Here is a 115343-nt window from a genome sequence, read left to right on the forward strand (position 1 = left end):
AAGACCTTCCGCGCGGCCAAGGGGATCGCCGACTTCGGCTACACCGCCTCGATGAGGGCGACGCCCGCCGCGAGCTGGAAGGCCGCGCCGTCGCTCGACCCGCTGGGCGTCGGCTTCCGCGAGTGCCGCGACTCGCCCGACCACGCCGACTCGACACCGATCGCGGTGCTGTTCGACGTGACCGGGTCGATGGGCGCGGTGCCGCGGATCATGCAGGGCAAGCTCGGCAAGCTGCACGGGTTGTTGCAGCGCAAGGGGTACCTGGCCGACCCGCAGCTGATGTTCGGCGGCATCGGTGACGCCGACAGCGACCGCGTGCCGCTGCAGGTCGGGCAGTTCGAGTCGGACAACCGCATGGACGAGCAGCTGCGGGACATCTTCCTCGAGGGCAACGGCGGCGGGCAGAAGAGCGAGTCGTACGAGCTGGCCGCGTACTTCATCGCGCGGCACGTCGTCACCGACGCCTGGCAGAAGCGCGGCCGCAAGGGCTACCTGTTCATCATCGGCGACGAGCTGAACAAACCGAGGCTGGAGGCCAGGCACATCCGCAGGGTCATCGGTGACGAGGTGAACCAGGACATCGACCCGGTGTCGGTGTACCGCGAGCTCGCCCGCAGGTGGCACGTCTACTTCATCCTGCCCAACCAGTCGTCGTACTTCCACGACGACAGCATCGGCGAGCACTGGCGGTCGATCCTCGGGCAGAACTTCCTCAAGCTCGACGACCCCGGCGCGGTGTGCGAGCTGATCGCCGCCACGATCGGCGTCGAGGAGAGCGTCGTGGACCTCGACCAGGCCCTGGCCGACCTCGCCGAGATCGGCTCGGCCGCCGAGAGCGAGGCCGTCGGCAAGGCGCTGGCCACGGTCGGCGCGCGCTCGCTCACCGCGTCGGCCACGCCGCTCGGCATCGACGGCCCCGACGACGTGAGGCTGAGCTGACGTGAGGCGCGACGAGCACGTCATCGTCGTCGGACTGGGGTTCGGCGACGAGGGCAAGGGAGCCGTGGTCGACGCGCTGTGCGCGGACGGGCCGGTGTCGGCGGTGGTGCGGTTCAACGGGGGAGCGCAGGCCGCGCACAACGTGGTGGCCGACGGCCGGCACCACACGTTCAGCCAGTTCGGGTCCGGCACGCTCGCGGGCGTGCCGACCTGGCTCTCGCGCCACGTGCTCGTCGAGCCGATCGCCCTCGCGACCGAGTCGCGCGAGCTGGAGGCGATCGGCGTCGCCGACCCGTTGTCACTGGTGTCGATCGACGCCGGCGCCCTGCTCACGACCCCGTTCCACGTGGCCGCGAACAGGGCGCGGGAGATCGCCAGGGGCGCCGACCGGCACGGGTCGTGCGGCAAGGGGATCGGGGAGACCGTCTGGTACGGGCTCCTCGGCGACCGGGGGGCGGTGCGGGGTGAGGTGGTCGAGGAGCAGCGGGTGCTCGGCGACCCCGGCCCCGCACCGAGGGCCGGCGACTGCCTGGACCCGAGGGCGCTGCGGCGCGAGCTCGACCAGCTCGCCCGGTTCTACGAGCCGCTGACCGGCGACGTCGGCCGCGTGGACGAGCTGGTCGAGCTCTACACCTCGTTCGCGGACGCCGTCCGGATCACGACGGGGGACGAGGCCGGGCGGCTCGCCGACGCCGGACGGCTCGTCTTCGAGGGAGCCCAGGGCGTCCTGCTCGACGAGACGTACGGCTTCCACCCGCACACGACGTGGTCCACGGTGACGCCCCGCAACGCGCGGGAGCTGCTCGACGGCCGTCCCGCCCGCGTGATCGGCGTGACCAGGACGTACCAGACGCGGCACGGCGCGGGCCCGCTGCCGACGGAGGACTCGGCCGTGCTCGAGCGGTTCCCGGAGGCGCACAACGGCACGGGGGAGTTCCAGGGCGTGTGGCGGGCGGGCCACCTGGACGCCGATCTGCTGCGCTACTCGGTGCGGTGCTGCGGCGGGATCGACGGCCTGGCCGTGACGCACCTGGACGCGCGCGGCCTGAAGGTCGCCTCCGGTCCGGTGCTGGAGGAGATGCCGGATCCGCTGGCGTACCTGCGAGAACTGCTCGGCGTCGAGGTGCTGGTGGCCGGAGCGGGCCCGTCCAGGGCGGACTACGCGGTGCGGGAGAATCCACGACATGATCGAGTCGACGTTGGTGTCGGTGGACGTGATCGTGCTCCGGTTTGACCCGGAGGCGCGCGCGGTGCTCGTGGGGGTGGCACCGCGCGCCCAGGAGCCGTTCGCCGGCGAGCTGGCTCTTCCGGGTGTCCTGCTGGGCAAGGGGGAGCGCCTGCGCGACGCGACCACCAGGGCGGTCACCGGCAAGCTCGGTCTCGCCGAGGAGTCCGTGACGGCGACCGGTCAGCTGGCCACGTTCGACGAGCCGTCACGCGACCCGCGCGGTCCGACGCTGTCGATCGCGCTGTGGGCCACGGTGACCCGCCCGAGCGGCGACGTGGCCGTCTGGAGCCGCCTGGGCGAGGTGCCGCCGCTGGCCTTCGACCACGACCGGATCGTCGCCGACTGCCGCCCGTTGCTCGCGGACAAGCTGTGGCGCGACGTGCCGTTCACCGCGGGCCTGCTCGGGCGGGAGTTCACGACGGCGCAGGCGCTCGACGTGACGGAGTCGCTGACCGGGGACAGGCCGTACCCGGCCAACCTGGGGCGCACGATGGACCGCGTGCCGGGCCTCGAACGCACCAGCGAGCACGCCGCCGCCCTGCCCAGGGGAGGCCGTCCGCCGCTGGTGTGGAAGTGGACGGCCTAGCGGGGCAGCTCGGTCTCGAACAGCCAGCGGGTCAGCAGGCCCCGGTGCCCGGCGAGGGCGAGGAAGTCCTCGGTCGTCACCACGCCGTGCCGGTTGCGCGCGCACCACTCCCGCAGCAGCGCGAAGAACGAGTCGTCGCCCATCTCGCGGCGCAACGCGTGCAACGTCAGCGCTCCGCGCTTGTAGACCCTGTCGTCGAACCACTCGGCCCGGCCGGGCCGTCCGATCACGATGTCCTGGGGCAGCCGCCGCAGGAGGTCCCGCGCCCCGGCCGCGCACGCGTCCGCGGACCGGCCGCCCGAAGCCTCGGACCACAGCCACTCCGAGTAGCTGGCGAAGCCCTCGTTGAGCCAGATGTGCTCCCACGCGGCGATGCCCACCGAGTTGCCGAACCACTGGTGCGCCAGCTCGTGCGCCACCAGCCGTTCCGAACCGCGGCGGCCGTCCACGTGGTTCGCGCCGAACGTCGACAACCCCTGCGCCTCGACGGGGACGTCCAGCGCGTCGTCCGTCACCACGACCGAGTACCGCGGGAACGGGTACGGCCCGAAGAGCGACGAGAACAGCTCGACCATCTGGTCCTGCCGGCCGAAGTCGTGCGCCACCAGCCGCTTCAGCCTCGACGGCGCCCAGACGCCGGGCAGCGCCTCGACATACTGTCCGATTTGGACGGTCGCGAGGTACGTCGCCATCGGTGAGGCCATCGAGTACGTCCACCGCGTCGTGCTGCCGGAGACCTTGCCGTCCACCAGGACCCCGTTGCACACCACGGTGTACGGCGAGGGCGCGGTGACCTCCAAGTGGTAGGAGGCCTTCGAGGAGGGCTCGTCCAGGCACGGGAACCACGACGGCGCCCCGATCGGCTGCGACGCCACGATCGAGCCGTCCGTCAGCTGGTCCCAGCCGAGGTCGCCCCACTCGGGCGTCGAGATCGGCACCGGCGTGCCCGAGTACCGGACCTCGACCGAGAACGACCCGCGCACGGCCGCGCGGACGTTCAGCACGCCGCCCGCGTGGGCGTACCGCGCCGGCCTGCCGTTCACGAGCACCTTCGAGACCCGCAACGGGCCGAAGGACAGCGAGAACGAGCTCAGCGACGTGCAGGAAGCCCGCAGCACCGCACGCCCGGACAGGCGTGCGGAGTGCGGCTTGTAGTCCAGCTCGAGTGCGTAGTGGTGTACGGAGAAGCTCATGTCCACGCGGAGATCGGGTTGCCCAGCCAACGGGTGCCCGACGGTACATCTTCTCCGCGCATGACGAGCGAGGCGGGTCCGATCGTGGTGTTCGCGCCGACCGACGCGCCGGGCAGCACGATGCCGTGCGGACCCAAAGTGGATCCCGCGCCCAGCTCCACGCGGTCCATGCGCAGGATGCGGTCGTGGAACAGGTGCGTCTGCACGACGCAGCCGCGGTTCACCGTCGCTCCCGCGCCCAGCCTGACCAGGTCCGCCTCGGGCAGCCAGTACGACTCGCACCACACGCCGCGGCCCACCGACGCGCCCAGCGAGCGCAGCCAGAGGTTCATGACCGGCGTGCCGCCGGAGAACCCGATCAGCCACGGCACCGCGAGCACCTCGACGAACGTGTCCGCCAGCTCGTTGCGCCACACGAACGCCGACCACAGCGGGTACTCGCGCGTCTTGAAGCGGCCCACGAGCACCCACTTGGCGGCCACGGCCACCAGGCACGCGGCCACGCCGGCGCCCAGCAGCACGACGCCGGACCACCAGACGCCGAACTCCTTCAGCGCGAACAGCACGAGCACGACCAGCGCGACGTTCAGCACCACGGGGACGAACCGGCACAGCTCGACCAGCGCCCGCGCCCACATCAGGTGCTTCGGCGGGTCGAACGTGCGCGACTGGTCCGACACCTCGGCCGCCCGCGGCAGCTTCATCGGCGGCATGCCCAGGTAGGACGACCCGGCCTTGGCCCGCTTCGGAGCCGCGGACAGCACACCGACGAGCCCGCCCTTGGGGACGTTCCGACCGGGCGCCGTCATACCCGAGTTGCCCAGGAACGCCCGCTTGCCCACGCGTGCGGTGGCGATGCGGAGCCAGCCGCCGCCGAGCTCGTAGGACGCGACCATCGTGTCGTCGGCCAGGAACGCGCCGTCGCCGACCCGGGTCATCTTCGGCAGCGCGACCACCGTCGACGCCTCGACGCGGCGGCCGACCTTCATGCCGAGCAGCCGCAGCCACACCGGCGTGAACAGCGACGCGTACAGCGGGAACAGGGCCGAGCGCGCGTTGTTCATCAACCGCTCGGTCGTCCACGCCGCCCACGCGACGCGGCTGTGCACGGGGTAGTGGCCCTCGCGCATGCCGATGCCGAGCAACCGCACCGCGACGAGCACCAGCAGCGCGTACGAGCCGAACCAGATGGCCGCGGCGGCCGGGACGTCCCACAGCGCCGACGTCAGCGTCACGGGCCGCCTCAGCACGTAGAGCAGGGCCGGAGCCGCCGCCAGCAGCGGCAGCGCGGCCAGCAGGCCGGACGAGACGCCGTACATGAAGCTCCACCAGCGCGACCGCTCCGGGCGGCGGGACGGGAACGACCGCGCCGCCTTGCCCTCGCGGATCGCCGGGACGCCCGCCCAGCGCTGCCCGGTCGGCACGGAGCCGACGACGCCCGAACCGGGCGCCACCTCGGCCCGCTTGCCGATCTTCGCGCCGGGGAACAGCGTGCTGCGCGCCCCCACGGTCGCGCCCGCGCCGATCCGGATGCGCCCGATGCGCAGCCGGTCGCCGTCGAGCCACCAGCCGGACAGGTCGACCTCGGGTTCGACGGCGGCACCGCGCCCGACCTTCAGCATGCCCGTGACCGGCGGCAACGAGTGCAGGTCGACGCCGGGAGCGATCTTGGCGCCCAGTGCCCGCGCGTAGTGCGTGACCCAGGAGCCGGAGAGGTCGGTGGCGCGCGACAGCTGCGCCAGCACCTCGGCGGTCCACAGCCGCAGGTGGACGGACCCGCCGCGCGGGTACTCGCCGGGCTTCACGCCGCGCAGCAGCAACCGCGCGCCGCCTGCGGAGATCGCGAGACGCCCGGCGGGGCTCAGGAAGACCGCGAACCCGGCGGCGATCCACCACCACGACACCGACGTCCAGCCCAGGACGTTCGACAACGCCGTCAGCGCCACGGCCCACCGCGCCCCGGCGACGGTCATCAGCGGGATCATCAGCAGCGTCTGGACGACACCGGTCCACCGCGGCGTCGGCGCGACCTCGTGCACCTCGGCCGCCTGGCCGTAGGACTCCAGGCGCTTCGCGAGCCCGTGCAGCGTCGTGTTCTGGTAGACGTCCGACACCGACGTGCTCGGGTAGCGCGTGCGGATCATCGAGACGAGCTGCGCCGCGGACAGCGAGCTGCCGCCGGACGCGAAGAAGTCCGCGTCCTCGGAGGCCGGGCCGGAGCCCAGCACGGCCGCCCACTGCTCGGCCAGCCAGCCCTCGAGACCCGAGAACACCGCGCCGGCGGCGTCGAACGACTCGAGCGGCCACGGCAGCGCGGCGCGGTCGACCTTGCCGGACGTGCGCGTCGGCAGCGTCTCGACCACGGCGATCAGCGGGACGAGCGCGGCGGGCAGCTCGGCCCGCAGCTGCTCGACGGCCGCGGCCTGGTCGAACTCGCCGTCGACCACCACGTAGCCGACGAGGATCTGGTTGCCGCCCCGCGTCGTGCGCACGGCGGCGGCGGCACCGGCCACGCCGTCGAGCGCGAGCAGGGCCGCGTCGACCTCGCCCAGCTCGATGCGGCGGCCACCGAGCTTGATCTGCTCGTCCGCGCGGCCGAGGAAGACGAGCCCCTCCGGTTCGGCGCGGACCACGTCACCGCTGCGGTACGCGCGGTCCCAGCCCATCGAGGGCAGCGGCGCGTACTTCTGGGCGTCCTTCTCGGCGTCGAGGTAGCGCGCCAGGCCGACGCCACCGATGACCAGTTCACCCGGCTCACCCATCGGGACGACCTCGCCGTGCGGGTCGACCACGACGAGGTCCCAGCCGTCCAGCGGCAGGCCGATGCGCACGGGACCCTCGCCGGTCATCCGCGCGGCGCAGGCGACGACCGTCGCCTCCGTCGGCCCGTAGGTGTTCCAGACCTCGCGGCCGGGCACGGCCAGGCGTTCGGCCAGCTCGGGCGGGCAGGCCTCGCCGCCGAAGATCAGCAGCCGCACGTCGTCGAGCGCCTCGACCGGCCACAGCGCGGCCAGCGTCGGCACCGTCGACACGACGGTGATCTCCTGCTCGACCAGCCACGGACCCAGGTCCATGCCGGTGCGCACCAGCGAGCGCGGCGCGGGCACCAGGCAGGCGCCGTGGCGCCACGCGAGCCACATCTCCTCGCAGGAGGCGTCGAACGCGACGGAGAGGCCGGCCAGCACCCGGTCCTCGGGCCCGATCGGCTCGTCCCGCAGGAACAGCCGCGCCTCGGCGTCCACGAACGCGGCCGCGCTGCGGTGCGTCACGGCGACGCCCTTGGGCTTGCCGGTGGAACCGGACGTGAAGATGATCCACGCGTCGTCGTCGGGACCCGGCTCGCCCGGCACGCCGAACGCGGTGCCGTGCAGCACGAGGGATCGGCCCTCGCCGAGCACGGCGCTCACCCCGGCCTCGCCGAAGACGAGCTCGGCGCGCTCGTCCGGGTCCTCGAAGTCGACGGGCACGTAGGCCGCGCCCGCCGCGAGGGTCGCGAGGATCGAGACGTAGAGGTCGGCGGTGCCGGACGGCACGCGGATGCCGACCCGGTCGCCGACCCCGACCCCCTCGGCGGCCAGCTTTTCCTTGAGCTGCAGTACTTCCGAGACCAGTGCGCGGTAACTCAGCGCGGTGGTGCCGTCGTCGACGGCCAGCGCGTCCGGGTGCTCCTCGGCACTCGCGCGCAGGATGTCCATCAGGGTGCGCGGTGTGGGCGCCTCTCCCGCGGTGAACATCGATCGAAGGACAACGGGTTCAGCCGCAATGGTCACTTGAGCGTCACTTCTCACCCTCTCGGCAAACTTGCAGAGCCGCTACTTTACCTGCGCTTAACGGATTAACGCTCTCCGGAGTAGGTGGACTCACAGGTGACCTCAGTCACCGCAACGCTTTCGAGTGATTTCGCAGCGGTGTACCGGGCGAGGTTGAACTCGCGCCAGTCCTGTTCGACGCCCCTGTTCTTCAACCACCGCAAGGCACACGACCTCTGCGGCTCGGGCAACCTCGTGAGCGCCGGCACCGCGTCCTCCGACAACCGCGACAGGTAAACCGTGTCGATCTTCCGCGTCGCCTCGAACCGCGTCACGTTGTAGTCGGCCACCACCCGCTCGGGGTTCAGCACCACCACGGCGAGGAAGAACGCCGTCCCGGTCGCGACGATCGCCTTCGGCAACCAGTTGGCGCGCAACGAGATCCCGCTCGCGATCACCATCAGGTACACGACGGCCAGCCACACCTCGCACGACGCGACGAGCAGCCGCAGCACCGTCCACCCGTACGCCTGCTGGTAGAACCACATGCGGCTCAAGGCACTCGCCACGATGACAAGTGTGAGAACAGCCAATGAACCCAGGAGAACCCGCAGCCACAACTGGTCCCGCGCCGTCTTCCTGACCGCGAACCGCGCCACTCCGGCGATGACGCCGAGCGTCAGGATCGTGACCCACAGCAGCTGCCAGAAACCGGACCGCGCGTACTCGGCGAACGTCACGCCCGCCGTCCGCATCACGTAGGCCTCGCCACCGAACAGAACCGCGAGCTGCGTCTCCACGAAACCGGTGAACAGCAACACGAGCACACCGACCGGCAACCCGTAGTCCTTGAGCCGCAACGACCCGGGCTTGGCCGCGGCGTCCTCGTCGATCTCCGGCGGCGCCGCCACGAGGTAGCACGCCCCGATCGCACCGGCGGCGGCCACGGCCCCGAAGAACACCATCCGCACGAAGCCGCCGACCTCCAGATCCGGCACCAGGCCCTCGAGGAAGTCGTTGAACCCCTTGTCCGCCCCGGCCAGCAACGACCCGAAGACCAGCAGCAGCACCACAGCCACACCGACGGACGCGAACGGCCTGATCCCGATCGGCCCCCGCTTGCTGATCCCCTTGGCCACCCACGGAATCGAGCGGAACGCCGCCAGCCCGACACCGAGCGCGCCGAAGACGAGCCCGCGCACCGTCCTGCCCCCGGCCATGGCGATGGAACCGCACAACATCGACGCCATCACGCACAACGGGAAGACCCACTCCGCGGCCCTCAGGAAGCCCATCGCGAGGAACGCCAACGCCCCCGCCAGCCACAGCGCGCGTTCAACGCTCGGCCTGCCCGCGTGGAACAGCACGGCGCCGACGCCGAACAGCCCGGCCAGGAACCAGCCGACGCCGTTGCCGGGCGGCGCGAGCAGCGCACCCGCGAGGCCGGCGACGAGGCCGACGACCATCACCTGGCCCGGCGCGCCCGTCGTGGGCGGCTTCCACCAGGGCATGAAGGGGACACCCGGTGCCGCGACCACCGACGGGGTGGCGAGGTGGCGGGGTTGGGCCTGCCAGGCGGAGGGCGGGGGCAGGGTCGCGGTGGCCACCTGGGCGGGTTGCGTGGGGGTGTTGGGGGCGGGCGCCGTGGGCTTGTGCTTGTCGGCGGACCCCGGCTCTTCGGCGGGGTCGGACACTGCGGCAGTTCCGAGCACCCCGGCTTCGCCGCTCGCGGCCTTCTCGCTCACAGCCTCGTCGCCCACGGCCTTCTCGCTCGCGGCGCGATCTTGTCGGACCTGGTGGGTAGGTTGGGTCGCAGGGGTTCCCGGTTCGGGGGTACCCCTGCGAGAGCCTGCCGCGGCGCCGTCGGCGGCCTTCGAAGCCGTGGCTTGGTCGCCAGTCGACGCCGCCTTCGCCTCGCCGTCAGCCGACGCCGCCTTCGCCTCGCCGTCAGCCGCCTCCGCGGCCACCGCCTCCGCAGCCTCGGCGTTGGCGTTGAGGTGGGCGGTGGGAGCGGCCTCCCCCTGCCCGGCCGCCCCCACCGCCTCCCCACCCCCCGCGGGGTCCGGCGAGCCCCCAGAACCCGCCGGCCCCCCACCCCTGGCAACGGGCCGGTACCCGACCCTGCGGAACTGCCGGTACCCGCGCAGCCTCACGGCCTTCTCCCGGGGGGACTCCGCGGAGTCCCCCGAACGCGTCGAGTCAGAGCCAGAGTCAGTCATGTCTCTCCATAAGCCCGGAAAAGGGCGTGCGTCACCGCCACACCAACCAGGCGGTGGCGATCGAAGTAGGTCGTCAGGTAGAGCTCAGCGGGGCAGGGTCACCCGGATGCACGACCCGGGGTCGACCACGGCGATCGTGCCGCCGTGCAGGTCCACCACCCACCGGGCGATGGCGAGACCGAGCCCGGTCCCGCCACCGCCCGCCCTCTCCCCGCGGGTGAACCGCTCGAAGATCCGCGAACGGTCGGCCAGGGCGATCCCCGGTCCCTCGTCGCGCACCTCCAGCACCACGGAACCCGCGCTCGCGTACCCGGACACGGACACCTTCCCCCCGGTGGGTCCGTGCCGGGCCGCGTTGTCCACGAGGTTCACCAGCACCTGGTGCAGGCGCTCCCCGTCGGCGAGCACGGTCAGGTCTCCCGCGACGTCGATCGAGAACGACGCCGCGGGTGCCGCCACGGCCGCCTCGGCCACCACGTCGGCGACCAGCGAGGACACCGACAGCTCCTCGCGGTTCAGCGAGAGGACGCCGGCGTCGATCTTCGACAGGTCGAGCAGTTCGGTGACCAGCCGTCCGAGCCGTTCGGTCTGCGCCAGGGCTGTCCTCATGGTCGCGGCGTCGGCGACCGCCACGCCGTCGACCACGTTCTCCAGCACGGCCTGCAGCGCCGAGATCGGCGTCCGCAGCTCGTGCGACACGTTCGCGATCAGCTCTCGTCGTTGCCGGTCGGCGGCGGCGAGGTCGGCGGCCATGACCGTGAACGCCTCCGCCAGCTGGCCCACCTCGTCCGACGACGTGGCGCGCACCGAGCGCGTGTAGTCGCCGGACGCCATCGAGCGGGCCGCCGACGTCATCTCCCGCAACGGCGACGTCATGCCGTGCGCGAGCAGTTGCGACGTCAGCAGGCCCAGCCCCAGCGCGATCAGGGTGGTCCGCGGCGGCAGCCACCCCGTCACGTAGCGGAAGTACGCGAACGACACGCACCCCGACACCACGATCACGATCCCGAGCTTGAGCTTGATCGACCGCACCGAGTCGAGCGGGCGCGGCAGCATGTCGAGCCAGCCCAGGACCGTCTTCACGGAGACACCTCCTGGCGGGGGACCTCCAGCGCGTACCCCACCCCGTGCACGGTCCTGATCAGGTCGGCGCCGAGCTTGCGCCGCAGCGCCTTCACGTGGCTGTCGACCGTCCGCGACGACGCCCCCTCGTGCCACCCGCACGCCTCCGCCAGCAGGCGTTCCCGCGCCTGCACGGCGGAGGGGCGTTCCGCGAGGAACACCAGCAGGTCGTACTCGGTGGGCGTCAGGTGCGCCTCGACGCCCGCGCGGCGCACCCGGCGGGCGGCGAGGTCGATCACCAGGTCCCCGAGCTCCAGCGACCGCGACGACACCGCCCGCGACACGCGCCGCAGCAGCACGTGCACGCGCGCCGCCAGCTCGCGCATCGAGAACGGCTTCGTCAGGTAGTCGTCGGCCCCCACGGCGAGCCCGACCAGCAGGTCGGTCTCGTCCCCCCGCGCGGTCAGCATCAGCACCGGCACCGACCGCGACGCCTGGATCCGCCGGCACACCTCGAGCCCGTCGAACCCCGGCAGCATCACGTCCAGAACCACCAGGTCGGGCAGGAACGACGCCGCCTGCGCGACCCCCGACGGCCCGTCGTGGGCCACCGACACCGCGAACCCCTCCGCCCGCAGCCGCGCGGCCACGGACTCGGCGATCGTGATGTCGTCCTCCACGACGAGCACCCGGCGCTGACCTGTCATGGCGGCGACTCTATGGGCATGTCGTGGAGGACACCGGGACGAGTTGTGAAGATCGTGTGCAGACCTGCGGGTAGGTTCGGGGCATGAACGTCCTCGAAGCGGTCCTGGAGAGGATCACCTACGCCAACGAGGACAACGGCTACACCGTCGCCAAGGTCGACACCGGCAGAGGTGACCTGGTCACGGTCGTCGGCGCGCTGCTCGGCGCCCAGCCCGGCGAGTCGATCCGCATGCGCGGCCACTGGGGTTCGCACCCGCAGTACGGCAAGCAGTTCCACGTCGACGACTACACGACCGTCCTGCCCGCGACGATCCAGGGCATCCGCCGCTACCTCGGCTCCGGCCTGATCAAGGGCATCGGCCCGGTGCTCGCGGACAGGATCGTCACGCACTTCGGCGTCGACGCCCTCGACGTCATCGAGCACACGCCCGAGCGGCTGGTCGAGGTCCCGAAGCTCGGCCCGAAGCGCACCAAGCTCATCGCGGACGCCTGGGAGGAGCAGAAGGCCATCAAGGAGGTCATGGTCTTCCTGCAGGGCGTCGGCGTCTCCACCAGCCTCGCCGTCCGCGTCTACAAGCAGTACGCGGACAAGGCCATCGAGGTGGTGAGGGAGGAGCCGTACCGGCTGGCGAGCGACGTCTGGGGCATCGGCTTCAAGACCGCCGACGTCATCGCGAAGGCCGTCGGCATCCCGCACGACAGCCCTCAGCGCGTGAAGGCCGGCCTGCAGTTCACGCTGTCCGAGGCCACCACCGACGGCAACTGCTACCTGCCGGAACAGGCGCTGATCGCCGAGGCGATCAAGATCCTCCAGGTCGACACGGGCCTCGTCATCGACTGCCTCGCGGAGCTCGTCGAGGAGGAGGGCGTCGTCCGCGAGGAGCTGCCGGACGACGAGATCGCGATCTACCTGGTCCCGTTCCACCGCGCCGAGATCTCGATGGCCGCGCAGCTCAAGCGCCTGCTGCACGCCGACACCGACCGCATGCCGAGCTTCGCCTCCGTCGACTGGGACAAGGCGTTCGCGTGGCTCGGCACCGAGCTCGAACAGCACCAGGCCGAGGCGGTCAAACTGGCCCTCACGCAGAAGGTCGCGGTGCTGACCGGCGGCCCCGGCTGCGGCAAGAGCTTCACCGTGCGCTCGATCGTCCGCCTCGCCCAGGCCAAGCGCGCCAAGATCGTCCTCGCCGCGCCGACCGGGCGTGCCGCGAAGCGCCTCACCGAGCTGACCGGCCACGAGGCGCGCACGGTCCACCGGTTGCTGGAGCTCAGGCCCGGCGGCGACGCGGCCTACGACCGCGACCACCCGCTCGACGCGGACCTCGTGGTCGTCGACGAGGCCTCGATGCTCGACCTGCTGCTGGCCAACAAGCTCGTGAAGGCCGTCCCGCCGGGTGCCCACCTGCTGCTCGTCGGCGACGTCGACCAGCTGCCGAGCGTCGGGGCGGGCGAGGTGCTCCGCGACGTGCTGGCGCAGGGCAGCCCGATCCCGAACGTCCGGCTCACGCACATCTTCCGGCAGGCCCAGGAGTCCGGCGTCGTCACGAACGCCCACCGCATCAACAGCGGCGACTACCCGATCGTGCAGGGGATGCCCGACTTCTTCCTCTTCAGCACCGACGAGGCCGAGGACGCGGCGGCGCTGACCGTGGACGTCGTCGCGAACCGCATCCCGCGCAAGTTCCGCCTGGATCCGCGCAAGGACATCCAGGTCCTCGCGCCGATGCACCGCGGCCCGGCCGGCGCCGGCGCGCTCAACACGGTGCTGCAGGAAGCCCTCACGCCGTCGCGCGACAACCTGCCCGAGAAGCGCTTCGGCGGCAGGGTGTTCAAGCTCGGCGACAAGGTCACCCAGATCCGCAACAACTACGACAAGGGCCGCAACGGCGTCTTCAACGGCACTCTCGGCGTCGTCATCGGCCTGGACACCGTCGAGCAGAAGCTGACCATCCGCACCGACGAGGACGAAGAGGTCGACTACGAGTTCTCCGAGCTCGACGAGCTCAGCCACGCCTACGCGATGACCATCCACCGCTCCCAGGGCAGCGAGTACCCGTGCGTGGTCATCCCGATCACGACCAGCGCGTGGATGATGCTGCAGCGCAACCTGCTCTACACCGCCGTCACGCGGGCGAAGAAGCTCGTCGTGCTCGTGGGCAGCAAGCGGGCCATCGGCCAGGCCGTGCGCACGGTGGGGGCGGGCCGCCGCCACACGGCGCTGGCCCACCGCCTGAGGACCGCGCAGGCGCTCTGAGTTTCGTCAGTCGACGCTGCGCACGATGGTCGGTTCCAGTCCCTCGTCGTCGTCGGTGAGAGAGCCGCGCCAGGGGAAGGAGATCTCGGCGACACCGTCGTCGTAGAGGTGGTCCATGGCATGCTCTCCCGCTTCTTCCCGAGACTGGTCGTGGGCGAACCTCGCTGTCCGTCGAGTCGGTTTCGGCTTCACTGCGCAATAACCGCTGCGGTGCTGAGCCTGATGTTATTGATTTTCGTCACATCGCGCCAAATGGCGCCTTTCGGCGTCCCAAGCACCGGACGGTAATCATCCGGTCGGTCGAACGGAGTGGCGGCGATCGGCCGAACGGCCCATGATCGTCGACCATGCGGACCGCCGTCGCCCTGATCGCCTGCCTGGCCCTCCTCCTGAGCCCCGCACCGGCTCCCGCGGACGGTCCACAAGCGACGTACGTGCTGCGTGTGCCCGCCCCGCTGGGGGACTCCGCGCAGCGCCTGCTGGGGCTCGGTTACGACGTGCTGGAGCAGCGCGACGGCGACGACCTGTTCGTCGCGGGCGACCGGAACACCGCGGACGAGCTCCGCGCGGACGGCTACCGGCCGGCTGTCGAGAGGGTCCTGCCCCCGTCCCGACGAGCGCCGCGCTCTGTCGGAGACGCGACCTATTACGGCGGCTATCGGACCATCACGGCACACCTGGCCCATCTCGACCAGGTCTCGGCCGCGCACCCCGAGCTCGCGACGGTCGTCGACTACGGCGATTCCTGGCGCAAGACGCAGGGAAGCGGTGGTCACGACCTGAAAGCCATCTGCATCACCAGGAAGAAGCCCGGCGACTGCGAGTTGACGCCGACCGCCCCCAAGCCGCGCCTGTTCGTGATGGGCCAGCTCCACGCCCGCGAGATCACCACCGGCGACATGGCGTGGCGGTTCATCGACGACCTGGTCGCATCGGCCGATCTCGCCGCGCTGCTCGACGAGCTGGAGGTCTGGGTCGTCCCGATCGCCAACCCGGACGGCGTCGACATCGTCGAGTCCGGCGGCGACACCCCGGTGCTGCAGCGCAAGAACGCCAACGGCACCTGCACCTCCGGCCCGCGCGGCGTCGACCTCAACCGCAACGCGGGCTCGCACTGGGGCGAGGCAGGCTCGTCCGCGAACCAGTGCAGCGAGGTCCACCGCGGCACGCGCGCCGACTCCGAGGTGGAGGTGCAGGCGCTGGAGTCGTTGTGGCGCAAGCTCTACCGCGACACGCGCGCACCCGGCGACACCGCGGCCGCCACGCAGGACACCACCGGTGCCGTGATCTCCATGCACAGCTACGGCGACTACGTGCTGTTCCCGTGGGGCTGGAGCACGCAGAAGACCGGCAACGACGCCGCGTTGCGCAAGATGGCGCAGGACATGGCCGCCGTGTCGGGTTTCCGCGCCGGCCAGCCGGGAGAACTCCTCTACAACGCCTCCGGCGCCACGGACGACTGGGTGTACGACGACCTGGGCGTGCCGAGCTTCGTGTGGGAGATCGGCGCGAGCTCCGGCCGGTGCGGGGGCTTCCTGCCGCCGTTCTCGTGCCAGCAGGACGTGCACTGGCCGAAAGTGCGTCCCATGCTCGTTTCGGCCATGAAGGCAGCAAAGCGCCCGTATTGAGGCGTTGGGGAGGCATGGGGACACGATCACTGGCCATCGCCACCGCCTGCACGCTGCTCTTCACCGGCACCGCCGCCGCCGACACCCCGAGGATCGACCGCGGGATCGTCCAGGAGGGGCTGGACGAGATCGTCCGCACCGCCGCGCAGGGCGTCCAGCTGCGCGTGACGGACGGCCGGACCCGCTTCACCGCGCGGTCCGGCACCGCGGGGCTCCGCGACCCGCGTCCGGTCCCGGCGAACGGGCGGTTCCGCGCGGGCAGCACCACCAAGTCGTTCACCTCCGCCGTCGTGCTCCAGCTCGCCGGGGAGGGCGAGGTCGACCTGGACGCGCCCGTCACCCGTCACCTGCCGGGCCTCGTCGACGACCGGATCACCGTGCGCCAGCTGCTGCAGCACACGAGCGGGCTGTTCAACTACACGGACGCCCTCGACTTCGACCCCCCGGGCTTCGAGCCGATCCGGTACCGGCACTGGGAGCCCGAGGAGCTCGTCGCGCTGGCCACGAGCCGTCCGCTGGAGTCCGAACCCGGCACGAGGTGGCGGTACAGCAACACCGGCTACGTCGTCCTCGGCCTGCTGATCGAGAAGATCACCGGTCAGGACTACGCGGAGGCCGTCTCGCAGCGCGTCCTGAGGCCGTTGCGCCTCGGCGACACGACGTTCCCCGGCGACAGCCCGGACATCCACGGCCCCCACGCCCGCTCGTACGGCCTGGTCGACGGACGGCCGGCCGACACGACCCGGTGGAACACCACGGTCTTCTGGGCCGCCGGTGACGTCGTCTCGACCACGAAGGACCTCGACACCTTCTACAACGCCCTGCTGGGCGGTGTCCTCCTCGAGCCCGAGCAGCAGCGCGAGCTGACGCGGACCACGGCCGTGAGCCCCGGCTACGGCCTCGGACTGTTCCTCGACAAGGCCTCGTGCGGCGCGACGATCATCGGCCACACCGGCAGCGTGCCGGGCTTCTCGAGCTACGCCTACTCGAGCCCGGACCGGAAGGTCCGCGCGGAGTTCTCCGGCACCACGGGCCTGGGCACCGGCGACCCGACCGAGGCCTACTTCCGCGTGCTCGACGAGATCTTCTGTTGATCAGGGCACCAGGGCAAACCCTGAGACGCCGCGCGACCTGAGGAGGATGCGGGGACCCGCCGTTCCCGGCAGGGTGGGGGCATGGGGATTCGACTGGTAGCAACGGTTACCGCAACGAGCCTGCTGGCCCTGACCACCGCGGGGGTCGCTTCGGCGGACACCACGGGCACCGACCGCGAGGTCGTCCAGCAGGCCCTGGACCAGATCGCCCAGGGCGGGGGAGCCCTCGGCGTGCAGGCGCGCGTGACGAACGGGCGGCAGCACTTCACCGCCCGTGCGGGCAAGGCCGAGCTCGGCAGCGACAAGCCGGTTCCGCTCGACGGCCGGTTCCGGGTCGGCAGCATCACCAAGACGTTCGTCTCGACCGTGCTGCTGCAGCTCGCGGGCGAGGGCAGGGTCGACCTGGACGCACCGGTCGTGCGCTACCTGCCGGGCCTGGTCGACGGGCGCATCACCGTCCGGCAGGTCCTGCAGCACACGAGCGGCCTCTACAACTACACGGAGGCGTTGCCGCTCAGCCCGGACGAGTTCGAGAAGATCCGCTACAAGCACTGGTCGCCGCAGGAGCTGCTCGCGATCGCCACGGCCAAGCCGCTCGACTTCGAGCCGGGCACGAAGTGGAACTACTCCAACACCAACTACGTCGTCGCGGGCCTGCTCGTCGAGGAGCTGACGGGCAAGCCTTACGAGAAGGCGGTCGAACAGCGGATCATCAAGCCGTTGCGCCTCGGCGACACCGAGGTCCCGGGCGACAGGCCGACCATCAAGGGCCCGCACGCGCACGGCTACTGGACGGCGAACGGCAAGCCGTCCGACATCACCCGCATCAACCCGTCCGTTGCGTGGGCGGCCGGTGAGATGATCTCGACGACCCGCGACCTGGACACGTTCATCGTCGCGCTGTCGAGCGGGAAGCTGCTCAAGCCGGCGCAGCAGCAGGAGATCGCCAAGACCACCGAGGTCAGCCCGAACTACGGTCTCGGCCTGGTCGTGCAGACCGCGCCGTGCGGCACGAAGGTCTGGGGCCACGGTGGCGGCATCCCCGGCTACTCGACGGAGCTGCTGTCGACGCCGGACACCAAGAAGCGCCTGGAGCTCTCGGCCACGAGCACGCCGACCCCGGGCGATCCCGGTGACGCGTTCGGCAAGATCCTGAACGAGGTGTTCTGCTGATTTCCGGGCGAACGAAAGGGGAGCTGGGCTGACCAGCTCCCCTCCCGGCGTTCATGAAGGACGACCCGGGTGGACTACCCGAGGGCGTTCTTCATCGCGGTGATCAACTCTCCGTTCGCGGTGTCACCCGTGAGCTCCCAGAAGAACGCGCCGCCGAGACCCTGGCTGCGTGCCCACTGGATCTTGCTGGTGATCGTCTGCGGGGTGTCGTAGCTCCACCACTGGCCGTTGCAGAACGCGTAGGCCGTGCCGGCGATGGTGCCGGTGGCGGGGCACTTCGTCTTCAGGACCTTGTAGTCCTCGATGCCCTGCTCGAACGTGCCGGGAGCGGGACCCGTCGCGGTACCGCCGGGGGCGGCCTGCGTGACGCCCGTCCAGCCGCGGCCGTAGAAGCCGATGCCGAGCAGGAGCTTGCTCGCCGGAACGCCCTTGCCGCGCAGCTTCGAGATCGCGGCCTCGGAGTTGAAGCCGGCGGTCGGGATGCCGGGGTACGACGTGAGCGGGGAGTGCGGAGCCGTCGGGCCCTGAGCCGCCCACGCACCGAAGTAGTCGTACGTCATGACGTTGTACCAGTCGAGGTACTGCGACGCGCCGCCGTAGTCGGCCGCGTCGATCTTGCCGCCGGCGGAGCCGTCAGCGGTGATCGCAGCGGTGACGAGGAAGTTCTGGCCGAACTTGGTGCGCAGCGCCTGCGCCATGTTCTTGAACGCCGCCGGGCCGCTCGTGTCGCACGACAGGCCACACGCGTTCGGGTACTCCCAGTCGATGTCGATGCCGTCGAACAGACCGGCCCACCGCGGGTCCTTGAGCAGGTTGTAGCAGGAGTCGACGAACGCGGGCAGGTTCCGCGACGCCTCTCCGAAGCCGCCGGACCAGGTCCAGCCACCGAACGAGTACAGCACCTTGATGTGCGGGTACTTCTTCTTCAGCTTGAGCAGCTGGTTGAAGTTGCCGCGCACCGGCGCGTCCCACGTGTCCGCGACGCCGTCGACGCTCTCCGCCGCGGTCATCGCCTTCTCGATCGCGGGGAAGGCCTCACCGATGGTGCACTTGCCGCCGGTCACGTTGCCGAACGAGTAGTTGATGTGCGTGAGCTTCGACGCCGAACCCGAGGTGTCGATGTTCTTCACCTGGTAGTTGCGCGCCGGGTACACACCCCACTCGGCGAAGTAGCCCAGGTTGATCTTCCCGGGAGGCGGCGGCGGACCGGTGGTGGTCGTCGTCGTGGTCGTCGTGGTGGTGGTGGTCGTCGACGTCGTGGTCGTGGTGGTCGGGTTGGTCCCGCCCGCCTCGCACGAGCCGCCGTTGAGCTTGCAGTTGGTCGGCGCACCGAACGTGCCGGTGTACGAGCCGTTGAAGCCGAAGCTCACCGACCCGCCGACACCGATGTTGCCGTTCCAGGTGTTCTTGACCGTGACGGTCTGACCGCTCGTCGTGTAGGAGCCGTCCCACAGCGAGGTGACGCGGTGGTTCGCCGGGAGCGTGAACTCGACGGTCCACGACGTCAGGGCCGCCGAGCTGTTGTTCGTGATCGTGTACTTGCCCTCGAAGCCCGTTCCCCAGTCCGAACCCTTGGAGAACGTGGCGGAAACGCCACCGGCGCCGCTAGCAGCGGGCACGACGACGATTCCGAGGACCATCGCGGCGACTGCCGCGAAGAGAGCAGCTAGATGCCATCGGAACTTGGACATCGGTCTCCTCAGTCGCAGGGGGTACCGGAACGATGTGGTTTAGACCACTCGAAGGTCAAGGTCTAGACCTCTTCCGTCACTCGAACGGAGCAGTCCGAAAACGGTTCCGAGGTGCTGGTTGACCGATTTCTGTCCGGTGGGCGAACGCGCGGTGGGCCCACGAGACGGAGCCCTCGATCTCGTTCAAGACCAAAGCTTTCCCACGGCCGAGTTCGCACCATCGGGTCAAACCCAGGCCGCTGCGCAGGCTGGGCTCGGCCCCGCGCAGTGCCTCGCGGTCGAGGACTCCGGCGCCTCCGCCGCCCTCGACGCGCTCGGGCCGGCCGCCTGCCAGGCCGCCGACCCGCGAGCCGCCGCCCATGCGATGTTCCGGCTGTGGGGCGACGTCTACGCGCTCAGCCGATAGCCCGTTCCGCGCCCCAGGCGGCGATGTCCTCCCGGCTGCGCAGGCCGAGCTTGTCCCGCAGGCGGTGCAGCCGCGACGCGACCGTCCGCAGCGACACGTTCAGCCGGTTCGCGATCTGCTGGTTCGTCAGCCCTGTCGCGAGCAGCGCGATCACGCGCCGTTCGTGGTCGTCCAGCGCGTCGAACGCCGCCTCCGTGCGGTCCAGCCACACCTCGTCGTGGATGAACGCCTCGGTTTCGGCAGCGGTCAACGGCGTGGCAGCGGCGTCTGCGCGCGCAACGGGCAGCATCAGCCGTGCGGTGCGCATCGCGCCGGCGACCTTCTCCCTCCAGAACGGGTTCGGCACCACGCCGACGGACCGGCGCATGGCCCGTCCGGTGGCTTCCAGCCGTAGCGCGCGCTCGGCCTGACCCCGCGTCACGGCGACCACGGCCAGGCCCTCCAGGGCGTCCGGTGCGGTCAGCGGGTTGAGGCCGTCCATCCGCAACGCCTCCTGGAACGCGTGCGTGGCCTCGTCGAGCTCGTCCTGCACCAACGCGACCGCGCCGCGTGTGTTCAGAGCGGAGGCGATGCGCGCGGGAACGCCCGACGTGCGCGAGATGGGCAACGCCTTCATGACGTTCTTCTCGGCTCGTTCGTGCTTGCCCAGCGACAACGCCGTGCGCGCGAGGTCGACCAAGCACGCCGCACGGGCGAGAGGCTCGCCCAGGAGCTCCGCGACACGCAGGCACTCGGTGCCGTTCTGGTCCGACGCCTCCCACTCGCCGGACGACTGCTGCACCGCCGCCAGCGTGCTGCGGCAGCTCATCACCAGCGCCGGCAGCCCGCTGGCCGCCGCCAGGCGCAGGGCCTCGCGGGACAGGCCGGCGGCCTCGTCGTGATCGCCCTGCTCGGCCGCGAACCGGGCCGCGTGGCTCAGAGCCACGCACCGGTAGTCGTCGCGGGGGGACGGTCGCCGCAACGCGTCGCGCAGCATCACCCGCGCCTGGCCGAGCCGTCCGCGCCGCGCCGCGCAGTCGGCCAGCGCGGAGGTGAGGAGCAGCAACCGTTCGTCGCCGCGGCCGGCCGCCCACTCGACCGTGCCGAGCAGGCTGTCGACGTGGTTGTCGAGCTTGTGCTGCACCTGCGCGGGCACCGACAGCGGCGAGGTGATCAGCACGTCCGAGAGGTCCGTGAACCACCGGGCGAGCGCCTCGTAGGCGATGTCGGCCTCGCCCGCGGCCAGCAGCTTCTCCCTGGCGTGCAGGCGGACGGTCTCCAGCTGCCGGAACCGGGTCGTGCCGGGGGTGGCCGCCAGCAACGACTTCGCCTGCAGCCGCGACAGCACGTCGAGCACCGGTTCCGCCGACCGTTCCGACGAGCACACCTCGGTGGCCGCCGCCAGGTCGAAGCCGCCGTCGAACACGCTCAGCCTGCGCAGCGCGAACTGCTCGTCCGGGCGCAGCAGCCGGTAGCTCCAGTCGATGGCCTCGCGCAGCGAGCTCTGGCGCGACGGCGACTTCCGGCAGCCGAGCGTCAGCAGTTCGAGCGGCTCGTCCATGCGGTCGCAGATGTCCGTGACCGGCAGCAGCTGCACCCACCGCGCCGCGAGCTCGATGGCGAGCGGCATGCCCTCCAGCCGTGCGCACAGCAACGCGACCGCGGCGGTGTTCCCGGCCGTCAGCCGGAAGTCGGGCTTGCGCTCGCGGGCCCTGTCCACGAACAGCTTCACCGCCTCCGACCGCGGCGCCGCCGTCGTGACCAGGTCCCGGTCCGTCGAGGGCACCGGCAGCCCCTCGACGTGGAAGCTGACCTCCCCGGTGATCCACAGCGCCTCGCGGGACGTCGCCAGCACCCGCACGCCGGGGCAGCGGCTCAGCAGCATGTCGGTGAGCTCGGCGCACGTGTCGAGGAGGTGCTCGCAGTTGTCGAGGACCACGACGGCCTTCATGTTCACGAGTGTCTCGACGACGGTGTCGCGCAACGGCTCGTCCGGCCGCTCGGCCACCTCCAGCGCCCTGGCGAGGGCGGGCAGGACGTCCGCCGGGGTGGTGACGGCGCCGAGCTCGACGAGCACGACCCTGTCGGTCCGGCCGCGCCGCAACCGGCCCGCGCTCTCCAGCGCGAGACGCGTCTTGCCCGCACCCGCACTGCCCACGAGCGTGACGAGACGATGCCGGCGCAACAGCTGGTCGAGCTTCGACAGCTCCTGCTGGCGGCCGACGAACGTGTCGCGCGCGGCGGGCAGGTTCGACAGCACGCGCAGGTTCTGCCTGGTCGCGGGCGCCGCCGCCGTCACGGTGACCCGGCGGCGGTACGCCCGTTGACGGCACGCGTTGGAGCAGTAGGACCTGCGTTGCTCGGAGGTGGCGGGAGGCAGCGCGCCGTCGCACGAAGCACAACGTCCGGTGCTGGTCATGAGTCCTTCTCCTCAAGCCGTAACGGCAGGCCGTCTCCGTCTCGTCCAAGCGTTCTCGCAGGTGGTGGGCGGTGGGCGTCGCCGTGCAACCCGTTACACCCGCGTGTGCGTGAGACGGTGCGCAACCTGGTCGTTATGCCTGCCTTCCCGTGGTGCTCGTTCGGGAACAAACTGGTGACTGGTCCGGTCTGACAGGGAGAGGTCATGGCGTTGACGACGAGCACCTCGTGGGCGAGCGGAGGTCTGCAGCTGGTGAACAAGCCGCGCACGATCACCGTCGGCATCGCCGACGACCAGGTCCTGGTCCGCACGGGAGTGCGCGGCGTGCTGGAGCGCTCCGGCGGCATCGTCGTCATCGGCGAGGCGGGCGACGGCTCCGGCGCCGTGGAGATGGTGCGCCGCCACCGCCCCCAGGTGCTGCTCATGGACGCCTCGATGCCCGGCATGGAAGGCCTCGCCGCCGTCCGCATGGTGCGCAGGAGCGTCCCCGGCACCCAGGTGGTCATGCTCTGCACGCCGCAGACCGAGGAGATGCTCTTCCCGGCCCTGCGCGCCGGCGCGGCGGGGTTCCTGTTCAAGAACGGCGAGGCCGACACCCTCGTGACCGCCGTGCGCGCCGTCGCCGCTGGCGAGGCGATCCTGTCGCCGTCCGCCACCCGAGCGCTGATCGACCACTTCACCGGCGCCGACTCGGAACGCCGCGACGCCGCGCGCAGCCGCATCAGCCTGCTCACACGACGCGAGCAGGAGGTGCTGGTGTACCTGGCGCAGGGCATGGCTAACGCGCGCATCGCAAGGCTCATGTACCTCTCGGAAGGGGCGATCAAGGCCCACGTCAGCCGACTGCTGACGAAACTCCGCTGCGACAACCGCGTCCAGGCCGCCCTCATCGCACGCGACGCCGCCCTTCCCTGCTGAAAACCGACGACAACTCCTGCAGCGGCGCACCAACCAGCCTAGCCACGGATTTTCCCGCCGCGAAGCGGGTCACCCGGTTGGCCCCGTCCGGAATGATGTCGCTTTCCCGCCAGCGTCTCGGTTGGAATGGCGTCATGCTTGGCGGTATGCGGTTGAACACGTTCTCGGAACGGTTGCATTTTCAATCACCTCTGTACCCCGACAACCTGTTCGGCCACCTCATCGCCACCGCCGTACCGGGAGTGGAGGAGTGGCGCGACGGCGTCTACCGCCGAACCCTGCGCCTTCCGCACGGATTCGGCATCGCGGCTTTGCGCCCGTTCCCGGACCACGTCGCCTGCACCCTGGAACTGTCCGACCCCCGCGATTCGAACACTGCTCTAGACCTTTGCCGCTTCCTTCTCGACCTCGACACCAATCCATTGACAGTGGATGCGGCTTTGTCCGAAGACCCCCTTTTGGCCCCGTTGGTTTCCGCCGCCCCTGGCCGCCGGGTCCCGCGCACGACCGACGGCGCCGAGTTCGCCATCCGGGCAGTCCTCGGCCAGCAGGTCTCGACGAAGGCGGCCCGAACCCACGCCGCCCGCCTGGTCGCCGCCCACGGCACCCCGGTGGGCGACCTGTACCTGTTCCCGCACTCCTTCGACCCGGCGACACTCGCCGTCCCGCAGTCGCGCCGCCGCACGATGGCGGCCCTGCTCGCCGCCCTCGACGAGGGCCTCGACCTGTCCGCTCACGCCGACCGCTCAGCAGCGCGTTCCTGGCTCTCGTCCCTGCCGGGGTTCGGTCCCTGGACGGTGGAGACGATCCTGATGCGCGCGCTGGGAGACCCGGACGCGTTCCTGCCGACGGATCTGGGGATCAGGGTGGCGGCGGAGGCTCTGGGACTGCCGACCACGCCCGCTGCTCTGGTGCGGCGGTCGGAGGTGTGGCGGCCTTGGCGGTCTTACGTCGTGCAGCACCTGTGGGCCACCGGGGACCACGAGGTGAACCGCATTCCGGCGTAGGTTGGTGGTTTGGTCGGCGGTGTGGTCGCGGCCGGCGTTGACAACTGTTGTGGCGCAACGGTTCGCTGATTGCTCGACGTTGATCGCTTTCGCAGCGCCCGCTTGTCGCAGCCGAACCTGATCGTGGCGTTCGGGCTGACTCCGGACCGCCTCCGCACACCGGTTGGCCGCGTCGCCGCCAAGTGGCGCTGCCTTCAGGCTGCGCTGCCGAGCCGCGCCGCCGCCTGGCTGCGTCACCACCAAGCGGCGCTGCCGCCAGATCGCGCTGCCGAGCCGTGCTGCCGAGCCGCGCCACCCGGCTGCGTCGCCCGTGCCCCATATGGCTGCCCTGCCCGGCGGCGTCGCCCGCGCCCCACCCGGCTGCCCCACCCGGCTGCGCCGCTCGGCCGCGTCGCCCGTGCCCCGCCAACGCCACCGACCGGCGCTCCCCCTCCGCCCCAACAGCCCTCCGGCACCGCGTCCCGCTACACCTCGCCGAACCGCCGCCCCCGCTGCACACTCGCGTACATCGCCACCGCCGACCCGTCCCCCACGAACCCGGGCAACGGCGGCGGATCCTGCGCAAACCCTTGCAGATCCTCGAAAACCTCGAGCGCCGTCGCCGGCCGGTCCCCGGGGTCCTTGGCCAGCAACCGTTGCAGCACCGGGTCGAGCGCACCCGCCACCCGCGGCGGCGCCTCCTTGACGTGCTTGTCGAACACCGCGTACGCCGTGGGGCCGGTGAAGAGCTGCTCGCCCGTCACCATCTCGTGCAGCACGCACCCCAAGGCGTACAGGTCGCTGCGCGGCTCGGCGACCCCGCGCTGGATCTGCTCCGGCGCCATGTACGACGGGGTGCCGAGGATCTGGCCGGCGCGGCTGAACGGTGCGACGTCGCTCTCGCGCAGCAGGGCGAGGCCGAAGTCGAGCACCTTCACGGCGCCGTCCGGGCACAGCATCAGGTTGGTGGGCTTGAGGTCGCGGTGGCAGATGCCGCGTTCGTGCGCGGCGGCGAGGACCGCGGCGGTCTGGGCGGCGATGTTCGCGGCCCACGCCTCGGGCAGCGGGCCGAACTCGCCGACGAGGTCGGCGACCGTCACGCCGTCGACGAACTGCATGACCTGGAACAGGCGCTGCTCGTACGTCCCGAAGTCGTGCAGGACCGGCACTCCGGGGTGCTCGAGCTTGGCGACGATCCTCGCTTCCCGCGCGAAGCGCTGGCGCACCTCGTCGTCGCTGCCCGGCAGCCGCAGCAGCTTGACCGCGACCCGCCGGTCCAGGCGCAGGTCCCGGCCCTTGTGGACGGAGCCCATGCCACCCCGCCCCAGCGGCAGGTCGTCGATCTCGTAGCGGTCGGCGATCAGCACGCCGGAAGCCTAACCGCCACGACCTGTTCGCTGGCCACGCGCGCTTCCTCGTACGCGAGACGACGGTAACAGCGTTTCAGGACATCTCGATCGGGTGATTCCGGCCTGCTCACGCCGGCCTGATCTGTCCGCTCAGCAGTCCATTGTAGCCCAAACGGACCAGGGTGGCGGCGTCTTCCACGCCGGCCTCCAGGGCCTTGAGCTGCGCGAACGCCTCGCCGTAGCGGCGTTGCTCCTCGAGCGGCAGCGACGGGACCTGTGTCCGGCGCACGTCGAGGCGGGTCGAGCCGGTGGGGGTGCGGGCGAACGCGGCGCGCAGGACGCCCTCCAGGAAGTCCGGGTCGACCTTGCGCGGGTTGATCTCGTACGTCGCGCCGGTCGGGGAGGTGACGACGTGCTCGCCGGGAGACGTGCGCACGAGTTCGCCGATCGTGGTCATGGGAACGGAGGCCGAGACGCGCAGCTCGGGAAGGGCGGGCAGTGCGAACGCCGGTTGCGCGGTGAGGTACGCGGACACGTCGGTGCCGCTGCGGCGCGACGGGCTCAGGTCGACGTCGTCGTCGAGCAGGTCGAGCACCCGCGTGTTCGGGTCGATCGGGCCGGGCGCTTCCAGCAGCGCGATGTGGTCGGGGGCGCGGCCCACCGGGTTGCGCAGCAGCCACAGGTCGCGGCCCGGCTGCACGGTCATCACGGCGCGCACGGCTCCGGCGCGCAGGAGGTTGCCGCGGATCCGCTTGCCCGGCCGGCGGGACGCCGCGGCCGAGGGCATCAGCACCGCGACGAGACCGCCGGGCTTGGCCAGCGACAGGCAGTGCTGCAACCACGCCAGCTCCGGCTCACCGCGCGGCGGCAGGCCGTACGTCCAGCGCGCGTCGCCCACCAGCTCCTCGTGGCCCCACGCCCGGTCGTGCCACGGCGGATCGCACACAACGGCATCGGCCTTCTCCCGGACCCCGTTGTGCCGCAACGAGTCCCCGGTGTGGATCTGCGCGGACGGCAGCCGGCGCCGCGCGATGACCGCCGACACGGGGTCGAGCTCCTGGCCGATCTTGGTCCGTGCCCCGGAGGCCTTCAGGAGACCCCCGGTGCCGCAGGCGGGGTCGATCACGGTGTCGCCGTCGGTCGTGGCGAGGACGACTTCGACGACCTCGGGTGGAGTCGGGTTCAGCAGCCGCGAGTGGGCCTCCAGGTAGCGCTCGTGCAGGAACTCGAAGGTCTCGTCGTCGCAGTCGACCGCCGCCAGTGCCTCGCCGAGCCGCAGGTCGTCAACGGTGCGCAGCTGCGTCCACAGGCGTTCGGCGGGGGAGACGCGGAACGGCTTGCCGTTGCGCCGCAGCCACGACTCCACGTCGCGCAGCAGGTACAACGGACTGGAGGCCGTCCCGCCCACCGGTGCCGGGAAGTCCTCGAACCGCCGCCGCCAGTTCGACACGGCCGCCCGCCCCACGTCGGCGAGGCGCGCTATGTCACCGGCGTTGACCGTCTCATCCATGTTCACAACCGTATTGCTTGTGAAGTCACTTCACAACTGATCTACTGGAGACATGACACACGAGCTGCGCATCGCCGTGGCGACCGATCCTGGGCTCGTTCGCGAGCACAACGAGGACTCGGTCTACGTCCGCCAGGACCTGCAGGCCGTGGCGGACGGCATGGGCGGCCACGAGCACGGCGAGGTGGCCAGCGCGCTCGCGGTGAACGTCCTCGCCGACTGGCAGGGTGACCTCGGCCCCGCGGTGGCGGAGATCGCGCGCAGGCTCGACGCCGAGACGCCCCAGGGCGCCGGCACCACGCTCACCGCGATGCGCTGGGAGGGCCTCGCCTTCCAGTTGGCGCACATCGGCGACTCCCGCGCGTACGTGCTCAGGGAAGGTGAACTGCGCCAGCTCTCCCACGACCACACGATGGTGCAGGCCCTGGTCGACGCCGGCCGCATGACGCCCGAGGAGGCGGCGAACCACCCGCGCCGCGCGTACGTCCTGAGAGCGCTGCAGTCCGGCAACTCCCACGAGCCGGACCTGTCGTGGCACCAGGCCAAGGTCGAGGACCGCTACCTGATCTGCAGCGACGGACTCACGGACTACGCGGACCTGGAGGAGGTCCACGACGTCCTGCTGTCCACTGAGGACGGAACGGAAGCCGCCTGGCGGCTGGTCGCGCTCGCCAACGGCAACGGCGGTCCGGACAACATCACCTGCGTGGTCGTCGACGTCGTCCGCAAGAAGTGGTGGCAGCGCTAGGAAGTGGAAGCGGTCCCCGGCACACCGTGCCGGGGACCGCAGCTTCGAGGGGTGTTACAGGTTGGCCGGCATGCCCGACTCGTCGGCCGCCGCCGTCGAGGAACCGCTCAGCAGGTCCTTGACGATCTTGTTGGCCTCCTTGACGGCCGGCGTGATCATCTTGATCTTCACCTTGCCGTTGGTGAGCTTGCCGCCGACGTCGAACGTCTTGTCCTCACCGGGAAGCGGGAGCGCCTGGCAGCCGGTGAACTGCTTGCGCGGGGTCGCACCGGTCTGGAAGTAGAAGACGATCGGGTCGTCGACGCAGTCCGTGTTGTACGGGAACAGGCCGTGCGTACCCTCGTTGTCGACGCTGATCAGCTTGGCGTTCGGCAGAGCCTTCGCCGTGGCCAGACCACCCTCGTACGCCGTGGCGGCGTCGAGCTCGGCCTGCGCCACGAGCAGACGCGGGAACGTCTTCTTGTCCGCCTTCGGCATCGAGTTCTTGGCCGGCCAGTAGGCGCACAGCGGCGTGGACATGAACGGCGCGATGAACGGCGCGTTCACGGTCAGGTCGGCCAGCCAGTAGTTCCAGTAGTGCAGGTTCTGGTTCCACTGACCGTCCTGGCAGCGGATCGCCTCGAACGTCGCGTCCCAGGTCTCGACCTCGGCGGCGGCGGTCGTGGACTTCACCGCGACGCGCTCCTTCTTGGCGATGGCGGCCAGCGCGTTGCCCTTGGCCTTGGCGATGAACGCCTTGTTCTCGTCGGTGAGGCCCGGCGTCGCGAGCATCTTCGAGACGATCTGCTCGACCTTCTCCGAGGCCGTGCCCTCGCTGCCGGCCGCGTCGATCACCGAGGCGACCGCGGACGCCGCCGCGTGGTACTGCGAGGTGTCGTACATCGCCGGGATCACGAACCACGCGACGAAGAGCTGCCCGACGAACTCGCGGGTGCCGCCGGCCTTCTCCCAGTTGCGGCGGATCTCCATCGGGTCGGTGCCCTGGCCGTACTTGGCGTCGTTGCGCGCCATGAACGGCAGCAGCGCCTCCTGGAACTGGCGGTCGCGGGTGCGCGGCTGCAGGTCCCAGGTGTTCTCGAGGGTCGACTGCGAGGCGTCGACGGCCGAGTCGAGCAGGAAGCGGTGCGCCTTGCTCGGGAACGTGGCGGCGTACCAGGTGCCGAGCCAGGTGCCGTAGGAGTAGCCGATGTAGCTCATCTTCTTCTCACCGAGCACGACGCGGATGAAGTCCATGTCGTAGGCGGTCTGCTCGGTGGTGATGAACTCGGTCAGCGGGTTCTCGAGGCAGCCGTCGACCTTCGCCTTGTTCAGCACGTTGACGTCGGTGCTGTTCGGCACGGTGTAGCTGCAGGTGAGCGGCGTGGACAGGCCGACACCGCGCGGGTCGAAGCCGATGAAGTCGTACTGGCCCGCGAGCACCGGGGTGCGCAGGGCCATGGCCGCGCCCCACGGCAGGCCGGAGCCGCCGGGACCGCCGGGGTTGACCAGCGCGATGCCCTGGCGGCTGGTGCCCTTGTGCGCGGTCTCGGTCTTGGAGACCCGGATGCCGATCGTGTTGCCGTCCGCCGGGTTGTGCCAGTCGCGCGGGACCTGGATGGTCGCGCAGGCGAGGCCCTTGACGGTCTTGAACTTCGCGACGGTCGCGGGGTCGACGCCGGGGAAGGTGCACTCCTCCCAGGTCACCTTCTGGGTGGCGAGCGCGCCCGCGAGCTTCTGCGTGTCCGGGTCCTGCTCGGCGGCGGCCGCGCCCGCGGCCGGCGTGAGCACGATGCTCGACGCGACCAGCGCCCCTGTGACCGCGGCGATGCCGCCTCTGACGAACTTCCTCACGGTGGATCCCTTCCTGCCCCCGCACGGCCGAGAGAGGCCGCGCTTGCAACAGAGGAGAAAGGGAAAAGCCGCCGTTTAACACTCCTGGGTGATGGCGGAAAGTCGCCATGTCCGAAAACTGTCACCGAAAGTGTTCGCAGAGTGATGAAGATCAGCGTCTCAATTGCTGAGGGTCACTAGAGCCAACCACGTCGTGACGCCTGCACCCCGAGCTGGAACCGGGTCTGGGCCCCCAGCAGCTGCTGCAGGCGGCTCACCCTGCGGTGCACCGTCCGGTCGCTCACGCCGAGCTCGCGCGCGATCGACTCGTCCGTCAGACCGGCGCTGAGCAGTGCCATCAACCGCCGGGTCGCGGTCGTCGGCTCCTGCTGGGTGTCCTCGCCGGTGCTCGGCGTGATCGACACGGCCATCCGCCAGAACGCCTCGAACAACTCGCTGAGCGCACTCAGTAGCACGGACGGGTGAATGAGCAGTGCCACGACGTTCCCGCCCTTGACCGTCGGCACCGCGATCAGCGCCCGGTCCGAGTCGGCGATGACGAGCTTGAGCGGCACCCCGGGGAACGTCCGCGCCTGCTCGCCCACGGCGATGCTCTCCTGCACCGACGCGAACCCCCGCTCGGTCTGCAGCAACGCCGACTCGTAGACGACCCGGTACGCGACGCCGCGGGCCAGCGCGGGCGGCTGCGCGGGACTCGCCTCGGGCTGCGGGCTGAGGTACGAGCCGGGGTCGAGCGCCCGGACCTCCGTCTTCGCCTGGCTCTGCATCTCCTCGAACGCGCTGATCACCTCGCCCGCGTCCTTGAGGACCTCGACGAAGTCGACCTCCTTCGCCCCGTGCTCGGCGTAGGCGGCGGCCAGGACCTCGGCGGTCTCCCGCGCCCTGGCGGCCGCGGCCTCGTGGCTCGACGCGATCGCGGCCAGCGCCGACCGCGGTGGGCGCACCTCGTTGTTCCTGACCAGACCGAGCCGTTCGAGCTCCGCGTGCGCGGCGCCGAGCCCCACGTCGGCTCCGCGCAACATCGCCAGGTACAACTGCTCGGCCTCCGGCGACAGCCCCTCGTGCACACGACTCCCCTCAGTGGTTCTGAACCGAAGGTACCTGGCCAGACAGGAGGAACAGGGGTTAGGCGAACCGGCGCATCGCCCCGAGGAACAGCGCGTCGAACGCCCGGTCGGACAGCACCCTGCGCGCGAACAGGACCGGCCGCGCCCCGAACCCCGCCGCGTACCGCGTCCGCGGCCTCCTCGCCTCGGCGGCCTTCACGATGACGTCCGCGATGACCTCGGGCTCACTGGCGCGCTCCATCTGCGAGAAGAACCCGGCCAACTGCTTGACCTGCCCCGCGTACGCGCCACCGCCGGACGTCTTCTCGAGGTTCTCGACGGCGATCCCGCCCCACTCGGTCTTGATGCCGCCGGGCTGGATCACCACGACGTCGACCCCGAACGGCTTCAGCTCGAGGCGCAGCGAGTCGCTCAACCCCTCGACCGCGAACTTCGTCGAGTGGTACCAGGCGCCGAGCGGCTCGTAGATCCGCCCGCCGATCGAGGAGACGTTGATGATCCGCCCGCGCCCTGCCTCCCGCATGTGCGGCGACACCAGCTGCACCAGCCTCGCGAGCCCGAACACGTTGACCTCGAACTGGTACCGCGCCTCGTCCAGCGGCACGTCCTCGACGGCGCCGTACGACCCGTAGCCCGCGTTGTTGACGAGCACATCGATCCGCCCGGTCTCGGCGATGATCTTCTTGACGCCCTCGGTCATCGACCCGTCGTCGGTGACGTCCATCTCGAGCACCCGGACGCCCTTCGTGGCGAGTCCCTCCATCCGCTGCACCCGGCGCGCCGCCGCGTAGACGGTGTAGCCGGCCTTCTGCAGCTCCTTCGCCGTCGCCTCTCCGATCCCCGACGAAGCACCCGTGACCAGTGCGACCTTCATGCCCACTCCTGACTGACCGGTCGGCCGGTCCGGCCAACTGTCCGGTTGAGCCAGCTGACCGTTCGGTTGGACTCACCAGCCAGTCGGTCGGACTAACTAACTGTTTGGTTGACATGTTCAGGCAACCACGTCCGCGTCGCCATGTCAACCAACTGGTTAGTTGCCTGTACCAACCGGTTGGTTAAGCTGGAGGGCGTGGTGAGGGACAAGGAAGCGACCAAGGCCAAGCTGCTGGAAGCGGCGCTCGACGAGTTCGCCGAGTACGGCATCGCCGGCGCGCGCGTCGACCGCATCGCGGCCAAGGCGGGCTGCAACAAGGCGATGATCTACGCCTACTTCGGCAGCAAGGAGGGTCTGTTCGACCAGCTGCTGACGATCCAGATCGACCACCTCGTCCAGTCCGTGCCGATCACGCCGGACGACCTGCCGGGCTACGCGGGCCGGTTGTTCGACGCCTACCAGGAGGAGCCGAGGCTGCTCCGGCTCGTGGCGTACCACCGCCTGGAGAACGGCTTCGACACGATCCCGGAGCCGGAGGCCCAGGCGCACCGGCACAAGGTCGAGGCCATCGCCCGGGCCCAGATGGAGGGCAAGATCACCGCGGCGTTCAACGCCACGGACCTGCTCGACCTGGTCGTGCACATGTCGATCCTCGCGTTCAGCACGCCGAACGCGTCGAGGGACCTCGTCGTCCGCTCCGTCGAGCGGCTGATCGCGGAGTAGCGGTCAGGGCCTGCGCAGCAGGTAGGTGTCCATGATCCAGCCCTTGCGCGCACGGGCCTCCTCGCGCACCGAACGGATCTCCGCCGCCACGTCCCCGACTCGCCCCGACACCAGGACCTCGTCGGGCATCCCGAGGTAGGCGCCCCAGTAGATCCACGTGTCGGGGTCCACGCCCTCGAACGAGTACGAGGCGTCCAGCATCACGGCCACGTCGTCCACGCCGGACGGCCAGCCCTCGGCGAGCCGGCGCCCGGTCGTGATCTGCACCGGCCTGCCGACCCGGTTCAGCGCCACCCGGTGCCCGGCCGTCAGCGCCGCGACCGACGTGACGCCCGGGATGACCTCCACCTCGAACGACTCGCCGCGGGTCAGCAGGTCGTCGAGGATCGCCAGCGTCGAGTCGTACAGGGACGGGTCGCCCCACACCAGGAACGCCCCGACCTCGTCCTCGCCCAGCTCGGACAGCAGCTCCAGGCACACGTCCGCGCGCGCCCGGCGCCACGCGTCGATGGTCGCGGTGTAGTCGGCGGGGGTGCGGTCGCGGTCCGGGTCGCGGCCCTCGACCCAGCGGTACGGCCGGGTCACGTGCGCCTTCAGGATCGACGCCCGCAGGTCGACGAGCTCCTGCTTCACGGAACCCTTGTCCAGCACGAAGTACACGTCGACCGTCTGCAACGCCTTGACGGCCTGCACCGTCAGGTGGTCGGGGTTGCCCGCGCCGATACCGATGACCAGGATCTTTCGCACGGCCACACACTAACCAGCGAGGACGTGCAGGATCCTCACCGGCTTCCTGGGGGCGCCGTCGAGCAGGCCGTCGGGCTGCGGCACGATCCCGGCCTTCACGATCCGGTCGAGCGTGTCCATGCCGTAGGTCACGTGGCCCATCACGGTGTAGACGGGCTTGATGTTGGCGAACGAGTGCACGATGAAGAACTCGCTGCCGTTCGTGCCGGGCCCCTGGTTGCCGTACGCGATGGTGCCGCGCGGGTAGGTCTCCCGCCCGGTCACCTCGTCCGCGAACCGGTAGCCCGGTCCGCCCTCCTCGGCGCGGTGGATGTCACCGCACTGCAGCACGCCCAGGCGCGCGGTGTCGGTCAGGCGCCAGCACTGCGTCATCGTGTAGAACCAGCTCCGCGCCAGGTGGGCGAAGTTCTCGACACCGCACGGCGCGTTGGCGCGGTCGAGGTCCGCGACGACCATGCCGTAGTTCGTCACGATGGTGACCTTCACGGTTCCCCGCGCGGGCACCACGGACCTCGGCGGCTGGACGGGGCGGGCGGCCGGGTTCTCCGGCGTCGGGATGAACTCGCACTTCACGGTCGGGGTGGCCGGCGCGGCGGACGCGACCGGGGCGAGGACGACCATCATCAGCACAGCGAGCAGCAGCCTCATGCGAACCGACCGTAGCCGCCGCGCAACTCCTTGTCAGCCCGCCGGATCACACGCCGACCACCTCCCGCTGCTCCACCACCGCGCGCCGCCGGGGCTTGCGCTCCAGCCACCACTGCGAGACCAGCAACGGCACGGTCCACCCCGCCCAGGTCGAGATCCCGCCGATGGTGACCGGCAGGTCCGCCTCCGGCACGCGGTCCGCGAACAGCAGGAACGCGACCACGCCCCAGATCCGGTTCGTGATGATCGAGACGGTCAGCACGAAGCTGCGGATCATCCACTTGCGGTGGTCGCGGAACTGCCGCTGCCGGGCCGCGCGCCACGCCAGCCACGTGAAGACCAGCCACAGCACCGCCAGCAGCACGTTGCTCACCTGGGCCACGGGGCCGAACGGGGTCATCCAGCCGATGACCAGACCGGAGACGCCACCGGGCAACACGCCGGCGAAGACGTAGACCCGGCCGATCCGGCGGTGCAACGCGGGGAAGCGACCGCGGAACCAGGGCCAGATCTGCACCACGCACGTGAGGATGGCGATGGAGGAGCAGACGACGTGCACCACGAGCAGGGGGTAGTGCGGCCCCCAGTCCGACTGCACGCGCGCCTGCAGGCGGTCGCCGGTCAGGTAGGGCGGCAGCGAGAACGCCACGAAAGCCAGCACCACGAACGCCAACGGGCCCACCCAGGGCTTGCGCAACCACGTCATGCGGCCACGATGGCGGGTGCCGCTGACCGATCGCGCACCGATCGCTGACGTCCACGACCTGTCCGCCGACCGGTCGTCAGTGCTCCGTCGACCTGCCCCGGAACGCACGGGTCGGTCCACATCGGACAGAAAGCGGGCAGTGCCGCTCAAGCCGCCCCGTCCGGCCGCCGGTGCCCAGCGCCTCCCTCAAGGGGCAGCAGCGCCGCGAACAGCGCTGGGCTGTGGTTCTGACACCTCGCTGACAGCTGACGGGGTGTAGCTGTCAGGTCGCTGTGAGCGCACATCGGCAGTGTCAGCGACATGGGGGAGCGCGGCTCGACCGGCTGCATCACCGTCCGGCCGTCTCAGGCCCACGCCGCAGAACCGTTTCGGATGACGAGGGGAAGACCATGAACGTCAAGAGGATGATCTCCGGGGCCGCCGGTCTCGCGATCGGTCTGGGGGTGCTGGTGCTCGGTGCTCCGCAGGCCGGCGCCGCCACCGACTTCGAGCTGCCCTTCCCGTGCGGGCAGACCTGGTCGGGCCAGACCCGCACCGGCCACAGCCCGCAGCTCGCGATCGACCTGAACCGCAGCGCGGACGAGGGCGACGCGGTCGTGGCGTCGGCGTCCGGCAAGGTCAGCAAGGTCCGCAACGAGGGCAGCACGAGCTACGGCCGCTGGGTCGAGATCGACCACGGCGGCGGCTGGACCACGCGCTACGCCCACCTGTCCGCGCAGAAGGTGTCGGTCGGCCAGAGCGTCTCGCAGGGCCAGACCATCGGCAACGTCGGCAACACCGGCGGCTCGACCGGCGCCCACCTGCACTTCGAGCAGTTGCTGAACGGGACGCCGCAGAAGATCAAGTTCTCGGGGACGACGGTCCTGTACTACGGCACCAAGAGCTACAAGTCGAACAACAAGTGCGGTGGCGGTGGCACCACCAACCCGTACACCCCCGAAGAGGCGTGCGGTGACGGCTACAAGGTGGTCGACGGCGCCAACGTCACCGGTGCCCGCATCTCGCTGCTCTACAACGCGTCCAACGGCTACAACTGCGTCGTCGCGATCAAGACCACCAAGATCGGCACCGCCTCGGACGTCGGTGCGTTCCTCGAGGTCCAGGGCGAGGCCCGCACGACCGACCGCGACGAGTACGGCTACTACGCCGGCCCCGTGAAGAAGAAGGCGCCCGGCAAGTGCGTCAAGTGGGGTGGCGTGGTCGGTTCCTCCAGCTACACCAGCGCTTTCGAGCACTGCGGCTGACCGAGGGCTGATCCAGCCGTCCACGGGGTCCACCGACCCTGCCCGCGCGGACCGGGTGTGCCGAGCAATCGGCACACCCGGTCCGCGTGCTTTCGCGCACCGGACGACGGAGCCGCACGGAAGCAACCGACTGACCGGGCAGTCGGGAATTGTCCGTCGCGGGAGGTGTGCGAATCCACCTTCCAACAGCGAAAAGTCGTGCCAAAATCGACCGGGGGACCAGAGCGGGTACCGATCGGCGACACGCGAGATCAACGTCGTCGCAGTGGTGAAAAGCAGAACCGGGATTTGCGGTAACGTCAGTAATCGTGAGTCACCTCATTGGAGTAACGCCAGTGCCGCGATCATCGCGAGTCGGGCATCATCACGTGGCTCGACCAAAGTCGTAGAACGAGGGGTCTCGTGTGACCGTCTTCCGTGCCGGCCGGACCGGAGCGTGGTGGATGTACCTGGTGGCAGGTCACCTGCTGCTGGGCCTCTACTACCTGATTCCGGTCAGCCCCGCGGGAACGACGGGGCAATCGGTGCGGGTGGCGCTCTACTGCACGATCAGCGCCTCTGCCGCGATCGCGACTTTCGCCGGTGTCAAGCGCAACCGCCCCCAATGGCGGCGGCCATGGGTGTTCCTCGCACTCAGCCAGGTCGTTTACGCGATCGCCGACCTGACGTTCTACGCGTCGCACTACATCTTCCGGTACACGGATTACCCGTCCTACGCGGACATCTTCTACCTGGGCCATTACCCGCTGATGGTCGCGGGCGTGATCCTGCTGATCCGCCGCCGCACGCCGGGCCTCGACCTGCCGAGCCTGCTCGACGCCGCCGTGCTCGCGGTCGTCGCCGGAATGGCGTCCTGGCTCTACGTCATCGGCCCGCAGGCGCGGACCACGTCGCCGGTGCTGGTGAAGATCGCGTCGCTGGGCTACCCGATGATGGACCTCGCGCTGTTCGTGGTGGCGCTGCGCCTGATCTTCGGCGCCGGCCCGCGGCCCCGCGCGTTCGTGCTGCTGACGTGCAACCTGCTGGGCATCCTCACCGCGGACACGATCTACGTCCTGCAGCGCCTCGACGGCAGCTACCAGGCGGGCAACTTCCTCGACGCCATCTGGCTGTCGGCGAACCTGTGCATCGGCGCGGCGGCGCTGCACCCCACGATGTCGCGGCTCGGCGACCGCGCGCACGTCAAGGACGTCGGCCTGAGCCGCGGCCGGATCGTCGCCCTGTCCTCGGCCGCCCTCGCCGCCCCGGTGCTGATGCTGGTCCACGACGTCGGCCAGTCGTCGCAGGACGTCCTGGTGATCGCCGCGGGCAGCGCCCAGCTGTCGCTGCTGATCATCGCCCGGCTCGCGGGTCTCGTGGCGGACCAGCGCAAGCTCGCGATCACCGACAGCCTCACCGGGTTGCACACCCGGAGGTTCTTCGAGGCGCAGCTGCCGCTGGAGATCTCGCGGGCGCGGCGCAACGACGGGTCCGTCGCGGTGTTCATCATCGACGTCGACCGCTTCAAGTCGATCAACGACAACTACGGCCACCCCGCGGGCGACGACGTGCTGATGGAGGTCGCGGCACGGTTGCGCGCCGCGTCGCGGTCCGGGGAGGTGCTCGCGCGCTACGGCGGCGAGGAGTTCGCGCTGCTCGTCCCGGACGCCGGTCCCGGCAGGCTGTCGGTGATCGCGAACCGGCTGCGCGAGCGCGTGGCGGAGAAGCCGATCCCGGTCAACGCGGGCAACGACGACATCCCGCTGTCCGTCACGGTGTCGGTCGGCTCGGCGAGCTTCCCGACGCACGGCGACGGCCCCGACGACATCGTGGTGATCGCGGACCGCGCCCTGTACGCGGCGAAGGCGGCGGGCCGCAACAGGATCGCGGTCGGGCCGGAGCCGCTGCCCGCGGTCGACCCGGACACCGACGGCGCGATGGCCGAGTTCCTCTGCCAGGTCGCGGACCGGGTGGACGGGTGGCTGCACCGCTACGACCACAGCCGGTCGGTGTCGCGCTGGGCCGGGGTGGCCGCGGGGGAGTTCGGGCTCGACGCGCCGACGATCAGGGTCGCGCAGCTCGCGGGCCGCCTCCACGACATCGGCAAGATCATCATTCCCGAGGTGGTGCTGACCAAGCCGGGCGCACTGTCCGAAGAGGAGTGGCGGCTGCTGCGCCAGCACCCCGACTTCGGCTACCGGCTGGCGCGGATGGTGCCGGGGTTCGCGGGCGTGGCCCACGTGATCAGGCAGCAGCACGAGCGCTACGACGGCACCGGGTACCCGGACGGCCTGCGCGGCGCCGACATCCGCGCCGAGGCGAGGATCCTGTCCGTCTGCGTGGCGTGGGCCGCGATGCGGTCGAACCGTCCACACCAGACAGCACTGGACGAGAACCGCGCCAGGCGCGAACTCTGGGCAGGCCGGGGCGAACAGTTCGATCCGGACGTCGTGGACATGTTCCTCGACCTGCACACCCGGGGCAGCATCGGAATGCTCCGCCCATCCGGGTTGTCCGTTCAGGAAGCGGGGTTCCCGGCCGAGTTCCGGCCCTGACCACGTCGTGGTGGCCTGCTCTGCGCCATGGGCACGGAGTACGCCATTCCCGCCGAGGTGCCGAGCCCACAGCGGCCGGCACCACCCGGTGGTCCACTCGGGAGGTGGCTGCTCGCGGACCGCGTGGCGCCCTCGGGCCCGGAGAGCCACGAGTCGCACGCGAAGCCGCACCCGTGGTGGAAGGTCATGACGCTCACCGGCGTCGACTACTTCTCCACGCCGTCGTACCTCCCGGCATCGCCGCGCCGGCCGTCGGCGCGCTGTCCCGCTGGCGACGTTGCTCATCGTGGCCTTGACGCTGCTCGGCATGCTGCCGATGTACCGGCGGGCGGCGCGCGAGAGCCCGAACAGCCAGGGCTCCGTCGCGATGCTCGAGGACCTGCTGCCGTTCTGGCGGGGCAAGGTCTTCGTGCTGGTGCTGGTGCTGCTGCTGATCCTCGGTCGAGGCGGTACCCCTCCGGTCGTACGCGAGATCATCCGCTCGGCTGAGGAGGATCCGACCCGACGCCCACGCGTGCACGTCGGATAGCTGGAACACTTCCCCTGCACGTCCTGCTACAGGGGGAAGGACGCTCCACATGTCGCGCAAGTTGTTGATGTTCCTCGTCGTTTTGACGACCGTCGCCGCGGGCATTTCTCCCGCCACGGCGAGCCCAGGACCTCGTCCGGTGCGATCGTGCGCGGACCTGGTGCGTTCGTTCGACGTGCCGGACGCCCGCACCCGGGTCACGTCGGCCGTTGTCGTGGCCGGTACGCCCGAGTTCTGCGACGTGCGCGGCACGATCGCGCCGGGCATCGGCTTCCAGCTGAAGCTGCCGACCCGCGGTTACCGGGGGCGTTACGTGCAGTACGGGTGTGGCGGTTTCTGCGGGATCATCGGTGATCCGGCCTTCCCGGCCGGGTGCGGACCGGCTTTCGGCGACGCGGCCGTCGCGGCGACCGACGACGGCCACCAGGTCTCGCCCGAGGACCCGTTCGACACCAGGTGGGCTGTCAACGACCGGAAAGCACGTGACGACTACTTCTTCCGCGCGCCGCACGCGTTGTCGAAGGTGTCCAAGCACATCATCTCGGTGTTCTACGGCAAGGCGCCGGCCCGTTCCTACTTCACCGGCTGCTCCAACGGCGGACGCGAGGGCCTGCTGCTCGCCCAGCGCTACCCGGACGACTTCGACGGCATCGTCGCGGCGGCGCCGGGGGCCTACTACACGGCGCTGATCGGCTACCAGGCGTGGATCGCGCGCAACACCATCCCGAACGACAAGATCTTCGTGCTGCACGACGCGGTGATGAAGGCCTGCGACGGCTCGGACGGCCTGGTGGACGGCCAGATCGACGACCCGCGCCTGTGCGGGTTCGACGTCGGCACGCTGGCCGGTCAGCTGACCGACGACGAGATCGCCCGCGTCCGCAACCTGTACGCGGGCCCGTCCGACGGTGGGGTGCGGCTCTACCCCGGCGGCCAGGCCTACGGCTCCGAGCGGTCGTGGACGTTCTGGCTCAACCCGACCCCGGGCCTCGGCAGGGGGATCGCGCCCGAACTGGCCGACAACGGGCTGAAGCACCTCGTCTACCCGATCGGCCGCCCGCACTCGTCGCTGGAGTCGTTCGAGTTCACGCTGCGCGAGTTCCGCCGCCTGGTCCCGGAAACCGTGAAGGCGAACTCGCTCTCGCTCGACCTGAGCCGGTTCCGGCGTTCCGGCGGCAAGCTGATCCTCTGGCACGGCGCGGGCGACCAGGGCATCCCGTTCGAGGGCACGCTCGACTACTGGCAGCGCCTGACCGGCGGCGGGAACCCCGACTGGGCAAGGCTTTTCGTCGTGCCGTCGATGTGGCACTGCGGCGGCGGCGACACCCTCACCGACTTCGACCCGTTCGCCGCCCTGGTGTCGTGGGTGGAGGGAGGCACCGCACCGTCCCGCATCCTCGCCGTCGGCCGTGACGACGCCGGCAACGTCGTCCGCACACGACCGGTGTTCCCGTACCCGTTGCGCGCCCGCTACGACGGTTCCGGTTCCGTGGACGACGCCTCGAACTTCGTGGCGGCACCCGGTTTCGGCTTCGCGGACCGCATCAGGTGGGCCGGTGAGGACCTCTACCACCGGCCCGGACCCGTTGCGCCCTAGCGGAACTTCTCGACGGCGGCGGTGATGGCCCGGTCCATGCTGTTGCCCTCCATGATGACGTGCCCGGCGTCGTTCAGGATCACCAGTTCGGCGTCGGGCCACCTCTTCGCGACCTCCCACGCCGTGTGCAGCGGCCCGCCGAAGTCGTTGCGGCCGTGGATGAGGATCCCTGGGATGCCTTCCAGCCGGTGGAGGTTGTCGAAGATGTGGTCGGGCTCGAGGAACGCCTCGTTGCCCCAGTAGTGGCTGACGGTCCGCGCGAGCTGGTAGCGCATCACCGGGTCCTCGTACCGCGTGCCGGTGAAGTCGTTGTCCCCGCCGGTGATCGTGGCCAGGTCCCACTTGCTCCAGTCCCACGCGGCCTTCTCGCGCACCTCCGCGTCCGGCGAGTTCAGCAGCCTGTTGTAGGCGAGCGCGAGGTTGCCGTCGCGGTCCTGTTCGGGAACGCCGTCGCGGAAGGCCTCGAAGTGGTCGGGGAAGAACATGCCGAGGCCGCGGGTGATCCACGCGTGCTCCTCGGGGCGGGAGGTGGTCACCGCCGGGATGATGATCTCGCTGACGCGCTCGGGGTGCTGGATGGCGTAGGCGAGGACGAGGGTGGAGCCCCAGGAGCCGCCGATCAGCAGCCACCTGTCGATGCCGAGGTGCTCCCGCAGCTTCTCGGCGTCGTCGACCAGGTGCTGGGTGGTGTTGTGCTCCATGCCGGTCCGCGGATCCGAGGCCGGTGGGGTGCTCCTGCCGCTGCCTCGCTGGTCCCAGAGGACGAGGTTCCAGTGGGACGGGTCGAAGTCCTCCCGCCAGCGGGGGTTCGAGCCGGAACCCGGGCCGCCGTGGAAGACGACCGCGGGTTTGCCGTTCGGGTTGCCGCTGGCTTCCCAGTGGACGTGCTGGCCGTCGCCTACGGGGAGGTGGCCTTGGGCGTAGGGCTCCACTCCGGGGTACATGCGGTGGAGGGTAGGGCTGGGCGGGATGAGGTGCCGCCTGGTTTTCCGGCCGGGCGGCTGGTCGCTGTTCCGACGGACGGTGCGGTGTCAGGACTTCTGCTTGGCGCTGATCTGCGCCAGGACCTCGGTCTGCGACACGATGATCTTGCCCGCCAGCGCCTTCGAGCCGATGTGCTCGCCCTTCGCCTGCGCGTCCTTCGCCATGTCGACGCCGCTGCGGAGGTGGCGGGAGAGGGTCGCGAGGAAGAGGTCGTCGTACTGCTTGCCGGTGGCCGCCTTGAGGGCCTCGACGTCCTTGGCGGTCATCATGCCCGCCATCTTGTGGGTGGCGCCGGCGTCGTCGCCGGGGACCTTGATGTTCCAGCTGCGCAGGTAGGTGGCCATCTGCTCGATCTCGCCCGCTTCGGCCCTGGCGATCTTGTCGGCCACGTCGACCACGAACGGGTCCTTGGACTTCTGCGTCGCGACCTCGGCGATCTCGATCGTCTGGCGGTGGTGGGGGATCATGCGCAACGAGAACGTCGCGTCCGCCTCGTTGGCCGCCGGTTCGCCGGTGCCGCTGCCGCCGGCCGGTGAACAGCCCGCCAGCGCCAGCAGCCCCAGCGCGATGATGAGCAGACGCGCTCGCATGAAGCCTCCCGTCTCGGTTCCCTGCCGAGGGATACGGGTGGCCGATCTGTCCGGTTCAGCGGAAGATCCGGAACCTGAGGGATTTTCGGTTCTCAGCGGATCAACGCAGGTCGTCCAGTGCTTTGAGGACGCCCGCCACCACGTCGGGGTGGCCCAGCGGGAGCGGGGCCTGCGTGTGGTCGTCGTCGTCGGTGCGGGCGATGACCCGCACGAACGGTTCGGTCGGGTCGACCTCCGGGTCGACCAGCAGGACCGAGCGCACGAGGTCTTCGTGCTGGTTCACGAGGTCGACCACGTCGGCCGCCAGCGGACCGCTCGACACCACGTCGAGCACGGTGCGGGAGTCGCGGTGCCTGCCCAGGACCGTGTCCACTGTGGACTTCCAGGTCGGGGCGGCGGGAACGCGCACCCACACCACGCGCAGGTCGCCGGTCAGGTCCCGCCAGGTCGCCGGGATCTCGTTGTGGGGAGCCTCTCCCGCTGGATCGATCACGAGGACCGTGGGCGCACCCGCGGGTCCGTCGGCTACCACGCCGGGGCCTGATGTCCTGCTGGGCTCGTCGAAATCGCGCATGGGCAGGGGATACCCACGTTCACGCGTTTCTACCGGTGGGCTGATCGGCTTGTCGCGGTAGACCGAATGGTGGAGGACAGGACCACTGGTGTGAGTGGACCTGTTGCCGCGGAACGGGTTCGAGGTCGCGGCCGTGATCGCTTGACCACTTTCCGAAAGCCGGTTTATGGTCTGGACCACTGACCGAAACTGGATCGGTGAGCGATCAGAAGCGCTCCCGGTTCCCGCCCCCTGCCTACGGGTCACCCCGTTTGGGAACGATCCAAGGAGTTCGGACGAATGAAAATCATGCGTAAAGCGGCGCTCGTCCTGGCCGCTGTCCCTGCCATCGTCTTCATCACGCCGGTCGGCACCGCCAGTGCGCACGGCTACGTGTCGTCACCGGCCAGCCGTGCGGCGCAGTGCGCCCAGGGCGCGCTCGGCAACTCCTGCGGCCAAGCCAGGTACGAGCCGCAGAGCGCCGAGGGCCCCAAGGGCCTCATGAACTGCAGCGGTGCCAACAGCGCGTTCCGCGAGCTCGACAACGACGGCCTGCCGTGGAAGGTCCACAACACCGGCAGCTCCCTGACGCTGACCTGGACCTTCACCGCCCGGCACGTCACGCGCGACTACGAGTACTTCATCAACGGCACGCGCGTCGGCTACGTGTCCGGCAACAACGCGCAGCCCAGCAACCCGACCACGCACACGATCAACCTCGGCGGGTTCTCCGGTCGCCAGAAGCTCTACGCGATCTGGAACATCGGCGACACGGTGAACGCGTTCTACTCGTGCATCGACCTCAACATCAACGGTGGTGGCGGCACGAACCCGCCGCCCACCACGACGACCACCCGCCCCACCACGACCACCACGCCGCCGACCTCCACGACGCAGCAGCCGCCCGCGGGCGGCACGTGGGCGGCGAACACCTCCTACGCGGCCGGCTCGACCGTCACCTACGGCGGCTCGGCCTACCGCTGCCGGCAGGCGCACACCTCGCTGACCGGCTGGGAGCCGCCGAACGCGGCGGCGCTCTGGGAGAAGATCTGACCCGATGAAGCGCCTGGTGATCGCGGTCGCGGTCCTGGCGCTGGCGGGGTGCGGCGGAGAGGCCGTCGTGCCGGAGGGCCAGCAGGCCCACGGGCACGGCGCGTCCTCCGCCGCACCACCCGTTCCGGGTGCCAGTGCGAGGTTCAACGACGCGGACGTGATGTTCGTGCAGATGATGGTGGACCACCTGCAGCTCGGCATCAGCCTGTCGCAGGTGGGGCTCGCGAAGGCGACCAGTCAGGAGGCGAAGGACCTCGCCGGCGCGATCGACGTGACCCAGCGCGAGGAGCTCACGATGCTCAAGTCGTGGCTGAAGCTCTGGGACAAGCCGGAGGGTGACGGCGCGAGCCTGCACGCCGCCCACGGGGGCCAGCCGCTGCTCGACGACAAGGTCATCAACGAGGCCAAGGAGAAGAGCGGCGCGGAGTTCGACATGAACTTCCTCAACCTGATGACCGGTCATCAGGGCGCCGGCGTGGAGATGGCGCTGGCCGAGAAGAAGGACGGCATGAACCCGGAGACGACGGCCTACGCCGACCGGGTGGTCACCACCCGGCAGGGCCAGATCTCGCAGATGCTCAAGATCATCAGCGGTTCGTAGGCGTTCGGTCAGCGGCCCGGCGTTGGCTCCCGGTCATGGACGTACTGATCTCGGGAGCGGGAGTCGCCGGGCCCGCGCTCGCACACTGGCTGGCGCGGCACGGTTTCTCCCCGACGGTGGTGGAACGCGCGCCGTCGCTGCGCAGCGGCGGGCAGGCCGTGGACTTCCGCGGCGAGGCGCACCTGTCCGTGCTGAGGAGGATGGGTGTTCTCGACGCGGTGATGGCCGCGCGGACGACGCCGCGCGACATGGTGTTCCGCGGCGTCGACGGACGTGAGCGCTCACGGCTGCCCGCGTCGTTCACCGCGGGGGACGTCGAGATCCTCCGCGGCGACCTCTCACGGCTGCTGTACGAGCTGAGCGCCCCGGACGCGGAGTACGTGTTCGGCGACTGGATCACGTCGCTGCACGACGACAGCGCCGGTGTGGACGTGGAGTTCGCGCACGGGCGCCCGCGGCGGTTCGACTTCGTGATCGGCGCCGACGGCATGCGGTCCGGCGTGCGGCGGCTCGTCTTCCCCTCGTACCGGCCTCAGTTCGGCGGCTACTACTTCGCGATCTGGGACGCCGAGGGCGACGACCGCGACCTGACCTGCTCGCCCGGAGTCCTCGCGGCGCCGGGGTGGCTCATGTACAGGTCGCCGGTGCCGCCGGAGATGATGCCGGAGTCGTTGATCGCGCCGGGCGTCTACTTCGACTCGATCAGCCGGATCCGCATGCCGGCGGTGAGCTCCGGCCGCGTCACGCTGATCGGCGACGCGGGCTACGGGTCCACCCTGGGCGGCATGGGAACCGGGCTCGCGGTCGTCTCCGCCTACGTGCTGGCCGGGGAGATGGCGGCGGGCGGCGACGCGTTCGCCCGGTACGAGGCCCTGGTCGGGCCGTACGCGCGGGGCTGCCAGGGCAACCCCGGGCCGTTCCTCGCGCCGGGCAGCAGGCTCGGGATGTGGGCGCGGGACCGGATGTTCCGCCTCCTGCCGAAGATCCCGCTGGTCGCGCGGACGGACCTGCGGGCAGCCACGGCGATCAAGCTCCCGGAGTACCTGCCAGTTCGCTGAACACCTCGTCCACCTGCTGCTTGGCGGCGGCGTGCATCCACCCGAACCCGAGCTCCCGCCGGGCCTCCCGCAGCAACGCCTCGGCCCGCGCCGGATCACCCCCGCGGTGGGCGATCCGCGCGAGGCCCGCGTGGGCGAGCGCACGCGTGGCGGACAGGCCCGCCTCCGCGGCGAGCTCCAGGGCCAGGAGGTAGTCGCGCTCCGCCTGGCCGGGGTCGAGGTCGAGCAACCGGTCCGCGCGCCGCCCGCGCAGCTCGGCGAGCTCCTCCTTGGCGCCGAGCTCGCCGACCACGCGCAGGGCCTCGTCGGTCAGGGCGAGCGCCTCCACCGGGTCCTCGGTGAGGGTCGCCAGCACGTCGAGGACCTGCGCCGATCCCCAGCGCTCGCCGATGTCCCGGAACCGGCGCAACGCCGCGCGCGACTCGCTGATCGCCCGCGCGCGGTCACCACTCGTCGCCCAGGCCAGGTAGGCGTTGCTGAAGCCGATGAGGCCCTGGATCCACGGGTCCTCGCTGCCCTCGACCTCGTCCTGCAACGCCGTGCGCGGGGCGGACGGGTCGGGCGGACCGGTGAGCATGGCCCACGCGACGAGCACGAACGGCTGCCGGATCGGGCCGCGCAGCTCGAGCAGCTTCGCCTGCACGCGTTCCGGGGCGGCGAGCGCCAGCAGGACCGCGTACTCCTCCGTGGACTGCTCCGGCACGCGGTCGAGAAGTGCCCGTGCCAGGCCCTGCACCTCCGTCCGGCTGCCTTTCACGTACCAGTACCAGGAGAGGTCGCTGACGAGGCGCAGCGCCCGTTCCGGCTCGTGCGCCGTGGTCCACTCGACGGCCTGGAGCAGGTTCGCGTGCTCGGCGCTCAGCCGCGCGAACCACCGGACCTGGTCCCGCCGGCGCAGCTCGGGATCGGCGCGGCGGGCGAGGTCGTGGAAGTGCGCGGCGTGCTCGGCGTCGACGCGCCTGTGCTCCGAGCAGAACTCCCGGATGGTCTCCAGCATCCGGTACCGGCCGTCGGCGGCCTCCACCAAGGACTTGTCCACCAACGCGTCCAGCACCTCGACGTCGTGCCGGCAGACCTCCTCGACGGCGTCGAGCGCGGCGCCGCCGCTGAACGTGGCGAGGCACGCGGCCAGGTCGCGCTCGTCCGGCGACAGCAGGTCCCAGCTCCACTCCACGACCGCGCGCAGCGTCCGGTGGCGGGGTGCGGCGGCGCGGTTTCCCTTGGTGAGCAACCGGAAGCGGTCGTTCAGCCGGTGGGAGATCTCCTCGGTGGTCAACGTGCGCGTGCGCGCCGCGGCCAGCTCGATCGCCAGCGGCAGGCCGTCGAGCGCGCGGCAGATGTCGGCGGTGTGCCGGTCCCGCACGAACGCCGGGTTGACCAGGCGGGCGCGGTCGGTGAACAGCGCCACGCTCTGCTCGGGGTCGAGCGGCGGCACGGGGCACAGCGTCTCACCGGTGATGCCGAGCGCCTCCCGGCTCGTGGCGAGGATGCGCAGGGACGGGCACGTGCCGAGCAGGTGTCCCGCCAGCCGGGCCGCCTGCACGACCAGGTGCTCGCAGTTGTCCAGCACCAGCAACGAGTCGCGGTCGCGCAGGGCCAGCGTCAGGCGGTCCTCCGGCTCCAGCGCGGTCTCCTTGAGCCCCAGCGCCTGCAGCGTCGCCGCCGCGACGTCCTTGGCGGGCGCCAGGTCCACGAAGATCGCGCCCGGACCGGCGGCCTGGAGCGCCAGCCTCGTCTTGCCCGCCCCGCCGGGCCCGGTGAGGGTGACCAGGCGCGAGGAGAGCGAGGCGATGCGGCGCAGCTCCTCCTCCCTGCCGATGAAACTGGTCAGCTGGGCCGGCGGCTCGCGGTGGGTCTGGCCGCGCAGCACCCGCAGGTGGACGGCGCGCAGCTCGGGCGACGGGTCGGCGCCGAGCTCGTCGGCCAGCAACGCCCGCGCGTCCTCGAACGCCTGCAGCGCCTCGGCCTGGCGGCCCTGCTGGTGCAGCACCTGCACCAGGTAGCCGCGCAGCCGTTCGTCCAACGGGTGCTGCGCCACCAGGTCCTGGACCTCCCGCACGCCGGCCTTCCCGAGCCGGACGCGCGCGGCGACCAGCGAGCTCGACGCCGCCGCGCGTTCCTGTTCCAGCCGGGTCGCGTGGTCCGGCAGGACGACGTCGGCGAGCGCGGGGCCGCGCCACAGCCGAAGTGCTTCGGACAGAAGGGATTCCGCTGCCTGCGCGTCACCCTGCTCCAGGGCCTGCCTGCCTTCCGCCGCGAGCGAGGCGAACCGGTGGGCGTCGACCCGCGAGGCCGGCAGCGCCAGCAGGTAGCCGGCGGGGTGGAACTCGACCAGCGAGGCGTCGCCCAGCGCCCTGCGCAGCCGGGAGACCTGGCCCTGCAGGGCGTTCGCGGCGTCGGACGGCGGCGCGGTGCCGTAGAGCTCGTCGGTCAGCCGGTCGAGCGGCACGATGTCGCCCGCCCGGATCGCCAGCGCGGCCAGCAGGGTGCGCGGACGGGGGCCACCCACCACGATCCTGCCGTCAGGGGAGTGCGCCTCAACGGGCCCGAGAATGCCGACGTGCACGGTGTCAGCGTACGAACCGGCCGGGACTCGTACCCAGGACACGGCGGAAGTGGCGCGTCAGGTGGGACTGGTCGTGGAACCCGGCCAGCACCGCCGCCTCCGCCGCGGACCGCCCCTCGACCAGGTACCCGCGCGCGAGGTCGACGCGGCGCCCGGTCAGGTAGCGGTGCGGCGGCAGGCCGAACCGGCGGCTGAACGCCCGCACCAGGTGCGTCGGGCTCGTCTGCAGCTCCCGGGCGGCGTCGTTCAGCGCCATCCCGCCGGGCAGCGAGGCGTCCAGGAGCTGCCGCAACCGGTCGGCCAGCGTCGGGTCGGCGTGGACCGCCGGGGTGGTGCCCGCGAAGTGGTGCGCCAGGCGTTCGGTGATCAGCGCGAGGCGGCTCGACGCCTCGAGCGGTTCGTCCAGCGCGAGGTGCAGCTGGTGCACGCGCTGCCGCAGCAGCGGATCGGCGAGCATCGGCCTGTCGACGGCCTTGCCGACCAGGCCGGCGGGCAGCACCGAGTCGTCCAGGTACAGCACGCGCTTGTGGAAGCCGGTCGGGAACGCGGAACGGCCGTCGTGCGGCACGTGCGGCGGCAACAGCGTGACGCCTTCGACGAGAGCGCCGTGCTCGTGACGGTCCAGTTCGTACCGCACGGCACCGGTGTCGAGCAGCATCAACGTCCAGGCGTCGTGCGTGTGCGCCGGGTAGACGTGCGTGGTGAACGACGCGTGGAAGACCTCCTTGATGCCTTCCACCGCGGGTTTCCACGCGGCCGTGCTCATGTCAAGAACGTACAAGACGCCGCACGGGCACGTCCGCGATCGTGGACGGCATGTTCGACACCAAGATCGCTGTGCTGCTGCGGGACGACCTGGCCGGCTGGCAGGCGCTGAACGTGACCGCCTTCCTCGTCAGCGGGTTGCCGGAGGTGCTGCGCGGAGAGCCGTACGTGGACGCCGACGACGTGGAGTACCTGCCCATGTTCGGCCAGCCCGTGGTGGTGCTGCAGGGCGACCGGGACCTCGTCAGGAAGGCCCACGAGCGCGCGCTCAACCGTGACCAGGTCATGTCGATCTTCACCGCGGACCTGTTCGCCACCGGCAACGACGCCGACAACCGCGCCGCCGTCCGCAAGGTGCACACGCAGGACCTCGACCTCGTCGGCATCGCGGTGCACGGCCGGAAGAACGCCGTCGACAAGATCTTCAAGGGCGCCCGGATGCACCCCTGACGGAACCGCAGCCCGTGGTCAAGCCGCTCCGGACGGCCGTGGAAACAAAATTGGCCCAGGGAAAGAGCACGGTCTTGTCCCAGGGTCAGGGCCAATCGCGGCCCTACGGTCTGATGCATGACCAGGCGACTCGCGTACGCGCAGCTGACGAGCTCGATCGGTGACGGCGGTTTCCTCGTCGTCTCGGCCCTCTACTTCACGCAGGTCGTGGGCCTCAGCGCGGCGCGGGTGGGCCTCGCGCTGACCCTCGCGTGGGGAGTGGGGGCCGTCGCCGGGGTCGCGCTGGGCCACGTCGCCGACCGGCTGGGCCCGCGCACCACCGCCGTCGTGCTCGCCGCCGCCACGGCCGCGAGCACCAGCGTCCTGCTCGTCACCAGGGACTTCACCGCGTTCGTGGTGGTCATGTGCCTGTACGCGAGCTTCCAGAGCGGGCTGCAGGCGTCCAGGCAGGCACTTCTCGCTGGCCTCACGACACCTCGGGAGCGGACGCGGGCCCGTGCGCGGATCCAGTCGACGGCCAACGCGGGCATCGCGGTCGGTGCCGCGGCCGGAGGGTTCGCGCTGCACCTCGGCACCGAGGCCGCCTACACCGCCGTGTTCGTGCTCGACGTGCTCTGCTTCCTGGTCGCCGCGGCGGTCGTGGCCACGTTGCCCGAGACGGTGATGAGCAGGGCCGAGGGCAGGTTCGACGTGCTCGGGGACCGCCCGTACGCGCTGATCACGCTCATCAACGCCGTGATGCTGCTCTACATGCCGTTGCTGAGCCTGATCATCCCGCTGTGGATCGTGCAGCGCACCGAGGCGCCGACGTGGCTCGCGGCCGCGCTGCTGGTGCTCAACACCGCGGCCGTCGTGCTGTTCCAGGTCCGGATCGCCCGCCGCGCCACCGGCCTGCGGCGGGCCTCGAAGCTGGTGGAGCACGCCGGACTGGTCCTGTTCGCGTCCTGCGCGGTCTTCGCCGTGACGGCGTTCAGCCTCGGCGCCTGGCCCGCGGCGGCGTTGCTGATCGCCGCCGCCGCGCTGCAGGTGCTCGGCGAGATGATGCTCGCCTCCGGGGCGTGGGAGATCAGCTTCTCCCTCGCGCCCGCCGATCGGCAGGGCCAGTACCAGGGCTTCTTCGCGACCGGAACGGCCGTCGCCCGCATGGTCGGCCCCGCCCTGCTCACCACCGTCGTGCTCGGCTGGGGAGCGCTCGGCTGGCTGCTGGTCGGAGGGCTGTTCGTCGTGGCCGGTTACGCGATGGGACCGGCGGTGCGCTGGGCCCGGGAGAAGAACTCCACGAGCTCCGGCGCCATGACCGACGACTTGTACAGGTGCGTCTGACCGGGCAGCGTCCTGTGCTCCGCTCCCAGCACCTCCGCGACGTTGCGCATGGCGTTGCGGAGGTACTCCGGCGACTTGCCGCCGTCCATCGCGAGCGTCGGCACCTCGACCTTCCAGCGGTGCGCCGGGAGCGGGGTGCCGCGGCCGTCGTCGCCGAGGATCGTCAGGTCCCACGGCAGGGTGTGCGCGACCGGCTTGAGCTTCTTCCACACCGGGGTCAGCTTCATGACCGCGAGGCCGATGCCGGGCACGCCGACCATCTTCATGAACGTCGAGAGCATGCGGGAACGGTCGCCGCGGGCGAGCATGTCGTTCATCCGCCGCACGATGTCCGCGGGGCGGGGCTCGTACGTGCCGTCCACGACGAACGGCGCCTCGTACAGCGCGAGCCGGGTGATGCCCGGCAGGCGTGACGCGGCCTCCATCGCGAGCACCGCGCCCGAGGACACGCCGAACACGAACGCGCTGCCGCCGGCCTCCCGGATGACCGCGTCGACGTCCTCGACCTCGCGCTCGAGCGACCACGGCGTCGCGCCGTCACCGGTCTCGCCGCGCCCGCGCCGGTCGTAGGTGTGGACGGTGAAGTCCTTGTCGAGCACCGAGGCCAGCTCGGTGGTGGGGCCGAAGCGGCGGTGGCACATCGCGCCGTCCACGAGGAGCAGCGCCGGGCCGGAGCCGGTGACCGAGTAGGCGATCTCCGTGCCGTCGGCGGAGGTCGTGAAGCGCGTCATCTCTGCTCTCCCAAGGTGGTGTCGAGGAAGTCCTGCCAGTCCTGTTCGGACTCGGCGCCCTCGAAGACGTGGTGTGCCGCGATCATCGGGCCCGCGAAGCCGCGCAGGAACCGGTACATGCCGCTGCCGGTGCGCAGGCCGAGCGTGTGCGCGTTGCGGTGGAACTCGACGGCGTCCGGGAGCTTCTCCGCCAGCGCCGCGCCGAGCCTCTTCCAGGCCTCGTCCCAGTCGGTGACGACGGGCCCGAAGACCGTGAGCGGGCGGGCCGTGCGGCCGGGGAAGTACGTCAGGTACTCCTGCAGCGTGCGCCGGAACAGCGCGCCGCCCAGCGTCATCGCCTCGAACTCGTCGGCCCAGTCGTCGCCGGGCAGGAAGCCGCTCGTGACCATCCGCAGCACCGTGCTCGCGTGCTCGCGGCCCTCGACGAGGAACTCGTAGGCGATGAACCGGCCGTCGGGCGCCTTGCCGCTGTCGTGGGCGAAGTGGTGCGGCGGGTCGGACGCGGTGACCTCGCTCGTCGGCCGGTAACCGCCGAAGGCCATCCTGACCTGGCCGTCCGCGACCTCGTTGCGGCCCATGAACCACGAGTCGATGCCGGGCCCGGTCGCGATCGCGGTCCAGACGTCCTCGACGGACGCCGGCACCTCGATCTCGTCGGTGCTTCTGAACTCGTGCCCCATCGGCTCTTCCCTCCAGGCTCGTGGATGGTCTCATCCTGCCGCCGACGATTCCCTTCGTCAAGACAGTGATAGTAGTCTTGACAAAAAAAGTTGTCGGTGATTCGGTTCTCCTCACACCGAACCGCTGGAGGAACCCATGTCCCGCATCGCCTGCGGAGTCGTCGCCGGACCGCTCTACCTCGTCGTCGGGTACGCCCAGGCGTTCACCCGGGAGGGCTTCGACCTCACCCGCCACCCGTTCAGCATGCTCAGCCTCGGCTCGCTCGGCTGGGTCCAGATCGTGAACTTCGTCGTCTGCGGGGCGCTGTTCGTCGTGGCGGCGACCGGCATGGCGCGGCACACGAGGTGGGGTGCGCGGCTGATCGGCCTGATGGGGGTGGGGATGGTCCTCGGCGGGGTGTTCGTGGCCGACCCGGCCCTGGGCTTCCCGGCGGGCGCTCCCGACGGCCCGCCCGCGTCGATGTCCTGGCACGGCGCGCTGCACGCGGTGGCGTTCGGCGTCGCGATGATCGGCTGGATCGGGGCGTGCTTCGTGTTCGCGCGTAGGCTCGGGGGGTGGCTGGCGGTGATGAGCGGCCTGACGGGCTTGCTGCTGATGGTGCCGATGGCGTTCCTGGGCGACCCCGGCGGCACGGTGCTGCTCTACGTGGTCGCGACGATCGGCTGGCTGTGGACGTCGGTGCTGTCCCTGAGGCTGAGCCGGCCTGCCTTCTCGAGCTGATCTGCCCGGATTGCGGGCGCGTCACCACCGACCGGCACGCGCCCGGCTGCGAGGCCTGTCAGACCAGCTGATGCGCGTGCATCTTGCTGATGTCGTAGGAGACACCGCAGAACGTGCACTGCAGCCCGTACCTGCTGCGGATGGTGAACAGCGGGATGAAGAAGATCGTGGGCTTCGTGTAGCGCCGGAAGAGGTTGTGCGCGGACTGGTGGTGGCAGTGCCCGCACACCAGCGTGAGCATGCGGATCTGCTGGATCGTCGTGCGCCAGCCGAAAATGACCATCTGCGCTCCCTCTTCGTCCCTTGTACGTCTGACGCGCGGGATGCCCCCTGAGTTGCGACCTGACGCCTGGATTCGGAAGGTGGACGGGTGAACAGCCTGCTGCGGCCCTGGACCCCCGACGACGCGCCGGTCGTGCTGGCCGCCGCCGGCGAACCGCTGATGGACCGCCAGTTCACCTTCCCGGTCGACTCCCTGCCCGCCGCCCGGGAGTGGGTCGCCCTGGCGCAGGCGCGCCGGAACGAGGACATGGCCTACTCGTTCGCCGTGCTGCACGAGGGCGTGCCCGTCGGCAACGTGGCCGTGTCGAGCGTCGAACGCCGGCACCTGACCGGGTGGGTCTCGTACTGGGTGCGGGAGGAAGCACGGGGCAAGGGCCTCGCCACCGCCGCCTGCCGCGCGCTCAGCGAGTTCGCCTTCACCGAGCTCGGCCTGTTCCGCCTGGAGCTCGCGCACCGCGTGGACAACCCCGCCTCCTGCCGCGTCGCGCTCGGGGCGGGTTTCCCCGTCGAAGGCGTCGAGCGGGCGCGGCTGCTGTACGACGGCGTCCGCTACGACACCGAAACGCACGCACGCCTCGCCGGTGACTGAGGTTGACGTCGCGATCAGCCGGGTAACCCGGAGCGCATGAGCGACGTGCAGGCCGAGTTGCTGATGACCTTGACCAAGGTTGCCAAGGTCTTACGTGGAGCGGAGATCCCGTTCGCGCTGACCGGTGGTTGCGCCGGTTACGCGCGAGGAGGGCCGGTGAGTGAGCACGACGTCGACCTCCTGGTGAGGGAGGAGGACGTCAACGAGGCCGTGCGGGTGCTCGTGGAGGCGGGACTGCGCGGCGCGGAGCCGCCGGAGGACTGGCTGCTGAAGGTCTACGACGGCGACTCGCTCGTGGACCTGCTCTTCCGCCCGAACGAACGCCCGGTGACCGACGAGATCCTCGCGATGGCCGAGGAGATGCCGGTCGGCTCGGTGATGCTGCCGGTCATGCCGGCGACGTTCGTGCTGAGCAGCAAGCTGCTCGTGCTGGACGGCCACCGCTGCGACTTCAGCGAGCTGCTGCCGTTCGCGCGGGCGCTGCGAGAACAGATCGACTGGGACCAGGTGCGCGAGGAGACCAAGCACTCCCCTTACGCCGAAGCGTTCCTGGTGCTCGTCGAACGCCTGGACATCATCGGGAGGGACCATGAGTTCCGAGCAGTACCTGGCGGCAAATCTGCGTAGGGCGGTGGCCGAGGACCCGCGGACGGCGGAGCTCGGCGTGCGCGTCACCGTGCGCGGCGACAACGTGATGCTCTCCGGGGACGTCGCCTGCGCGGACCGCCGCGCCGCGCTCGAGGAGGTCCTGCACGAGGCCGCCCCCGAGCTGAAGATCCTCAACGACGTGCGCGTGACACCTGCGGGCGAACCGGAGGGTGAGGAGGACCTGCGATGATCCGAGTCGCTGCGGTCGGGGACATCCACCTCGGCGAGGACATGCGCGGACACCTCCGCCCCGCCCTCGAGAAGGTCGGCGAGCACGCCGACGTCCTCCTGCTGGCGGGAGACCTCACCCGGCACGGCACGGTCGCCGAGGCCGAGGTCGTCGCGGACGAGTTCGCGGACCTCCCGGTGCCGGTCGTCGCCGTGCTGGGCAACCACGACCACCACGACGACAAGCCGCTCGAAGTCACCAAGACGCTGCAGGACAAGGGCATCCACGTGCTGGAGGGCACGACGTTCACCCACCGGGTGAACGGCTGCTCCATCGGCATCGCGGGGGTGAAGGGGTTCGGCGGCGGTTTCGCGGGCAAGTGCGGCAGCGCGTTCGGCGAGCGCGAGATGAAGGCGTTCGTCCAGCACACCTGCGACATCGCGAAGAACCTGGAGGGCGCGCTGTCCGAGCTGGACACCGACATCAAGGTCGCGCTGACGCACTACGCGCCCGTTCCGGACACCCTGCGCGGTGAGCCGCCGGAGATCTACCCGTTCCTCGGCTCGTACCTGCTCGGCGAGGCGATCGACGCCACCGGCACGCATCTGGCCGTGCACGGCCACGCGCACTTCGGCACCGAGCACGGCATGACGCCGGGTGGCGTGCGCGTCCGGAACGTCGCGCAGCCCATCATCCGCTCCGCCTACACGGTCTACGTGCTGGAGGGCGGCTCGTGACGACGACCGTCGGGGACTTCGTGGTGCAGCGCCTGCGCGACTGGGGAGTCGCGCAGGTGTTCGCCTACCCCGGCGACGGCATCAACGGGATCGTCGCGGCGTTCGGCAAGGCGGACAACGAGCCGAAGTTCGTCCAGACCCGGCACGAGGAGATGGCCGCGTTCGCGGCCGTCGGCTTCGCGAAGTTCAGCGACCGGGTCGGCGTCTGCCTGGCCACCTCCGGCCCCGGCGCGATCCACCTGCTCAACGGCCTCTACGACGCGAAGCTCGACCACGTGCCGGTCGTCGCGATCGTCGGCCAGACCGCCCGCACCGCGCAGGGAGGCAGCTTCCAGCAGGAGGTCGACCTGCACTCGCTGTTCCGCGACGTCGCCTCGTTCCTGGTCGACGTCACGGTGCCCGAGCAGCTGCCGAACGCGCTGGACCGGGCGATGCGCACCGCCCAGGCCGACCGCGCGCCGGCCGTGGTGATCATCCCGAACGACGTGCAGGAGCAGGAGTACGCCGCCCCGAAGCACGAGTTCAAGCACATCCCGTCGAGCCCGCCGTCCCGTCCGTCCTCGGTCGTCACTCCCGCGCACGACGAGATCGAGCGCGCGGCCGAGGTGCTGAACTCCGGCGAGAAGGTCGCGATCCTGATCGGCCAGGGCGCCCGCGGCGCCGCCGACGAGGTGCGCGCGACCGCCGACCTGCTCGGCGCCGGCATCGCGAAGGCGTTGCTGGGCAAGGACGTCCTGCCCGACGACCTGCCGTACGTGACGGGGTCGATCGGGTTGCTCGGCACGCGGCCCTCGTACGAGATGATGCGCGACTGCGACCGGCTGCTGATCATCGGTTCGAACTTCCCGTACTCGCAGTACCTGCCGAAGCCCGGTACCGCGCGAGGCGTGCAGATCGACCTCGACGGCCGTGCGATCGGCATGCGCTACCCGACGGAGGTCAACCTCGTCGGCGACGCGAAGGCGACGTTGCGCGCACTGATCCCGTTGTTGCGGCGCAAGGAAGACCGCTCGTGGCGGACGAAGGTCGAGGCCGACGTCGAGCGCTGGTGGGAGGTCGTGGAACGGCAGGCGCAGGTACCCGCCGACCCGGTCAACCCGATGAGGATCGTCTCCGAGCTGTCCCGGCGACTGCCGCACAACGCGATCGTCACCGCCGACTCGGGTTCCGCGACGAACTGGTACGCCCGGCTGCTGCGGGTGCGCGGCAACGTGCGGTCGTCGTTGTCCGGCACGCTCGCGACGATGGGCTGTGCCGTCCCGTACGCGCTGGGCGCCGCTTTCGCCCAGCCGAACAGGCCGTTGATCGCACTGGTCGGCGACGGCGCCATGCAGATGAACGGCATGGCGGAGTTGCTGACCCTGCGGCGCTACGGCATCCGGTGCGTCGTGTGCGTGTTCCACAACAACGACCTCAACCAGGTCACGTGGGAGCTGCGCGCGATGGGCGGTGCGCCGAAGTTCGAGGAGTCGCAGTCGCTCCCGGACGTCTCGTACGCCGCCTACGCGCGGTCGATCGGCCTGCAGGGCATCGAGGTCGACGACCCCGAGCAGCTCGGCGCCGCCTGGGAGACGGCGCTCGCGTTCGACGGCTCGACCGTCCTCGACGTGCGCTGCGATCCCGACGTGCCGCCGATCCCGCCGCACGCGACGTTCGACCAGATCAAGGACATGACCGAAGCGGTGCTGCGCGGCGACCCCGACGCGTGGGGCGTCCTGCGCCGCGGACTGCACACCAAGATCCAGGAGTTGCTGCCGTGAAACTGGGCTATTTCATTTCCTCGGAAGAGCACGGACCGCGCGAGCACGTCCGGCACGCGAAGATGGCGCAGGACCACGGGTTCGAGTCGTTGTGGATCTCCGACCACTACCACCCGTGGAACGACGAGCAGGGCGAGTCGCCGTTCGTCTGGGGCACCATCGGCGCTCTCTCGGAGGCCGTGACGCTGCCGATCACCACGGCCGTGACGTGCCCGACGATCCGCATCCACCCGGCCGTCATCGCGCAGGCGGCGGCGACCGCGGCCGTCCAGACCGAGGGCAGGTTCGTCCTCGGCGTCGGCAGCGGCGAGGCGCTGAACGAGCACGTGCTCGGCGACCGCTGGCCCTCGGCCGACGTGCGGCTGGAGATGCTGGAGGAGGCGATCGACGTCATCCGCGCGCTGCACCAGGGCGACGAGGTCACCCACCACGGCAAGCACTACACCGTCGAGAACGCCCGCATCTACACCCTTCCCGAACGCCCGGTGCCGATCTACGTCTCGGCGTTCGGCCCCAAGGCCGTCAAGCTCGCCGCCCGCACCGCCGACGGCTACATCAGCGTCGGCCCGAACGGTGAGCTCGTGGAGAAGTACCGCGCCGAGGGCGGCCGCGGACCGGCGCAGAGCGGCCTCAAGGTCTGCTACGCGAGGACCGAGGACGAGGCCGTCTCCACGGCGCACCGCCTGTGGCCCAACGACGGCCTGCCGGGCGAGCTGGCGCAGGTGCTGCCCTCGCCCAAGCACTTCGAGCAGGCCTCCCAGCTCGTGACGCCGGAGATGATCCGGTCGTCGATGCCGTGCGGCCCCGACCCCGAGCAGTACGCGGAGAAGATCAGGGAGTTCGCGGAGGCCGGCTTCGACGAGGTCTACGTGCAGCAGATCGGCAAGAACCAGCAGGAGTTCTTCGAGTTCTGGGCGAAGGAAGTCGTGCCGCTGCTCGACGTTTAAAAGTGCGCGCGCAGGGCAGCCGGTCCTATGAGGAGCTTCCTGCGCGAGCACAGCCTGACGCTCGTCTTCGCAGGTCTTTTCCTCGCGGCGCTGGTCGGCCAGTTCTTCGCCGGCCACGCCGACCACAACGAGCGTCAGGCCGCGTTGGGCCAGCCACTGCTGACCCCGGGGTCCTACCTGGTCTCCGCCGACTTCCTCGTCGACGTCGTGGAGAACTGGCAGTCCGAGTACCTGCAGTTCTTCCTGTACGTCACCGCGACCGTCTGGCTGATCCAGAAGGGCTCGACCGAGTCGAAGCCCGCGAAGAAGGCCGGTCGCGAGACCGACGAGGAGCAGCAGGTCGGCGCGTACGTCAAGGACGACTCGCCGAAGTGGGCGAAGGCCGGCGGCTGGCGCACCGCGGTGTTCTCGAAGTCGCTCGGACTCGCGATGCTGGTGCTGTTCCTGGTCTCCTGGGTCCTGCAGTGGGTCGCCGGCTGGTACGCCAACAACTCCGACCCGCTGGCCGAGCCGATGGGGCTCTTCCAGTACTTCCTGAGCGCCGACTTCTGGAACCGGTCGTTGCAGAACTGGCAGTCCGAGTTCCTGGCGATCGCCTCGATGGCGATCCTGAGCGTGTACCTGCGGCAGCGCGGGTCGCCCGAGTCGAAGCCGGTGGGCGCGCCGCACTCGGTGAGCGACAGGTCGGGCTGAGCGGCTCGACGTTCCCGGCACGCCGGTGCGCGTGCGGTCGGCAGACGCGAGAAAACGCGGCGGGACACCACATCCCGCCGCGCTCCCCAGGCAGCGCGACCACCTTCTCGGGTCGTCGCCACCGCCCTAGGCGAGGATTTCGCCGACCGTGCCCGCTCCCACGGTCCTGCCGCCCTCGCGGATCGCGAAGCCGAGCCCGGTGTCCATCGCCACCGCCTTGCCCAGCTCCACCGTGACCTCGACGGTGTCACCCGGCATGGCCGGCGTCCTGTCGAGCTCCACCACTCCGACGACGTCGCCGGTGCGGAAGTGGAACTGCGGGCGGTAGTTCGACGCGATGCCGGTGTGCCTGCCGCCCTCGGCGTGCGAGAGCAGGTACACCGTCGCGCGGAACCGGGTGTGCGGCGCGACGCTGCCCGGCAGGGCCAGCACCTGGCCGCGCCGGACCTCGCCGCGCTTCACGCCGCGCAGCAGGACCGCGGCGTTGTCCCCCGCCTGCGCCTGCCGCATCGGCTTGCCGAACGTCTCGATGCCGGTGGCGACCGACGTCACCGCCGCGCCGAGGCCGACCACCTCGACCGCGTCACCGATGCCGAGCACGCCGCGCTCCACCGCTCCGGTCACGACGGTGCCGCGACCGGTGATGGTCAGGACGTTCTCGACCGGCATCAGGAACGCGCCGCTCAGGTCGCGGACGGGCTCCGGCACGTGCGCGTCGACGGCGTCGAGCAGCTCGACCACCGACCGCACCCACACCGGGTCGCCCTGCAGCGCGCGCAGGCCGGACACCCGCACCACCGGCGTGGCGTCGCCGTCGAAGCCGTACCGGGAGAGCAGGTCGCGGACTTCCAGCTCCACCAGGTCGAGCAGCTCCGGGTCGCTCACCGCGTCGGCCTTGTTGAGCGCCACCACCACGTGCGGCACGCCGACGCGGCGCGCGAGCACGACGTGCTCCCGCGTCTGCGGCATCGTGCCGTCCTCCGCGGACACCACGAGGATCGCGCCGTCCAGCTGCGCCGCACCCGTGATCATGTTCTTCACGTAGTCGGCGTGGCCGGGCATGTCGACGTGCGCGTAGTGGCGCGTGGGCGTCTCGTACTCGACGTGCGCGATGTTGATCGTGATGCCGCGGGCCAGCTCCTCCGGCGCGCGGTCGATGCGGTCGAACGCCGTGAAGGTCGTGCCCGAAGGGTCCATTTCGGACAGAACTTTGGTGATGGCCGCGGTGAGCGTGGTCTTGCCGTGGTCGACGTGACCCATGGTGCCGATGTTGAGGTGCGGCTTGGCGCGCACGAACTCTTGCTTCATGTCCCTGTCCTCGGGGAAACAGCCGGGGTTCAGAACCGGAGACCGCCACAACCCTCCTCCAGTGGTCCTGAAGGAAGGACTGGAGGAGGGTCAGAGTCGGGCGCCGGCCAGCTGAGCCGGGGCGGCGGCGAGCGCGCACGCGGGAACACCCGCGTGCGTGTTGCGCTCAGCCGTCAGGAACATGAGGTGATGGTGACAGGGCGGTCAGCCGGCTGTCACCCGGTTTTCCGCGAGCCCGATCAACGCCCGCGCGGCCGGGCTGTGCGGACCCTCCGCACGCCAGGCGAACGCGAGCCTGCTGTGCGGCACGGGATCGGTGATCCGGACCGCGTGGAGGTCCCCGGCCATCGACGACGCCAGGACCGCGGGCCCGAGCCCGCGCCGCGCCAGCGTGATCACCATCGGCGGGGCGGACGCCTCGAACGCGATGCGCGGCCGCCGCGACCCGCACGCCTCGTCCAACGCCCCGCGCAGGCCGGTGCCCGGTGGCAGGCTGATCAGGCCGCGCTCCAACAGCTCGTCCACGGTGACGGACTCCTTGCCGCACCAGGGATCCGACTCGGCGACCGCGGCCACGAGCGGTTCGTCGGCGAGGACCCGCACCGACAACCCCTCCGGTGCCCGGCCGGCGTAACCGATCAGCGCGAAGTCGAGCTGTCCGTCCACCAGGGACGAGACGAGCGAATCGGAGTTGGCCTCCGCCAACGTGATCTCGACACCGGGAAATGAGCAGTGGAACGCGGACAGCAGCTCGGGGAGGTCCGGGATCCCGCAGGACACGACCATCCCGACGCGCACGGCACCGCGCACCAGCCCGGCCATCTCCTCGACGGTCCGCCGGGCCGACTCCACCGACCCCAGGGCCGCCCGTGCCCACGGCAGCACCGCCGCGCCGACGTCGGTCAGCGTCACCGCCCGTCCCGACCGGTCCAGCAGGTCGTGCCCGAGTTCGCGCTCCAGCCGCCGGACCTGCGCGCTGACACCGGGCTGCGCCACGTGCACGCGTTCCGCCGCGCGCGTGAACGACCCCTCCTCCGCGACTGCGACGAAGTACTCCAGCTGCCGAAGCTCCATAACGAACGATTATAGAGAGGAGCACGACCAGCTCTTGGACTTATAAGACCAGCTCGGCGAGGCTCGGATCATGCGCATCTTCCACCCCGGTGATCCCGGCTACGACGACGAACGCAGCGGCTTCCAGACGGGGCTCCGCCACGAGCCGCAGGTGGTCTTCGCGGTCGAGAACGCGCGGGACGTCGAAGAGGCCCTCCGGTACGCCGACGCCCACGGCCTGGAGCACGCGATCCAGGCCACCGGCCACGGCCTGACCACACCGACCACGGGCGTCCTCATCTCGACCAGGCGGATGAACGCCGTCGAGGTCGACCCGCAGAGCCGCACGGCGAGGGCCGAGGCGGGCGCGGTGTGGCAGCAGGTCGTCGAGCGGGCGGCGCCGCACGGACTGGCTCCGCTGAGCGGCGACGCGGGTGACGTCGGCGTCGTCGGCTACACCCTCGGTGGTGGGTTCAGCGTGCTGGCCAGGGAGTTCGGCTTCGCGAGCGAGCGCGTCCGCGCCGCGGAGGAGGTCGGGGACGTGGTCACCGCGCTGGAGTTCGAGCTCCTGCCGATCAGCGAGGTCCACGCCGGCGAGATGTTCTTCGCCGTGGAACACGCGGAGGCCGTCTTCGAGGCGTTCCACGCGTGGGACCTGCCGGACCACGTCACGCCCGCGCTCACCACCCTCGGTGACGTCGTCCGCGTGACGTTCGCGAGCACGCGCCCGTTCGACGTCGGCCACCTCCGGATCGCACCGCCGCTGAAGGAGGAGTTCGGCGTGAAACCGTTCGCCCGGGCCGCCGGCAGGCCGTTGCCGCCGCACACCTACCAGGGTGACAACGTCCTGCTCCGCGAGCTCCCGCTGGAGGCGCTGCAACGCCTGCGGGAAGCGGCCGCGAACTCCAGCGCCGAGATCTTCCTCGGCGTCCTGCCCCTCGGCGGTGCCCTGGGCGGCGGCGCGAGCCACCTGGTCAAGCTGGTCTCACCCCGGCTCGGCGTCGCGGAGCAGCACGAGGAGGTGTTCGACGTCGTGCGGCCGTTCGTGCTCGGCAGGTCGCGGAACTTCCGGTACGCCGTGGCCTGAAGGGTGCTCCGGGTGAGGAGCGCGACGGAGACCCCGCTGCTGCTCGCGGAGCGTGCACGCCCGGCCGCCGACCGGCGGCCGGGCGTGCAATATGTTGTGAAGGGGAAGCAACGGCCGTAACGTCGGAGATGTAGCCGGGTTCAGCAGGGTGCTCGGAGTCCGAGTCTCGTGCGCTTCGGCCACCGGGGAGTGCTGGTGAACGAAGATCAGTTCCAGGAAACACCGCTGCTCACCGTGCACGTCGGGGAGGTCGCCGGCGTGGCGGTCGTCGCGGTGGAGGGTGAGATCGACGTCGACACCGCGGACGACGTGCTCGACGCGCTGCGGCAGGGGTGCGAGTCGACCGGGCCGGCCGTGGTCGCCGACCTGACGCTGGTCAGCTTCTTCGGCTCGACCGGCATCTCCACGCTGATCTCGGCCCACGAGCTGGCCGACGAACACGGCAAGGACCTCCGGGTGGTCGCGCCGCAGCGAGCCGTCCGCAGGCCGTTGCAGGTCACGGGCGTGGCCGACGTCCTCGTGCTGCACGACTCGGTCGAGGAGGCGCTGGCAGCGCTGAAACCGGTGCCCAGCGAGTAGGCACCGGTCCGCACGTCCTCAGCCGGCGAGCTCCACGAGCTTCGGCACGACCTCGTCCGGGTGGGGCATGGCGGCGATCTCCGCGGCGACGCGCGCGGTCGCTGCCCGCACGCCGGTGTCGCCGAGCAGCCTGCCGGCGGTCTCCCGCACCGCGTCGGCGGTGAAGTCCTCGCCGACGAGCTGAGCGCCCAGGCCGGTGTTCGCGACGATCTCGGCGTTGCGGAACTGGTCCGCCCCCTGCGGCAGCACGAGCTGCGGCAGGCCGTTGGACATCGCGGCGACCGTGGTGCCGGCGCCGCCGTGGTGCGCGACGAGATCCGCGTGCGCGAGCAGATCCGCCTGGGGCACCCACGGCAGCACGTGCACGTTGCCGGGCACGCCGGTCAGCGCGGACGGGTCGACCTGCGGTCCCGTCGCGACGAGCACCTCGGCGTCCACCCCGGACAGCCCGGCGACGGCGGTCCCCAGCACCTCGGCGTTCGAGAACGCGGTGCCGAACGTCAGGTAGACCAGGGGCCTGCGGTGCTCGACCACCCAGTCAGGCAATTCGCCCGGTTCGGCGAACGGGACCGGACGCATCGGAATTCGATGCACGTCCGAAAGGAACTCCACGTCCTGCAAAGAGGGCGGGAAGACGTCCAGATAAGGTGATCCGAGACCGTAATGCTGCCCATTCGGAAGGGTGATGCCGAGTTCGGCGACGTACTCCAGGAAGAGGTCGCTCATCGCCTCGGGCACCAGCGACTCGTCCATCTTGCCGAATCCGTGGCACACCGCCGGAATGCCCGCGCGCATGGCGGCGAGCCCCGCGCCGGCGTTGATGATCTCGAAGACGACCAGGTCGGGCTTGTCCCGCTCGAGCACCGGTTCCAGATCGTTCACGAAGGCCCTGGGCAGCAAGGACCCGAACGCGTCGACCGCAGTCTGGCGCAGCATGTCCCGCCGGAACGCCGCCGTGCCGTGCAACTCGTTCGCCTGCCGGAACGCGTCCCAGATGCTGATGCCCGCGTCGACCACGGTGAACCCGAGCTTTTCCACGGTCGCGTGGAATCCCGAGTCGACGGCGAACAGGACGTCGTGACCCTGCTCGCGGGCGGCGACCGCGAGCGGGAGTATCGGATAAACGTGTCCGTGCGAGCCTAGGCTCGAGAAGAGAATTCGCACCCGGCCAGATTAGGTGCTCTCCTATTGCGGCGGGGTCGATTTTCGCGAGTCATTCATCCCGCACGAGACTTTCCCACCGCGCCGCCACGTCGGTGGGCGACGGCATCGCCGCCATCTCCGCCCGCACCTCACCGGCGGCGCGCTGCAGCTTCGAGTCCTCGATCAGCCGGGTGAGCAGCTCCGGCGTCACGTCCCGCGGCCCGGCCCTGAGCCCCGCCCCGCGCCGCGTGATCGCGTCGGCGTGCGTGGTCCGGTCACCGGGTCCGGGCTCCACGAGCTGCGGCACCCCGGCCGCGAGCGCGCCGAGCAACGTCCCCGCGCCCCCGTGGTGGACGATCCCGTCGCAGAACGGCAGCACCCGCGGGATCGGCACCCACCCGACCGCCCGGACGTTGTCCGGCAGCCCGTCGGTCCGTTCCGGACGCACGAGCACGAACTCGGCGTCCACCCGCCCGGCCGCCCTGACCACCGCCGCCGTCATCTTCCCCGCGCCGGGACCGGGCGCCGTGCTCCGGCTGAGAAGGATCCGCGGCCGCCCGGACGGCTCCGCGAGCCACCGCGGCACCTCACCGCCCCCGCTGTAGGCGACGAACCGCATCGCCTCCCCACCGGGGAACTCGCCGAGCGACGGCGGCGCGGTCCGCAGCACCGTGGCGGGAGAGCACACCTCGGCCTTCATCCGCGCCCCCACGGCCCTGGTGAGCTCCAGCCCGTCGAACAGCGACACGTCGTGCACGACCGACGGCACCCCGAGCACCGACCCGGCGGCCGCCAGCGGCTCGTGCACCACGACGTCCGGCTGCCACCTCGCCGCGAGCGCCCGCAACGGCTTCGTCATCGCGTCACCGACCGCGCCGAACATCCGCGACACGAAGTCGAGCCGCCCGCTGCCCTCCAGCTCCCTCTTGGCCACCACCGGGTGCGTGAGCACGATGCGCAGCGCGATCGGTCCGAAGCGGACGTTCCCCGGGACGACGTCCTCGACGTGCAGGCCGGAGTCGCGCACCCGCAGCGCCTCGCCCCCGGTGGCGACCACGACGTCGTGTCCGGCTTCGCGCAGGGCCAGGGCCAGGGGGACCAGGGGGAAGACGTGACCCAGGAGGGGTGCGGCGACGACGAGAACACGCATGCAGCCAGGTTAGCCACGGCGGAGGGGTGACCCGGGGCCGTCGGCGCGGGTCCGGGAGGCCTGGACGGCCGGCCTACGGCTCCACCAGCCGCCGAACCGCCTCCACCACCGTCCGCCGCCGTTCCACGTGATCGGTCCCGGCCGGAGCCGCGGACCACATCGACGCCACGGCCTGCACCATCAGCAGCACCTGCTCGGCGGAGAACCGCGACGACACCACCCCGGACTCCTGCGCCGCCCGGACCGCCTCCACGTCCCCCACCCGCCGCACCGGCCCGCGCCGCTCCAGCCGTTGCCAGGTCGCGAGCCGCGCGTACTCGGGGTGCCGGTGCTGCAGGTCGTACAGCCGGCCCGCGTAGCCCGGCAGGTCTCCCGCGTCGAACTCCACCGCCGCCGCGCCCACCACCTCCGACTGCACGGCGTCGAACAGCTCGTCCTTGCCGCCGTAGTAGGTGTAGGCGAGACCCGCGGAGCAGTGGGCGATGCGGGCGATGCGTTCCATCCGGGCGCCGGCGATCCCGTAGGCGGCGAACTCGACGAACGCGGCGTCCAGCAACCGGCGGCGGGTTCGTTCCCGATCGCGGAGGGCCATGCACCCAGGCTAGGGCGAAGGGCCGCACCCCTGAAGAGGTGCGGCCCTGCTCCGATCGGGCGATCACTTGGCCATGTCGAACCAGTTGAAGCCCTCGACCATCTGACGGGTCGTGTCGCTGACGTAGCGCGGGCCGGTGAGCTCCCAGCGCGTCACCGTGCGGTAGGTGCCCGGCTGCTGCGACTCGTCCTCACGGGTGTTCTCGTCGTCCTTGACCGGCACGTACTCGTTGAGCACCTTCTTGGTCAGCGTGACGTCGAGCGACTCGTAGCCGGACTGCGTGTAGAGGTAGTCGCCCTGGCCGCTGTCCGCCGCGCGGCCCGGGTCGGCCAGCTTCAGCGAGAGGGTGGTGCCGCCGAACGACCCGGTCGCGGACACCACGGTGACGATGTGGCCGCCGCTGCGCTGCAACGAGCCGGCCGTCGGGCCCGCCTTGTAGCGGCCGTAGACGAGCTGCAGCGGACCCTCGTTGAGCTTCTTCGCGAGCTCGCCCGCGAAGTCCGGGACGTTGTTGGTGCTGACCACACCCGTCGAGGTGGTCCAGCCGGCGTCACGGGCGGGCTTGGTGGCGGTGGTCCACGCGGCGCGCAGGTTGGTGAGGTTGGTGCCGCCGTCGTACTCGGCGTCGACGCCGATCCGCCCGATCGAGTTGGTGATGACGCCGTAGTCGGCGGGGTCCTTCGGGTCGAGGTTGCCGACCTTCGTGGTCAGCCAGCCGACCGGCGCGTCCTTCTGGTGGCCCCAGTAGTGCAGGACGTTGTAGAGCGAGGCGGGACCGCAATAGGCGCCGCCGTTCTTCTCCAGGCCCGCGCGGTGCTGGTCCACGTCGCTCACGCCGCACTTCTTGACGGTGAAGTCGGGGCCGACGAGGTCGGACGCTCCGACGCAGGGCAGCGGCGTGCCGATGACCGGGTCGGCCGCGGCGGTGGCGGGAGCGACGACGGCGGTGAGAGCGGCGGCGGCGACGAGAGCGTTGCGGATCATTTCGGTTTCCCCTCCGAGATCTTGTGTTTCCCTGCGGTGGCACAAGATTCGCCGAGGTGAACCCCCAAGGGCATGAGGGGACGACCCTCAACCCCTGAGCGGAAAGATGGGTGTATCAAGGACACCCCCACGTCGCTCTGTCTCAGGCGAGGACGCGTGCGAGGTCCCTGCGACCGGCGATGCCGAGCTTCGTGTAGATCCGGCCGAGGTGGTTCTCGACCGTCTTCGGCGTCACGAACAGCTCCTGCGCGATCTCCCTGTTCGCCCGGCCCGTCGCCGCGAGGTCGGCCACCCGCCGTTCGGACGCCGTGAGCGCCTCCGCCCCCACCACGACCTGCCGCCGCGGCCGGTCACCGAGCGCCTCCAGCGCCTCCACCGCACGTGTCCGCTGCACCGCCGAGCCGCAGGCGGCGGCCAGGTCGATCGCCCTGTGCAACGGCTCGCGCGCGTCCGACCTGCGACGCGCCACCCGCAGCGCCTCGCCGAGGTCGACCAGCGACCGGGCGAGCTCCAGCCGGGCGGGCGAGGTCTCCAGCACGGACGCGGACTCGGCCAGCAGCTCCAGCCGTGACCCGGGATCGGCGTGTGCGAGCAGCCGCAGCGCCGCCCCGACCTCGGTCGCCGCACCCCACCTGCGCGCGAGCTCCAGCTGTTCGGTGGCGAGCTCCAGGCCGAGCTCGTGCCGGCCGAGCAGCAACGCCGCCCGCGTCGCCGGAGCGCGCCACGGGATCGTCGGCGGGTCCACGTGGACCTGGTGCATCGCGTCGCGCTGGCGGTAGGCCTCGGACATCGCGCGCCGTGCGTCGCCTTCCGCCAGTGCGATCAACGCGCGCACCTCGTGCAGCCAGATCATCGGCATCGTCTGCCGTGCGCCGGCATGGGCGGAGTCGAACGCCGTGGCGAACGCGGACGCCGCCGCGACGTCACCCCGTTCGAGCGCCGCGTAGACCGCGAAGTGCGTCGACGTGGCCCGCAGGCTGACCACCTCGGACACCGGGTCCTCGTGCGCGACGGCGGCCAGTGCGCTCTCGGCCTCGGCCTCGACGGCCTGCATGTTGCCGCAGCGCCAGTTCAGGAACAGCGTCGCGTTCGTCACCATCGCGAACTCGATCGGCGACCCGTGTGCGCGCACCTTGAGCCGTGCCCGCTCGATCTCGTGCCGTGCGATGTCGACGCCGTCCGCGGCCATCAGCGCGAGCAACGCCACGAGCCACGCGACCATCGCGTCCGTGCTGCCCGTCGCGTCGTCGAGGTACGCACCGTTCGCGAGCGCGCGCGTCGCCGTCGCGGCCACCTCGTCGTGCGGCCACACCTCGTAGCGGCCCATCTGCGCGAGGAGACCGAGCAGCGTGCGTTCGTCGGGAGTGCTGCCGGCCAGACCGGCGTACGCGCTCAGGTGCGCCGACGCGGTCTGCCGCTGGTCGGGCAGGAACGAGCGGAACACCGCCAGCCGTGCCTCGAGGTGCAGCCGGGACTCACCGTCCGGACGGGCCGCGATGGCCTCCGTCAGTTCCGCGATCGCCGCCGCCGGGCCTTCCAGCGCCGCCGTCGCCGAGGCCGCCGCGGCCACCAGTTCCGCGTCCGGGAGTCCCTGTGCCGCGGCTTTCAGGTGCCGGTGCGCGTTCACCGCGTCGCCGGTCCGCAGCAACGCCCTGCCCAGCTCGGCGCGCAACCCCGCGTCGTCGGGCTTCTCGTCCACCGCCCGCGCGAGGTGCGCCGCCGCCGTGCGCGCGTCACCACCCGAGAGCAGCGTGGAAGCGGCCTTGCGCAACACTTCCGCGGCGTTGGGCAGCGTCCCTTTAGGAGCGTGCACCAGATGCGCGGCCACTCGATCGACCGTCGCGTGCGCCTCCGACAAGGCTTTCGCAGCGCGCGCGTGCAGCGAGGCGCGCGCGATCGGCCCCAGACCGGACAGAACCGCTTCCCGCACAACGGGATGCACGAACTCCAGGTGCTCGCCGGTGACCAGGACGTTCGCCGCGGTCAGGGCCTCGACGGCGGCGGGGAGGTCGTCGACCTCGGCGAGTTCCGCCGCCTGCCAGGGATCCGCGTGCGTGCCGAGCACCGCGACCGCTCCGGCGAGGGCCACGGCGTGCGCGGGCAGCCGGCCGAGCGTGGCGCGGAAGACCGTGCTCGGCCCGAGCGTGCCGACCTTCTCCGCGGTCGACGCCTCGTCCAGCGGCAGCCCGAGCGCCGCGAGCTCGTCGACGAGCACGCCGGACAGGAACGGGTTGCCGCCGGTGGCCGCGTGCAGGGCGTCGACGACCTCGGGATGCCCGCCCACCAGGGCGCCGAGCGCCTCCGCGGTGAGCGGGCGCGGCAGCAACCGGTCGGCGGACACGCTGAGCTGCGCGAGCGGCCCGGAGTTGTCCGCCGGCGGCCTGGTCGCGACGACCAGCGCGATCGGCAGGTCCGCGATCCGCCGGGACAGGTAGACGAGGAACTGCAGCGACGAGTGGTCCGCCCAGTGCGCGTCGTCCACGGTGATCAGCAGCGGGCGGGTGGACGAGAGGTCCACCGCGACCCACCACAGCGAGTGCAGCGTGCGGGCCAGCTCGGCCTCGCTCGGGTCGAGCGCCGCGCCGTCCAGGGCCTTCAGCGCGGCCCCGGACGGCCCGGCCAGGATCTTCTCGCGGATCTCGCCGGAGTACCGCGACACCGAGCGCTCGACCATCTGCCGGACGACGCCCCACGCCATGGCGCTCTCCAGGGCGTCGCCGACGGCCTGGAGCCGCCCGAACCCGCGTTCCTTGGCCAGCTCACGGCACTCGTGCACGAGCCTGGTCTTGCCGATGCCCGCACGGCCCTCGATGACGACGACGCGACCCTCACCACGGGTGGCTGCGTCCAGAGCTCCACGGATGTGCGCGATCTCGGAGTCCCGTTCCAGTGGTTCGCGCACAAATCGATCGTAGCGGCCGCCCGGCGGCCGACATGCTGGTCATCGACACCGCATCCGGGCGACTTGATGCTCCATTGGTGTGAACGTCACCGCACGCACCCGTCCTGCGGGGTCCCCTTGCCGCCGAACCAGTCCGCGACGAACTGCCGCGACGCTCCCGGGTCGGCCTGCAGCGCCTGTCCGGCGGGGCCGTCGACGGGGGCGCCGACCGGCAGCGTCCCGGTGACGATCTCGACGGGCCCCTGGAACCGCTGCGCGAACGCGAGCACGTCCCACCCCTCGTCGACGCGGACCGACCTGCCCACCTCGGCGGCGAGCGCCAGGGCGTTGTCCTTGTTGATCTTGGCCGCGAGCCCGGTCAGGAACGCCTGGTGCCGCTTCACGCGGTCGAGGTCCCCGTGCGGCAGGCCCATCCGCTGGCGCAGGAACGCGAGCGCCCGGTCGCCCTCGACCGTCTGCCGCCCGGCGGGGAAGGAGGCACCCGACCGCTCGTCCTCGGTCGGCGCGAGCAGGCACACCTCGACGCCCCCGACGACCTGCGCGATCCGGCCGAAGCCGCTCATGTCGACCGCCGCGTAGTGGTCGACCTCCACCCCGGTCAGCTGCTCGACCGCACCGGTCAGCTCCTCCGGGTCCTGCTCGTAGAGCCTGTTGATCTTCTTCTCGCCGACCTGGAGGTCCCGAGGCAGCGACACGGCGCTGACCGACCCGTCCGCCTCGAAGCGGGCGAGCACGAGCGCGTCGGTGAACTCCCTGTCGTCGGTGCCGATGAGCAGCACGTTCTGCGGGGTGACCGGCGGCGCGGCCGGCGACGCGTCCGTCTTCTTGATCGTCGTCGGGACGACCACCGCCGCGACGGCCGCGGCCGCGGTGAGCGTCGCGACGCCGACGATGAGCCCGAACGGCTTGCGCTTCTTGGCCTTGTGCAGGCCCGCCAGCACCGTCCGGGAGTCCACGCGCTCCTCGGCCTCGGCGGCGATCGCCTGGCGGATCAGGTCGTTCATGAGTGCACCCCCAGGGTGGCGGACCGGGCGAGTTCGTGGGCGCGCAACGTCTGCAACGCGCGAGAGAGTTGGCTGCGCACAGTGGATTCCGCGCAACCGAGCACCTGTGCGATCTCCGCGTCACTGCAGTCCTCGTAGAACCGCAGCACCAATGCGGCACGTTGCTTGCGCGGCAACACGGCGATGCGCGCACGCATCGCTTCGCGTTCGGCGTGCGCGTCAGCCGGATCGGCCATCGACGGCACGTGCCGCGCGAGCTCGGCGCGTTCCACGGCGATCTCACGCGCCGCCTTGCGGTGACGCCACGACAGGTAGTCGTTGGTCACCATGCGCTTCACGTAGAGGTAGGGCGCGTCCATCGCCCCGATGCGCTCCCACTTGCCCTGTGCGCGCATGAGCACGTTCTGCACGATGTCCTGCGCCAGGTGTTTGTCGCAGGTGATCGCGGTGGCGTACCCCAGCAGCCGGTCCAGCCGGTCAGCGACGAACTGGTCGAACCCCACGCCGCCCCCTCCGTGTCAGTGTCGTTTGCGGCATGGGAAACCCCGTCGCCACCTCCGTCCGCTGCATCCACTTGTGTGGTCCCACTCACAGCACGTCATCGGCCAGGCCGCCTGCTCAGCACGATCTCCTGCACGCGGGCGGCCGCGGCGGCAGCCGTCTCGTGCTCCCACACCCGCACCGCGAGCCAGCCGTCGTCGGCGAGCTTCCGGTCCGTGTCGAGGTCGCGGCGGCGGTTGGTCTCGATCTTCGTCCGCCAGAACTCGGCGTTGTTCTTCGGCCACGTCGCGTGCTCGGGGCAGCCGTGCCAGAAGCAGCCGTCGACGAAGACGGCGACCTTCGCCGAGGTGAAGACGATGTCGGCTTCGCGCCGGACGCCCTTCACGGGCCGCCGGTGCACCCGGTAGCGCAGACCCGCGGCGAACAGCGCCCTGCGCAGGTCGACCTCGATCTGCGTGTCCCGGGTCTTCTGCTTGCTCATCCGGGCACGAACGCCCGGCGCGGTCTCGAGGTGCTCCACGCCGGGCATTGTCCCGAACGGCCACCTAGACCTTGCGGCCGATTCCCACGTAGACGTCCTCCGGACCGCCCTCTCCGGCCGGCCCGAGTTCCGGGTGCCACCGCGGCGCCGGGACGACGCCCGGCTCGAGCAGTTCCATGCCGGCGAACATCGGCTCGAACCGCGCGAGCGAGCGGAAGTACATCGGGTCGCGGCTGTGCTTCATGGCGTCGACGACGGCGCCCATCTCCTCCGGCTTGAAGTCGGCCGTGAGGTGCGACAGCGCGATCAGGCTGCCGGGCGGCACGGCGTCGCGGTAGCGGGCCACGATCTCGGCCGGGCCCTTCTCGTCCGGGACGAAGTGCAGCACGGCGACCATGAGCAGGCCGACGGGCTTCGAGAAGTCGATCAGTTCCTTCACGACCGGGTCGGACAGCACGTCGTGCGGCTGGCACATGTCCGCCTGCACGACGCCCGCGTTGTCGTTGCCCTCCAGGATGAGCTGGCTGTGCGAGACCGCCACCTCGTCGTAGTCGACGTACACGACCCGTGCGTCCGGGTTCTCCCGCTGCACGATCTCGTGGACGTTGCCGACCGTCGGGATGCCGGAGCCCAGGTCGAGGAACTGGTCGATGCCGTGCTCCATCATCAGCAGGACGGCGCGGCGCATGAACGAGCGGTTCGAGGACGCGATGGCGCGGCCGTCTCGCAGGACGTGCAGCACCTTCTCGCCGACCGCGCGGTCCGACGCGAAGTTGTGGCCACCTCCCAGAAGGAAGTCGTAGACCCGTGCCCCGCTGGGCACGTCGGTGTCGATTCCGGTGGGCACCCAGGAGAAAGGCTCGGCCATGCGCAAGAACCTACTCGTGTGCACACACGCGTGTATCGGCGCGGATCGGGTGAATCCGTCAGTTACACCGTGCGGAACGGGCCGACATGTGCTCTGCCAGCACGGATGCGCCCGCGGCACGGGCTTCCTGGTCCAGCCACCGCAGGTGGTCGTCGGCACGTGCCGACCGCAGATCGCGCGCGGCCTCCACGGCTTTCACGGCGAACTCGGTGGCACCGGCCTCGTCACCCAGGGCGAGGTGGTTGCGCGCCAGCGCCGTCAGCGCGATGGCGCGGGCACGGGCGCGGTCGTCGCCATAGGTGTCGACCGTCGTGGCCAACGAGGTGATGGCCTGGGCGGGGTCGTCCAGCGCGCGGCGGTCGGCCCACGAGTTGTGCGCGGCCACGAGTCCGAGCTGGAACGCCTTCAACGCGTCCTCGGGTGCGTTGTGGTGCAGGAACATCCGGCCGGCGCGGGCCAGCACGGACGCGATCAGCGCCTCGTCCTCCGCCTGCCGCGCCAGCGTCAGGGCCCGCGCGAAGTGCGGCAGCGCGGCGCCGGGCATGCCGCTGTCGAACGCCGTCCAGCCCGCCAGTTCGTGCACCTCGGCGACGGCGGTCCAGGTGGCGGCGTCGCCCACGACGACCATGGGTTCGACGGTGGCCAGGTGCTCCAGAACCGAGGCGTGGCAGGCGATTCCGCCGTAACGGCGGTCCAGCGCGCGCAACGCCCGTGTGCGCGAAGCGATCACTGAGGGTGCGATCCGGTGCGCCGGCATCCCGGAAGGCAGCCAGTCGAACGTCGGCGCTCCCACCATGACCCGGGCGGCGTGCTCCAGGAAGCGTTGGCGCGCGGAGGAGTTCTCGAGCACCAGCTCGTCGGCCTCGGGGAACCCGTCCGCCACCGCGGCGCGGCACCACCGCCGTGCCTCGGCCTCCTCGCCGAGTGCGAACAGGACGCGCGCCAGCCGCACGGCCGCGTCACCGAGGCGCTGGTCGGCGGCGACGCGGAAGTGCACGGCCGCCTCGCGCAGCCGGCCCGCGCGTTCGGCTTCCTCGGCGAGCCGGTACAGGCGCTCGACGGCCTCGTCCAGCTCGAACCGCGCCAGCAGGTCACCCATCACTGCCTCCGAGGATCCGCCGCAGCTCGGCCCGGCCGCGGGTGAGGTGGGTCCGCACGGTCGACTCGCCCACCACCAGCACCGCGGCGATCTCGCTGACCGAGTAGCCGAGCAGGTGGTGCAACGCCACGGCCTCGCGGTGCCGGGGAGAGCTCGCGCAGGGCCGAGTGCAACGCCTCCACGTCGTGCACCTGCTGGACGACGTCCGGCACCTCGACCAGCGGCGTCTCCAGCTCGTGCCGCTGCTGCCACCGCCGCATCAGCCGGATCGCGACCTTGAGCACCCACGCCTCCGGCTTGTCGTAGGCGTGGACGTCGTGCCACCGGTGCTGCGCGATCACCAGCGCGTCCTGGGCGATGTCCTCGACCACGCGGGTGTCGCCGTTCAACGCCGTCAGCGTCCTGGTCACCACGGGCAGGCACCTGCGGAAGAACTCGGCGAAGCCCTGGTCCGGCTCCGGTGTGCTCAACGGTCTTCCCTTCAGCGTCCGCCGGTGTCGTTCACCGCCCTGGGGCGACCTTCACCGGGTACAGGCGCTGAAGCCGGGAAAAGCTGAGTCGATCGCGCGAGTTCACCCGTTCAGGGCAAGAGGTGGCGGAACGCGGCGACGAGCAGCATGCGCTGCCGGTCGACGTCGAGCCCCTCGTCGAGTTCCTGGTCCTCGCGGTACTCCCTGGTGCCGTGGGCGGCGCGCCCGCCGAACGACTCGACGCGGACGGCGATGTCCACCAGGTCGGACTTCAGCTCCACAGTGGACTGATCATCCGGGATCGGCTCGTTCTGCTGGTACAGCTCGTAGGAGAACCGCATCCCGACCGTGCCGTCGAACGCGACCTGCTCGGTCGGCAGCTGCATCGCGTCGAACACCGCCCGGTAGAGCGCCGCTCCGGTGAGGTGCAGCGGTGTCATGACGACGTGCGTCGTGCCGAGGTCGTGGCTGCGCACCGACACCGCGGCGGTCGGGCCGTCCGGCGTCGGCGGGACGGGCTGCGGGAACACCGGGAGCTCCGACTTGCGGTCCGCGCGCCAGGTCGCGACCAGGCGGTCGGCCGCGTCCGCGAAGTCGACGTGCTTGCGCGGCGCCAGGAACGGCGGCAGCGGTTCCTCGTCGAGCCGCACGAGGAACAGGAAGGCGCGGCGGCGGGTCATCTCCAGGGTGAACGCCGCCGTCCACCCCTCCGTGACCCACTCCCGCTGCCGGGTGTTCGCCGACCACAGCAGCACGTAGTAGTCGGAGGTCGCGAGGGCCTCGTCGATGGCGGAGACCACGTCGTCGCCCGGCGCGACCTCGTTCTCGTCGAGGTAGGCGTTGACGTTGCGCGCTTCGAGCTCGGCACGGAGCTGCTCCGCGTGCGCGCGGTCCTTGCCGGCGAACGACAGGAACACCTTGGGACGGGTTTCGAGCGGCACAGGCTCTCCGATCATCCTCAGTCTTCTCCGCAGCGGGCCCGCCGTGGTCTGAACGCCCGCGTCGCCGTGCAGGGACCAGCACGCCCAGTCGGCGGGGTGCCGGTCGGCGACCTCCCTCAACGCGTGTTGCAGTGCGCGGTCCCGGGGCAACCTCGCGAGGTGGCGGTCGAACGCGTCGAGCACTCCGCGCGCCACCGCGGCCTCGGTCCTCCAGTGCGCCGCGACGACCGCTGCCGCGCCGGCGGTGATGGCGGCGCGCACGAAACCGGGCCTGTCGTCCCGGCCGCGTTTCTGGGCCATCCCGGACTCGCAGGCGCCGAGCACGACCGTGCCGCACGCGCTGAAGTCCATGTTCTCCAACGCTTTCGCGGACACCCGTTCGTCACCGAACTGCAGCCACGACTGTTCGGGGTTCATCCGGTCGTGCGTGCCGTGGGCGTCGACGCGGATGCGGTGGAAGCGGCGCTCTTCGAGGACCTGCCGCAGTTGCGCGCCCCTGCTGACGACCGCCGTCCCGTCCCCCCGCTGGCCGCGGGCGCGGCGGCGCAGCACCGGCAGCGCGGACAGGCACGGCAGGCTGGACAGCGCGTGCGCCAGGCCGAGGTGCGTGCCGGCGACGGGCAGCCCGGCGAGCGGCACGTCCGAGAGGACGTCGCCCGCCACCACGGCGATCCGGGTGGTCCCGGGCGGCAGTGCCCCGACGACGTCGTCCAGCCCGATCAGGCCGGCCAGCTCGACGAGCAGCGCGCCGAGGACAGCCGGGTCGTACCGGGGCTTCCACGCCTTGAGCCGGCGGATGGTGTCGGTGAGGTCGGCGACGTGGACGCCGGTGGTGAGGTGGGTGATCCTGCGGCCGACGAGCAGGTGGTGCACTTGGTCCGGCGTCACGTGCACCATCCACACGACCTGGTCGCGCGGCAGGCGTCTCGTCGTCGCGCGGAGCCAGCGCCGTGCCGCGGGCAGGTCGCCGAACCCCGGCAGCTCGCGGGGCTCGGCGAGGACCGTCGCGCTCCTCGCCGCCTCGACGGCCACCACCAGCCCCGCCAGCGCCTTCGCGCCGTCGCGCCGGACGCGCCGGACGGCGGCGAGTACCCGGCCGTCGTGCTCGTCCGCGGGGGCGCGCAACATCCGCAGCTTGACGCTGGGGCTGTCCCGGTGGTCGGCGATGTCCTGCTCTATCCGGTGCGACGCCGTCCAGTACCGCGCGGCCCGGTCCTCGTCGCCCGCGTCGGCGAACGTGTCCCCGAGCTTGCGCAGCGCCAGCGCCTTCAGCTCGGGGTGGTCCGACCGGCTCGCGACCTCGAAGTGCCCGGCCGCCTGCTCCAGAAGGCCCCTGGCGTGGGCGAGCTCGGCCGCGGTCAGGTGCCACAGCGGCGAGTTCCCCTCGCCCAGCAGGCCTTCCGCCTTGACCAGTTCGCCCTCGGCGACCAGGCGGCGGACGTGGCTCAGCCTGCGCTCCGGGCTGAGCGCCCTGGTGGCGTCCGGCAGCCTCGCGAGCACCTCGGGCCCCGCGGCCGCGGCCAGCAGCGGGAAGAGCCGCCGCGCCGCACCCTCCTGCCGGGTCATCACCAGCAGCGCGGTCAGCTCGTGCAGGACGGCGAGCCGCAGCGCGGGCTCGACCTGGTAGCTGGTGGCGCACCGGGTCATCAACGCCAGCGCTTCCTCGTACCGGACCTCCCTGCGCAGCGCGGCGGCCCGCCGCAGGAGCTCGGCGGGGGAGCCGGGAGCGTCGTCGCCGCTCCTCGTGACGAGGCTGCTCCTGCGCACGTCGAGCAGGAGCCGGTCCCTGCCGACGTGCTCGAGGTGCTCGGGCCGTCCGGCGCGGCGGAAGTGGCGTTCGGCGGCGTCGAGCTCGCTCTCCGCGGTGGGGTAGTCGTAGCGGTCCGCGGCGGCCAGCGCGGCGACCCTGGCGAGCCGCGCCTGTTCCAGCTCGGTCAGCTTGAGCTTCCGCAACGCGCGCACGTCCCGCTCCGCCGCCGCGTGGTCCGTCGCGGTGCTGCGGATCTGCGCCCTGAGGATGCGCAGCGTCATGTCGTTGCCCCTGCGCAGGTACTCGTCGCAGCGCTGCGCGGCCTTGGCGACGGCGCCGAGCTCCAGCAGGGTCGCGCAGTGGTCGTGGGCGACGACCGGGCTGATCTTCGCGGCCTTCTCGTAGGCGAGGTCGACGCCGAGCACGTTGCCGCGCAGGGCGGCGGAGCGCGCGGCCCTGACCGCGTCCGCGAGGGGAGTGCCGGGTTCGAGGTGCATTCAGTCCCCGCAGCCCCGGACGAGGGCGTCAGGCTGAACGGAAAGCCTTCGTTGGCGCATGCACGATCCTCCGTGCGTCGCAGGGTAACGATCCAGACGGCCCACAGATCGTTTGTCCACTTTCTGTCAACGAACTGCTTGAAACGATCTTGTCGGTGCTCCTCGGCACACTGGATCCACCACCGATCCGAGGAGACCACGATGTGCTGGGACTGCGACCACCCCGCCGACCGCATGGAACAACACCTGGCCACGCTGCGCCGCTGCATCGACGCGCGGGGCTGGGCCGTCCAGGCGGTGGAACGAGACCGGGCGCACCCGCCCTGGGCCTACACCGTCGGCCTGACCCTGCGCGGCCTGCCGGAGCTCGTGGTGACGGGAATGCCCGTGCTGCAAGCAGGTCGCCTGCTCGACGACACCGCCGAACACCTGGAGCACAGCTGCCTGCCCGCTCCGGGCCGCCCGTTCAGCCTGCCCGGCGGGCCGGAGGTGGAGGTGGTGCGCGTCGCCCGGCCCTGGGCCCACCTGCTGGTGTCCGCCCGGCTGTTCGGGGAGGGCATCGAGGCCCTGCAGCTCGTGCACGCCGACGAGGAGGGGCGCTGGCCGTGGGACAGCTCGTACCAGGGGGTGCCGGGCGGTCAGCCGGTGCTGGGGGTGAGAGCGGGGCCGCCGGGCAGGTGAGCCGCGGTCGCCGCCATACCCTTCTGCGCCAACGATTCCGGCGATCCCGACGGACCGCGGTCTCCGGCCCGACGGCTGGGGTTCGACGGCCAGTGGCCCGATAACCGGTGGCCCGACGACCGGTGACCGACGACCTGGCCTGACCGCCGTCGGCTGCCCATCGCGCGTCGCTTGGTCGCCCGCTGCCGTTGCCAGCCACCCCCAGGCAGGTCGCCGACCGCCGTCCTCGCCTCACCGCCCTGTTGCCTCACCGCCCCGTGACCCGCGCCGCCGGTGACCCGACACCGCCCCCACCTTCGCCACCCCTCACCTTCCACCACCCGACACCGCCGGTCGCCGGACACCGCCCTCGCCTTCCACCACCCGACGCCGCCGGTGACCCCACACCGCCTGTCGCCCGAGACCGCCCCTCACCCGAGACCGCCCCTCACCTCCTCCCACCACCCCCTCATCCCACCGACCGCCGAATCCGTTCCCCCAACCCCCGCAGGTGCTCCACCAGCTCCACCGGCCCGTCCACCGTGAACTCACACCCCAGCGACGTGAGGCGGAACGCGAGGTACTCGACCGTGTCCTCGTGGCTGTGCCAGCCGCACGACCCGTCGCCGAGCGCGGTCAGCTCACCGGCGAAGTCCCCCAGCCGCGCCCGCGCGAGGTCCACCGGCAGTCGCAGGGTCGCGCGTGCCCGGTAGGTCGCCGCCGTGTCGTACATCCGCTGCGTCACGTACTCCGTCGCGTCCCCGCCGGGTACGGCGCGGGCTGCGAACCGGGCACCGGTCGCGAGCGCGGAGGAGACGCGGTCCAGCCGGAAGATCCGCCAGTCGTCCCGTTCCACGTCGAACGCGAGGAGGTACCAGCGCCGGTCCAGCGCTACCAACTGAACGGGCTCCACGTGCCGTTTGGAGACGACGTTCTCCTGCGCCACGTAGGTGAACCGCACGCGCTCGCGGGCGTTGACCGCGCCGGCGACCACGGAGAGCTGGGCCGGGTCGACCAGCGACGCGGACGAAGCCGCGCCGGCCGCAGTGGCGGACGTCAGCGACGCGACCCGGCGCGCCAGCCGCGGCGGCAACACCTGCTGCAGCTTCGCGAGGGCGCGCAGGGAAGCCTCGGCGATGCCCGCCACCGGTTGCCGCGACGCGGTGCGCAGACCGACCGCGATGGCGACGGCCTCCTCGTCGTCGAGCAGCAGCGGTGGCATCGCCGCGCCCGCGACGAGCCGGTACCCGCCGAGCACGCCCAGGGTGGCCTCGACGGGGTACCCGAGGTCGCGCAGCCGGTCGACGTCCCGCCGCACCGTTCGCGTCGTCACCTCCAGCCGCGCCGCCAGTTCGCTGCCCGGCCACTCGCGAGGCGTCTGCAGCAACGACAGCAGGCGCAACAACCGAGCCGCATCACCCATGCCACCAAGCTAGCCAGAACCAGGACCGAAACGGTCCTATATAGGTCATACGGTCGTTCCATCGAGACGAGGGAGAGACCGATGGACGTCGTGCCCAGCGGCTACCACACCGTGACGCCGTGGCTGATCACCCCTGGCCGGACGGCAGAGCTGATCGACTTCCTCGCGGAGGTGTTCGACGCGACCGAGCTCGGCCGCGTCGGCGAACCGCCGGAGATCGGCCACGCCGAGGTCCGCATCGGCGACTCGGTGGTGATGCTGTTCGACCGTCCGAACTGGCCGCCCACACCGGCGTTCCTGCGCCTCTACGTCGCCGACGACGCCACGACGCTGCGGCGAGCCGTGCGCCTCGGCAGCAGGATCGTCACCGAGCCCGCGGAACTGTTCTGGGGCGACAGGGTCAGCCGGTTCGCCGACCCGTTCGGCAACCTGTGGTGGCTGCACCAGCGCGTCGCGGAACCGACCGGGGAGGAGATGGCCGCGAGGATGCGGGACCCGGTGTTCACCGAAGCCATGGAGTACGTGCAGAGCGCGGACTTCGTCCCGCGGACGTGACCGGTGGCCTGAACGTCAGCCCGTCACCCGGTCCCGCTCGGCGGCGGTCAGCGTCGGCTCCGGGGACACCTCACCCCGGGGCCCGCGCATCGTCGCCCACACCACCTTCGGGCTCATCAGACCCGCCATCGGCGCGGACAGCGTGAAGGCGTCCAGGAAAGCCCGGGTCACCGGTGCCTCGGTGGTGGCGGTGCGCACCAGCCGATCGACGTAGCGCTGCAGGACCCGCCCGGCCAACGGCAACGGCTTGCCCACCGCACCGGGGTAGAGGATGTCCTGGTTGGTCGCCATCGCCCAAGCCCCGTCGACGACCTTGCCGATGCCGCGCTGGATCCGCTGCGCGGAGTCGCCCGCGCGCAACCCGGCGTCGAGCGCCTGCGCGCTCTGCGCCGCGATCGACATCCCGTGCCCGTAAACGGGGTTGTAGGTGGCGACGGAGTCGCCCAGTGCGACCAGCCCGGCGGGCCAGGACCTCAGGCGCTCGAAGTACATCCGGCGGTTCGCCGTGCTGTGCGACCCGTACACCGGCGACAACGGCTCGGCCGAGGCGATCAGCTCGCCCACGACCGGGTTGCGCACCGAGCGGGCGAAGTCGACGAACTCCGACTCGTCCGTCGAGGGCTCACCGCCGCGCGTCCCGGACAACGTGACGAGCCAGCGCCCGTCCTCGATCGGCAGCAGCGTGGCGGTGCAGCCCGGATGCGGATCGCGCGGGTTCGCCTGCACGTTGACGATCGGGAACCCGGACGCGGCCGGCGGGGGAGCGCGGAAGATCCTCGTGGCGTAAGCGAGGCCGGAGTCCACCGACTCGGACTCCACGGAGGGCAGCCCGAACTCGGCGAGCCAGGCCGGCAGGCGCGAGCCGCGTCCGGTCGCGTCGACGACCAGGTCCGCCTCCAGCGAGATCCGCTCGCGCGAGACGCGGTCCTCGACCAGCACCCCGGTCACGGCGCCCCGGTCGCCCAGCAACGACACCGGCTCGGTCCCCGTCAGCACCGAGATCTTGTCGTCCCGCAACGCCCTGCTGCGCACGACCCAGTCGAGCAACCCGCGGCTGCACGTCACGATGAACTGCATCTCGGGGAACCGCGGCACCCACCCCTGCGCGCTCAGCGACACCAGGTCGTTCGGCACGCCGATCCGGTGCGCGCCGGCGTCGAACAGCGCGTCCAGCGTGCCCGGCAGCAGCGCGTCGATCGCCCGCGCGCCACCGGACATCAGCAGGTGCGCGTGCCGGGCCTGGGGCACGCCCGACCGCGGCGACGGGCCGTCCGGCAGCTTGTCGCGCTCCACCACGGTGATCTCGTCGTAGTGCCGGACGAGGACGGACGCCGTGAGCATGCCCGCGAGTCCTCCACCGAGGACAACGGCGTGTGTCGTTGCCATCTAATCCATTCCCCCTGCTGCGTCCACGCGTGCCGCGCCGGCGACGGCGGCGTCGACTATCGGCGAGTGCTGGTAGGCCCGCGAGATCCGCACCCACCTGTCGTGCTCGGCCGCGAGGTCGGTGCCGTCGACGATCTCCGAGGCGGGGCGCCGTTCCGGTGCCCGCGCGCGTCCACCGGACGAGCCCGCGACCCGCAGCTGGGCCGCCTCCACCACGGCGGCCACCTCGTCCTTGGTGAGCGAGGCCTCGTGCGCGAGAGAGGCCGCGGCCTCACCGACGTTCAGGTCGAAGTACGGCGTGAGGGCCCAGCGCCAGTCGTTGAGCTCGATGATCTGCCGGCGCACGCGGTGGTGCGGGTTGAGGTACTTGCCGGGCGCCACGAGGACGATCGCGGGGTTCACGTGCACCAGCGCGCGGTGCAGGGGCCGCAGCGCGAAGTACGTGCGCCACCGCCGCACCCACAGCGAGGGCGACGGGCGGCGCGGCCCGAAGACCGGCAGCGCCATCGCGATCACCAGCGGGATCATCGACAGCGATGCCATCAGGGGCGCCGTCGTGCTCAGCACGTCGAAACCGCGCTGGCCCGCCCAGTCCATCAGCAGCACGAACAGCTTGATGACCGCGAACATCATCGGGAACAACGCCGCCGCGCAGTACCAGCGCAGCCCGAGGCGCAGCCACGGCCGGGCGGAGATCGCCTCGTCGCACGACCCCTGCCAGCAGTGGTAGGCCTGACCGCCGCAGCCGATCATCGTGGCCACGAGGTAGATGAACAGGAACACCGCGATCGTCGGCTGCGTCGCGTAGAACGTGTCGAAGTCGACCTGCCGCTCTTCCCCGACCTCGGACGCGGAGAACAGCACGATCATCGCGACGACGACCGAGGCGTAGCCGACGACGATCAGCCGAACCCGCCGCCACGCCTGGGCCGCCGGGTACCTCCAGTACAGCACCAGCACGAACGCCGACCCCGCGAAGCACACCACGAGGCTGTAGACGAGCAGGGCGGCGAAGTTCGGCACGCCGCTCGTGCGGTTGATCCAGCCGATGTTCGCGGGCGCCGCGCAGAGCAGGGCGAACGCCGAGAAGAACACGGTGGAGATCAGCGCGACGACGCGGGGGCTGCCCCAGCTCGACCGCAGCGAGCGGATCTTGTAAGCGAGGAGGAACAGCCCGACGACACCGCACGAGAGGTAGATCAGGTTAAAGATCGCCACGACGCACCCAGCGAGATCTTCCTTCGAGCGACTCGGCCACGCGCCGCACGTGCGCGGGTTCCTCGGTGGCCGCCGTGTCGGCCCAGACGCGGTGTTCGGTCAGCCGTTCCAGCAGGTGGTCGGCGAGGTTCTCGGCCTCGCGCTCCTCGTCCTCGGTCAGCGTCGTCCGGCCGGCGATGATCTTCGCCATCCGCGGCAGCAGGTGCGGGGCGAGCCTGCGCAGACCCTCGTCGCGGCTCAGCGCGACGGGCTGGTGCTCGAGCAGGACGTGCGCGAACTCGTGCAGCAGCACGTGCAGGCGGTGGTACCAGGACGGGGAGTCCGCGCAGATGACGAGGTACGTGCCGTTCTCCAGCAACGCCGTCGCGCCGCTCAGGCAGACCGCGTTCGTGATGGCGGCGAAGCGGACGTCGACCGGACGCCCGAGGCGTTCGCCCATCAGCTCGCAGACCCGGCGGCTCGCGTCCCGGTGCGTGGCGCCGGGCGGCAGGTCGAGGTCCCGGGCGACCTCGTCGACCAGTTTGCGCAGTTTCCTGCGGTTCACCCGTCGCCTCCTCTCGATGTCGTCTGCAGCGGTCCAGGCCGAGATCTTCACGCAGCGGGCGCCATCAAGTGTGGTCCGCCGACGTGCGACGGCTGTTCAGCGGGAACGACCAGCCTTCGCCGACCTCGAGAGCCTGTCTGAACCCTTCTACCGCAGCAGCCCTGGCTTGCGGGGACAGATCGCCGGTGCGTTCGGCCAGACGGGTGACGAACTCGACGACGCCGAGCTCGCGCAGCGCGAGGAAGTCCGTGAGCTCGGCGTCGACGCGCGCGGCCAGGTCGTCGTCGAAGAAGTACGCGGGATCGGCGCCGAAGTGGTCGGCCAGGCCGAGGATGTGCTTGAGCCGCGGGTTGCCGCTGGTGTTGCCGAGCAGTTCCCGGATGTAGCTCGCCGAGATGCTGCCGAACTGGCCGGACGCGCTGATCGCGGCGGCGACCTCCTCCGGCGACCACGGGCCGCGGTCCGGCGGGTGCACGGCTTCGAAGAGCGTGCTCAACGCCGATGCGCGCCAACCGGGTCGTTCCCCCGGGTGCAGCTCACGACGGCCGCCGAGGAACACCGCGGGGTGCACGCCGAGCGCGTCGGCGAGGTCGACGATCGCCTGGCAGGTCGGGTTGTCCTTCACGCCGAGCCGCAACTGCGAGATGTAGCCGTGCCCGATGTCGCCGCCCCGCGACTTCACCGCCGCGGCGAGCGCCACGTTGGTGACCTTGCCCCGGCCGTCGGGCGGGTTGGTGCACAGCTCGTTGAGGACCTCGGCGAACGGCCTCACGCCACACCTCCGGTGGAGCGACTGGGGGCCAGCGATCATTCCACTGGTGTGGAACCCCGAGAGCATATGGCATCACAAGGGTTGAATCCACCTGTCGGTAGCCCTATGATCACACTCCGCCGCTTGCACTGATGTGTCGCATTTGATCCGAACGACGTCACTTCAGTTGAAAGCGGCAGATCGGGCCGGTCGGAGCATCCGGGGGGACTCATGGCGACTGCGCGGATGGGGTTGCCGGTGGACCGCGGGTCTCTGCGCCTGCACGACGAGAGCGCGCCTTCGCGCTGTGTCTCGTGCGCGCAACCCGTTGGTGCGTGGGCGACAGACCGCCTGACGGGCCTTCTCGGCCGTTGGGGCTGGGACGACCAGGCTCCTGCCGCGTATCGCCGGGCTCAGCGCCGTTGGGAGCACGTGGCGCTGCTCATGGTCGACCTCGACCGCTTCAAGAAGATCAACGACGAGTACGGCCACCCCGCCGGCGACGTGGTGCTGACCGACGTCGCCACGGTGCTCGCAACCCACACGCGCCCGACAGATCTCGTGTGCCGCCACGGTGGCGATGAGTTCCTCGTGCTGCTGCCGCGCACCACGGGCCGAGAAGCGGCCCGCATCGCCGAATGCATCCTGCGCGACATCCGCGCGTTGCAGACCGAGATCACCACGAACGACGGCTACCACGTGACGCTGCACGGCCAGACGGCGTCCATCGGCGTCTCGTCCCACGTGCCCGGCAGCGAGGACACGCTGCTGGACCTGGTCCGCGAGACCGACGCGGCCCTGCAGCGGGCCAAGCGCACCGGCCGCGCCCGCGTCCAGGTGCACGACCCGAGCGCGTTCACCACCGAGCACAGCGTCGACTCGGCGGCCCTGCACCACCTGCTCGCGTTGCAGGACCTGATGAGCAGCGACCAGCTCCCGCAGGTGCTGGTGGCGCTGTCCGACGGCCCCAAGGCGGTGGAGGACCTCGTCCCCGCCCTCGGCCCGAGGGTGGTCATGACCCTGGAACGCCTGCAGGACAACGGCTTCGTACTCCGCCGCGCCGCGCGCTACGAACTCACCGCCGCCGCCCGCGAGTGGATCACCGACGTGCTGCCGGCCGTGGCCGCCTGGACGAACCGCCACCACGGCCCGGTCCGGTGAGCGCACACCTCAGGGCGTGAGCGCCGCGATCGCCTGCCGCGCCAGCCACTCCTCGGCGTCGTCCCACGACCAGCCGCACTCCTTGACGAGCGTCCGCCACGCCCCGAACCCGAAGCAGAACCACAGCACGTCGGTGGCCCGCTCGACGTCCACCGCGAGCAACCCCCTGCTCCGCAGGTGCTCCGCGACCTCCCGGAGCGCCCGCCGGTAGGCCCCGGTGCTGAGTTCCCAGAGCGCGGCACCGTCCTCGTGCGCCGGGATCGCCGCGAACAGCACCTCGACGACCTGCTGCTCGCCCTCGTTGCCCATCCGCGTGCCCCTGGCCAGCGCGGTGACGGCCTCGGCGAGGTCCTCGGTCCGCCGGATCGCCTCCGTGACCGAGGCGGCGTCGCTGCGCTCGATCGACTCGCTGACGACCTTGTGCAGGATCTCGGACTTGCTGCCCGCGCTCGTGTACACCGTCTGCGGCGCCACTCCGGCCCGCTTGGCGATCTCTGCCACCGTGACGCGCGCATAGCCGTTGACGGAGAACAACTCCACGGCCGCGCGCAGGATGTCGCGCCGGGTGTCGGCGGCGTCCTGCGCACGGCGCGGGGAGTGGTAGGGCCGTGTCATGGACCAGCTTCCAGTGTTGCGGCGACCTCCGGCGCGTCAGGCATCGCGGAGATCTCCTTGGCGACCGTGGTGACGTTCTCCCGAATGCTGCCATCGCCGAGCACCGTTCGCACCGCCGCCACCACCCCCTCCGGGGTCTGCGAGGCGGGATCGAGGGCAACGCCGACCCGGGCGGCGGCCACCCGCTCGGCCTGGAAGAACTGGTCGGCCCCCTGCGGCAACACCACCAGCGGCACCCCCTTCAGCAACGCCGCCGAAGTGGTGCCGGCACCGCCGTGCGTCACCACCACGTCCACGCCGTCGAGCAGGTCCTCCATCGGTGTGAACCCGACGAACGTGATCCGCTCGTGGTCGACGTCGAAGTCCTCGGGCTTCGCCGCCAACCCGAGCGTCACCACCACGTCGGCGTCCAGAGCGGACAAGGAACGCAGCAGCGGGCTGAGCTTCGCCGGTTCGCCGAACCAGGTCCCGAACGTCACCAACACCCGCGGCCTCCCGGACACCGGCGACGTCGCCGGCACCGCGCCGGGCTCCCGGAACGCCTCGGGTCGCAGCGCCAGCCACCCCTCGGGCTGCTGCCACCCGTCCGCGCGCATGGACGAGGGCCACGTGTCGAGCAGCCACTTCCGCGGCTCCCAAGGCAGCGCACGCGCCTCGTGCCACGTGCGCGCCATGGCCTCCATGGTGTCGGTGAACACGGGCGGCAACGGCGGCCCGAACGCGAGGGTCGCCACCGGCACCCCGGCAGCGGCCGCCACCAGCGGCCCCACGAAGTCGCACAGCTCGGCCACCACCAGGTCCGGCCCGAAGTCCTCCGCCGCGGCCAACGCCTCGTCCGCCGTGAGGTCGATCCGCGTGCCGGCGAAGAACTCCGCCACCGAGCCGGGCGTCGGCGCACCGGCCGGATCGGCGCCGGTCCGCCGCGCGACCTCGGCGAACAGCACGTCCGGCAGCGGTCCGGCCGGCAGGTGCCCGAGCCCTTGGGCCCCGATGACCGGCGCCATGCCCGCTGCTGTCAGCACGGCGACCTCGTGGCCGCGTTCCCGGACGCGCGGGCGAGGGGGAAGAGGGGCAGCAGGTGGCCGTGCTGGGGAACGCTGGAGAAGAGGATGCGCATATTGATAAGAGTGCTCATCTAATGAATTCGCTGAGAGTCGCCTGAATCACGTGCCACTTCCGGGGACATCCGTGCGACCCACCCGGCGAGCGGATGTTTTGGACGCGATCGAAGTCGTAGCGTGGTCGCCGGGGGTGGTGCCGGGTGGCCGGAGTCGAGAACACCGTGTCCGGGGTCTCGCACGGGAACGTGGTGCAGGCCGGGTCGATCGGAACGCTGCACGTGCATTCCGGATCACCTGGGAAGCCGGTGCCGCAGCAGCTCCCGCCCGCGCCGAGGCTGTTCGTGAGCCGCGCCGACGAGCTGACTGTCCTCGACCGGTGGCGCGAGCGCGAAGACCAGCAGTTGCTCGTCGTGGTCAGCGGTCCCGGCGGTATCGGCAAGACCTCGCTCGCGTTGCGGTGGCTGCACGACACGCGCGACCAGTTCCCCGACGGCCAGTTGTACGTGGATCTCGGTGCCCACGCGGAGATGGCGCAGCCGGACGAGGTGCTCGAGTGCTTCCTCGGGGCGCTCGGGGTCGAGGTGGTGCCGCCGGACCTGCCGCAGCGGCAAGCCCTGTTCCGCTCGCTGACCGCGGACAGGAGGCTCGCCCTGCTGCTCGACAACGCGGCCAGCGCGGCGCAGGTGCGGCCTCTGCTGCCGGCTTCGCCGAGTTGCGTCGTCGTGGTGACCAGCAGGTGGCGGCTCAGTCCGCTCGGCATGGACGGCGCTCGCTTCATCGAGGTCGACCCGATGAACTTGCGGGACTCGGTCGAACTGCTGGGTCGGGTCCTCGGCGAACCGAGGCTCGCGGAGGAGGCCGAAGCCGCCCGTGAGCTCGCGCGGTTGTGCGGTGGACTGCCGATCGCGCTCGGTGTGATCGGTGCGCGGTTGTCCCGGCGGCCGCGGCGCACCCTGGCCAAGGAGGTCGACGAGCTCAGTGCGGAGAACCGCAGGCTCGCCGGCCTCGCCCTGGGGGAGTCCGCGTCGGTGAGCGCCGTGCTCGACCTGTCCTACGTGGACCTCCCGTCGCGGCAGGCCCGGCTCTACCGGCTCAGTTCGTGGCACCCCGGCGACAGCTTCGGTGTCGAGGCGGTGGCGGCGATGCTCGCGGACGACATCGGTGAGGTCGAGGACGACCTCGACGACCTGGTGGAGAAGAACCTCCTCAACGAGGTCGGCGACGACCGGTTCCAGTTCCACGACCTGTTGCGCCTGCACGCGCGTGGACAAGACGACTCCGAACGCGACGATGCGATCCAACGGGTCGTGGAGTTCTATTTGGACAAAGCAGTGGTGGCGGACGCGGCCGCGATTCCGGGACGACCGCGCGTGGGCGTGCGGTTCAAGGACGCGGACCCCTCGGCGTTCGGTTCGCGAGCGGAGGCGCTCGACTGGCTCGACCACGAGCGCGACAACCTCGTCCAAGCCCTCAAAGCCGCGGACGACCACGGCTGGCCCTACCTCGTCTGGCAGCTCGCCGAGGCGATGTACGCGTTGTTCCAACGGCGTCACCACTACTCCGACTGGCTGCTCACCCACGAGCTCGGGGTCTCGGCCGCGCAGGCGTGCGGCGAGCGGACCGCGGAGGCGCGGCTCCGCAACCAGCTCGCCGTGGCGTTCCGCAACCTCGGTCGCCTCGACGACGCCGCCGAACAGGTCCGCGTCGTGCTCGACCTCGCGGGCGACCACGACCTGGGCAGCCGTGCGACCGCACTCGTGCTGCTCGGTCACGTCCACCGGCTGCGGGGCGAGTTCGACCTGGCACTGCGGTACTTCCGCGAGGGCGTCGACGTCGAGACCCGGCACGGGCGCCTGCGCGGCATCGGTCTCGCGCGCCGCCGGGTCGGGGAGGTGCTCGTCGACATGGGCCGTCTCGACGAGGCGATCACCGAACTCCAGGAGTCCGAAGAGCTGCTCGACAACGTCATCGACAAGGCACGCGCACGGATGTTCCTGGCGCGGGCCGTCCTGCACGCGGGACGACCCGACGAGGCGACGAGCCTCGCGGAAGGCGTGCTGGCCGATGTCCGCGACGCCGGGTCACCGCTGCACGTGGCCGACACCTTCGAGTTGCTGGGCGAGATCGCCGAAAGGCGAGGTGATCCCGTGCGGGCTCGAGACCACTACGGTTCCGCACTGGCCTGCTACGGCGAGTCCTTCGACCCCGGTGCCGACCGAGTCCGCCATCGGCTCGCGGCCCTCGATCGGCACGACGACGAGCGAACACCCGACGTGGTGCCGCAGCAACGCCCCCGCGACCGCGAGAGCGGCCTCTGCTGACCGCTCGGGCGCGGCGACCAGCACGTCCGCCAACGCCCACCACCGCGACGCCGCCCGGTCCCTCCGGACGAGCAGCACCCCGTCGCGCCTGACCACGCCCTCGTCAACGACCATGACGCACCGGCGAGATCGGCGCGGCGTGGGCGGGCTCCGGAAGGCCGAGCAGGCGGTACATGGCGGCCCGCAGGATCGCGCCCGACCGGTCGAGCCGTGAGCTGACCAGCTCCGCGAAGCCCGGGACGGTGACGGCGTCCGCGATGTCGCCGGTGTAGCGCGGCACCGCGTCGCCGAGCACGTGCGCGAGACTGCCGCTGCGGACGTCGGGACAGGTCGCGAGCAACATCCGCGCACCGATCGCCGCCGCGTACTGCGTGGTCGAGCCGTGATCGCCGATGACGACGTCGCTCGCGATCACCGCCGCGCGCCAGCCCTCCTCGGGTGGGATGACGATGACGTCGCAGCCGGCGAGCCACGACCGCACCTGCCAGGCCCCGTGCGCGGACCAGGTGTTCGGGTGCAGCACCGCGGCCACCCGCGTGCTCCGGGGCAGTTCCCGGTAGAGCTCAGGTCGTTGGCAGAACGTGGACTCCGGAGTCCACGTCGAGCTCACCGTCACGAGCACCTCGTCCGGCCGCACCCCGAGCGCGCGCCGGTAGTGCTCGCGGAACGGCAGGCTGGCCCGCATCCGGTCGAGGCAGATGTCGCCCGCGACGACAGCGGCGGGCAGCGCCTCCGGACACGACTCGGCGAGCGCGTCGAGCTCGTGGTCGTGGGAGAGCACGATCGTCGACACCGGAACCCTCCCGTCCCGCACGAGCAGCTGCCGGTCGAGCCCGTGCACGGGCTGCGCCGCTGGTCCCGCCGCCCGGACGCGCCGGCGGGACTTCAACGCACCCGCCCCGTGCGGCAGCACGAGCACGGGTCCGGGAGCGCGGTCGACGAACCGGTAGCTGGCCGCGAGCACGAGGTCGAACTCGTGCTGCGACGCCATCTCCCACGGGATCAGCAGCCCGCCCGCGTCGCTGACGAACCGCGCGGTGGCCACGTCCGGCTCGGGCAGGGTGAAATACGTCTGGACCCGGAAGTCGCTGTCCAGCAGAGGCAACAGGTCGAGCAGACGCGTGCCCGCCACCACGCTGGGCACGATCACGAGCACCTTGCGGCACCCCGGCACCGTCACCCGGTGCGCGCCTCCCAGGCCGAGCGGGGTCGTGAACCAGTTCATCCAGGCCTCCATCGGTTCCGAGTGATGAGGAGACCGTCCCGTCCCTGCTGTTCATCGAGCTGTCAAAATCACTCCACGCAGTTCGACGCGATTTCGATCAAGCCGCTGTCCTCTTCTGCCGGCAATTCACGTCCAAATGTCAATGGACTGTCACGGAACTGTCATCATCGGCCGAACGAGTGCATTGCATTGATGCTGAACTGCGAGGACACTCTTCGTCGGGGACGCGAGGGGTGGCGCTGGTGGATGCGCGATTCACGATTTTCGGGCAGACGGGGATGCGGGTCGGCGGCACGGTCGACACGCAGTGGGGCCCGCTCAAGCTCAGGGCCATGCTCGGTGCGCTGCTGGTGCACCCGCGGGTGCCTGTACCTGCGGCGGAGCTCGCCGACTGGGTGTGGGTGGACGAGAGCGACCTCCCGCAGAACCCGGCGCAAACCCTGTACTCGTATTCCTGGCGGATTCGCCGCGCGCTCGAATTGATGCAGGACCGAGTGGAATTGGTGGTCGCGAACGGAACTTACACCCTTCGTGTCGACCGCGAATCCGTGGACTACTTCCAGTTTCGTGGTCACGTCGACCGGGCGCGCGCCCTGGTGCGCCGCGGTGATCATCAACAGGCGCTCGACGTCATTCGTGGTGCGTTCTCCATCTGGGGGGATCAGCGCCCGCTCGACGACCTCGGATCCGGGCGTGCCGAGGCCTGGCGGCGGCGGGCCCGGCTGAACGTGCTGCTCCCCGCCTACAACCTGCTCTGCGGCGAGTACCTGGTCATGGGGGACTACCACGAGGTTCTCGAAGTGCTGGAAGACCTCGACCACAGGGAGTACCCGGCGTTGCTGAAGCGGCGCTTGGAGGCGCTGTACCGGCTCTCCCGCACCGAGGAGGCCACCGAGCTCTTCTTCAGCGCCTACAAGGGGTTCAAGGCCGACGTCAACGAAGCGGCTGCGGCTGACCTGCGCGAGTTCCACAACCGCCTGAAGGAGAACGGCGTCACCGGAAGCCGGCCGCGTGAGGGAACCGCGGGGGTGCTGGTGCCCCAGCAACTCCCTCTCGACGTCCCGGTGTTCGTCGGGCACGAGGAGAAGTTCGCCGAACTGGACGCCGCGGCCGCGCATCCCGGCGTCGTCGTCATCGACGGCGTCGGTGGCGTCGGCAAGACCGCGTTCACGGTCCACTGGTGCCACGCCCGCCGGCGGAGATTCCCCGACGGCGTGCTTTTCGTCGACCTCCAGGGCTTCTCGGACGGTGCGGTCGTGGACGCCTCCTTCGTGGTCGACCGCTTCCTGCAAGGGCTCGGTGTCCCACCTGACCGCATCACGAACCCGGACCACCGCGCGGCGAAGCTCCAATCCGTGCTCTCCGGCCGGAAGGTGCTGGTGGTGCTGGACAACGTCCGCAACACCGCTCAGATCCACCCGCTGCTACCGCTGTTCTCGTCGAGCGTCGTCATCGTGACGAGCCGCTCGCGCCTGTCCGGACTGTCTGCGCGGTTCGCGCCGCAACGGATCTCGATCGGACCTCTTGGCCAGGAGGACTCGGGTGCGCTTCTGGCCGACCGCATCGGCGAGCGCGCTCGAGGCCGTGCGGAACTCGTCGAGCTGACGAGAGCGTGCCAAGGACTGCCGATCGTCCTGAAGGTGCTCGCGAACCACATCGCCCAACGACCTGCCGTGCCGTTGGGGGAGTTCGTCAAGCACTTCCGCGAACGCGGCGTGCTCGACCTCGATGCCACGCACGGACCGCGTGCCGTGTTCATGCAGTCGTTGCGCGCCTTGGACCCTGAGGCGAGTGTTCTGTTCCGGATCATCGGTGTGCACCCCGGTCCGAGCATCACGGTAGACGTGGCCGCCGCGATGACGAAGCTGCCCCGGCTGAGGGTCCACGCGGCGCTGGACGCCCTGACCGAGGCCCACTTGCTCGAACAGGCTGGAGAACTCGACAGGTTCAAGTTGCACGATCTGCTGCGCGAGTTCTCCGCCGGCCTCCTGGACGACGCGCGGGAACGAGCCGCGATCGAACTCCGCCTGCTGGACCACTACCTGCGCACCGCGGACCACGCGGACCAGATGATGTTGCCGGCGATGGTCCGGGTTCCGATAGGGGACGCCGAGCAGGACGCGAACGGGATCGAATTCGAGAACGCGGCCGCCGCACGCCGGTGGTGCACGGCCGAAACCCAGAACCTCATCGCTCTGGTGCGCCTCGCCTTCCACGCGGGGCACTACGAGCACGCCGTCGCCATACCTCAGCTGGTCGGCGAGATCCTGCTGCGGCAGGGGAACACCGTGGAGGTGCTGACCCTCCTGCACGCCGGCCTCGCCGCGGCGAAGTTCCTGGGTGCGTCGGCCGAGGAGGAGACTTCCGCCCTGCTGCTGCAGATCGGTTTCACCTACCTCCTCCGCCAGGAATACGCGCGTGCGGAACATCATGTGCACCTCGCGCATCTGGGATTCGCTCGCGCGGAGGGTGATCAAAGGATTGCCATAGCCGCTTGCCTGCACACCGGTGCGCGCATTTTGGTCGCGACGGGCGGCGTGCTCATGGGAATAGATTCACATGAACGTGCTCTGCTCATGTTGCGTCAATCCGGGTCTCCTGCTCCGAGCATGGAGGTCCACTTCCTCTATCGCACGGGCGAGGCGTACAAGAACGCCTTCGAGTACGCTCGTGCGGCGTCCTATTACCACGAGGCCCTCGCGCTTTCCCGTGAAATCGGGGACGAAGCATCCGAAGCGACGGTCCTGCACCTGCTCGGTGCGTTGAGTTTCGCCCGCGAACACACGGCTGAGGCCTGTGAGTTCGCGGAGGCCTCGCTCCTGAAACACGCTCGCCTGCACGCTGTCGGCAACGCCGGTGAGGTCTGCGCCTTGCTCAGCGAGGTCCAGCTGGACGCCGGTCGGTTGTTCGAGGCCAAGCAGTACGCGCGTCAGGCGATCAGGCTCTGCGGCAGGGCGGGCGCGTCACTCCACGAGGCGCGAGCACTGCACGTCCTCAGCAAGACCCTCGTGCGGTTGGGCCGGTTCGACGGTGCGATCGAAGCTCTCGAGCGGGCGCAGGTCATCTTCTCCGACCTGGACCCGGAGCGCGCGGAACTCGTCGCCGAGGAACTGCGCGGAGTTCAGGCGGAGGTCGCGTTGCCCGCTGCTCGCACCGACTCGCCAGCGCTCGACCGCGATCGCTGAGCCGGCGCCATTTGTACTACTGGTTAGTAGTTTAGATTGTAGCTACCCCTTCGTGGTCGCCCATTTGCATGACCCACCCGGCTTCCTGTAGCTTCCCTGCGATTCCAGCAAAATTGGAATCCGTCCAAGGGTCCCCGAAGAAGCCAGGAGTACCACCCTTGAAGAAGGTCCTGCGTCGCCTGTCGTTCGTCGGCCTGTTCGCGTTCGTCGCGACTTTGGTCTACACCAGTTCGTCGACGACGACCGAGGCGAGCCGCTTTTGGACGAACACCACCGAACAGTCGGGTCCGTCGAACTGAGTCAGTTCGACACCGGGTGTTCCCCCGCCCCGGTAATCGAAAGAGTTTCAGGTTGAGTGCTTTCCCAGGTGGGCGCCCGCACGCCCCCTGGGCTCAACTGGCGAGCTTCTCCGTCTGGTGGCTCAGCCGGTACGCCGGCCCGAAACGGCGCAGACACCGCCGCGACTCGTCCTCGCTCAACGCGTGGGCTCGCAAGTCACGCCCTCGCAAGGACCGGGCAGGAATCGAGAAGCCCGAGCCGGGCGGCGCGCCTACCGTCCGAGTCATGTGCTTCATGTTCGGTGCCAGCAAGGAAGACGCGCGACGGATGCTCGAGGCCGAGAACGACCGAGGGGCCGGCCCCGAACCGGCAGAGGCCCGGACGTACCGGCAGGCGGTCTCGCCCTCACTGCCAGACGATCGAAGGGTGGCTGGCACGGGCAGGTCTGCACCACGGTGAGCAGATGGACCGCAGACACCGGCGCCCTGCCCTGCTGATCACCGCGTTCCTCTCGGTCGCGATGGTCACCGCCGGCAACTCCGCCGCAGCCCCGCCCGACCAGCCGCAGCACCACTGGCAGTACGACCACTGGCCGCAGCAGCAGCCGTGGCAGCAGTCGAGGGACTCCGCCCGCGTGCTCGCGCAGGCCGGTTTCCCCGGCCCGATCGACCCGCAGAACTGGGTCAACCCCGACCACATGACGTGGGAGCGGGACTACCGCGAGATCCCCGGCACCAACTGGGCCGACCCGTCGGTGCCGGGCTCGGTGCGCAACTTCAAGGGCGCGGTGGTCCTGCTGGACTACCCGAACCAGCCGTTCGTCGTCACGCAGCCCCGCAACTCCACGGTGTTCGGCAACCCGAGCGCCGAGGCGAGCAACGTCCCGCGCGCCGAGGTCGCGCAGTTCTACCAGGACTTCCTCAACAAGCCGAACACCCTCAACCGCGGCCACACCGTGCACGAGTACTGGATGGAGACCTCCGGCGGGCGCTACGGCGTCGAGCTCAAGGCGTTCGGCCCGTACACGATGCCGGGCAAGGACCACGAGTACGCCATGGAGTTCCAGGGCGGGACCGCCTGTCCCGCAGGCGACTCGTGCAACCGCAACATCCGCACCGACGGCCGTGCCGCGTGGGTGGCGGACGTCGGCGCCGAGGTGCCGGCGGGCTACGACTTCATCTACTACCTGTCGGCGGGCCAGGACGAGTCCGGCACGTGGCAGGAGTTCGGGATGATGAAGTTCCGGACGAAGGAGGACGTCACCGACGACTTCGGCCCGCCGGACCCCGCGCTGCCCAACTTCTCGCGCACCCGCTACGTCGACTGGACGTCGTGGGCGGCGGGCTCGTCGATGTGGCCCAACGCGAGCGGCGGCTCGTCCACCCAGGCGGAGAGCTCCGGCCAGGGCGTCTACGCGCACGAGCTGAGCCACATCCTCGGCATCGGCGACAACTACAACAACCCGTACGGCACCCCGCCGCGGCGCGACTACAGCGGCCCGTGGGACATGCTCTCGCGCGGCTCGTTCAACGGCCCCGGCGGCCCGCACTCGCGCTGGACCATCCCGGCCACGGGCGGCGGATCCCTCGGCGCGCAGCAGACGCTGCGCAACAAGATCAAGCTCGGCATCATCGACGAGCGCAACGTCCTGCGGCTCTCGCGGGAGGCGCTGGCCGGCTCCGGCACGGTCATCGCGAAGATCACCGCACGCGAGGTCGACCCCGGCACGACCGGCCTGACCGGCATCAACCTCGCACTCGGCACCGGTGACAAGACGCCTTCCTGCAACGTGAGCACCGACCCGTTCTGCGACGGCGGCGGCTACAACAACTACACGCTGGAAGTCGTCGACCGCATGGGCGCCGACTCGTTCACCCCGGACTCCGGCGTCCTGCTCGCCAAGACCAAGAACGTCGACGCCGCACCGTTCACGTGGGTGGTCGACGCCAACCCGCAGGACATCGGCATGACCGACTACGTCCTGCCCGACGGCACCAAGGTCCCGATCACGATCGGCGACTACCGGCAGCTGTCCGACGCCCTGTTCCACGCGGGCACGAACTCGGGCAGCGAGTACGAGTTCGTCGACACGGCGAACCGCCTGCACTTCTACATCTTGGACGTGCAGCGCGACTCCCGCGGCGTGCTGTCGTACACCGTGGCGATCCGGTCCCTGGACGGCGCCGGACTGCAGCAGCGAGGCGTGCGCGTCACGCCCACCGCCGCCCGCGCCGACGGGTCGGGAGTGGCGACCTGCCGCTTCCCGCTGACCAACACCGGCCGCGCCGCGGCTCCCGGCGGTCAGCACCCGGAACCCGTCGACCAGTACCTCGACGGTGACGTCTACCGCGTGACGGCGAAAGCGGAGAACGGCTGGAGCGTCTCCGTGCCGAACGCGCTGGCGACGGCGAAGTTCGGCGGCCGGGTCGACGTTCCGGTGCACGCCCAGCGCAACGGCGGGCCGATCACGTCGAAGGTGACGCTGACGGCCGTGTCGGAGAGCAACCCCGGCCGGTCCGCGACCGCCACCTGCACGGTGACGGGCCGCTAGCGGTGACGGCTCCGGGCCGGCCGGCGCCGGCCCGGAGTGCGGTCAGTGGCGGTGAGCGATGAGCTCACCCTCCACATAGGGCAGGTACAACAGCAACGTGTCAGTGAGCAGGTCGACCGCGTCCCGCACCTGACCGATCCGGTGCGGCTCTGCGACCGTGGCCACCAGCGCGGCCGGCCGAGCTGGACCTGGTGCCGAGCGCGCTACGCGGGGTTCTCCGCGACGGCGAGGTAGTCCGTGTAGATCTGCGGCGAGCCCGAGAACGAGGCCAGCTGCTTCCACTCCTCGTACATCTGCTTGGTGTCGCGGTGGGCGGCCGCGAACTCCGCGGCCTCGCCGGTGGCGATGTCGGGCTCGGGGTAGAAGACGTCCAGCGCGTCGAGGCTGGCGATCTCCATCATCATCACGTACTGGTCGAGGCGGTTGCCCCGCTCGCCCTTGAGCACGTGGAAGCGCCAGTCCGGGTAGTCGTCGATCCGGTGGTGGTTCTCGGCGATGAAGCGGTCGAACATCTCCTCGGTCACACCGGCGCGCAACGCCAGGTTGTGGATTCCGATGACCCGGGCGACGGGCTCCTCGCCCGGACGGTCGCGGTAGCGGGGGCCGGGCTCGACCGTGCTCCGCGGGTTGTCGGCCAGCAGCCGGTAGTCGGTGAACAACGTCGGCAGCTCACCGAACGTGCCCAGCCGCCGCCACCGCGCCAGCACGGCCTCCGCCTCGGGGTGCCGCGCCCAGAACAACCGGGCCAGCTCGGTCTGCTCACCCCTGGCTGTGACGTAGCGGTCGCGCTGCTCGGCGCTGTCGATCTCGTACAACATCAGGTACTGCCCGGTCCGCTCTCCGCGCAAGCCGCGCAGCAGAGTCCACCGCCACCCAGGGTACAAGGGCAGGTGAACGCCTTCACCACGCACGAAGGTCTCGAACTCCTCCGGCGTGACACCGGCCTCCGTGTCGATGGCGATGTACTGGAAGGTGAACACCGACGAGCGTCCCATTGCGTCCAATCCTCGGGCCGTCAAAGGGAACGCGCGTCCGACAAGCACGAGTCCCTGCACCACATCTTGCCAGCTCCAGGGAGAGCGGCGCCCGCGAGACTTCCTCGGTGGACGCGATCTCACGGGTCTGCCGCCTGTGGAGTTGCACGTCCTACGTGCACTGCCAGCCCAGTTCCATTTGCTCGCGCGGGGCCGCTCCTTGCGGGTGCCTGGCAGGATGTCGGGCCGTGGCGGTGACCAAGGGCATGGTGCGGAAGCTGGCTGACGAGAGGTCGTTCGAGCGAGGCGAGCGGTACTTCGTGGCCGGCCAGGTTCGGCGGGTCACGGTGGACGGGTCGACCGTGACCGCAACGGTGGACGGCACGCGGACTTATCGCGTGCGGCTCGAGGTCACGCCGAAGGGGTTGATTGGGCGTTGCTCGTGCCCGTACGGCGCCGACGGCGTGTTCTGCAAGCACTGCGTCGCTACTTCGCTGGCGTGGCTGGAGCAGGGCGGTGAGATGGAGAAGCCGCGTGCGAAGCCGTTGTCGGACAAGCGGTTGCGGTTGTTCTTGCGTGGTTGTGATCAGGAGTGGCTGATCGAGCAGCTGATGACGGCCGCGAAATCCGATCGCGTGCTGCGTGCCCGGCTCGCCGCCGCGGCCGGGCAGAAGAACGCGTTCGACGACCGGGACGTCAAAGACCGCCTGGAACGTGCCATCGACATCCCCGATTTCATCGACTACGGCGGGGCGTACGGCTACTTCCTGCACGTCGGTGAGGCTCTGGACGAAGTCGGACGACTGGTCGGAGCCGGGTTCGCCGATGCCGCGATCACCCTCGCCGAGTACGCGCTGGAACTCCTGGAGTCCTCGGCCGAGCGGGTGGACGACTCCGACGGCGGGCTGTCCGAGGCGATCGCCCACGCGGAGGAGATCCACCTGGCGGCGTGTGAGGCGGGCTCGCCGGACCCGGTGGAGCTGGCCGAGCGTCTGGTCACGCGGGCGGTGAGCAGCGACTACGAGGTGTTCCTCGACGTGCTGCCCGCGTACGAGGACGTGCTCGGCGCAGCGGGCTTGGCACGGTACCGGGAACTCGTCGAGCAGGCGTGGCGGAAGCTGCCGCCGAAGAAACCGAACGACTACGGCGCCCGCCGCTTCGTCATCACTCACCTCATGGAGAACCTGGCCGAGTCGTCAGGAGGGGCGGATGGGCTGGTCGAGGTGCTGGCCCGGGACGTGACGAGCTCCTACGACGTGCTCCGCATCGCCGAGCGGCTGTGTGCCGACGACCGTGACGACGAGGCACTGACCTGGTTGGAACGCGGCCTGGCCGACTTCGAACCCGACTTCCGCCTGCGTGATCTGGCCGCCGAGGTCCACGTGCGCGCGGGTCGGCTCGACCGGGCTGGCGAGATGCTCTGGGCCAACTTCACCGACCGGCCGAGCCTGGAGACCTTCCGCGCGCTCCGCGAGGCCACCGCCGGCGACTCTCCGCTGTGGCGGGAACGCGCGCTGACCTTCCTCGCCGACCTACCGCCCGTCAAGGGAGCCTGGTCACCGGGCCGCTCGACGTTGGTGGAGATCCTGCTGGCCGATGACGACCACGAGGCTGCCTGGCAGGCAGCGGTCGACGGCGGCTGCTCGGACGGTCTGTGGCTTCGCCTCGCGCGTGTCCGTGCCGCAAGCCATCCGGCCGACGCCATTCCGATCCTGCTCCGCGCTGCCGACCGAGCGATCGAAGTACGCAACCGTGACTCTTATCGGGCGGCCGTGCGCCTGCTGACCGAGGCCAAGACGCTGTTCGCCCGCTGCGATCGCGACGACGACTTCCGCGCTCACATGGCCGCTGTGCGCGACGCGCACCGCACGAAGTGGGCCCTGCGTCAGGAACTCGATTGGGCCCGGTTGCCCTGATCAGTCGGAAGCAGCACCCGGAACTCGGACGATTGGCCACAACGGTTCGCCGGACCACACACAGCCTGAGCCGAGCTGTTTCATCAGACGGTCGGCTCGGGCCGGACATCGCTGGACACAACAAAACGCCCGCTGAGCGGATTTGCGCTGCTCAACGGGCGTTCTCGCTGGTGCCCCCGGCAGGATTCGAACCTGCGCACCCGCCTCCGGAGGGCGGTGCTCTATCCCCTGAGCTACGGGGGCCGTAGCTACGTGGAAGATCCTAGCGCACGACCGCCACCCCGTTTCACCCCCACCCCCGCCAACCCGCCAGGCGTGGCGTCTGTCACGAGATCGGCTGACGGGGAACAGGTCGGATTGCACTCATGCGCATGTCGCTATATGTTCCGAAGCATGGGCCACGGGCATGGGCACGGCACGGCGTCTGCGAGCGGGCAGCACGTCGGCAAGCTGTGGGTTGCGTTCGGCATCGGTGCCGTCTTCATGGTTGTCGAGTTCGTCGTGGGGTTCGCGACGTCCTCGCTCGCGCTGATCTCCGACGCGGCGCACATGCTCACGGACGTGCTCGGGGTCGGGATGGCGCTGGCCGCGATCATGGTCGCGCGGAGGGCCAAGGCCGGGAAGAACCGCACGTTCGGGTTCTACCGGGCCGAGGTGCTGGCGGCGCTGGCCAACGCGGTGCTGCTCTTCGGGGTCGCCGGGTACGTGGTCTACGAGGCGGTCGGGCGGTTCCAGGACCCGCCGAGCGTGGCGGGGTGGCCTGTGCTCATCGCTGCGGGGCTGGGGCTTGCCGCCAACCTCGTCAGCTTCAGCGTCCTCAGGGAGGGCGCCAAGGAGAGCATCAACGTCAGGGGTGCGTACCTGGAGGTCCTGGCCGACCTGGTCGGGTCGGTGGGGGTGCTGGCCTCCGCGGTCGTCACGATCACGACGGGGTGGAAGTACGCGGACCCGATCATGGGTGTGCTCATCGGGGTGTGGGTGCTGCCGCGGACGTACGCGCTGGCGAAGAACGCCTTGCACATCCTCTTCCAGCACGCGCCGGAGCGGTTGGACGTCACGGAGGTGCAGAAGGCGCTCGCCGGGCTGCCCGGTGTCACGGAGGCGCACGACCTGCACGTCTGGACGCTCACGAGCGGGATGGAGGTGGCTTCGGCGCACCTCACGACCGCGCCGGACGCCGACCACGAGACCGTGCTCAAGGCCGCTCAGTCGCTGCTGGCGACCGAGTACCACATCGAGCACGCCACGCTGCAGGTCGAGGGCGGCTCGTCAGCGCAGCGGTGCCGGGAGCTTTCCTGGTGATGCCGGGAGGTCGCGGATTCCGTCCTTGGTGGACGGGGCGCCGGTTCGTGACGGAACGATCTCCGTCCTCGGTGGGGGGACCGCGATCCGCACACGGCCTCTTTCGAACGGCACCACAAGAGCCTCCCCAGTCACCACGCGCGGAATCCCAAGATCTCATCGGAGTATGTCTGAAAGGGATAGATCCTTTCAGGTGAACGGGAAAGGCCGCGTTCCGTGACGGAACGCGGCCTTCCCCGTCAGCGCGACGGGCGACTACGCACTACAGCCCAGCGCACTGTCCTGCCTTCGGACCCTTCACGTCGTTCGCGAAGCCGTTGTTCGACGGCTCCGGGTCGTTGCCGGTGCAGGACAACGGACCGCCGACGGTGGAGAACGCCACGACCGACCTGGTCTTGTTCGACGTCAGCGACACGGGGCCGCTGACCGAGGTGTTCTCGACCGCCACCTCGGTGGCCGAGCCGTGGACCGTCACCGGACCGGACACGCGGGTGCCTACGAGCACCACGGAACCCGCGTCCGACGCCGAGATCGGGCCCTTGACCTCGCCGCCGAAGACGTACAGCGCGGCGCCGCGGGCAACCGTCACCGGACCGCTGATCGTCGCACCGTCCACATAGGTCACACCCTTGACCTGCAGCGGGCCGTTGACCGTGCCGGTCACCGTGGTGGTGGCGGCCGGCAGCGGCTTCGACAGCAGCTCGAACTCGGCGAGTGCGACGTCGCCGGAGAACTCCAGGCGGTAGGAGGTGTAGCGACCCGGCGAGGCGATCTTGAACGACCGGGTGTACTGCTGCCACTGGAAGGTCTCGCCGGAGCGCTTGTCGACCGTTGCCCACGTCTTGCCGTCGTAGGAGCCCTTCAGCTCCCAGGCCGACGGCGAGGTGCCCGTGCGGGCGTTCGTGAGCGTGTAGAACTCCGCCTTCTCCTTGGGGTCCGCCGCCTTGAAGTCGAACGAGCGGACCACCGCGGAGGTGGAGGAGTTGTTGTCCACCAGAGCAGAGGTGGACACACCCGCGGCCACGTCGCGCAGCGGCGTCGGGACCGCGTCGCCCCGGGTGATCGAGTCCGGCACGTCGTTCACGCCGGTGCCCCACGCGGAGGGGTTCGGGCCCATGTCGAAGTCGATCGTGGCACCGGCCGCGAGCACGTCGTGCGGCAGCGAGGTCTTGTTCCACGCCTTGCCGTTGACCTTCACGCCCTGCACGTAGATGTTCTTCGCGCTGTTCTTCGGCGCGTTGATGACGAGCTTCTTGCCGTTCTCGAGCTTCACGGTCGCCTTGGTGAACAGCGGCGAACCGATCGCGTAGGCCGGCTTGCCCATCTGCAGCGGGTAGAAGCCCAGCGACGAGAACAGGTGCCAGGCCGACATCTCGCCGTTGTCCTCGTCGCCCGCGTAGCCCTGGCCCTCCTGCGAGCCGACGTACAGGCGCGACAGGATCTCCCGCACCTTCTCCGCCGTCCGCGCGGGCTTGCCGGCGTAGTTGTACATGTAGGCGATGTGGTGCGACGGCTGGTTGGAGTGGCCGTACTGGCCCATCCGCACGTCCCGCGCTTCGATCATCTCGTGGATCACGCCGCCGTAGCCGCCGGGGAACTTCGCGGTCTCGGGCAGGGTGAAGAACGAGTCGAGCTTCTGCGCCAGCTTCTCCCGCCCGCCGTACAGGTTCGCGAGACCCTGCCCGTCGTGCGGCACCGTGAACGCCATGTTCCAGCCGTTCGTCTCGGTGTAGTCGTAGCGCCAGTCCTGCGGGTTGTACTTCGCCGGGTCCTCGACGCGCCACGACCCGTCGACGTTGCGGCCCTGGAAGAAGTCGATCCGCTTGTCGAACGTCAGCACGTAGTTCTGGGCGCGGTTGAGGAAGTACTCGTGCTCCTCGGCGTACCGCTTCTCACCCGTCTTCTCGTGCAGCGCCTTCGCCATCGACGCGATGCCGAAGTCGTTGAGGTAGCCCTCGATCGCCCACGACCACGCCTCGTGCAGCTGGTCGTTGCCGGTCCAGCCGAGGAAGATCGACCGGTCCATGCCCTTGCGGCCGACGTTGTTGCTCGGCGGCACGACGGACGCGTTCTTCACCGCGGCGTCGTAGGCGGCCTTGACGTCGAAGTTCGACACGCCCTTGAGGTAGGCGTCCGCGAACGCCACGTCGGAGCTCGTGCCGGTCATCAGGTCCGCGTAACCGGGGGAGGACCAGCGCGAGATCCAGCCGCCGTCCTTGTACTGCTGGACGAAGCCCTCGGCCATCTCGCCCGCCTTGGACGGCGTGAAGAGGCTGTAGGCGGGCCAGGTCGTGCGGTAGGTGTCCCAGAACCCGTTGTTGACGTAGACCTTGCCGTCCACGATCTTGGCGCCGGTCCGCGTCGGCGTGTTCTCACCGACCGCGGGCGACACCGGGGACGCGTACTGGGACTTGCCGCCGACGTTCTCGAAGCCCGAGTTCGGGTAGAGGTAGAGGCGGTACAGGTTGGAGTACAGCGTGATCAGCTGGTCCTCGGACGCGCCCTCGACGGAGATGATGCCGAGGATCTCGTCCCACGCGGCCTGCGCGCGGTCGCGCACCGACTCGAACGTGTCCGACCCGCGGACCTCCTGCTCCAGGTTCGACTTCGCCTGGTCCACGGAGATCAGCGACGTGGCGATGCGCAGCTCGACGGTCTTGTCGCCGAACGAGAAGTAGCCGCCCACGTTGTCGCGGCCCATGCCGGTGAGCTTGCCGCTCGCCGTGACCGCCTTGTCGACCTTGCCGTAGACGAACAGGCGGGTCGCGCCCGTGGACAGGCCGCTCTTGACGTCCGAGTAGCCCGTCACTACGCCGTTGGAGGCGTCGAGGGTGAGACCACCGGAGTTGTTCACGTTGTCGAAGACGAGGTTCTTCTGGCCCTGGTCGGCGAACGTGAACCGGAAGACCGCCGCGTGGTCGGTCGGCGCGATCTCGGTCTTCATGCCGTTCTCGAAGGTCACGCCGTAGTAGTGCGCCTTCGCGACCTCGTTGTCGTGCTTGAACGGCAGTGCGCGCAGCGCGCGGTCCTGGGTCGGCGCCTTGTCCGACGGCATGACCTGGAACGTCTGGCGGTCACCCATCCACGGGCTGGGCTCGTGGGAGGTGGTGAACGCCTGCAGCGTCGGCAGGTTCTGCGCGTTGTTGCGCTGCTGGTACTCGTACAGCCAGCTCTGCGAACCCGCGTTGGTCATCGGGGACCAGAAGTTGAAGCCGTGCGGCACCGCGGTCGCCGGGAAGTTGTTGCCCCGCGAGAACGAGCCGTTCGAGTTGGTGCCGCGCGTGGTGAGCACGTAGTCGGAAGGCTTCGCGTACTGCTTGGTGACGACGTCGCCGATGCGGATGTCGTCGTACCAGGCGGCGAAGTCCGTCGGGCCCTTCGGGCCGTCGTAGGCGACCAGGACCCGCTTGACCGTCTTGCCGGCCGCGACGGCGCCGATCGTCGACGCCACCCTGTTCCACTGGTTGGCGTAGAGGAACTTGCCCGCGCCCTGGCCCTGCGGCGACAGCACGGCGCCGTGCTGGTCGACGGCCTTGAGGTCGCTCAGGTACGTGCCGTCGGAGAACGCGAGGTCCACCGCCGAGTACGTGCTCGGGTAGTCCAGGTTGTCGGTCACGAACTCCGGGAAGATCATGTACGACAGCTCGGTCTTCGCACCGACGGGGATGTCGACGTCGAAGACCTTGTTGTAGCTGTACGCGCGCCCCTCGGTCGTGTGGCGGCCCTGCGTGCGGAACGACTTCACGCCCGTCCAGCCGACGCGCGACTTGGACGTGTAGCCGCCCGTCGGGCCGGTGCCCGTGACGCTGCGCATGTTCGGTGCGGGCGGGTTCGTCGAACCGTCGGACAGCTGCACCTCGGCGAGCTGCACGATGTTCGTGGAACCGTTGTTCAGCGTGATGTCGAGCTTGTAGTGCAGGAACGACTGCGGCGACGCGATGTCGTACGCCTTGGTCTGGAAGCGCTCGGCGAACGTCTCACCGGTGCGGGTGTCGATCACGGTCCAGTCGGTGCCGTTCGCCGAACCCTGCAGGGTCCAGTTCTTCGGGTCGCGCTCGGGGGAGTCGTTGGCCGACGAGAGCGCGTACTTCCTGATCGTCCTGGCTTCGTCGAACTTGAACGTCGCCCAGCCGGTGGTGGCGAAGACCAGCCACTTGGTGTTGACGCTGCCGTCGACGAGGTTCTCCTTGACCTCGCCCGACTCCGCGTACTCGCCGTTGGCCCTCACCTCGACGACCTTGTCGGAGACGTTGCCCGGGATGCCCGAGCCGTCCGAGCCGATCACTCCCGCGGCCTTCGGCGCGCCCGCCGCGTCGGTCTCGACGGTGTTCGACCACGACGGCTGAGGTTGACCGTCCTCAAAGGACGACGAAAAACCCACTCCTGGCTCCTCTGGTGCGGCGGCCGCATAGCCGTTGGTGACGCCACACACCAGTGTCGCAGTGATCGCGACGCTCAACAGGGTTGTAGTTCGTCTCTTGCGCAGGTGCCTCATTGCAACCCTTCCGCCCGCCTGCCCCATGTGGGTGGGAGCGTTTCTGCACGTGACATCGTTGTCAAGGGAGTGGACGTGATCTGTCCGTCAACCTGTCCTCTCCACAGTTGCCCGTCGAGGAAGCCGGGCTCGCCGGCGACCGGCCGCAAGCCGCCGGCTGGGTGCACCGGCGGGCATCGGCGAAGCCGTGGTGGCCCGGGTGGACGAGCGCAGCCGCGGTCGGCAGGGTACGGGCAGCTTGCTCAGCGATGTCCATTGTGGACATTTCGCGAAAGTGCGGGCCGACAGACCTCGGTGCGTGCCCTGCGAAGCCATCTCGACAGCGCACGAAATGGTCTTCGAAGTTACTCTCTGAGAGTAGTTGACCAGCTCTCACCTGGTAATTCACTCAATTGTCGTAACTGTTAACGGTGTTTTGTGGCTTAGCGTTACCGGAACCTCCACCTGGAGGGTTGTGTCCTTCCGTTGCAAGGGGAGTCGGTAGGGGGATGCGGGGGACGTAGCCCCCTACCGGCCGTGCACTGGGCAGGTGCCGCGCCCGCACCATCAGCCTGCCCAGTGCAGCAACGGGGGGTCAGCGCGGTGTCCGCCGGTGGACGTTCTCCGCCGTCGACTCGCGGTGGGCCGAGTCCGCGATCCACCGCCCCGGGGTGGACACGTCGACGATGCCGTCCTCGAGCCACGTGTACGCGCCGCCGAGGACCTGCTCGGCCAGCACCTGGTCGCTGTCGTCGGTGTTCTTCCAGAGCTTCTCGAACAGCTCGTCCACCCGGATCCGCGCCTGCTTGGCGAACGCGTCCGCCAGCGCCTGCGAGTTCGGGTTCCGGTCCTGCGCCGCCCGCACGCACGCGGCGCTGATGGCGAACAGCTCGGCGCCGATGTCCACGATCCGGCTCAGGAACCGCTGCTTGCGCTCCATCTTCCCCTGCCACCGCGACATGGCGTAGAACGTCTGCCGCGCCAGCTTGCGCGCCGACCGCTCGACGAACCGCAGGTGCTTGGCGAGCGACCCGAACTCGGTGTAGCCCACCGGCGTCTGGCCCTTGCCGACGACCAGCGTCGGGAACCACTTCGCGTAGAACCCGCCGGCCTTCGCCGCCGCCCTCAGCTTCGCCTGGCGGTCGGCGTCCGGGTCGATGATGTCGCCCGCGACGCTGAGGTGCGCGTCGACGGCCTCGCGCGCGATCAGCAGGTGCATGATCTCGGTCGAGCCCTCGAAGATGCGGTTGATCCGCAGGTCGCGCAGGACCTGCTCGGCCGCGACGCCGCGTTCCCCGCGCGCGGCCTGGCTCTCCGCCGTCTCGTACCCGCGCCCGCCGCGGACCTGGACGAGCTCGTCGGCGACGAGCCACGCCTTCTCCGACGCGTAGAGCTTGGCCAGCGCGGCCTCGATGCGGATGTCGTGGCTGCCGGCGTCGGCGAGCTCGGAGCTGAGGTCCAGCACGGCCTCCAGCGCGTACGCCGTCGCGGCGATGTAGGCGATCTTGCCCGCGATGGCCTCGTGCCTGCCGACCGGCAGCCCCCACTGGACGCGCTCGCCCGACCACTCCCGCGCGATCTTGAGGCACCACTTGGCACTTCCCGCGCAGAGGGCGGGCAGGCTGAGCCGGCCGGTGTTGAGGGTGGCGAGGGCGATCTTGAGGCCGGCGCCCTCCTTGCCGATGACGTTCTTCTTCGGCACGCGGACGTCGTGGAACCTCGTGACGCCGTTCTCCAGACCTCGCAGGCCCATGAACGCGTTGCGGTTCTCGACGGTGATGCCCTCGGCGCCGGCTTCCACGACGAACGCCGTGATGCCCTTGCCCGGGACTTGGGCCATGACGACCAGGAGGTCGGCCACCACGCCGTTGGTCGTCCAGAGCTTCACGCCGTTGAGGACGTAGTCGTCGCCGTCCTCCGTCGCGGTGGTGCCCAGCCGGGCCGGGTCGCTGCCGACGTCCGGTTCCGTGAGGAGGAAGGCGGTGATCTCGCCCTTGGCGCACCTCGGCAGGAACTCCTGCTTCTGCTCGGGGCTGCCGAACATGGCGACGGGCTGGGGCACGCCGATCGACTGGTGGGCGCTGAGCATCGCGCCGACGGCCGGGTTGGCGCTGCCGAGGAGCATGAGCGCCTTGTTGTAGTAGACCTGGGTCAGGCCGATGCCGCCGTACTCCGGCTTGATCTTCATGCCGAACGCGCCGAGGTCCTTGAGGCCCTTCAGGACGTCGTCCGGGATCTGGGCGTCGCGTTCGATGACCGTGTTGTCGATGTGCTCTTCGGTGAACTTGCGGAGCTTGTCGAGGAACGCCTCGCCGCGGGCCCTGTCCTCGGCCGTGCCACTCGGATGGGGGTGGATGAGGTCGAGGCGGAAGTGGCCCAGGAAGAGCTCCTTGCCGAAGCTGGGGCGCTGCCAGCGGGTTTCCCGTGCTTGTTCGGCGACCTTCCTGGCCGCGCGCTCGTCGACGGTCATGGTTACCTCCGAGTAGGGGTGTGACCTACGTTACTCGGGGGTAGGCGGTTGTCCAGGTGCGCTGGGGTGCGTGCGGGACTTGGGGCAAGCGAAAGGGCCGCCCCCTGCCTTCCGGGGACGGCCCTCGCGGTTGATCGGCGGTACCGGGCTACGGCAGCGGGGCGGCTCCGCGCTTCGCCAGGTAGTCCTTCATCAGGTCGGTCTCGGCCGACTGCGACTTCAGCATGTTGTCGGCCAGCGTCTTCACGAACGGCAGGCCCGCGGTGGCCGAGGCGTACTCGGCCATCGGGGCGCCGCCCATGTGGTGGCGCAGCATCAGCTGGAGCCAGTACACGTCGAAGTCCCGGCCCGCCGCGACCGTGCGCAGCTTGGTGAGCTCCTCGGTGGTGGCCATGCCGGGCATGACCGGCTTGCCGGCTTCCGCGGTGGTGGCGCCGTGGCCGTGGATGCCCGCCGCGTCCATCCACTTCATGTAGACGCCGCTGATGTTCTGCTCGTGTTCGTTCCACATCATCAGCCAGCCCTTCATCCTGCCCACCTGTTCGAGCTGGGTGGAGGCGATGTCGAAGGCGAGCTGGCGGATCTCCGGGTCCGCGGAGCGGTCCCTGGCGATGTTGGCCATCTGGATGCCCTGCAGGTGGTGCATGGCCATGTCCTGGCAGAAGCCGACGTCCACGGAGCCGGAGGCCGGGGCCGCGGAGTTGCCGGTGGAGCCGGGGAGCTTGACGAGCAGGCCGACCGCCGCGCCGAGCAGGAGCACGGCGAGGACGGCGGCGCTGATCACGAGGGTCCGGGCGACCCCGGAGGCGGGGCGCCCGGACGTGGTCTCGTCAGAGGTCATGTCAGCTCGACGGCGGCGTCGAGGCGGTGCCCGACGGGGGCGTGCTGGGGTTCTGCTGGGGCTGGCCCTCGGTCTGCGAGTCGTCCTTGCCGCCGTCCATCGGCACGGCGTCGGCGCCCGGCTTCTCGGCCACGAACGGGGCCGGGTTGGCGAGGAACTGCGAGTTCTCGCAGGACGCGCCGACCTCGGGGTAGGTGTTCGCGTTGCGCAGCAGCGAGGAGATGAACTGGTCGATGCGCTCGTCGTCGGCGTTCTCGACCTTCAGCTGGTGGCCCCAGGACTGCAGGGAGATCGGCTTGTCGAGGCCGGGGAACGGCGACAGCATCATGTACGGGATGCCCTCGACCTTGGCCTTGAGCTTGGCGAGCGCGTCGTCCTTGACCTGGTCCGGGTTGTACGCGATCCAGACGGCGCCGTGCTCGAGGCCGTGGACCATGTTCTCGGTGCGGACGGCCTTGTCGTAGACCACGCCGGTGCAGTCGGCCCACTGGGCGTCGTGCGGGCCGCCGAACGCGGGGGTCTGGTCGTAGGCGACGCGCTGGGTCGGCTCGACGTGGCGGGAGCCCTTGTAGTCCTTGATCACGATGCCCGCGAGCTGCGTCGACGGGTCCTTGTTCGTGTCGGAGGGCTTCCACTTGGCCAGGGCGGCCTCTTTGACGTTGTTCGCGTGGATCTGCGAGTACGCATACCCGAAAACGCCGCCCGCGAGGCCGAGCACTGCGATCACCGCGATGATCGTGCCCCACGGCTTGGGCTTGCTCGCCACCACCGAGGAACGGGCTGCGGCCACGCTGTTGCGTGTGGCCTTCGTCTTCTTGCCGCTGGTCATGTCCGCCTCAGATGTCGTCCTGGTCAACCGGCGCCAGTGTAGGGACTCCGTGTCGGATCGCTGTCAGCGCAGGGCGATACCACGTGCGCGTTAACACTTGCCGTCTCACCCTCCGAGACCCGGTAACCCGGTCGAGACCTGCGACAACGCTTCTCTAAACTCTTCTGGCGTGACCCCAGAAGCGCTCGCCGATCTGGTCCGGACCACGGTTGCCCGGTTGCTGGCCGACCGACGTCTGGACCCTGCCGCTGCACCCGAGCGGGTGACGGTCGAGCGACCCAGAAATCCCGAGCACGGCGACTACGCCACCAACGTCGCGCTCCAGCTCGCCAAGAAGGTCGGCGCCCAGCCCCGCGAGTTCGCGACGTGGCTGGCCGAGGCCCTGCTGACCGAGGCCGCCATCGCGAAGGCGGACGTCGCCGGTCCCGGCTTCCTGAACCTCACCCTCGCCACCGGGGCGCAGGGAGCGATCGTCCGTGCGGCGCTCGAGGACGGCTACGGCACCGGCACCGAGCTCGCCGGCAAGCGGATCAACCTGGAGTTCGTCTCGGCGAACCCGACCGGCCCCATCCACCTCGGCGGCGCGCGCTGGGCGGCCGTCGGCGACGCGCTCGGCGAGGTCCTGCGGGCCCGCGGCGCCGAGGTCACCCGCGAGTACTACTTCAACGACGCCGGCGCGCAGATCGACAGGTTCGTCCGGTCGCTGATCGCCGCCGCCAAGGGCGAACCGGCTCCCGAGGACGGCTACGCGGGCACGTACGTGAGCGACATCGCGGCCGAGGTGCTGCGCCGCGAACCGGGCGCCCTCGGCGACCCCGAGACGGTGCGCCGGATCGGCGTCGGGCTCATGTTCGAGGAGATCAAGCGCAGCCTCCACGAGTTCGGCACCGACTTCGACGTCTACTTCCACGAGGACTCGCTGCACGAGAGCGGCCGCGTGGACGAGGCCGTCGCGAAGCTCAAGGCCAACGGCTCGCTCTACGAGAAGGACGGCGCCTGGTGGCTGCGGTCCACCGACTTCGGTGACGACAAGGACCGCGTCGTCATCAAGAGCGACGGTGCCCCCGCCTACATCGCGGGCGACATCGCCTACCTCGTCGACAAGCGCGGCCGCGGCTTCGACCTGTGCATCTACATGCTCGGCGCGGACCACCACGGCTACATCGCGCGCCTCAAGGCCGCGGCGGCCGCCCTGGGCGATGACCCGGACAGCGTCGAGGTGCTCATCGGACAGCTGGTCAACCTCGTCAGCGAGGGCCAGCCGGTGCGGATGAGCAAGCGCGCCGGCACCGTCATCACGATGGAGGACCTGGTCGACGCGGTCGGGGTCGACGCCGCCCGCTACGCCATGATCCGGTCGTCCGTCGACTCCGGCCTCGACATCGACCTCGACCTGCTGCGCAAACACAGCAACGAGAACCCGGTCTACTACGTGCAATACGCGCACGCGCGCACGTCGTCGATCCTGCGCAACGCCGCTGATCTCGGCATCACCCCAGGTGAGGACTTCGCGCTGCTCACCCACGAGCGCGAGGGCGACCTCATCCGCACCATCGGCGAGTTCCCGCGAGTGGTGGCCACCGCCGCCGAGCTGCGCGAACCGCACCGCGTCGCCCGCTTCCTCGAGGAGCTCGCGGGCACGTACCACCGCTTCCAGCAGGACTGCCGCGTCCTCCCCCGCGGCGATGAGGAGACGACTCCGTTGCACCAGGTCAGGCTTCAGCTCGTCAACGCGACAAGGCGCGTGTTCGCCGCGGGCCTGCGCCTGCTCGGCGTGACCGCCCCGGAGCGCATGTGATGCGCGCGCACCCGGCCGGACCCCGGCACGCCGACGTCGTGGTCCCCGGCAACACCGCCGGTGACCGCCCCACCGCCACCGACCAGCTCGACCACCTCCACCCGAACGTGTGGCCGCGCAACGCACGGCGCAACGACGCCGGCGTCGTGGAGCTGGCGGGCGTGGACGTGCGCGAGCTCGCCGAGCAGTACGGCACCCCGTTGTTCGTCATGGACGAGCAGGACTTCCGCGCGCGGTGCCGCGAGCACGCCGAGGCGTTCGGCGACCCGACGCTCGTGCACTACGCCTCCAAGGCGTTCCTGAGCGTGCAGGTCGCGAAGTGGGTGGCCGAAGAGGGCCTCTCCATCGACGTCTGCAGCGGCGGCGAGCTCGCCGTCGCGTTGCGCGCGGACTTCCCGCCCGAGCGCATCGCGTTGCACGGCAACAACAAGAGCGTTCCCGAACTCGTCGCGGCCGTCGAGGCGGGCGTCGGCGGGATCGTCGTCGACTCGTACTACGAGATCGCGCGCCTCGACCAGATCGCGCGCGAACGCGGTGTGGTGCAGCCGGTGCTGATCCGCGTGACGGTCGGCGTCGAGGCCCACACGCACGAGTTCATCGCGACCGCGCACGAGGACCAGAAGTTCGGCTTCTCGCTGTCCTCCGGTGACGCGGCCGAGGCCGTGCGCCGGGTGCTCAAGGCGAGCGGCCTGGAGCTCGTCGGCCTGCACAGCCACATCGGCTCGCAGATCTTCGACGCGTCCGGCTTCGAGGTCGCGGCCCGCCGCGTCATCGGCCTGCTCGCGGCCGTCCGGGAGGAGCACGGCGACGTCCCGTCGCTGAACGTCGTCGACCTCGGCGGCGGTCTCGGCATCGCGTACACGCCGGACGACGACCCGCCCCCGCCGGCCGAGCTCGCGCGGCAGCTGCACAACATCGTGCAGAAGGAGTGCGAGCACAACGGCCTGGAGATGCCTCGGATCGCGGTCGAGCCCGGCCGCGCGATCGTGGGCCCCGGCACCGTCACCGTGTACGAGGTCGGCACGATCAAGGACATCGAGCTCGACGGTGGCGCGCGGCGCCGGTACGTCAGCGTCGACGGCGGCATGAGCGACAACATCCGCACCGCCCTGTACGACGCGGTCTACGACTGCAAGCTGGTCTCGCGCGCGTCCGAGCCCGAGTCGAGGGCCGTGCTGTGTCGTGTGGTGGGCAAGCACTGCGAGTCCGGTGACATCGTCGTTCGCGACTGCTGGCTGCCCGACGACCTGGCGCCGGGCGACCTCGTTGCGATCGCTGCCACAGGGGCCTACTGCTACTCGATGGCGAGCGGGTACAACCGACTTCCACGGCCCGCGCTCGCCGCGGTGACCGACGGAGAGGCGCGGCTGCTGCTGCGCCGCGAGACCGAGGACGACCTGTTCCGTCTGGAGGTATGAAAGCCGTGAAACCGATTCGGGTCGCCTTGCTGGGGTGTGGCACGGTGGGCACGGAGGTAGTCCGGCTGCTGACGGACCAGGCAGAGGACCTCACCCAGCGCATCGGCGCGCAGGTGGAGCTCGCCGGCATCGCCGTGCGCAGGCCGAACAAGCACCGCGAGGTGCCGGAGCACCTGCTGACCGCGGACGCCGAGGCGCTCGTGAAGTCGGACGACGTCGACGTGGTCGTCGAGGTCATCGGCGGCATCGACCCCACGCGCGGGTTGCTGCTGGAGGCGCTGCGCCGCGGCAAGTCCGTGGTGACCGCGAACAAGGCGCTGCTGGCCGAGCACGGGTCCGACCTGTTCGAGGCGGCCGACGCGTCCGGCGCGGACCTGTACTTCGAGGCCGCCGTCGCCGGCGCGATCCCGTTGCTGCGCCCGTTGCGGGAATCCCTCGCGGGAGACCGGATCACGCGCGTCATGGGCATCGTGAACGGCACGACCAACTTCATCCTGTCGGCGATGGACGCCACGGGCGCGGGCTACGCCGAGACGCTCGAGGAGGCCTCGCGCCTCGGTTACGCCGAGGCCGACCCGACCGCGGACGTCGACGGGTTCGACGCCGCGTCGAAGGCCGCGATCCTTGCCTCCCTTGCGTTCCACACGCGCGTGACGGCGTCGGACGTCTACCGCGAGGGCATCCGCGCGGTGTCGGCGGCGGACATCGCGGCCGCCAAGGGCCTCGGCCGCACGGTCAAGCTGCTCGCGATCTGCGAGCGCGCGGTCAGCCCGTCCGGCCAGGAATCAGTCGCCGTTCGAGTCCACCCGGCCATGATCCCCAGGACGCATCCGCTGGCGAGCGTCAACGGTGCGTTCAACGCGGTGTTCGTCGAAGCCGACGCGGCGGGGGAGATGATGTTCTACGGGCAGGGTGCCGGTGGCGCCCCCACGGCGAGCGCGGTCGTCGGCGACCTGGTCGCCGTGGCGCGCAACATGGTCGCGAGCGGACGTGGTCCGCGCGAGTCGGCCTACGCCGCGCTGCCCGCGCAGCCGATGGGCAACACGCCCACGCGCTACCACATCAGCCTCGACGTCGCGGACAAGGCGGGTGTCCTCTCGCAGGTCGCCGCCGTGTTCGCCGAGCACGACGTGAGCATCGCCGCGGTGCGCCAGGAGGGCCGCGTCGAGGACGCCAGCCTGGTGATCGTCACGCACGCGGCGACCGACGCCGCGCTGCGGTCCACTGTGGACAAAATCGGTGGCCTCCCCGTGGTGCGGGACGTCGTCAGCGTCATGAGGGTGGAGGGCGAAGAGTGAACGCCTCAAGAGCGGGCTGGCCAGGGCTCATCAACGCCTACCGGGACCGCATCGAGATTCCCGAGGGCGCCGAGGTCGTGACGCTGCACGAGGGCGGCACGCCGCTGGTGCACGCCAAGCGCCTCTCCGCGGCCACCGGCTGCGAGGTCTTCGTCAAGGTCGAGGGCGCGAACCCGACCGGTTCGTTCAAGGACCGCGGCATGACCGTGGCGATGACGTACGCGCTCGCGTCCGGCCTCAAGGCCGTGATCTGCGCCTCCACCGGCAACACCTCCGCCTCCGCCGCGGCCTACGCGGCCAAGGCGGGGCTGACGGCGGCCGTGCTGGTGCCCAGCGGCAAGATCGCCATGGGCAAGCTCGCGCAGGCCGTCATGCACGGCGCGAAGATCCTGCAGATCGACGGCAACTTCGACGACTGCCTGGAGCTCGCGTCGAAGACCGCCGCCGAGTACCCGGTCACGCTGGTGAACTCGGTCAACCCGGTCCGCCTGGTCGGTCAGCAGACCGCCGCGTGGGAGGTCTGCGACGTGCTCGGCCAGGCGCCGGACGTGCACTGCCTGCCGGTCGGCAACGCGGGCAACATCACCGCGTACTGGAAGGGCTACACGTCCTACGACCAGGGCCTGCCGAAGATGTTCGGGTTCCAGGCCGCGGGGGCCGCGCCGCTGGTCAGCGGCCAGCCGGTGCCGAACCCGGAGACCATCGCGACCGCCATCCGGATCGGTTCGCCGGCGTCGTGGACGGGCGCCGTCACCGCCCGCGACGCCTCGGGCGGCCTGATCGACGCCGTCACCGACGAGCAGATCCTCGCCGCGTACCGCCTGCTGGCCTCGTCCGAGGGCATCTTCGTCGAGCCCGCGTCGGCCGCGTCCATCGCCGGTCTGCTCAAGACCGCCGAGGACGGCAGGCTGCCGAAGGGGTCCACCGTTGTGTGCACCGTCACGGGCCACGGTCTGAAGGACCCCGACACCGCGTTGCTCGGCACCACCGAGGTCGAGCCGGTCCCGGTCGACCCCGGCGCCGTGGCGCACGCGCTGGAGCTCGCGTGAAGTTCCTCGTCTCCGTCCCCGCGTCGACCGCGAACCTCGGTTCGGGGTTCGACGCGCTGGGCATGGCGCTCGGCATGTACGACGACGTCGAGGTGGCCGGCGGAGAAGGTGTCGAAGGCCTCTCGATCACCGTTGACGGTGCCGGGGCCGGTGACGTCCCGCTCGACGAGACCCACCTCGTCGTGCGGGCCGTCCGCGCCACCGGCTACACCGGTGGACTGGCCCTGAGGTGCCGCAACACCATCCCGCACGCACGGGGACTGGGCTCGTCGGCCGCCGCGATCGTGGCGGGTGTCGCAGCCGGGTTCACCCTGACGGGTCGCGAGTTGGACACGGACGCGTTGCAAATCGCCGCCGAGTTCGAGGGCCACGCGGACAACGCCGCCGCCTCGCTCTTCGGCGGTGTCGCCGTCGCGTGGTCGGAGGGCGAGCGGTACCGCGCCGTCCGGATGGACGTCGACGCGCGCGTGCGCCCGGTCGTCCTCATCCCGTCGCAGGAGTCGTCCACCAAGACCACGCGCGGCCTGCTGCCGGCCGAGGTGCCCCACGCGGACGCGGCGCACGCCGCGGGACGGGCCGCCCTCGCGGTGCACGCGCTGACGTCCGACCCGTCGGTTCTCCTTGCCGCCACTGAGGATCGACTCCACCAGAACTACCGCGAACCCGCATGGCCGGACACCGTTCGGGTGATCAACGATCTCCGCGAGCTCGGTGTTCCCGCCTGCGTGTCCGGAGCGGGACCCACCGTGATCGCCTTCGGCGATCTTCCCGCCGAGGTCGACACGCACGGCTTCGACGTGCGCAGACTCGACGTCGACGCCGCCGGCGTGCGCGTTCGTCCATTGGACTGACACACCCGGACCCGGTTGTTGCATGGTGGAGGAGCGGCGTCTACCCTCGGGGGCGATCAGTCACCGCGCGCACGGGCGCCGGTGTCGCGCCCGGACACTCGTTCCGGGTCGCAATCCTTTTGTGTTCCGGCTCTGTGCCGTGCGGGCGGAGCAGACGCAAAAGAGGCACCCGATCGCCGTGTGACCTGAGAAAAGTCCCGTGCTTGCCGGAAGCGGTGTGTGCTTCCGTCTGCATCGGACTGACCGTCGTTCCCCAGTTGAAGCGGGAAGACGGGTCCGCTGGGCCGCGTAGGAGGCGGGGCCTGGTCAGGAAGGACATGTGTGAGCAACACCGATTTGCTGAGCAGCGACGTCGCAGCTGCGTCTGGTTCTGGAGCCGAGGAGAACGCTCTGTCCACCCCTTCGAACGGCACGACGCCGCGCAGGCGCGCGGGTCTGTCCGGCATGGTGCTCGCTGAGCTTCGAGAGCTCGCGGGCCAAATGGGCATCACCGGAACCGCAGGCCTGCGCAAGGGCGACCTGATCGCGGCCATCAAGGAGA

95 protein-coding genes, 1 tRNA gene and 2 pseudogenes (2 of these 98 cut by a window edge) are annotated in these 115343 nt (G+C 70.6%); 45 read left to right on the top strand and 53 right to left on the bottom strand.

Going from position 1 to position 115343, the window contains the following annotated elements; all coding sequences use genetic code 11:
- The 3 genes in view from V1227_RS33490 to V1227_RS33500 are tightly spaced (at most 1 nt apart) and all read left to right on the top strand, a layout consistent with a single transcriptional unit that may run on beyond the window.
- Positions 1–939 carry the 3' portion of a hypothetical protein gene (locus V1227_RS33490; protein WP_329789225.1) on the top strand. The gene continues 42 nt to the left of window position 1, outside the view, so 939 of the gene's 981 nt are visible here — the last part of the coding sequence; the start codon falls outside the window, past its left edge; its stop codon occupies positions 937–939.
- A gap of 1 nt (position 940) precedes the next feature.
- Positions 941–2173 carry an adenylosuccinate synthetase gene (locus tag V1227_RS33495; RefSeq protein WP_329789226.1) on the top strand — a complete coding sequence of 411 codons (1233 nt, stop codon included), beginning with the start codon at positions 941–943 and terminating at the stop codon, positions 2171–2173.
- Entirely contained in the window at positions 2124–2753 is a 630-nt protein-coding gene (locus V1227_RS33500) for an NUDIX hydrolase (protein WP_329789227.1), read from the top strand. The genes V1227_RS33495 and V1227_RS33500 overlap by 50 nt, the downstream gene beginning before the upstream one ends.
- On the opposite strand, the gene V1227_RS33505 is transcribed toward V1227_RS33500, so the two are convergent.
- The 5 genes from V1227_RS33505 to V1227_RS33525 form a co-directional block, all read right to left on the bottom strand.
- Positions 2750–3946, bottom strand: a complete 1197-nt coding sequence (locus tag V1227_RS33505) for a M1 family metallopeptidase (RefSeq protein WP_329789228.1) — start codon at positions 3944–3946, stop codon at positions 2750–2752. The genes V1227_RS33500 and V1227_RS33505 overlap by 4 nt on opposite strands.
- Positions 3943–7680 (bottom strand): Pls/PosA family non-ribosomal peptide synthetase, encoded by a 3738-nt coding sequence (locus tag V1227_RS33510; RefSeq protein WP_329789229.1) that lies wholly within the window; start codon positions 7678–7680, stop codon positions 3943–3945. The genes V1227_RS33505 and V1227_RS33510 overlap by 4 nt, the downstream gene beginning before the upstream one ends.
- A gap of 101 nt (positions 7681–7781) precedes the next feature.
- Positions 7782–9734 carry a DUF4153 domain-containing protein gene (locus V1227_RS33515; RefSeq protein ID WP_329789230.1) on the bottom strand — a complete coding sequence of 651 codons (1953 nt, stop codon included), beginning with the start codon at positions 9732–9734 and terminating at the stop codon, positions 7782–7784.
- A gap of 264 nt (positions 9735–9998) precedes the next feature.
- Positions 9999–10970 carry a HAMP domain-containing sensor histidine kinase gene (locus V1227_RS33520; protein WP_236222173.1) on the bottom strand — a complete coding sequence of 324 codons (972 nt, stop codon included), beginning with the start codon at positions 10968–10970 and terminating at the stop codon, positions 9999–10001.
- Between the two features lie 23 nt (positions 10971–10993).
- A complete protein-coding gene (locus V1227_RS33525) occupies positions 10994–11683 on the bottom strand; it encodes a response regulator transcription factor (protein WP_329789231.1) in 690 nt (229 codons plus the stop codon).
- Positions 11684–11766: 83 nt separating this feature from the next.
- Between V1227_RS33525 and recD2 the strand changes: the two genes are divergently transcribed.
- From recD2 to V1227_RS33545, 4 genes are all read left to right on the top strand, one after another.
- Positions 11767–13938, top strand: a complete 2172-nt coding sequence (gene recD2 / locus V1227_RS33530) for an SF1B family DNA helicase RecD2 (protein ID WP_329789232.1) — start codon at positions 11767–11769, stop codon at positions 13936–13938.
- Positions 13939–14285: 347 nt separating this feature from the next.
- Positions 14286–15566, top strand: a complete 1281-nt coding sequence (locus tag V1227_RS33535) for a M14 family zinc carboxypeptidase (protein WP_329789233.1) — start codon at positions 14286–14288, stop codon at positions 15564–15566.
- A 14-nt stretch (positions 15567–15580) separates the two neighbouring features.
- Complete coding sequence (locus V1227_RS33540) at positions 15581–16660, top strand: serine hydrolase domain-containing protein (protein ID WP_329789234.1); 1080 nt, start codon at positions 15581–15583, stop codon at positions 16658–16660.
- An 81-nt stretch (positions 16661–16741) separates the two neighbouring features.
- Positions 16742–17833 carry a serine hydrolase domain-containing protein gene (locus V1227_RS33545; protein WP_329789235.1) on the top strand — a complete coding sequence of 364 codons (1092 nt, stop codon included), beginning with the start codon at positions 16742–16744 and terminating at the stop codon, positions 17831–17833.
- Between the two features lie 74 nt (positions 17834–17907).
- Here V1227_RS33545 and V1227_RS33550 read toward each other — a convergent pair whose 3' ends face one another.
- Together V1227_RS33550 and V1227_RS33555 are read right to left on the bottom strand one after the other, a co-directional pair.
- A complete protein-coding gene (locus V1227_RS33550) occupies positions 17908–19524 on the bottom strand; it encodes a glycosyl hydrolase family 18 protein (protein WP_329789236.1) in 1617 nt (538 codons plus the stop codon).
- A 395-nt stretch (positions 19525–19919) separates the two neighbouring features.
- On the bottom strand, positions 19920–22328 hold the full coding sequence (locus tag V1227_RS33555) for an ATP-binding protein (RefSeq protein ID WP_329789237.1): 2409 nt from the start codon (positions 22326–22328) through the stop codon (positions 19920–19922).
- A gap of 204 nt (positions 22329–22532) precedes the next feature.
- Here V1227_RS33555 and V1227_RS33560 point away from each other — a divergent pair, with 204 nt between their 5' ends.
- Complete coding sequence (locus V1227_RS33560; RefSeq protein ID WP_329789238.1) at positions 22533–23246, top strand: response regulator transcription factor; 714 nt, start codon at positions 22533–22535, stop codon at positions 23244–23246.
- Positions 23247–23392: 146 nt separating this feature from the next.
- Positions 23393–24253 (top strand): DNA-3-methyladenine glycosylase family protein, encoded by an 861-nt coding sequence (locus V1227_RS33565; RefSeq protein WP_329789239.1) that lies wholly within the window; start codon positions 23393–23395, stop codon positions 24251–24253.
- Between the two features lie 464 nt (positions 24254–24717).
- Here the strand turns inward: V1227_RS33565 and V1227_RS33570 are convergent, their stop codons facing one another.
- Together V1227_RS33570 and V1227_RS33575 are read right to left on the bottom strand one after the other, a co-directional pair.
- Complete coding sequence (locus V1227_RS33570) at positions 24718–25599, bottom strand: serine/threonine-protein kinase (RefSeq protein ID WP_329789240.1); 882 nt, start codon at positions 25597–25599, stop codon at positions 24718–24720.
- Between the two features lie 109 nt (positions 25600–25708).
- Positions 25709–27091, bottom strand: coding sequence for an N-6 DNA methylase (locus V1227_RS33575; RefSeq protein WP_329789241.1), 1383 nt, complete (start codon positions 27089–27091; stop codon positions 25709–25711).
- A 52-nt stretch (positions 27092–27143) separates the two neighbouring features.
- Here V1227_RS33575 and V1227_RS33580 point away from each other — a divergent pair, with 52 nt between their 5' ends.
- Complete coding sequence (locus V1227_RS33580) at positions 27144–27839, top strand: PP2C family protein-serine/threonine phosphatase (protein WP_329789242.1); 696 nt, start codon at positions 27144–27146, stop codon at positions 27837–27839.
- Positions 27840–27893: 54 nt separating this feature from the next.
- Here V1227_RS33580 and V1227_RS33585 read toward each other — a convergent pair whose 3' ends face one another.
- The 3 genes from V1227_RS33585 to V1227_RS33595 form a co-directional block, all read right to left on the bottom strand.
- Positions 27894–29669 carry an alpha/beta hydrolase gene (locus V1227_RS33585; RefSeq protein WP_329789243.1) on the bottom strand — a complete coding sequence of 592 codons (1776 nt, stop codon included), beginning with the start codon at positions 29667–29669 and terminating at the stop codon, positions 27894–27896.
- 176 nt (positions 29670–29845) lie between these two features.
- Complete coding sequence (locus V1227_RS33590) at positions 29846–30736, bottom strand: helix-turn-helix transcriptional regulator (protein ID WP_236216704.1); 891 nt, start codon at positions 30734–30736, stop codon at positions 29846–29848.
- A 58-nt stretch (positions 30737–30794) separates the two neighbouring features.
- Positions 30795–31610 (bottom strand): oxidoreductase, encoded by an 816-nt coding sequence (locus V1227_RS33595; protein WP_329789244.1) that lies wholly within the window; start codon positions 31608–31610, stop codon positions 30795–30797.
- Between the two features lie 195 nt (positions 31611–31805).
- Between V1227_RS33595 and V1227_RS33600 the strand changes: the two genes are divergently transcribed.
- A complete protein-coding gene (locus V1227_RS33600) occupies positions 31806–32333 on the top strand; it encodes a TetR family transcriptional regulator (protein WP_329789245.1) in 528 nt (175 codons plus the stop codon).
- A 3-nt stretch (positions 32334–32336) separates the two neighbouring features.
- Here V1227_RS33600 and cobF read toward each other — a convergent pair whose 3' ends face one another.
- Genes cobF through V1227_RS33615 form a run of 3 tightly spaced genes read right to left on the bottom strand, consistent with a single transcriptional unit; the run spans position 32337 to position 34434 of the window.
- A complete protein-coding gene (gene cobF / locus V1227_RS33605; RefSeq protein WP_329789246.1) occupies positions 32337–33080 on the bottom strand; it encodes a precorrin-6A synthase (deacetylating) in 744 nt (247 codons plus the stop codon).
- Positions 33081–33089: 9 nt separating this feature from the next.
- The gene (locus V1227_RS33610) at positions 33090–33728 is read right to left on the bottom strand and encodes a peptidylprolyl isomerase (protein WP_329789247.1); all 639 of its coding nucleotides are present in this window, start codon (positions 33726–33728) and stop codon (positions 33090–33092) included.
- A gap of 46 nt (positions 33729–33774) precedes the next feature.
- A complete protein-coding gene (locus V1227_RS33615) occupies positions 33775–34434 on the bottom strand; it encodes a DUF2306 domain-containing protein (RefSeq protein ID WP_329789248.1) in 660 nt (219 codons plus the stop codon).
- 389 nt (positions 34435–34823) lie between these two features.
- Between V1227_RS33615 and V1227_RS33620 the strand changes: the two genes are divergently transcribed.
- From V1227_RS33620 to V1227_RS33635, 4 genes and pseudogenes are all read left to right on the top strand, one after another.
- Complete coding sequence (locus tag V1227_RS33620) at positions 34824–35678, top strand: M23 family metallopeptidase (RefSeq protein ID WP_329789249.1); 855 nt, start codon at positions 34824–34826, stop codon at positions 35676–35678.
- A 404-nt stretch (positions 35679–36082) separates the two neighbouring features.
- Positions 36083–38212, top strand: a complete 2130-nt coding sequence (locus tag V1227_RS33625; RefSeq protein WP_329789250.1) for a bifunctional diguanylate cyclase/phosphohydrolase — start codon at positions 36083–36085, stop codon at positions 38210–38212.
- 27 nt (positions 38213–38239) lie between these two features.
- A pseudogene (locus V1227_RS33630) lies at positions 38240–38636 on the top strand (amino acid transporter); the annotation flags it as partial.
- A 154-nt stretch (positions 38637–38790) separates the two neighbouring features.
- Positions 38791–40338, top strand: a complete 1548-nt coding sequence (locus V1227_RS33635) for a tannase/feruloyl esterase family alpha/beta hydrolase (protein WP_329789251.1) — start codon at positions 38791–38793, stop codon at positions 40336–40338.
- Here the strand turns inward: V1227_RS33635 and pip are convergent.
- From pip to V1227_RS33650, 3 genes are all read right to left on the bottom strand, one after another.
- On the bottom strand, positions 40335–41282 hold the full coding sequence (pip, locus tag V1227_RS33640) for a prolyl aminopeptidase (RefSeq protein ID WP_329789252.1): 948 nt from the start codon (positions 41280–41282) through the stop codon (positions 40335–40337). The genes V1227_RS33635 and pip overlap by 4 nt on opposite strands.
- An 87-nt stretch (positions 41283–41369) precedes the next feature.
- Positions 41370–41912 carry a DUF305 domain-containing protein gene (locus tag V1227_RS33645; RefSeq protein WP_329789253.1) on the bottom strand — a complete coding sequence of 181 codons (543 nt, stop codon included), beginning with the start codon at positions 41910–41912 and terminating at the stop codon, positions 41370–41372.
- A 100-nt stretch (positions 41913–42012) separates the two neighbouring features.
- Positions 42013–42486 carry a hypothetical protein gene (locus V1227_RS33650; protein WP_329789254.1) on the bottom strand — a complete coding sequence of 158 codons (474 nt, stop codon included), beginning with the start codon at positions 42484–42486 and terminating at the stop codon, positions 42013–42015.
- 279 nt (positions 42487–42765) lie between these two features.
- Here V1227_RS33650 and V1227_RS33655 point away from each other — a divergent pair, with 279 nt between their 5' ends.
- The 3 genes from V1227_RS33655 to V1227_RS33665 are packed head-to-tail and all read left to right on the top strand — an operon-like array spanning position 42766 to position 45177.
- Complete coding sequence (locus V1227_RS33655; RefSeq protein ID WP_329789255.1) at positions 42766–43518, top strand: lytic polysaccharide monooxygenase; 753 nt, start codon at positions 42766–42768, stop codon at positions 43516–43518.
- Between the two features lie 4 nt (positions 43519–43522).
- On the top strand, positions 43523–44119 hold the full coding sequence (locus V1227_RS33660) for a DUF305 domain-containing protein (protein WP_090095095.1): 597 nt from the start codon (positions 43523–43525) through the stop codon (positions 44117–44119).
- Positions 44120–44154: 35 nt separating this feature from the next.
- Positions 44155–45177: an FAD-dependent monooxygenase gene (locus V1227_RS33665; protein ID WP_329789256.1), complete on the top strand. Its 1023-nt coding sequence runs from the start codon at positions 44155–44157 to the stop codon at positions 45175–45177.
- Here V1227_RS33665 and V1227_RS33670 read toward each other — a convergent pair.
- Positions 45146–47743, bottom strand: coding sequence for a BTAD domain-containing putative transcriptional regulator (locus tag V1227_RS33670; protein ID WP_329789257.1), 2598 nt, complete (start codon positions 47741–47743; stop codon positions 45146–45148). The two genes, V1227_RS33665 and V1227_RS33670, sit on opposite strands and share 32 nt — an antisense overlap.
- 4 nt (positions 47744–47747) lie before the next feature.
- Positions 47748–48509 (bottom strand): AraC family transcriptional regulator, encoded by a 762-nt coding sequence (locus V1227_RS33675; RefSeq protein WP_329789258.1) that lies wholly within the window; start codon positions 48507–48509, stop codon positions 47748–47750.
- Between the two features lie 50 nt (positions 48510–48559).
- Between V1227_RS33675 and V1227_RS33680 the strand changes: the two genes are divergently transcribed.
- Both V1227_RS33680 and V1227_RS33685 read left to right on the top strand, forming a co-directional pair.
- A complete protein-coding gene (locus V1227_RS33680; RefSeq protein ID WP_329789259.1) occupies positions 48560–48958 on the top strand; it encodes a DUF2000 domain-containing protein in 399 nt (132 codons plus the stop codon).
- A 117-nt stretch (positions 48959–49075) separates the two neighbouring features.
- Positions 49076–50281: an MFS transporter gene (locus V1227_RS33685; RefSeq protein WP_329789260.1), complete on the top strand. Its 1206-nt coding sequence runs from the start codon at positions 49076–49078 to the stop codon at positions 50279–50281.
- Here V1227_RS33685 and V1227_RS33690 read toward each other — a convergent pair.
- Complete coding sequence (locus tag V1227_RS33690) at positions 50191–51012, bottom strand: alpha/beta fold hydrolase (RefSeq protein WP_329789261.1); 822 nt, start codon at positions 51010–51012, stop codon at positions 50191–50193. The genes V1227_RS33685 and V1227_RS33690 overlap by 91 nt on opposite strands.
- Entirely contained in the window at positions 51009–51692 is a 684-nt protein-coding gene (locus tag V1227_RS33695) for an SRPBCC family protein (protein ID WP_329789262.1), read from the bottom strand. The genes V1227_RS33690 and V1227_RS33695 overlap by 4 nt, the downstream gene beginning before the upstream one ends.
- Positions 51693–51828: 136 nt before the next feature.
- Here V1227_RS33695 and V1227_RS33700 point away from each other — a divergent pair, with 136 nt between their 5' ends.
- Positions 51829–52413: a DUF998 domain-containing protein gene (locus V1227_RS33700; protein WP_329789263.1), complete on the top strand. Its 585-nt coding sequence runs from the start codon at positions 51829–51831 to the stop codon at positions 52411–52413.
- Positions 52414–52471: 58 nt separating this feature from the next.
- Here V1227_RS33700 and V1227_RS33705 read toward each other — a convergent pair whose 3' ends face one another.
- Positions 52472–52696, bottom strand: a complete 225-nt coding sequence (locus tag V1227_RS33705) for a zinc-ribbon domain-containing protein (protein WP_329789264.1) — start codon at positions 52694–52696, stop codon at positions 52472–52474.
- A gap of 87 nt (positions 52697–52783) precedes the next feature.
- On the opposite strand from V1227_RS33705, the gene V1227_RS33710 reads away from it, so the two are divergent.
- Genes V1227_RS33710 through V1227_RS33740 form a run of 7 tightly spaced genes read left to right on the top strand, consistent with a single transcriptional unit; the run spans position 52784 to position 58238 of the window.
- On the top strand, positions 52784–53284 hold the full coding sequence (locus V1227_RS33710; RefSeq protein ID WP_329789265.1) for a GNAT family N-acetyltransferase: 501 nt from the start codon (positions 52784–52786) through the stop codon (positions 53282–53284).
- 36 nt (positions 53285–53320) lie between these two features.
- Positions 53321–53911, top strand: a complete 591-nt coding sequence (locus V1227_RS33715; protein WP_329789266.1) for a nucleotidyltransferase domain-containing protein — start codon at positions 53321–53323, stop codon at positions 53909–53911.
- Entirely contained in the window at positions 53874–54122 is a 249-nt protein-coding gene (locus V1227_RS33720; RefSeq protein ID WP_089921671.1) for a BON domain-containing protein, read from the top strand. The genes V1227_RS33715 and V1227_RS33720 overlap by 38 nt, the downstream gene beginning before the upstream one ends.
- On the top strand, positions 54119–54838 hold the full coding sequence (locus V1227_RS33725) for a metallophosphoesterase family protein (protein WP_329789267.1): 720 nt from the start codon (positions 54119–54121) through the stop codon (positions 54836–54838). Before V1227_RS33720 ends, V1227_RS33725 begins: the two co-directional genes overlap by 4 nt.
- Positions 54835–56598, top strand: coding sequence for a thiamine pyrophosphate-requiring protein (locus V1227_RS33730; RefSeq protein WP_329789268.1), 1764 nt, complete (start codon positions 54835–54837; stop codon positions 56596–56598). The genes V1227_RS33725 and V1227_RS33730 overlap by 4 nt, the downstream gene beginning before the upstream one ends.
- On the top strand, positions 56595–57545 hold the full coding sequence (locus V1227_RS33735; protein WP_236216654.1) for a TIGR03557 family F420-dependent LLM class oxidoreductase: 951 nt from the start codon (positions 56595–56597) through the stop codon (positions 57543–57545). Before V1227_RS33730 ends, V1227_RS33735 begins: the two co-directional genes overlap by 4 nt.
- Before the next feature lie 27 nt (positions 57546–57572).
- Complete coding sequence (locus V1227_RS33740) at positions 57573–58238, top strand: DUF6766 family protein (protein WP_329789269.1); 666 nt, start codon at positions 57573–57575, stop codon at positions 58236–58238.
- Positions 58239–58364: 126 nt separating this feature from the next.
- Here V1227_RS33740 and tuf read toward each other — a convergent pair whose 3' ends face one another.
- The gene (gene tuf, locus V1227_RS33745) at positions 58365–59546 is read right to left on the bottom strand and encodes an elongation factor Tu (protein ID WP_329789270.1); all 1182 of its coding nucleotides are present in this window, start codon (positions 59544–59546) and stop codon (positions 58365–58367) included.
- Between the two features lie 204 nt (positions 59547–59750).
- Entirely contained in the window at positions 59751–60620 is an 870-nt protein-coding gene (locus V1227_RS33750; protein WP_329789271.1) for a LysR family transcriptional regulator, read from the bottom strand.
- Positions 60621–60690: 70 nt separating this feature from the next.
- Between V1227_RS33750 and V1227_RS33755 the strand changes: the two genes are divergently transcribed.
- Entirely contained in the window at positions 60691–61686 is a 996-nt protein-coding gene (locus V1227_RS33755) for an FAD-binding oxidoreductase (RefSeq protein WP_329789272.1), read from the top strand.
- 195 nt (positions 61687–61881) lie between these two features.
- Positions 61882–62265 carry an STAS domain-containing protein gene (locus V1227_RS33760; protein WP_329789273.1) on the top strand — a complete coding sequence of 128 codons (384 nt, stop codon included), beginning with the start codon at positions 61882–61884 and terminating at the stop codon, positions 62263–62265.
- 18 nt (positions 62266–62283) lie between these two features.
- Here V1227_RS33760 and V1227_RS33765 read toward each other — a convergent pair whose 3' ends face one another.
- The 13 genes and pseudogenes from V1227_RS33765 to V1227_RS33820 all read right to left on the bottom strand — a co-directional run bounded on the left by V1227_RS33765 (position 62284) and on the right by V1227_RS33820 (position 76647).
- Complete coding sequence (locus V1227_RS33765) at positions 62284–63429, bottom strand: glycosyltransferase (RefSeq protein ID WP_329789274.1); 1146 nt, start codon at positions 63427–63429, stop codon at positions 62284–62286.
- Positions 63430–63478: 49 nt separating this feature from the next.
- Positions 63479–64558, bottom strand: a complete 1080-nt coding sequence (locus V1227_RS33770; protein WP_329789275.1) for a nucleotide disphospho-sugar-binding domain-containing protein — start codon at positions 64556–64558, stop codon at positions 63479–63481.
- A gap of 73 nt (positions 64559–64631) precedes the next feature.
- Positions 64632–65150, bottom strand: a complete 519-nt coding sequence (locus tag V1227_RS33775; protein ID WP_329789276.1) for a TetR family transcriptional regulator — start codon at positions 65148–65150, stop codon at positions 64632–64634.
- Between the two features lie 63 nt (positions 65151–65213).
- On the bottom strand, positions 65214–66134 hold the full coding sequence (locus V1227_RS33780; RefSeq protein ID WP_329789277.1) for a hypothetical protein: 921 nt from the start codon (positions 66132–66134) through the stop codon (positions 65214–65216).
- Between the two features lie 142 nt (positions 66135–66276).
- Positions 66277–69036: a helix-turn-helix transcriptional regulator gene (locus V1227_RS33785; protein ID WP_329789278.1), complete on the bottom strand. Its 2760-nt coding sequence runs from the start codon at positions 69034–69036 to the stop codon at positions 66277–66279.
- Positions 69037–69122: 86 nt separating this feature from the next.
- The gene (locus V1227_RS33790) at positions 69123–70040 is read right to left on the bottom strand and encodes an LCP family protein (RefSeq protein ID WP_329789279.1); all 918 of its coding nucleotides are present in this window, start codon (positions 70038–70040) and stop codon (positions 69123–69125) included.
- Positions 70037–70543 (bottom strand): SigE family RNA polymerase sigma factor, encoded by a 507-nt coding sequence (locus V1227_RS33795; RefSeq protein ID WP_236216630.1) that lies wholly within the window; start codon positions 70541–70543, stop codon positions 70037–70039. Before V1227_RS33795 ends, V1227_RS33790 begins: the two co-directional genes overlap by 4 nt.
- Positions 70544–70638: 95 nt before the next feature.
- Positions 70639–71070, bottom strand: coding sequence for a very short patch repair endonuclease (locus tag V1227_RS33800; RefSeq protein WP_442916396.1), 432 nt, complete (start codon positions 71068–71070; stop codon positions 70639–70641).
- 16 nt (positions 71071–71086) lie between these two features.
- On the bottom strand, positions 71087–71890 hold the full coding sequence (locus tag V1227_RS33805) for an SAM-dependent methyltransferase (RefSeq protein WP_329789280.1): 804 nt from the start codon (positions 71888–71890) through the stop codon (positions 71087–71089).
- A gap of 58 nt (positions 71891–71948) precedes the next feature.
- Complete coding sequence (locus V1227_RS33810; RefSeq protein ID WP_329789281.1) at positions 71949–72989, bottom strand: hypothetical protein; 1041 nt, start codon at positions 72987–72989, stop codon at positions 71949–71951.
- On the bottom strand, positions 72982–73119 hold the full coding sequence (locus V1227_RS40755) for an RNA polymerase sigma factor (RefSeq protein ID WP_442916397.1): 138 nt from the start codon (positions 73117–73119) through the stop codon (positions 72982–72984). Before V1227_RS40755 ends, V1227_RS33810 begins: the two co-directional genes overlap by 8 nt.
- Before the next feature lie 121 nt (positions 73120–73240).
- Positions 73241–73459 (bottom strand): annotated as a pseudogene (locus tag V1227_RS40760) (sigma factor); the annotation flags it as partial.
- Between the two features lie 110 nt (positions 73460–73569).
- The gene (locus V1227_RS33820) at positions 73570–76647 is read right to left on the bottom strand and encodes a TIR domain-containing protein (protein WP_329789283.1); all 3078 of its coding nucleotides are present in this window, start codon (positions 76645–76647) and stop codon (positions 73570–73572) included.
- 201 nt (positions 76648–76848) lie between these two features.
- Between V1227_RS33820 and V1227_RS33825 the strand changes: the two genes are divergently transcribed.
- Positions 76849–77328: a DUF4262 domain-containing protein gene (locus tag V1227_RS33825; RefSeq protein WP_329789284.1), complete on the top strand. Its 480-nt coding sequence runs from the start codon at positions 76849–76851 to the stop codon at positions 77326–77328.
- A gap of 448 nt (positions 77329–77776) precedes the next feature.
- On the opposite strand, the gene V1227_RS33830 is transcribed toward V1227_RS33825, so the two are convergent.
- Positions 77777–78730: a helix-turn-helix transcriptional regulator gene (locus V1227_RS33830; RefSeq protein WP_329789285.1), complete on the bottom strand. Its 954-nt coding sequence runs from the start codon at positions 78728–78730 to the stop codon at positions 77777–77779.
- An 81-nt stretch (positions 78731–78811) separates the two neighbouring features.
- Here V1227_RS33830 and V1227_RS33835 point away from each other — a divergent pair, with 81 nt between their 5' ends.
- Positions 78812–79285 (top strand): VOC family protein, encoded by a 474-nt coding sequence (locus V1227_RS33835; protein WP_329789286.1) that lies wholly within the window; start codon positions 78812–78814, stop codon positions 79283–79285.
- Between the two features lie 15 nt (positions 79286–79300).
- Here the strand turns inward: V1227_RS33835 and V1227_RS33840 are convergent, their stop codons facing one another.
- The 4 genes from V1227_RS33840 to V1227_RS33855 form a co-directional block, all read right to left on the bottom strand.
- Entirely contained in the window at positions 79301–80671 is a 1371-nt protein-coding gene (locus V1227_RS33840) for an NAD(P)/FAD-dependent oxidoreductase (RefSeq protein ID WP_329789287.1), read from the bottom strand.
- The gene (locus tag V1227_RS33845) at positions 80672–81889 is read right to left on the bottom strand and encodes an MAB_1171c family putative transporter (protein WP_329789288.1); all 1218 of its coding nucleotides are present in this window, start codon (positions 81887–81889) and stop codon (positions 80672–80674) included.
- Entirely contained in the window at positions 81876–82433 is a 558-nt protein-coding gene (locus tag V1227_RS33850) for a hypothetical protein (protein WP_329789289.1), read from the bottom strand. The genes V1227_RS33845 and V1227_RS33850 overlap by 14 nt, the downstream gene beginning before the upstream one ends.
- Before the next feature lie 64 nt (positions 82434–82497).
- Positions 82498–83205, bottom strand: coding sequence for a hypothetical protein (locus tag V1227_RS33855; protein ID WP_329789290.1), 708 nt, complete (start codon positions 83203–83205; stop codon positions 82498–82500).
- 225 nt (positions 83206–83430) lie between these two features.
- Between V1227_RS33855 and V1227_RS33860 the strand changes: the two genes are divergently transcribed.
- Positions 83431–84345 (top strand): GGDEF domain-containing protein, encoded by a 915-nt coding sequence (locus V1227_RS33860; protein ID WP_329794173.1) that lies wholly within the window; start codon positions 83431–83433, stop codon positions 84343–84345.
- 9 nt (positions 84346–84354) lie between these two features.
- Here the strand turns inward: V1227_RS33860 and V1227_RS33865 are convergent, their stop codons facing one another.
- Both V1227_RS33865 and V1227_RS33870 read right to left on the bottom strand, forming a co-directional pair.
- On the bottom strand, positions 84355–84960 hold the full coding sequence (locus V1227_RS33865) for a TetR/AcrR family transcriptional regulator (RefSeq protein ID WP_329789291.1): 606 nt from the start codon (positions 84958–84960) through the stop codon (positions 84355–84357).
- The gene (locus V1227_RS33870; protein WP_329789292.1) at positions 84957–85982 is read right to left on the bottom strand and encodes a glycosyltransferase; all 1026 of its coding nucleotides are present in this window, start codon (positions 85980–85982) and stop codon (positions 84957–84959) included. The genes V1227_RS33865 and V1227_RS33870 overlap by 4 nt, the downstream gene beginning before the upstream one ends.
- Positions 85983–86221: 239 nt before the next feature.
- Here V1227_RS33870 and V1227_RS33875 point away from each other — a divergent pair, with 239 nt between their 5' ends.
- Positions 86222–88342 (top strand): ATP-binding protein, encoded by a 2121-nt coding sequence (locus V1227_RS33875; RefSeq protein ID WP_329789293.1) that lies wholly within the window; start codon positions 86222–86224, stop codon positions 88340–88342.
- A 103-nt stretch (positions 88343–88445) separates the two neighbouring features.
- Here the strand turns inward: V1227_RS33875 and V1227_RS33880 are convergent, their stop codons facing one another.
- Positions 88446–89567 (bottom strand): hypothetical protein, encoded by a 1122-nt coding sequence (locus tag V1227_RS33880; RefSeq protein WP_329789294.1) that lies wholly within the window; start codon positions 89565–89567, stop codon positions 88446–88448.
- Between the two features lie 242 nt (positions 89568–89809).
- On the opposite strand from V1227_RS33880, the gene V1227_RS33885 reads away from it, so the two are divergent.
- The 3 genes from V1227_RS33885 to V1227_RS33895 all read left to right on the top strand — a co-directional run bounded on the left by V1227_RS33885 (position 89810) and on the right by V1227_RS33895 (position 95582).
- Positions 89810–92752, top strand: a complete 2943-nt coding sequence (locus tag V1227_RS33885) for an AfsR/SARP family transcriptional regulator (protein ID WP_329789295.1) — start codon at positions 89810–89812, stop codon at positions 92750–92752.
- Between the two features lie 158 nt (positions 92753–92910).
- A complete protein-coding gene (locus V1227_RS33890) occupies positions 92911–93051 on the top strand; it encodes a hypothetical protein (protein ID WP_329789296.1) in 141 nt (46 codons plus the stop codon).
- 443 nt (positions 93052–93494) lie between these two features.
- Positions 93495–95582: a M6 family metalloprotease domain-containing protein gene (locus tag V1227_RS33895; protein ID WP_329789297.1), complete on the top strand. Its 2088-nt coding sequence runs from the start codon at positions 93495–93497 to the stop codon at positions 95580–95582.
- A 42-nt stretch (positions 95583–95624) separates the two neighbouring features.
- On the opposite strand, the gene V1227_RS33900 is transcribed toward V1227_RS33895, so the two are convergent.
- Both V1227_RS33900 and V1227_RS33905 read right to left on the bottom strand, forming a co-directional pair.
- Complete coding sequence (locus V1227_RS33900; protein WP_329789298.1) at positions 95625–95747, bottom strand: hypothetical protein; 123 nt, start codon at positions 95745–95747, stop codon at positions 95625–95627.
- A 38-nt stretch (positions 95748–95785) separates the two neighbouring features.
- The gene (locus V1227_RS33905) at positions 95786–96577 is read right to left on the bottom strand and encodes a hypothetical protein (protein ID WP_329789299.1); all 792 of its coding nucleotides are present in this window, start codon (positions 96575–96577) and stop codon (positions 95786–95788) included.
- Between the two features lie 227 nt (positions 96578–96804).
- On the opposite strand from V1227_RS33905, the gene V1227_RS33910 reads away from it, so the two are divergent.
- Positions 96805–98472: an SWIM zinc finger family protein gene (locus V1227_RS33910; RefSeq protein ID WP_329789300.1), complete on the top strand. Its 1668-nt coding sequence runs from the start codon at positions 96805–96807 to the stop codon at positions 98470–98472.
- A gap of 168 nt (positions 98473–98640) precedes the next feature.
- On the opposite strand, the gene V1227_RS33915 is transcribed toward V1227_RS33910, so the two are convergent.
- Positions 98641–98715: transfer RNA gene (locus tag V1227_RS33915), tRNA-Arg, on the bottom strand.
- A 150-nt stretch (positions 98716–98865) separates the two neighbouring features.
- Here V1227_RS33915 and V1227_RS33920 point away from each other — a divergent pair.
- The gene (locus tag V1227_RS33920; RefSeq protein WP_329789301.1) at positions 98866–99774 is read left to right on the top strand and encodes a cation diffusion facilitator family transporter; all 909 of its coding nucleotides are present in this window, start codon (positions 98866–98868) and stop codon (positions 99772–99774) included.
- 262 nt (positions 99775–100036) lie between these two features.
- On the opposite strand, the gene V1227_RS33925 is transcribed toward V1227_RS33920, so the two are convergent.
- From V1227_RS33925 to V1227_RS33940, 4 genes are all read right to left on the bottom strand, one after another.
- On the bottom strand, positions 100037–104269 hold the full coding sequence (locus V1227_RS33925) for a GH92 family glycosyl hydrolase (protein WP_329789302.1): 4233 nt from the start codon (positions 104267–104269) through the stop codon (positions 100037–100039).
- Between the two features lie 574 nt (positions 104270–104843).
- Positions 104844–106718 (bottom strand): acyl-CoA dehydrogenase family protein, encoded by a 1875-nt coding sequence (locus V1227_RS33930; RefSeq protein WP_329789303.1) that lies wholly within the window; start codon positions 106716–106718, stop codon positions 104844–104846.
- A gap of 148 nt (positions 106719–106866) precedes the next feature.
- Positions 106867–107559 (bottom strand): DUF305 domain-containing protein, encoded by a 693-nt coding sequence (locus tag V1227_RS33935; protein ID WP_329789304.1) that lies wholly within the window; start codon positions 107557–107559, stop codon positions 106867–106869.
- Between the two features lies 1 nt (position 107560).
- On the bottom strand, positions 107561–108388 hold the full coding sequence (locus tag V1227_RS33940) for a DUF3105 domain-containing protein (RefSeq protein ID WP_329794174.1): 828 nt from the start codon (positions 108386–108388) through the stop codon (positions 107561–107563).
- A 169-nt stretch (positions 108389–108557) separates the two neighbouring features.
- Here V1227_RS33940 and argS point away from each other — a divergent pair, with 169 nt between their 5' ends.
- The 6 genes from argS to rho form a co-directional block, all read left to right on the top strand.
- Positions 108558–110186, top strand: a complete 1629-nt coding sequence (gene argS, locus V1227_RS33945) for an arginine--tRNA ligase (RefSeq protein WP_329789305.1) — start codon at positions 108558–108560, stop codon at positions 110184–110186.
- Complete coding sequence (gene lysA, locus V1227_RS33950) at positions 110186–111604, top strand: diaminopimelate decarboxylase (RefSeq protein WP_329789306.1); 1419 nt, start codon at positions 110186–110188, stop codon at positions 111602–111604. The genes argS and lysA overlap by 1 nt, the downstream gene beginning before the upstream one ends.
- Complete coding sequence (locus tag V1227_RS33955; protein WP_329789307.1) at positions 111601–112902, top strand: homoserine dehydrogenase; 1302 nt, start codon at positions 111601–111603, stop codon at positions 112900–112902. Before lysA ends, V1227_RS33955 begins: the two co-directional genes overlap by 4 nt.
- A complete protein-coding gene (gene thrC / locus V1227_RS33960) occupies positions 112899–113951 on the top strand; it encodes a threonine synthase (protein WP_329789308.1) in 1053 nt (350 codons plus the stop codon). The genes V1227_RS33955 and thrC overlap by 4 nt, the downstream gene beginning before the upstream one ends.
- Positions 113948–114802 carry a homoserine kinase gene (thrB, locus tag V1227_RS33965; protein ID WP_329789309.1) on the top strand — a complete coding sequence of 285 codons (855 nt, stop codon included), beginning with the start codon at positions 113948–113950 and terminating at the stop codon, positions 114800–114802. Before thrC ends, thrB begins: the two co-directional genes overlap by 4 nt.
- Before the next feature lie 321 nt (positions 114803–115123).
- A protein-coding gene (rho, locus tag V1227_RS33970; protein ID WP_329789310.1) for a transcription termination factor Rho crosses the window boundary here: on the top strand, positions 115124–115343 show its 5' portion. 1775 nt of this gene lie beyond the right edge of the window; 220 of the gene's 1995 nt are visible here — the first part of the coding sequence; the start codon lies at positions 115124–115126; its stop codon lies beyond the right edge, outside the window.

Source organism: Lentzea sp. DG1S-22 (assembly GCF_036321065.1).
GTDB lineage: Bacteria > Actinomycetota > Actinomycetes > Mycobacteriales > Pseudonocardiaceae > Lentzea > Lentzea jiangxiensis.

What these genes read in the sequence shown, in the direction of transcription:
- V1227_RS33500 (WP_329789227.1), top strand. Translation starts at nt 2,124, where the DNA reads ATGATCGAGTCGACGTTGGTGTCGGTGGACGTGATCGTGCTCCGGTTT.
- V1227_RS33505 (WP_329789228.1), bottom strand. Translation starts at nt 3,946, where the DNA reads ATGAGCTTCTCCGTACACCACTACGCACTCGAGCTGGACTACAAGCCG.
- V1227_RS33510 (WP_329789229.1), bottom strand. Translation starts at nt 7,680, where the DNA reads ATGTTCACCGCGGGAGAGGCGCCCACACCGCGCACCCTGATGGACATC.
- V1227_RS33520 (WP_236222173.1), bottom strand. Translation starts at nt 10,970, where the DNA reads ATGCTGCCGCGCCCGCTCGACTCGGTGCGGTCGATCAAGCTCAAGCTC.
- V1227_RS33525 (WP_329789231.1), bottom strand. Translation starts at nt 11,683, where the DNA reads ATGACAGGTCAGCGCCGGGTGCTCGTCGTGGAGGACGACATCACGATC.
- recD2 (WP_329789232.1), top strand. Translation starts at nt 11,767, where the DNA reads ATGAACGTCCTCGAAGCGGTCCTGGAGAGGATCACCTACGCCAACGAG.
- V1227_RS33535 (WP_329789233.1), top strand. Translation starts at nt 14,286, where the DNA reads ATGCGGACCGCCGTCGCCCTGATCGCCTGCCTGGCCCTCCTCCTGAGC.
- V1227_RS33540 (WP_329789234.1), top strand. Translation starts at nt 15,581, where the DNA reads ATGGGGACACGATCACTGGCCATCGCCACCGCCTGCACGCTGCTCTTC.
- V1227_RS33545 (WP_329789235.1), top strand. Translation starts at nt 16,742, where the DNA reads ATGGGGATTCGACTGGTAGCAACGGTTACCGCAACGAGCCTGCTGGCC.
- V1227_RS33550 (WP_329789236.1), bottom strand. Translation starts at nt 19,524, where the DNA reads ATGTCCAAGTTCCGATGGCATCTAGCTGCTCTCTTCGCGGCAGTCGCC.
- V1227_RS33555 (WP_329789237.1), bottom strand. Translation starts at nt 22,328, where the DNA reads ATGACCAGCACCGGACGTTGTGCTTCGTGCGACGGCGCGCTGCCTCCC.
- V1227_RS33560 (WP_329789238.1), top strand. Translation starts at nt 22,533, where the DNA reads ATGGCGTTGACGACGAGCACCTCGTGGGCGAGCGGAGGTCTGCAGCTG.
- V1227_RS33565 (WP_329789239.1), top strand. Translation starts at nt 23,393, where the DNA reads ATGCGGTTGAACACGTTCTCGGAACGGTTGCATTTTCAATCACCTCTG.
- V1227_RS33575 (WP_329789241.1), bottom strand. Translation starts at nt 27,091, where the DNA reads ATGGATGAGACGGTCAACGCCGGTGACATAGCGCGCCTCGCCGACGTG.
- V1227_RS33580 (WP_329789242.1), top strand. Translation starts at nt 27,144, where the DNA reads ATGACACACGAGCTGCGCATCGCCGTGGCGACCGATCCTGGGCTCGTT.
- V1227_RS33595 (WP_329789244.1), bottom strand. Translation starts at nt 31,610, where the DNA reads ATGAAGGTCGCACTGGTCACGGGTGCTTCGTCGGGGATCGGAGAGGCG.
- V1227_RS33610 (WP_329789247.1), bottom strand. Translation starts at nt 33,728, where the DNA reads ATGAGGCTGCTGCTCGCTGTGCTGATGATGGTCGTCCTCGCCCCGGTC.
- V1227_RS33615 (WP_329789248.1), bottom strand. Translation starts at nt 34,434, where the DNA reads ATGACGTGGTTGCGCAAGCCCTGGGTGGGCCCGTTGGCGTTCGTGGTG.
- V1227_RS33620 (WP_329789249.1), top strand. Translation starts at nt 34,824, where the DNA reads ATGAACGTCAAGAGGATGATCTCCGGGGCCGCCGGTCTCGCGATCGGT.
- V1227_RS33635 (WP_329789251.1), top strand. Translation starts at nt 38,791, where the DNA reads ATGTCGCGCAAGTTGTTGATGTTCCTCGTCGTTTTGACGACCGTCGCC.
- pip (WP_329789252.1), bottom strand. Translation starts at nt 41,282, where the DNA reads ATGTACCCCGGAGTGGAGCCCTACGCCCAAGGCCACCTCCCCGTAGGC.
- V1227_RS33645 (WP_329789253.1), bottom strand. Translation starts at nt 41,912, where the DNA reads ATGCGAGCGCGTCTGCTCATCATCGCGCTGGGGCTGCTGGCGCTGGCG.
- V1227_RS33650 (WP_329789254.1), bottom strand. Translation starts at nt 42,486, where the DNA reads ATGCGCGATTTCGACGAGCCCAGCAGGACATCAGGCCCCGGCGTGGTA.
- V1227_RS33655 (WP_329789255.1), top strand. Translation starts at nt 42,766, where the DNA reads ATGAAAATCATGCGTAAAGCGGCGCTCGTCCTGGCCGCTGTCCCTGCC.
- V1227_RS33660 (WP_090095095.1), top strand. Translation starts at nt 43,523, where the DNA reads ATGAAGCGCCTGGTGATCGCGGTCGCGGTCCTGGCGCTGGCGGGGTGC.
- V1227_RS33665 (WP_329789256.1), top strand. Translation starts at nt 44,155, where the DNA reads ATGGACGTACTGATCTCGGGAGCGGGAGTCGCCGGGCCCGCGCTCGCA.
- V1227_RS33675 (WP_329789258.1), bottom strand. Translation starts at nt 48,509, where the DNA reads ATGAGCACGGCCGCGTGGAAACCCGCGGTGGAAGGCATCAAGGAGGTC.
- V1227_RS33680 (WP_329789259.1), top strand. Translation starts at nt 48,560, where the DNA reads ATGTTCGACACCAAGATCGCTGTGCTGCTGCGGGACGACCTGGCCGGC.
- V1227_RS33685 (WP_329789260.1), top strand. Translation starts at nt 49,076, where the DNA reads ATGACCAGGCGACTCGCGTACGCGCAGCTGACGAGCTCGATCGGTGAC.
- V1227_RS33690 (WP_329789261.1), bottom strand. Translation starts at nt 51,012, where the DNA reads ATGACGCGCTTCACGACCTCCGCCGACGGCACGGAGATCGCCTACTCG.
- V1227_RS33695 (WP_329789262.1), bottom strand. Translation starts at nt 51,692, where the DNA reads ATGGGGCACGAGTTCAGAAGCACCGACGAGATCGAGGTGCCGGCGTCC.
- V1227_RS33700 (WP_329789263.1), top strand. Translation starts at nt 51,829, where the DNA reads ATGTCCCGCATCGCCTGCGGAGTCGTCGCCGGACCGCTCTACCTCGTC.
- V1227_RS33705 (WP_329789264.1), bottom strand. Translation starts at nt 52,696, where the DNA reads ATGGTCATTTTCGGCTGGCGCACGACGATCCAGCAGATCCGCATGCTC.
- V1227_RS33715 (WP_329789266.1), top strand. Translation starts at nt 53,321, where the DNA reads ATGAGCGACGTGCAGGCCGAGTTGCTGATGACCTTGACCAAGGTTGCC.
- V1227_RS33720 (WP_089921671.1), top strand. Translation starts at nt 53,874, where the DNA reads ATGAGTTCCGAGCAGTACCTGGCGGCAAATCTGCGTAGGGCGGTGGCC.
- V1227_RS33725 (WP_329789267.1), top strand. Translation starts at nt 54,119, where the DNA reads ATGATCCGAGTCGCTGCGGTCGGGGACATCCACCTCGGCGAGGACATG.
- V1227_RS33740 (WP_329789269.1), top strand. Translation starts at nt 57,573, where the DNA reads ATGAGGAGCTTCCTGCGCGAGCACAGCCTGACGCTCGTCTTCGCAGGT.
- tuf (WP_329789270.1), bottom strand. Translation starts at nt 59,546, where the DNA reads ATGAAGCAAGAGTTCGTGCGCGCCAAGCCGCACCTCAACATCGGCACC.
- V1227_RS33750 (WP_329789271.1), bottom strand. Translation starts at nt 60,620, where the DNA reads ATGGAGCTTCGGCAGCTGGAGTACTTCGTCGCAGTCGCGGAGGAGGGG.
- V1227_RS33755 (WP_329789272.1), top strand. Translation starts at nt 60,691, where the DNA reads ATGCGCATCTTCCACCCCGGTGATCCCGGCTACGACGACGAACGCAGC.
- V1227_RS33770 (WP_329789275.1), bottom strand. Translation starts at nt 64,558, where the DNA reads ATGCGTGTTCTCGTCGTCGCCGCACCCCTCCTGGGTCACGTCTTCCCC.
- V1227_RS33775 (WP_329789276.1), bottom strand. Translation starts at nt 65,150, where the DNA reads ATGGCCCTCCGCGATCGGGAACGAACCCGCCGCCGGTTGCTGGACGCC.
- V1227_RS33780 (WP_329789277.1), bottom strand. Translation starts at nt 66,134, where the DNA reads ATGATCCGCAACGCTCTCGTCGCCGCCGCCGCTCTCACCGCCGTCGTC.
- V1227_RS33790 (WP_329789279.1), bottom strand. Translation starts at nt 70,040, where the DNA reads ATGAACGACCTGATCCGCCAGGCGATCGCCGCCGAGGCCGAGGAGCGC.
- V1227_RS33800 (WP_442916396.1), bottom strand. Translation starts at nt 71,070, where the DNA reads ATGCCCGGCGTGGAGCACCTCGAGACCGCGCCGGGCGTTCGTGCCCGG.
- V1227_RS33805 (WP_329789280.1), bottom strand. Translation starts at nt 71,890, where the DNA reads ATGGCCGAGCCTTTCTCCTGGGTGCCCACCGGAATCGACACCGACGTG.
- V1227_RS33810 (WP_329789281.1), bottom strand. Translation starts at nt 72,989, where the DNA reads ATGGGTGACCTGCTGGCGCGGTTCGAGCTGGACGAGGCCGTCGAGCGC.
- V1227_RS33820 (WP_329789283.1), bottom strand. Translation starts at nt 76,647, where the DNA reads ATGCACCTCGAACCCGGCACTCCCCTCGCGGACGCGGTCAGGGCCGCG.
- V1227_RS33825 (WP_329789284.1), top strand. Translation starts at nt 76,849, where the DNA reads ATGTGCTGGGACTGCGACCACCCCGCCGACCGCATGGAACAACACCTG.
- V1227_RS33830 (WP_329789285.1), bottom strand. Translation starts at nt 78,730, where the DNA reads ATGGGTGATGCGGCTCGGTTGTTGCGCCTGCTGTCGTTGCTGCAGACG.
- V1227_RS33835 (WP_329789286.1), top strand. Translation starts at nt 78,812, where the DNA reads ATGGACGTCGTGCCCAGCGGCTACCACACCGTGACGCCGTGGCTGATC.
- V1227_RS33840 (WP_329789287.1), bottom strand. Translation starts at nt 80,671, where the DNA reads ATGGCAACGACACACGCCGTTGTCCTCGGTGGAGGACTCGCGGGCATG.
- V1227_RS33860 (WP_329794173.1), top strand. Translation starts at nt 83,431, where the DNA reads ATGGGGTTGCCGGTGGACCGCGGGTCTCTGCGCCTGCACGACGAGAGC.
- V1227_RS33865 (WP_329789291.1), bottom strand. Translation starts at nt 84,960, where the DNA reads ATGACACGGCCCTACCACTCCCCGCGCCGTGCGCAGGACGCCGCCGAC.
- V1227_RS33880 (WP_329789294.1), bottom strand. Translation starts at nt 89,567, where the DNA reads ATGAACTGGTTCACGACCCCGCTCGGCCTGGGAGGCGCGCACCGGGTG.
- V1227_RS33895 (WP_329789297.1), top strand. Translation starts at nt 93,495, where the DNA reads ATGGACCGCAGACACCGGCGCCCTGCCCTGCTGATCACCGCGTTCCTC.
- V1227_RS33905 (WP_329789299.1), bottom strand. Translation starts at nt 96,577, where the DNA reads ATGGGACGCTCGTCGGTGTTCACCTTCCAGTACATCGCCATCGACACG.
- V1227_RS33920 (WP_329789301.1), top strand. Translation starts at nt 98,866, where the DNA reads ATGGGCCACGGGCATGGGCACGGCACGGCGTCTGCGAGCGGGCAGCAC.
- V1227_RS33925 (WP_329789302.1), bottom strand. Translation starts at nt 104,269, where the DNA reads ATGAGGCACCTGCGCAAGAGACGAACTACAACCCTGTTGAGCGTCGCG.
- V1227_RS33930 (WP_329789303.1), bottom strand. Translation starts at nt 106,718, where the DNA reads ATGACCGTCGACGAGCGCGCGGCCAGGAAGGTCGCCGAACAAGCACGG.
- V1227_RS33935 (WP_329789304.1), bottom strand. Translation starts at nt 107,559, where the DNA reads ATGACCTCTGACGAGACCACGTCCGGGCGCCCCGCCTCCGGGGTCGCC.
- V1227_RS33940 (WP_329794174.1), bottom strand. Translation starts at nt 108,388, where the DNA reads ATGACCAGCGGCAAGAAGACGAAGGCCACACGCAACAGCGTGGCCGCA.
- lysA (WP_329789306.1), top strand. Translation starts at nt 110,186, where the DNA reads ATGCGCGCGCACCCGGCCGGACCCCGGCACGCCGACGTCGTGGTCCCC.
- V1227_RS33955 (WP_329789307.1), top strand. Translation starts at nt 111,601, where the DNA reads ATGAAAGCCGTGAAACCGATTCGGGTCGCCTTGCTGGGGTGTGGCACG.